The organism is Polynucleobacter sp. MWH-Berg-3C6 (assembly GCF_018881855.1).
In the GTDB taxonomy this organism is placed as follows: domain Bacteria; phylum Pseudomonadota; class Gammaproteobacteria; order Burkholderiales; family Burkholderiaceae; genus Polynucleobacter.
On the sequence record NZ_JACVPN010000002.1, the window covers coordinates 170,523 to 274,768 of the forward strand.

Sequence of the window (104,246 nt, forward strand, 5' to 3'; positions counted from 1 at the left end):
TGCAATCATCACGCCAGCTAAACCTGCAAGAGCGCCACCCAGCATGAAGGTGATGGAGATTACGCGATTGGGATTAACGCCCATCAACCCAGCAATTTGAGTATTCTCGGCTGTGGCTCGCATTGCTCGACCTAATTTAGTTTTTTCAACCAAAAACAATAAGCCACACATTACAGCTAGAGCAACTAGGATGATCACGATCTCTTTGCCAGTAATGGTTGAGCCACTTCCCCATAACTCAATCGGAATTGACGGCAATAACTGTGGGTAGGTCATTGGATTGCGCGACCAAATCATCATGGCAATGGTTTGCAGCAAGATTGACATACCAATTGCTGAAATCAAAGGGGCCAAGCGTGGAGCATTGCGCAAAGGGCGATATGCAATACGCTCTACCCAATAACTTAGGCCCGCGCATACCGCCATCGTCACTGGTAGAACAATTAAGAGTGTCAGCCAACCTGGTAAGTCGCTGGTTAAACCCAGAATCAATCGCAACAAGGAAAGCGAGACCATGGCACCAATCATCAGCACTTCGCCATGGGCAAAATTAATAATCCCCAAGACCCCATAAACCATGGTGTAACCCAAGGCAATCAAGGCATAGATGCTACCGAGCACTAAGCCATTGATGATTTGCTGAAGGAGAATATCCATTGAGAAAATTGCGCTCTACAAAAAAATAGCACCGCATCAGCGGCGCTATTTTTATCAGAGTGAATTACATCTTAATCACGTCAAGAACTGTTTTCTTCTTGTCTTTGAAGTCATACAAAGTAATGACGCCTTCTTTCATATCGCCTTGATTATCAAACGCGATATTGCCAACCAAACCCGTCATTTTTGTATCCGGCATTACAACCAAAATCTTAGCTGGATCAGTTGAATTAGCCCGCTTCATGGCATCAACCAAGACATAGACTGCATCATAGGTAAATGGTGCATAAATCTGAACATCGGACTTAAAACGCTCCTTGTATCGTTTCTGGAAGTCGGCTCCCTGCGCCATTTTTGATAAAGCCATGCCGGCCTCTGAGCAAGTAACATTCACCACAGCATCGCCAGCCAATTCCGCCAGCTTCTCTGTACACATACCGTCACCGCCAACTACTTTAGCCTTAATACCAAGCTCAGCAGCCTGCTTTGTTAATGGACCACCAGTAGCATCCATGCCGCCATACATAATGACATCAGGCTTGCTACCTTTAATCTTAGTAAGAATGGCCTTGAAATCGGTTGCCTTGTTATTACTTGCTTCCCGAGTAACGACTTTGACACCAGCAGCTTTGATTGTTTTTTCAAATTCATCAGCCAAACCTTTGCCATACTGCGTCGAGTCATCAATGATGGCTACTGTTTTCGCCTTCAAAGTACCTACAACATAGTTAGCCAATGCCGGGCCTTGCTGCGCATCTGTTGCCACTAAGCGATAAGTTGTTTTAAAACCTTGCTTGGTGTAATCAGGATTAGTGGCTGATGGAGAGATTTGAGTAATCCCCGCATCACTATAGATTTTTGATGCAGGAATACTGGTTCCAGAATTCGGATGGCCTACTACGCCAGCAACCTTAGCATCTACTAATTTCTGCGCTACTTGAGTAGCAGTCTTCGGATCTTCAGCGTCATCCTCAGGGACTAATGTCAGAACTACTTTCTTGCCATCGATGGTGAGACCAGATTTATTAATCTCTTCAATAGCCAAGCGTGCGCCATTTTCATTATCTTTACCTAAGTGGGCGATTGGGCCAGTCAAAGGAGCCACATGCCCGATTTTGACCTCAGTGCCATCTGCTGCAGCCTTGTCGCCACCCTTGCCACAACCCAACAAGATGACGGTTGCCGCCGCTACTGCAATAGTACTTTTCACAAAAATCACTTTTGACGCTTTTGAATAAATCATGCGCAGCTCCTCTGTTATAGATACTTCAGTCAACTAAATTTTTTGGCAATGAAAATGTAACGTCCTCAACCACGCCATCTAAGGCGCGAACATGTCGCGGACCAAACTCTTGAATACGCGCCACGATGGATTGCGCAAGGCTTTCAGGTGCGGATGCGCCAGCAGTTAATCCAATACGCTTTTTACCTACAAACCACTCTGGTTTCAGTTGCTCGGGGGCGTCGACCATGTAAGAAGGTACGCCTAATTTTTCTGACAATTCTCGCAAGCGATTCGAGTTCGAACTCGCTGCACTTCCCACCACAATAACTACCTCTACCTGCGGAGCCATGAATTTCACTGCATCTTGACGGTTCTGGGTGGCATAACAAATATCTTGTTTACGTGGCTGCACAATATTAGGAAATTTTTTCGTGAGTGCCCCAACAATTTCTTTGGTTTCATCTACAGATAATGTAGTTTGGGTAACGAAAGCAATCTTTTCATCGCCTGAAAAAGATAAAGCCTCGACATCAGCGACATTCTCAACCAGAAAAACGCCCTCTTTCACTTGCCCCATGGTTCCCTCAACTTCAGGGTGCCCCGCGTGACCGATCATCAAAACAGTAAAACCTTCTTTGCACATCTTGACCACTTCAAAATGCACCTTAGTCACCAATGGGCAGGTCGCGTCATACACCTGCAAGCCACGATCTTGAGCATCTTTGCGCACCTCTTGAGAGACTCCATGGGCACTGAACACCACGATTCCACCTTTGGGAACCTCATGCAGTTCTTCCACAAACACAGCGCCCTTCTCGCGCAATTCATTCACCACATAAGCGTTATGAACAATTTCATGGCGCACATAAATTGGTGCCCCAAAACGGGTGAGGGCTTCATTAACGATATTGATAGCGCGATCAACGCCCGCACAAAAACCTCGGGGCTGGGCCATCAAAATTTCAAGTTTGTCTGGATTGGTCATGTTTTAGAGAATCGCCACGATTTCTGCTTCAAAAGTCACGGGCCTACCCGCCAAAGGATGGTTGAAGTCAAACCACGCACCTTCATCATCAATCGATTGCAAAACACCAGCATATTGAGCGCCGCCTGGTGCGTTGAATTCAATTACATCACCTGGATTGAATTCTGCATCGTCATCACGACCTTCCTTCAAAGCATTCAAAGAAACCCATTGCACCAAATCTTCTTTACGCTCGCCAAAACTTTCTTCCGGCGGAAGTAAGGCGCTTTTCTTTTCACCAACTTCAAGCCCTAACAACACTTTTTCAAAACAAGGTGCAAATTGTCCAGAACCCATCAGAACCGTCGCAGGACGATCAACAAAAGTATTGATGTAATCCTCCCCGTTAGGCAAAGTGAGCCGGTAATTGAGGGTCAGGTAGGAATTCGGCAAAACGGTAAGCTTGGTCATAAGGTGATTGTATCTAGGCCGGGGAAAGCTGTGCACTCCCCGATTACTGATTGGCCCAAAAATGAGCAGCCTCGTGAGAAGCTCAGGATTCATGGTGCTGCTGCACTCTCGGATGCAGAACTGCTCGCCATTTTTTTGCGGGTTGGCGTGAGGGGTAAAAGCGCAGTGGCCTTAGCAAAAGATCTACTCCACCATTTTGGAAGCCTACCCCGCCTATTAGGCTGCAGTCGCCAAGAATTGACCCGTATTCATGGCATGGGCCTATCTAAATGGTCCCAAATTCAAGCGGCTTATGAGCTGGTGAAGCGCAGTCTTGAGGAGGGACTGGCACAGGACTCTATCTTTTCCTCACCAAGCAATGTCAGAGAGTTCTTGCAGGCCAAAATTGGTCGTTTGCCGCATGAGGTCTTCCTTTGCCTCTACCTAGACTCACGTCTACATCTAATTGAATGTCAGGAGCTATTTAGAGGGTCTATTACCCATACAGCGGTCTATCCACGAGAAATCCTAAAGGAAGCCCTGTCTAGAAATGCCAGCGCCCTCATCGTGGCCCACAACCATCCTAGCGGCAACCCATTGCCAAGTAAGTCCGATCAAGACCTGACCAAGACCCTCCAAAATGCCCTGCAATTAGTCGATATTGCATTACTTGACCACTGTATTGTTAGTGGCAGTGGTTTTTTCTCTTTTTCTGACTCAGGCCTTATGAATATTAGCAATTAATGGTAGTAATTACTAACTTATTAAAGATTTACGTGATTTATAACCCATTTTGCAGCCTAAAGACCAAAGCCAAAGCCATTTAGAGCTAGCCCAAAATAGGCTAGGACTGATACAATCTTCTTTTTTCGCAATTAATGGAGTTATGTCATGGCAAAAGTTTGCCAAGTCACTGGGAAGAAGCCGATGGTTGGCAACAATGTATCCCATGCAAACAATAAAACGAAGCGTCGCTTTTTGCCGAATTTGCAAAACCGTCGTTTCTGGGTTGAATCTGAAAACCGCTGGATTAGCTTGCGCTTAACCAATGCTGGTTTGCGCGTTATCGACAAGAACGGCATTGATGCTGTGTTGTCTGATCTTCGTGCACGTGGCGAAATTTAAGGAGCGCACAAATGGCTAAAGGCGGCAGAGAAAAAATCAAGTTAGAGTCATCAGCTGGTACTGGTCACTTCTACACTACTTCAAAAAACAAGCGTACTAAGCCTGAGAAAATGGAGATCATGAAGTTCGATCCTACTATTCGCAAGCACGTTGCTTACAAAGAAACAAAGCTGAAGTAATTTACTTCGAGCAAATAAAAAACCCGCTTAGTTGCGGGTTTTTTATTGCCTAAATATTATGGCTCTTTACGCTTGCTCATAACTACTTAAGCATAACGACGCAATCTCAATGAGAACTCGCGCAGACTGGTTAAGCCGCTATCTTCAGCACGCTGGCACCATGCGTGCAACTGTAAGACCAACTGCTCTCTCGTAGCGCTTGAACGACCCCAGATAGCTTGCAGATCGCGACGCATCTCAATCATCTTACGCAGTTGTGCATTGCTAGCCATGAGCTCTTCAAGCTTTGCCCTTTCATCCTCGCTCAAGCGAGATTCATCCTTGGATAACCAAGTGCGAGCATCACTCAAATGAGATGCCAGAACTTGCATGTGCTGCACTTCATTACTAAAGAAATTGCGCAAAGTTTTACTGTAGCGCGCCATGATTTCATAACGATTTGCAATGATGGCTTCTAATGTATTTTGATCAGCAGGACGTAAATCACTCAGCACTGGTTTAGGTGAAGTCTTTTTCACTGTTGCCAAACCAACAGCACTCATCATCTGAATATATAACCAGCCAATATCAAACTCGTACCATTTGTTTGATAACTTAGCACTAGTGGCAAAGGTGTGGTGATTGTTATGCAACTCCTCACCACCAATCAAAATTCCCCAGGGAAGAATGTTGGTAGATGCATCCTCGCAATCAAAATTACGGTAGCCCCAGAAGTGGCCGATACCGTTAATCACACCAGCCGCAGTGATTGGGATCCACAACATTTGCACAGCCCAAACTGTTAGCCCAATGCCGCCAAACAAAAACACATCAATGATGAGCATGATGGCAACGCCCTGCCAAGAAAACTTGGAATAAATATTGCGCTCAAGCCAATCATCTGGAGTGCCATGGCCAAACTTCTCCATCGTCTCCTGGTTTTTGGCTTCATTTTTATAAAGCTCAGCGCCACGAGAAAGTACGGTGCCAATTCCTAAAACCTGCGGGCTATGGGGGTCGTCAATGGTTTCGCATTTGGCGTGATGCTTGCGATGAATCGAGGCCCACTCTTTCGTCACCATACCGGTGGTTAACCAGAGCCAAAACCGGAAAAAATGAGAAACAATCGGATGCAAGTCCAGCGCGCGATGAGCTTGGCAGCGATGCAAAAAGATTGTGACGGCAGCGATTGTGATGTGGGTTGCAGCCAAGGTGAACAGGGTAATCTGCCACCAAGACCAATCCAAATAGCCATTTGCTAGCCAATTGAGGAATAAATCAAAACCTGAGCTTGAAACTGTATTCAAAATTGAATCCTATTTAAGTATTAGCTCTTATTTTAGAGCTTTTTAGGTCTTTTTTTGCTTATCTTTCGTTAACTCTTTAGATTTTGGCTTTTCAGCCTTCTCAGGCTTAGTGCCTTTTTTCTGGAAAACAGCCCCAAAAAAGCCATCCGCCCCATGAATATGTGGCCATAACTGCCACCAGGGATTATCTGGTGAGCATCCTAAAGGCAATTTTTCCTTTGGAAACAATGGCTTAAGAACCTCTACGGCTGGTACAACCTCGAAATCCGGGTGTTTGGCAAGAAAATCTTCTGCAATTCCTTGATTTTCTTGGGGTAAAAGACTGCAAGTGGCATAAACCAAGCGGCCGCCGGGTTTTAGTAGGCGGGCCGCTGAAGCCAAAATATTCATTTGCTTTTGGTTGAGCTCCAAAACCCCTGCTGGAGTTTGGCGCCATTTGAGATCTGGATTACGTCTTAAGGTGCCCATTCCACTGCAAGGGGCATCCACCAAGACCCGATCGATCTTTCCGGCTAAACGCTTAATCTTGGCGTCATTCTCGCTATCAATCCATACTGGATGAACGTTAGAGAGGCCGCTACGGGCTTGCCGTGGCTTCAAATTCGCTAGGCGGCGCTCAGATGTATCAAATGCATAAAGACGTCCTGTAGAACGCATCAGGGCACCAATCGCCAAAGTCTTGCCACCAGCGCCGGCGCAAAAGTCGACAACCATCTCACCACGCTTAGGAGCAAGCAAATAAGCCAAGAGTTGACTACCTTCATCCTGAACTTCAAACATGCCCGCTTTAAATCCAGCAGTATTTTGCAAAGCAGGCTTACCCATAATGCGCACACCATCTGGTGCATATGGAGTTGGAATAGCTTGATAACGACCGCCTAATGCATTCATCTGCACGAGCAATTCTTCGCGATTCGTTTTCATCGTGTTTGCACGTAAATCCAGAAGTGCTGGGTGCATTAATGACTTGGCTAACTCTTCACGAGCTTCTTCACCAGGATATTTTCCAAATGCATCCCATAACCACTCTGGCAAATTATTGCGAACCAAGGGATTTAATGCGGCAGGGTCTACTGTAGCAAAGCGCTGCAACCATTCATATTCACCAGGCTTGAGAACGTGGGCTAAATCGGCAATCGCACTCTCCGCACGATTCGCAGAGCCGAGCCCGCCCTCAGACAGAGCGGACAGCAAACCCAATAGGGCTAAGCGTCTGGCCTGAGAGCCTTCGCCACTGGAAGCAAATTGTGAGAACTCATTTTTACGGCGCAAAATTGCAAATGCACTTTCTGCAATTAATGCGCGATCACGATTTCCGAGTTGTGGCTCAGCGCGAAAATAACGACTTACTACGCGATCCGCTGGCTGCTCAAAACTGAGTAACTCGGGCAACAATCTTTCTAAATGAATTGCATGCTGCGGCAATGCTTTGGCATTTGAGAAATTCTTTTGGCCTTCTGGCGCAATTAAATTACCGCTAGCATTGCGTCGCTCTGGTCGACGAAGCGGATCTTTAGATTTAGCAGCGTAACTTTTATGCGGAGCTAATCTGTTTCCAGATTTACGGGGTGGACGTTCTGCGCTCATAATTTAAAGAATTGCGACTCTGGGGGTTGTAACTTCACTTGATTACCTTCTATTCGCAATCGTCCATCAAGGAACCATTTTACGACCCGTGGGTAAATCTGATGCTCGGCAGTTAAAACACGGGCGGCCAAGGTATCAGGATCATCACCATCTAGAACCGGAACGGAGGCTTGGCAAATAATCGGCCCCTCATCAACCCCTTCGGTGACAAAGTGGACTGTAGCGCCATGTTCCTTGACGCCAGCCTCTAAAGCACGCTCATGGGTATGTAAACCTGGGAATGCAGGCAAGAGAGCTGGATGAATATTGACCAGTCGCCCCTCAAAATGGCGAATAAAGCCTGGGGTGAGAATTCTCATAAAGCCAGCCAGCACCACCAAATCAGCCCCTAAAGCATCAATTTGCTCGATTAAGGCGGCATCAAAGGCTTCTCGAGAGGCGTGCTCTTTGTGCTCTATAACCAAGGCTGGAATACCCTGGGAGCGAGCAAAATCAAGGCCCTTAGCCGCTGAGTGATTGGCTATAACGCCAGCAAATTTGACGGGCCACTGCTCTTTTTGGGCAGTTTTAACGATGGCCTCGAAATTGGATCCGCGGCCTGAGATTAAGGTAACGATAGAAAGCATGCCCACAATATAATTGATGGCTACCCTGAAAGCGATTTTGTGAACGTATTCCGTGGCCCGACCCAGTTTTCTGCAGGACCTGCTTGTGCCCTCAGCATCGGTAATTTCGATGGCGTGCACAGGGGTCATCGCGCCCTACTGAAACAGCTCGTGGATGGCGCCAAGGAACGAGGTTTAGTGAGTTGCGTCATGACCTTCGAGCCACATCCAAAAGAATTCTTCTCTCCAGAACAAGCGCCACCGCGCATTCTGAATTTACGCGACAAACTTGCAGCCCTAGCTGAAATTGGCATTGACCGCGTCATGGTGGAGCATTTCAATGCAGCATTTGCTCGTCTCACTCCAGAAGAATTTGTTTCAGAAATTATTGTGAAACGCCTGAACGCCAAATGGATTTTGATCGGCGATGATTTTTGCTACGGCGCAAAACGTGCAGGTAATTTTTCCAGCCTTAAGGCTGCCGGCGAAAAATATGGTTTTGAAGTTTCTAGTATTCAAACTATTTTGGAGGATGGTGAGCGTATTTCGAGTTCCGCATTACGCGCTGCACTTGCCAACGGCGATATGAACCTAGCCGAAAAATTATTAGGTCGTCCCTATGGAATTTCTGGTCATGTCATGCATGGTCAGAAATTAGGCCGCAAACTTGGCTTCCCCACTTTAAATCTTGCAGTTGCCAATCACTTGCATCACCGTAAGCCAGCAACTACCGGGATTTTTACTGCACAAGTATTAGGCCTCAGCGACAAACCCCTCCCAGCCGTGGCCAGTCTGGGTGTCAGGCCGACGGTAGAGGACGAAGGTCGTGTACTACTAGAGACCCATATTTTTGATTACCAACAAGATGTCTACGGAAAAATTATTACCGTAGAGCTCTTAGAAAAAATTCGTGACGAGGCTAAGTATGATGACCTCGACACTCTTACAAATGCGATTGCAGCAGATGCAAAGCACGCCAGAAATTATTTCCAGAAAAAAGCTTATGTCTGAAAAAGAAAACTCTTATCCCGTAAATCTTCTTGATACCGCATTTCCAATGCGAGGAGATCTAGCGAAGCGCGAACCGCAATGGGTTGCTCAGTGGCAAAAAAATAAACTCTACGAAAAAATTCGTGCGGCACATGCTAACCAACCGAAGTTCATCTTGCATGACGGCCCCCCTTATGCAAACGGTGATATTCACATTGGTCACGCCGTTAATAAGATTCTCAAAGACATGATTGTTAAATCTCGCTGGTTAATGGGTTTTGACTCTGTGTATGTTCCTGGCTGGGATTGCCATGGCATGCCAATTGAGATTCAGATTGAAAAGCAGTTTGGCAAAAACCTACCGACTGCAGAGGTGCAATCCAAAGCGCGCGCCTATGCGCAAGTGCAGGTAGACAAGCAGAAGAAAGACTTTGAGCGCTTAGGCGTTCTCGGGGATTGGAACAACCCTTATCTCACCATGAACTATCGCAATGAGGCTGATGAAATTCGTGCCCTAGGCAAGATCTGGGAAAAGGGTTACGTCTTCCGCGGCCTCAAGCCAGTGAACTGGTGTTTTGATTGTGGCTCAGCCCTAGCGGAAGCTGAAGTGGAGTATCAAGATAAGACAGACCCGACTGTTGATGTTGGTTTTGCCTTTGATGACGCTCAGCGTCCACAGCTTGCTAAAACGTTTGGTCTATCAGAACTTCCCAATAAGCCTGGTCAGATTGTGATCTGGACAACGACCCCTTGGACCATTCCTGCAAACCAAGCAATGAACGTTCATCCAGAACTGACTTATGCATTAGTAGATGTTGGCGATAAGTTATTGATCCTAGCAAAAGATCGGGTTGAAACCTGCCTACAAGATTACGGCCTCGAAGGCAAAGTGATTGCAACTTGTACCGGGGCTCAATTAGCGAATATTTCTTTCTGGCATCCACTTGCACCATTGCATGAAGGCTATAAACGCCTTTCACCAATCTATCCTGCTGAGTACGTCACTCTCGATACTGGCACCGGCATTGTTCACTCTGCACCCGCTTATGGCGAGGAAGACTTTAAGTCATGCAAAGCAAACAAACTCGCTGATAGCGATATTCTCAACCCAGTCATGGGTAATGGCGTATACGCATCATGGTTGCCACTCTTTGCTAATGAGTACATCTGGAAAGCAAACCCCAAGATTGTGGAGGCAATGCGCGAAGCCGGTAGTTTGCTCCGCGATAAAACATATACCCACTCGTACATGCATTGCTGGCGTCATAAGTCACCCATCATCTATCGCGCTACTTCGCAGTGGTTTGCGAGCATGGATAAGAAACCGTCCGATGGTAAGGCGAGCTTGCGTGAGACTGCATTAGCGGGCATTGATAGCACTGAGTTCTTCCCTGCCTGGGGCAAGCAACGTTTGCACAGCATGATCGCCAATCGCCCTGACTGGACTTTGTCACGTCAGCGCCAATGGGGTGTGCCCATGGCTTTCTTTGTTCATAAAGAAAGTGGTGAACCTCACCCACGTACCGTTGAGCTATTAGAAGAAGTAGCCAAGCGCGTAGAAAAAGATGGTATCGAAGCCTGGCAAAAATTAGAGCTCGCTGAACTACTCGGTGATGAAGCTGCTCAATACGAAAAGAATCGTGACACTCTAGATGTGTGGTTTGATTCTGGAACAACGCACTGGCATGTGATCCGCGGCTCGCACCGTAATGAGCTTCTGACAGCTGATGTAGAAACCCCGAACGGACGCCTAGCCGATTTATATCTTGAAGGCTCAGACCAACACCGTGGCTGGTTCCATTCCTCCTTGCTGACTGGTGCAATGCTTGATGGTAAGCCTCCCTATAAAGCACTCCTCACGCATGGCTTTACTGTTGACGGCCAAGGTCGCAAGATGAGCAAGTCTGTTGGTAACGTCATTGCTCCACAGCAAGTTGCTGACAAACTCGGTGCTGAAATCATTCGCCTGTGGGTAGCCTCAACCGACTACTCTGGTGAGATGACGATCTCAGATGAGATTCTCAAACGCGTTACTGAAAGTTACCGCCGTATGCGTAACACACTGCGCTTTTTGTTAGCCAATCTCTCTGATTTTGATCCTAGCAAACATGCGATGCCCGCCGATCAATGGTTAGAAATTGATCGCTATGCCGTCGCATTAGCAAATCAAATCCAGGGTAATGTTGAAGCGCACTACAAGGCATATGAATTTCATCCCGCAGTAGCTCGCATGCTGTCATTCTGCTCAGAAGATTTAGGTGGATTCTATTTAGACATTCTGAAAGATCGCCTCTATACCAGCGCACCTGATTCACCTGATCGTCGTGCGGCACAGAATGCTTTATTCCATATCACCCGTAATCTTCTGAAGTGGCTTGCCCCATTCCTCTCCTTTACCGCAGAAGAAGCATGGCAAGATTTTCCGCATGGTGCAGGCAATAAGGCAGAGTCGATCTTCATGGAAGAGTTTGCCAGCTTCCCTGAAATTGCCAATGCAAATGAGTTACTCGATAAGTGGAACCGTATCCGCGAAATCCGCTCTGAAGTCACCAAAGCAATTGAAGTAGAGCGCGAAGCCGGCAATGTTGGCTCATCACTGCAGGCTGAACTGACCATTAAGGTTGGTGATGTTGACTTCGCAATCCTGCATTCACTAGAGAACGACTTACGCTTTGTGACGATTACTTCGAGTGCCAGCATTGAACTCAGCAATGAGGGTCTAGAGGTCTTAGTACGTGGTAGCCAGTACAAGAAGTGTGGTCGCTGCTGGCATCACACCAAAGATGTCGGTAGCAATGCTGATCATCCCGAACTCTGTGGCCGCTGTATTAGCAATCTTTTTGGTGATGGTGATCACCGCCTATTTGCTTAATCGCTAAATTCATGAGCCTGGCATATCTTCGGTTTCTCGCAATTGCAACGATTGTTTTGCTCTTAGATCAATTGAGTAAATGGTCGGCATTAAGTAATTTACAAATGGGGGTGCCAGAGCCAGTCCTTCCTTTTATGAATTGGCTCCTCCTCTTTAATCCGGGAGCAGCATTTTCTTTTTTGGCAGAAGGCTCTGGTTGGCAACGCTGGTTCTTCACCATTCTTGGTCTGGTTGCGTGTGCTTATATCGTTTGGCTATTGCGCAAAAGTCTCAATGAAAAAATGCTGTGCATGGCTCTCAGCTTGATTCTAGGTGGCGCTCTTGGAAATGTTTTAGATCGCGTGATGTATGGCGCCGTTGTTGACTTTATTGATCTGTATTACTCAAACTGGCATTGGCCCGCCTTTAATATTGCTGATAGCGCTATTTGTATTGGTGCCGGCCTCATTATTTGGGGTGAATTACGCAAGTCATTTGGCAAATCCGCCCAATCCCATTAAGCTGGCGCCATGCAATCACTTTTAAATAAGAAAATCGTTCTCGGAATCTCTGGTGGTATTGCCGCTTACAAGACTCCTGAGCTTGCTCGTCAGTTGATGCAAGAAGGTGCTTCTGTACAAGTAGTAATGACTGAGGCTGCAACGCAATTTGTAACACCTGTCACGATGCAAGCACTCACAGGAAATCCGGTTTACACCAGTCAGTGGGATAGCAGTATTAGCAACAATATGGCTCATATCGAGCTATCACGCGCTGCTGATGCCATTGTGATTGCACCTGCAAGCGCTGACTTAATGGCAAAACTCTCCCTAGGTTTAGCTGATGATCTACTCAGCACTCTTTGTCTTGCAAGAGATTGCCCGCTCTTGCTTGCGCCAGCCATGAATAAACAAATGTGGGAGCATGCCGCCACCCAACGAAGCGTGCAGCGCCTTAATCAAGATAAGGTTACCCTGCTTGGCCCAGCGAGCGGCTTTCAGGCCTGTGGAGAAGTTGGCATGGGCAGAATGCTTGAGCCATCTGAAATTGCAGAGCAAGTAATCGCTTTCTTTCAGAAAAAAACTTTGGCTGGCAAGAAAGTGTTGATTACTGCTGGCCCAACCTTTGAAGCTATTGATCCAGTCCGCGGCATCACCAATCACAGCTCAGGCAAGATGGGATTTGCGATTGCGCGCGCAGCACTCGAAGCGGGTGCACAAGTACAACTTATCGCGGGCCCATGTGACTTGGCAACACCATTAGAGGCGACAGGACAGATTGCCCGCACCAACGTCACCAGCGCCAAGGAAATGCATCTAGCAGCGCTAAAAGAGACTGATTACGACATCTTCTTTGCGGTTGCTGCAGTAGCCGATTGGGGTATTGCAAGACCCTCAAAGGAAAAGATCAAGCGTCAAGGTAAAGATGCCCCGAGCATTGAATTTATTGCTAACCCTGACATTCTTTTGGATGTGGCAAAGACCGTGAAGATTAAAGGCGGAATACCCCATCCATATTGCGTTGGTTTTGCAGCCGAATCTACTGATCTCGAGGCGCATGCAGCCGAAAAACGTCAGCGCAAAGGGATCCCAATGGTTGTAGGCAATATCGGCCATGAAACCTTTGGTAGCGACCTCAATCAATTACTAGTGATTGACGAAACTGGTAGCAAGAAAATTGCTAAAGCTGAAAAGCTTCAGCTTGCACGTCAACTGATTGCGCTAGTTGCCAAGAAAATTTAAATCATTTTTTATTTACATTCACTGCTTTAGGAAATTCCATGCAATCCCTTCAAGTCAAAATTCTCGATGAACGTATGCGCGACCAACTGCCAGCTTATGGCACACCAGGGAGTGCAGGTCTAGATTTGCGTGCGTGCATTGATGCAACTATTGAGATTGCACCAGGCCAAACTGTCTTGGTGCCAACGGGCCTAGCAATTTATGTCGAAGATCCACGTTATGCCGCATTCATTCTGCCGCGTTCAGGCTTAGGCCATAAGCACGGGATCGTTTTAGGCAACTTAGTGGGCTTGATTGATTCTGACTACCAAGGACAACTGATGGTGAGCACTTGGAACCGTGGTTCAACCCCGTTTAAGCTTGAGCCAATGGAGCGTCTAGCCCAATTAGTGGTGATGCCAGTACAGCAAGTTGAACTCAAAGTAGTTGAAGAGTTTACTGAGAGCAGTCGTGGCGCTGGCGGATTTGGTAGCACTGGTAGAGCTTAAGCTGTCAAAGCGCCAATAAAAAAGCCACCCTTGGGTGGCTTTTTTATTTGAGCAGCTCTGCTTACTTACGAATATGCGCTTTACGTGCTGCATCTTGCGACATGCCGGCACCGGCACCTTCTCGAGACTCTTTCTCGGCAGAAATTTCTTTACGACGCTCTTTGCAAGATCCTGCAATTTCTTGCAAAGCTTTACGTGCGCGAGTAGCGGAAGCCTTAATTCCTTTACCTTCAAACTTTTCATGCTCTGCCTTGTAAACCTCAAAAGCATCTAGCAATTTATCGTGATGGGACATGTTTTCCTTTGATTGTTATGTAAATTAAATTTCTTCAGCAGGAACTACATCGGCTTTTGCAGCCTTTCCAGGAAGTACGGGCGCCTCAAAATTCAACTGTACCTTGCCATCAGCATCAATATCGACATCTACATGACCACCCTGCGCTAACTTACCAAAGAGCAACTCATCAGCAAGTGCTTTGCGCACGGTATCTTGAATAATGCGCTGCATTGGACGGGCGCCCATGAGCGGGTCAAATCCATGCTTGGCCAGGTGAGCACGCAATGCAGAACTGAAAGTAGCGTCCACTTTCTTCTCATGCAACTGCTCTTCTAGCTGCATCAAGAACTTATCAACCACGCGCATGATGATGGTTTCATCAAGAGCCTTGAAGGAAACGATGGCATCCAAGCGATTGCGGAACTCTGGTGTGAAGAACTTCTTAATGTCTGCCATCTCATCACCAGACTCACGTGCATTGGTAAAGCCGATAGTGGATTTCTGCATCGCTTCAGCGCCAGCATTGGTGGTCATGATGATGATGACATTTCGGAAATCCGTCTTACGACCATTGTTGTCGGTTAACGTGCCGTGATCCATTACCTGCAAAAGGATATTAAAAATATCCGGATGGGCTTTTTCAATCTCATCTAGCAAAAGCACGCAATGCGGCTTCTTGTTCACGGCCTCAGTCAGCAAACCACCCTGATCAAAGCCAACATAACCTGGAGGCGCTCCAATCAAACGGCTTACTGCATGACGCTCCATGTACTCAGACATATCAAAGCGTAGCAACTCGATGCCCAAGATATAGGCGAGCTGCTTTGCAACCTCGGTTTTACCAACACCTGTTGGACCAGAGAACAAAAATGAACCAATTGGACGATCGATCTTGCCAAGACCGGCACGCGTCATCTTAATGGCGCTAGCCAGGGCTTCGATCGCAGGATCTTGGCCGAAGACCACGCTCTTAATATCTCGATCCAAGGTTTGTAATTTGCTACGGTCATCCACGGTAACGGACTGAGGCGGTATACGCGCAATCTTCGCAACGATCTCTTCGATCTCTGGGCGGCCGATGGTTTTCTTCTGCTTAGACTTGGGCAAGATACGTTGAGCAGCGCCAGCCTCATCAATCACATCGATTGCTTTATCTGGCAAATGGCGATCATTGATATAGCGAGCAGAAAGTTCTGCTGCAGCTACTAAGGCACCAGCAGCATACTTCACGCTGTGGTGCTCTTCAAAGCGAGACTTAAGACCGCGCAAGATTTGTACAGTCTGATCAACGGTTGGCTCAACGACATCCACCTTCTGGAAGCGGCGTGACAAGGCAGCATCTTTTTCAAAAATGCCACGATACTCAGTAAAGGTTGTTGCGCCAATGCACTTGAGCTGCCCATTAGATAAAGCGGGTTTTAAAAGATTGCTAGCGTCCAATGTTCCACCTGATGCAGCACCCGCACCAATCAATGTATGAATCTCATCAATAAATAAAACGCCGTGGGCATGATCCTTGAGAGATTTGAGAACGCTTTTTAAGCGTTGCTCAAAGTCACCGCGATATTTAGTACCAGCAAGCAAGGCACCCATATCCAAAGAATAGACAGTTGCATTAGCCAAGATCTCAGGTACGTCACCCTTGACGATGCGCCAGGCCAAGCCCTCTGCAATGGCGGTTTTACCAACGCCGGCCTCACCAACTAATAGTGGGTTGTTCTTACGGCGACGGCAAAGCACCTGAATCACGCGCTCTACTTCGCTCTCACGCCCAATCAGAGGATCAATCTTGCCTTGACGAGCTAGTGCATTGAGATTTTGTGTGTACTGATCAAGCGGACTCTCTTTGCCAGATGAGGCAGACTCTTCTGTTTCTTGAGCAGCATCAGCAGGTTTTACGTGCTCAGCTTGATCTTTACGAACACCGTGGCTAATAAAGTTCACCACATCCAATCGGGTCACACCTTGCTGTTGCAAGAAATACACTGCATGCGAATCTTTTTCGCCGAAGATAGCCACCAAGACATTTGCACCAGTGACTTCTTTCTTGCCATTCGAGGTTGATTGCACATGCATGATTGCGCGTTGAATCACACGCTGAAATCCAAGCGTAGGCTGGGTATCAACCTCATCATTACCGGGCACAACCGGGGTATTGTCATTAATAAAGTTTTTCAATTGCGCACGTAGCTCAGCGATATTGACTGCGCAGGCTTTTAGAACCTCGACTGCGGTTGCATTGTCTAAGAGCGCGGCCAATAAATGTTCGACCGTAATGAACTCGTGTCGTGATGCCCTCGCGTCAACAAACGCCATATGCAAGCTAACTTCTAATTCTTGGGCAATCATGCTTCCTCCATAGTGCACTGTAGTGGGTGGCCCGCTTCACGCGAGAGTTCGATAACTTGATGCACCTTCGTAGCAGCAACATCGCGAGTAAATACCCCGCAAATACCTTTGCCAACCAAATGAACTTGCAACATGATGCGTGTAGCAGTTTCATGATCTTTATTAAAATACTCCTGAATCACCATCACTACAAATTCCATTGGCGTGTAATCGTCATTCAATAGTAAAACTTTATACATCGAAGGCGCCTTAACCTTCTCGGCCTGCTTTTCGAGAAGAATGGTGTCCTCAATATAGGGATTCGTTGGTACGCCAGTAGTAGGGTTTTTTGATGGACGGCTCATGAGAAACATTCTAAACACAGATATTCAAACTTTAATTTACTAGGGTCTTGTTGCTAAAAACCTGCAAAATTCACCTCTTAAACCCATATTGGGGCATTTTTCGGTAAAAAAAGGGGTAATTACTAGGGGGTAAGTGAATATAACTCCTTGACACCCCTACAAAAAGGGCAAACAATCAGGGGGTAGGCTTCAAAAGAGGTTCTATTTAGGCGTGTTGTGGAGCGAGACTGATTAAAAAGTATTTACCCTCATCACGGTTGTTTTAAGTTTATGTAATGGAGTTCGCATGGCGACCGGAATTGTTAAGTGGTTCAATGATGCAAAAGGTTTTGGCTTTATCAAACCTGATGATGGTGAAGAAGAGTTATTCGCGCATTTCAGCGCAATTACTATGCCTGGGTTCAAAACCCTTAAGGAAAACCAAAAGGTAACGTTTGACATTACCCAAGGCCCTAAAGGCAAGCAAGCTACTAATATCCAAGCAGCTTAATCTGCTTTAGATCATTACTAAAACCCAGGACTTGTTCCTGGGTTTTTTTTCGCCCGCAATTTACTCACTTAAAATGCACCACATGCTTACATCAATCAATCTTTTTCGCCATCTTCTGCCTGCCGCTCTTTTGCTCGGCTCAAGCCTGGCCTTCGCGCAAGTAAATGCTAGCTTGCCAACTATTGAACTAAAGACCGGTATCTACCGTATTCAAGCGGAAGTAGCCGACACCCCAGAAAGAAGACAGGTTGGTTTAATGAACCGTACTGGCATGCCAGTGAATTCCGGAATGCTCTTTGTATTTGAAGAAAAGGCTGGGCATTGTTTTTGGATGTTTAACACCAAGATCCCTCTCGCCATTGCTTTCATTGCAGACGATGGCAAGATTGTGAATATTGAAGAGATGCAAGCCGGGACAACAAATAACCACTGCCCCAAAGCTGCAGTGCGTTACGCACTCGAGATGAACAAACAATGGTTCTCGGAGCGAGTCATTGGCCCCGGGTCTGTGATTAGCGGATTGCCGAAGAAATAGTAAAGACATTTACTATCAGGAAATAAAAAACGCAGACCTGGGTCTGCGTTTTACTTTGCTAAAGCAAGCTATTTATTCGAAGTGGCACACATAGTGCACTGGCTGCTCGGCTCTGATAATGAAGTAGCCGCCCTTCTCTACTTCCCAGCTTTGACCGGCCTTGAACTCTTGCTCTGAAGCGCCATTGATGCTCACAAAAGCGGTGCCATCAACTACTTCCATTACCTCTCTGGTGCTGAGGTCAAAACGCAAGGTACTTGGTAAAACAACGCCAACTGACTTACGTACGCCATTTGGCAGAGTCACGGTGTGCGATACGCACTTACCATCAAAAAACACATTGGCTTTTTTACCTACTGAAACTTGATCAAATTGCATCTTGGTTCTTTCTAATCTGATGATTACGAATTATTTCTTTGCACGTTTACGTTTTGCTATTTCAGCAATTCGCATACGCAAGGCATTGAGTTTGATAAATCCACCGGCGTCAGCTTGGTTATAGGCGCCACCATCATCATCAAAGGTTGCGATGTTTTGATCAAACAAGGTATTTGCAGAATCACGTGAGATGACAGATACAGAGCCCTTGTAGAGCTTTAAGCGGACAACGCCATTTACCATCTGTTGGGTATGGTCAATCAGTGTTTGCAAAGCGATACGCTCTGGAGCCCACCATAAACCGTTATAAATCAAGCTAGCGTAGCGTGGCATCAAGTCATCTTTTAAGTGGGCTACTTCGCGATCAAGAGTAATACTCTCGATACCACGGTGTGCCTTGAGAAGAATGGTGCCGCCTGGAGTTTCATAGCAACCACGGCTCTTCATGCCAACGAAACGGTTTTCTACTAAATCAAGACGACCGATGCCATGCATGCCACCGATGCGATTTAACTCGGCCAATAACTCATGCGGCTTATAAGCTTTGCCATTAATCGCAACTGGATCACCCGCTTTAAATTCAATTTCGATGACTTCCGGAGCATCTGGGGCCTTTTCAGGAGAAACCGTCCAGCGCCACATAGACTCTTCCGCCTCTGCATTTGGATTCTCTAGATGACGACCTTCGTAACTGATATGCAAAAGATTAGCGTCCATCGAATATGGTGAGCCACCCTGCTTATGTTTCATCTCAACCGGAATACCATGCTTTTCTGCATAGGCCATTAACTTCTCGCGTGAAAGTAAATCCCATTCGCGCCATGGTGCAATCACTTTAATTCCTGGCTCAAGAGCGAAGTAACCCAATTCAAAGCGCACCTGGTCATTACCTTTTCCAGTGGCACCATGCGATACAGCATCCGCGCCAGTCAAGCGAGCGATTTCAATTTGACGTTTGGCAATTAATGGGCGGGCGATTGAAGTGCCTAAGAGGTATTCACCTTCGTAGATTGTATTGGCGCGGAACATTGGAAATACAAAGTCGCGGACAAACTCTTCACGTAAGTCATCAATAAAAATGTTTTCTGGCTTGATGCCAAATTGCAAAGCTTTGGCGCGCGCCGGCTCTAGTTCTTCGCCCTGGCCGAGGTCAGCAGTAAAGGTAACGATCTCACAACCATAAGTATCTTGAAGCCACTTCAAGATGACACTGGTGTCGAGTCCGCCAGAATAGGCTAGTACGGCTTTTTTAATATCAGACATGATGTTTTATTCAATCAAAAATTATTTAACAAACAACAACGACAAATTACTCAATATTTTCGTATTAATCCAAGCGACCACAGAGCAAATACTCCATCAAAGCCTTTTGCACATGCAGACGATTTTCTGCCTCTTCCCAAACAATGCTTTGCGGACCATCAATCACGCCTGCAGAGACTTCTTCGCCACGGTGCGCTGGCAAGCAATGCATAAATAATGCATCTGGCTTTGCAAGAGACATCAATTCTTCATCGACCATCCAGTCTTGGAAAGCATTCATACGTGAAGTATTTTCGGCCTCATAGCCCATACTGGTCCACACATCAGTAGTAACCAAGTCTGCGCCCTTGCATGCATCCTTTGGGTCGGCACAAATGGTGAGATGTTTGGTAGCGGCTTTAGTTAAACGAGAAGCGTCTAACTGATAGCCCTCTGGAGCCGAGAAGCGGATCTGAAAGTCTAAACACTCAGCAGCCTGAATCCAGGTGTAAGCCATATTGTTTGCATCGCCAACCCAAGCGACTGTCTTGCCTTGAATTGGGCCGCGAGCTTCCACAAATGTAAAGATGTCAGCCAATACTTGGCAAGGATGATATTCATTAGTGAGGCCATTAATCACCGGCACTCTGGAGTTAGCGGCAAAACGCTCAATGATGTCTTGGCCAAAGGTACGAATCATGATGATGTCGGTCATTCGGGAAATCACCTGCGCAGCGTCCTCTACAGGCTCACCACGACCTAACTGAGTATCACGGGTATTGAGGTATACGGCATGCCCACCCAGCTGATGTATGCCCGCCTCAAAAGAAAGACGAGTACGCGTGGAATGCTTCTCAAAAATCATTGCCAAAGTGCGGTCATGAAGCGGGTGCCAGGTTTCGTAACTCTTGAACTTGGACTTAAGCCATGCCGATCTTTTCAGCAGGTAGTCATATTCTTCACGGGTAAGATCAGCAAACTGCAGGTAGTGCTTGACCTGACCGGGCGCTTGAGGCTTTGCCAGAGATGGCATAGTTGAGCTTTCTACTAAAGTTTTGGCTTGCATTTTTTTCTTAAAACATTCGACTGCACGAAAATAGAACCTAAAGTCATCTTACGGCCAACTCAGGCTGTTAAGCTAGAGGGCTTAGTAATACTGATTCCTACCACCTTCTTGACGCGAACTTGAACTACAAAAAGCTTTTCATTCAAGGCATTACCACTTCTGGCAAACCATTTCGACCCAGTGATTGGGCGGAGCGTCTGTGCGGGGTTATGGCTAGCTTTCGCCCCCCAGGAGATTCTGGAGACCCTCGCTTCACTTATTCGCCCTATGTCAGACCAGTGCTTATTGCAAAAGTGAAATGCGTTGTTATCGATACCAGACTGGGTGATCTTGATCCAAGGGCGCTCGACTTTGTCATGAACTTTGCCAAAGACAACGACCTTCCAATCGAAGAGGCTTGTGAGTTTGAACCCAAAACACAAACCCAGTCCTAAAAACAAAAACCCGCTCTGATGAGGAGCGGGCTTAGGTCGAAATTACTTCGACCAGCCTAAAACTAATACTGTATTACGCTGCCATCGCCTTAATAGCTGCGGACAAACGTGACTTCTGACGAGCTGCAGTATTTTTGTGAGCAATCTTTTTGTCAGCAATCTTGTCGATTGTTGCTTGAGCTGCTGCGAATACCTTAGCTGCAGAAGCTTTATCACCAGTTTCGATCGCTTTACGAACTGCCTTAATGGAAGTGCGGAGCTTTGAACGCAAACTGGAGTTGTGCTCGTTCTGTTTTACTGCCTGGCGTGCGCGCTTACGCGCTTGTGCTGTATTGGCCATCTTTAAACCTTGCCTCTATAAATTGCAAAATGCGATTAGTTAAAAATCCTGCGGTCTTGCCAAATTCATAAGCAAGCTCGCCAAAACCCAAGATTTTACCTTAAAGGGGCAAAAAAGCCCAGTCGACCCATAAATAGGTGAAAATCGGCTCATGAACCTGCTTTCTGCCGCCGCCAAGGTCAGCTCCCTCACCATGTTGTCCCGAATTACGGGATTGCTCCGGGAAACCCTGATTGCCCGTAGTTTCGGGGCTTCAGAGTGGACGGATGCCTTTAATGTGGCATTCAGAATCCCCAATTTACTGCGTCGTTTATTTGCCGAAGGGGCCTTTTCTCAGGCTTTTGTTCCCATTTTGGGAGAAATATCCAAGGATGGGGACCAAAAACAGGCCCAAATCCTCGTTAATGCGGTCGCCACCCTATTATTTTGGGCTTTACTGCTCACGGTATTACTGGGCGTCATTGGCGCCCCCTTGCTCATTCTGGTGATTGCTACCGGATTTAGTGGTGGTCCAGCTTATGAGGCCAGCGTTGTCATGACCCGCATGATGTTTCCCTATATCGGGCTGATTTCCCTGGTTTCACTATCCGCCGGAATTCTGAATACTTTTCAGCGTTTCGCTATTCCCGCATTTACGCCCGTTTTATTAAATCTGGCCTTAATCGGAAGTGCCTTATTTTTAGCCCCTCATTTGGAGCAACCAATCTATGCCTTGAGTATTGGTGTGCTCTTGGGTGGCGTCTTGCAATTAGTAATTCAGGTTCCCGCACTTTCTCGCCTAGGACTTTTGCCACGCATTGGTTTATTACCAGGCGCCATTAAAACTGCCATCGCCAATCCTGAAGCAAAGCGAGTTTTAAAGTTGATGGGGCCAGCAGTCTTTGCTGTGTCTGTCGCGCAAATCTCCCTCATCATTAATACCAATATTGCCTCGCGCCTACAAACCGGAAGTGTTTCCTGGCTCTCCTACGCTGATCGCTTGATGGAGTTTCCAACGGCATTGTTAGGTGTAGCTTTAGGTACCGTTCTACTTCCAAGCCTCAGCAAAGCGAATGCAAAAAATGATTTAGCGCACGCCGGTGAATTGCTGATCTGGGGATTGCAACTCACATTCTTATTGGCTGCCCCCTGCGCCATTGCACTCTTTATTTTTGGGGAGCCTCTTGCAGCAGCGTTATATCACTATGGAAAATTTAATGCACTAGATGTCCTAATGACACAAAGGGCATTGGCTGCGTATGGCGTTGGTTTGATTGGCTTAATTTTGGTCAAAATTTTGGCGCCTGGTTTTTATTCACGCCAAGACATACGCACTCCGGTAAAAATTGGCCTACTAGTACTTGTTGCAACCCAATTGGCAAATATTGTTTTTGTACCTTGGCTAGGACATGCAGGCCTAGCCCTCTCTGTTGGTGCTGGAGCCTGCCTCAATGCCGCCCTCCTATGGGTTGGCCTGCATCAGCGTGGTGCGCTACCTAGCTCTGCTTGGACGAAATACCTTGGGCAGCTTTTTTTAGCATTGCTGCCTTTTTCAGCAGTGCTTTTTTATGCTGCAGGAGCCCATAATTGGATCGCACTCCAGGCCGAGCCCTGGACGCGGATTGGCTTGCTGGCGGCATGGCTAGCTGGTGCTGCCATTGTTTACTTTAGCGCCCTGGGTCTTGTTGGAATTCGCTGGCAAAAATTCTTGCGTCATGCAAAATAGGACTTATGCCAACACAACAACTCGACTATTTCACCTCTTTAGTTGCTGAAGACGACCACCTTCCGCTAACGGAGGCTGCAATCGCTGTAGCACAACATGCATATCCGGATTTAGATGTGCAAGGCGTACTTGATCAACTTGATCAACTTGGCAATAAGTTGAAGTCACGAATCACTCCTGACACATCACCGATTCAGCGCTTGCAAATTCTGAAACACTTTTTTTATACCGAGTTAGGCTTTGGCCCCAATCCGAATGATTTCTACGCGCCTGAAAATTCTTATTTGCACTACGTACTTGAAAATCGCAGGGGCATTCCGATTTCACTAGCAATTCTTATGATTGAATTGGGAAACCAAATTGGCTTAAAGATTCGCGGCGTTTCATTTCCAAACCATTTCATGATGCGCATCTCTTTGCAACAAGGCGAGGTCATCATGGATCCGCTTACTGGTGAATCGCTCTCTAAAAATCAACTACAAGAGATGCTTGATCCCTACTTAGACGCCAAGGGCTATCGTGGTGAATTGAGCCTACCCCTCAATGTCTTCCTGCGGGCCTCTAACCCACGTGAAATCTTATCTCGCTTCCTACGCAACCTCAAAATGATCTATTCAGAACATGAGCGCTGGGAACGCTTACTTGGTATTCAAGAGCGCTTAGTGATTCTGCTGCCAGATTCAATCGAAGAAGTTCGTGATCGTGGGCTCATCTTTGCCCAATTAGAATATTTACGACCAGCCCTAGAGGATATGCATCGCTACCTAAGCGAATCACCAGAAGCAGAGGATGCTGGTGATATTCGTGAACATATTGCGACGCTAGAGAGTCAAGCTAAGTTTCATTGAACCTTAGCTTGATAGCGTTGGCCTACTGCTTTTGTTTACGCTGAAATATTTTGTACAGAGCAGCCAAGACAACTGGAATTAATGCAGCACCAATACCGATCAAAACAATCACATTCAAGTTTTGGCGAATGATCGGAATATTTCCGAAAAAGTATCCGGCAATCACTAAGCCAAAGACCCACAGTACGGCCCCAGTGATGTTGAAAAACTGAAAACGTGAGAAGTTCATCTCAGAGACGCCTGCAATAAATGGCGCAAAGGTACGAATGATTGGCAAGAAACGGGCCAAGATGATGGTCTTGCCACCATGCTTTTCATAAAATGCATGGGTCTTCAATAAAGCACGCTGATCGATCCAACGCGACTGACTACTAAAAATTCTTTTACCAATCCAGCGGCCAATGAAATAGTTGACGGTATTACCTGCTATGGCAGCGATCAGCAAGCCAATGCACAAGGTCCAAAGATTGAAATGCTCGGTAGCGCAATAAGCCCCGGCAATAAATAAGAGCGAGTCACCTGGCAAGAATGGTGCAATTACTAAACCCGTTTCAGCAAACACAATTGCAAACAGTAGCCCATAAGCCCAAGGGCCATATTGCGCAATCACCACATCTAGATGACGGTCAATGTGCAGAAATAAATCGCTGAGTTGTAAAAGGGCATCCATCTAGTGGCACTCCAAATATTGGCTTGATGCGGATATTAACAGGCTCCTATAATCAGGCATGCAAACTGAACCCTACATTCAGCCTATGCATGCCCCAGAGACCATTCCAGTGCTTTGCATTGTGGGTCCCACTGGCGCAGGCAAAACCCATCTCGCCATGCTGCTTGCCGAGCACGCTAAATCTATTGGCTTGAATATTGAACTGATCAGCATGGATTCTGCATTGGTCTATCGCGGTCTAGATATTGGCAGCGCAAAGCCCACAAAAGCAGAACAAGCGGCAGTGATTCATCATCTCATCGATATTTTGGAACCCACAGAGGTTTATTCAGCCGCTCGCTTTGCCAAAGATGCCACTCGCCTTTGTGCAGAAATCCGCAGCAGAGGAAATATTCCGATTGTTGTTGGTGGCACGATGCTGTATTGGCGAGCTTGGGCACATGGGCTCTCTTCACTACCACCTGCTAATCCAGAAATTCGTGCTCGTCTAGATGATGAAGGTAAAGCGATTGGTTGGCCAGCAATGCATGCCAAACTTGAATTAGTGGATCCAGAGACGGCAGCGCGCTTAAAGCCTAACGATTCACAACGGGTACAACGCGCATTAGAAGTGTTTGAGATCACCGGCAAATCAATGTCTAGCTTACTAGCCGACTCGCCCAGTGAAGATGGTAGAGAAGGCTCAAGCATTCCTGCGTGGATTCATTTAGTTTCGCTTGAGCCCAGTGATCGCGCAAGACTGCATGCCAACCTAGAAAAACGTTTTGACGAAATGCTAGCGGCTGGATTTATGGATGAAGTCAAAGCACTGCGTAATAATCTCAACTTACATGCAGACCTTCCTGCAATTCGCTCAGTGGGCTACCGACAGGCATGGGAGTTTCTGAATGGAGAAATTGATCTTGATCAGATGCGCTATAAAGCTCTGGCAGCCACAAGGCAATTAGGTAAAAGACAATTAACTTGGTTGCGTGCAATCGCAGGTAGAAAAACCTTTGACCCCTTCAAGCCAGAAGAGCTTGCAGCAGCATTGGACTACTGTAAAAGCACTTTACAAAAATAAACGCTGCTCGTTTTAGATAACAATAGTTTGTGGCGCATCTTTGGGACGCTCTACAACCTCGCCAACAGTCCAAGCCTTGAGACCTTGCGCTGTCAATGATTTGATTGCAGCATCCGCTTGGCCTGGAGAAACAATCACGACCATGCCAATACCGCAGTTAAATACGCGGACCATCTCCGCATCAGCAACGCCACCCTTCATTTGCAACCAGCGGAAGAGTTCTGGCATTTGCCAGCTATCGCGATGCAATACTGCTTGAGTATTTTCTGGAAGAACGCGTGGGACGTTATCCACTAGACCGCCGCCAGTGATGTGCGCCATTCCCTTCACATCGATCTCAGTAATGAGTTTCAAGAGGGGCTTCACATAAATCTCGGTTGGAGCCATCACTACATCGCCAAGAGAGCGGCCGCCTAAATCATCGCTTGGCTTTGCGCCTGCACGTTCAATAATTTTGCGGACTAATGAATAGCCGTTAGAGTGCGCACCACTCGAGCCGATTGCCAAGACAACATCTCCAGGAACAATCGTATTGCCAGTAATAATTTTCGATTTCTCAACTGCACCAACAGCAAATCCAGCTAAGTCATACTCACCTGGCGGATACATTCCTGGCATCTCTGCAGTTTCACCACCGATGAGTGCGCAACCAGATAACTCACAACCCTTAGCAATACCACCAACTACTGTAGCCGCAGTATCAACAGTCAGCTTGCCGCAAGCAAAGTAGTCCAAGAAGAAAAGAGGCTCTGCACCTTGCACCAAAATGTCATTCACGCTCATCGCAACCAAGTCTTGACCAATCGTGTCGTGGCGATTCCACTCAAAAGCCAAGCGAAGCTTAGTACCTACACCATCAGTACCGGATACCAAAACAGGCTCTTTATAGCGCTTGGGAACCTCAAAAAGGGCTCCAAAGCCGCCAATTCCAGCCAAGACGCCCTCCCGCATGGTCTTCTTAGCTAGCGGCTTAATGCGATCTACCAAGTCATCCCCAGCGTCAATATCAACACCAGCATCGCGGTAAGAAAGGCCTTTTGATGGGGAATTTGTAGATGAAGTCATGTCAGAGTCGGAATATTGGTGAAAAATGTCACTTGGTCAGTAGAATCATTGAATTCTAGAGGATTACTTGTAATGGCTGAAATTTTTACCCCTTTTCTGGCTGCTTTTATTCTGGCCTACATCCTAAGGCCTGCTTTTCTATGGCTAGAAGGACATCGCGTGCCTGCAACAGTCGCGGCAGGGTTAAGTGTCATTCTTGGGTTGGGCGTGGTCATTGCGATTTTGAGCCTCTTTGTTGGGCTACTTAAAACTGAAATCCCCCTTATTAAGGCGCAGCTACCTGACTGGATTGCCAATACCCAAGCTTGGCTTGGCCCTAAATTGGCAGAACTTCACCTGAATGTCGACTGGGGCGCTTTAAAAACATCAGCGTCTCATAAAATTTCAACACACATTAGCGACAATGCTGATGCACTCATGACCAGTACATTTGAAACTGTACTCATGTCCGGTAGCTCTGTCATTGCAGCATTTGTTAATTCTGTTTTGATTATTTTTGTGATGTTCTATTTACTGATTGACTGGAATCACTTCTTCGGTCTGATCAAAAAAATCTTGCCTATACGTGCACAAGAAACTGTTCATCACTTAGCAATGCACACCGACGGTTTGCTCTCGCAATATTTACGTGGCATGGTTATCGTCATTTCGATCATGTCTGTTTTTTATAGTATTGGCTTAAGTCTGATTGGCATCAAAGGTGCAGTTGCTTTGGGTGTATTTACAGCGCTCATGATCGTGATTCCCTACATTGGTATTGCACTGGGTTTTTCACTGGCAGTAATGTCCGCCTTGCTTCAATTTGGCCCTCAGCAAGAACTGATTGCCGTGCTTGTTTTATATGGTCTTGGTCAATTTTTAGAAGGCTTTGTGCTGACTCCCCGCTTAGTGGGCGAACGTATTGGCCTGCACCCAGTTGCAGTGCTATTTGCCTTGCTACTCTTTGGCAAACTCTTCGGCTTTTTTGGCGTACTACTTGCACTACCGATTAGCGCAGTCAGTTTGGTATTGGTTCAATATCTTTGGTCTGTGTATACACAAAGCTCTTGGTATCAAAAATAATTTAGCAGGAATGAATACACCTCCGCTTCCAAGACAATTTGCTTTAGATCTTAGTCATACCCCCAAAGCTAGTCTCGATAATTACCTGCCTAGCAATGACCGGGCACTCATTTCTACTTTGCAGACGCTTTGCCAAGCTTGGCAAAATCATTCCATCGCTCAAAATAGCAATCCACTCAATCATCGCTGGATTTATTGGTGGGGCCCAGAAGGATCTGGACGCACCCATCTTTTAGAGGCGGTGATAAACGCTGCTGAGAATGCAGGGATTGAGTCTTTTTCTCTTAACCCTAGAGAGCCCATCTCCTGGGTTCGCCTTGAAGAAAAAATGAGTGCTCTGGCACAAAGTGATGCCCCCTCAGTGATTACCGTTGATGATGTAGATGCATTGGATGAGCGTTTGGTTGGCGCCCTGTTTCGCATTCTGAATGGCGTTCAAGCCAGCAAGAATATTCATATATTGATGGCCGGCAAGGCTGCGCCTGTTAATTTGGACTTACGCGAGGATCTGCGGACCCGTCTAGGATGGGGTTTGGTCTTTCAAACACAGCTTTTGGATGATGATGAGAAAATACAAGCCTTAGAGCAGGCCGCTAAAGCGCGAGGATTAGTCTTATCACCTGACGTATTGCCTTGGCTGCTAAATCGCTTTTATCGCGATATGCCGAATTTAATGGCCTTGATTGATGCTTTGGATGCGTATTCATTAGAAACGAAACGTGCTGTAACCTTACCTCTCGTACGCGAGCTCTTGCAGCCAAAATAATTTACTTAATATTCCATTTGTGACCCAGTTAGCCCTTTTCGACTTAGATAGCACCCTCCTCCCTTGCGATAGTGATTATGAGTGGGGGCAATTTTTAGCACGCATTGGCGTAGTCGATGGCATTGATTACGCAAAAAAAAATGAGCGCTTTTATCAAGACTACAAAGACGGCAAGCTCGATATTCATGCATTTCTCCGTTTTTCCTTAAAGCCGCTTTCGGAACATTCTCGCGCCCAACTCAAGGAATGGCATGATGCCTTCATGAAGGAAGTGATCAATGGCCATCTCCGTCAAACAGCAATTGATTTGGTAAAACGGCATCAAGATGCTGGAGATATTTGCTGCGTCATCACCGCTACTAATAGCTTTGTTACACGCCCAATTGTGGAAAGCTTTGGCATCGAACACCTGATTGCAACAGAGCCTGCTACCATCGGTGATAGCCCTTTAGCGAACTTCACTGGCGAAGTAAAAGGTATACCGAATTTTCGTGAAGGCAAGATTCAAAATCTACATGAATGGCTGGCAGCTCACAAGCTATCTTTCGACAAGATGCCACGTAGCTATTTCTACTCTGACTCCATCAATGATCTGCCCCTCTTAGAAGAAGTTAGTAATCCTGTTGCCACCAATCCAGATGAACGTCTGCGTAATGAGGCCAATAAACGCAACTGGCCCATTCTTGAGTTGTTTGCATGATTACTAAATTCATCAAGCGCATCTTGCGTCGTGACCCAATGGTCAAGCATACGCAAGCAAACAATACCGGGGCGCCAAAACGTATCCCTAAAAAAGCACATCGGATTGACCCCCATTTGCTCTCAAAGAATGCAGTCAAAGTAACGGACACCCTTCAGCAGGCTGGCTTTGAAGCCTTCATTGTTGGTGGGGCAGTACGCGATCTCGCACTAGGAATTGGCCCGAAAGATTTTGACGTTGCTACCAATGCAACTCCAGACCAAGTTCAAAGACTGTTTCGTAAAGCACGCCTCATTGGTCGACGCTTTCAGATTGTGCACGTCACCTTTTTTGGTAAAGGCCATCCTGAAATCATTGAGGTCTCTACCTTTAGAGCTCTGCTAGATAATGCCGGCGATCATGTTGCCGAAAGTGGGCGCATATTGCGTGATAACGTGTGGGGCTCACAAGGGGAAGATGCTGCAAGGCGAGACTTCACCATCAATGCAATGTATTACGACCCCTCTAGCGAAACTGTGCTCGACTATCACGGTGGCATGGCAGACATGCAAAAGAAAACCTTGCGTATGATTGGTGATCCTGCAAAACGCTATCGTGAAGATCCGGTTCGCATGCTCAGAGCTATCCGCTTTGCTGCTAAAACTGGATTTACCTTGGATGCGGCAACACGCGCGCCGATTGCCAAGCTAAGTAATCTTTTGCAAGATGTTCCATCAGCCAGACTTTTTGATGAAATCCTCAAGTTACTCATGTCTGGATATTCTTGGGCTGCAATTCAAGGCTTAAAAGATGCCGGCCTTCATCACGGCCTACTCCCATTGCTCGACCATATTCTGGATAGTGGTGAGGACTCTAAGGGTGCGAATGATTTCGTGAAATTGGCATTAGCCAATACCGACCAGCGTATTCAATCTGGCAAAAGTGTTTCGGCAGGATTCTTATTTGCCACCCTACTTTGGCCCGACCTTCTTAAGAACTGGAAAGCCAATATTGCCAAGGGAATTTCTAATATCCCCGCACTACATGACGCCATGGACGATACGATTGCTACCCAAAGTAGCGGCATGACGATTCAGCGGCGCTTTGAGAGTGATATGCGCGAGATTTGGTCTATGCAACCCCGCTTTGAAAAGCGGGTTGGGCGCTACCCCTATCGCCTAATCGAATCTCCACGCTTTAGGGCGGGTTATGACTTTATGCTCCTGCGCTGCGCAACTGGCGAGCAAGACCCTACTATTGGGCAATGGTGGACCGACTTCATTGCTGCTGATCCAGCTGGGCAAGAGGCCTTAATGACTAGCGCCAAGACTGAACTGGGTAGTAGCGCCAGCTCTCCCGCCAAAAGGCGCCGCCGTAGAAAGCCTAAATCTACCTCATCCCCCGAACCTGAAGCAGGCTAAGCAAACTTAGAGAAATTTCAGTAAAGTAGTTTCATCTCTAGTTTGGAATCGTATGGCACGAGCATTTATCGGATTTGGCGGCAATATCGGCGACACACGGCAGCTCATCACTGACGCGATTGTTTGCCTAGCACTACGCTCTGAATTACAAATTCTTGCTAAAAGCTGCTTTTATCAAAGCGCGCCTATTGACGCTACTGGTGGTGATTACATCAATGCTGTAATCGAAATTGAAACTGAACTCACGCCCTACAGCCTGCTCCATGTCTGCCAAGCAATTGAGCAAGAGTTTGGTAGAGAGCGTCCCTATTCAAATGCGCCACGCACGCTTGACCTAGATATCCTATCTTTCGAGGGTGTTATCCAAAATGAAACTGAGCTGATATTGCCTCACCCCAGAATTATTGAGCGCTCATTTGTCCTGCTCCCTCTTCTTGAAATAGCTCCTAATTTCTTCTTGCCAGATCTAGGCGAACTGAAGACTTATTTACCCAAAGTAGCTGACCAAAGAATTGAAAAACTACCCTGCAGGAACTGTAATTGCTGGGAAAAAGCCGTTTATAGCCAATCGGCGCATTAATTCATTAAACTCTCGCCATGGGTTACTTACAAGGCGATAAGCCAATCTCCATCACAAAGCTTCTCGCTATGCATGCTGAGCGAGAAAAAATTACTATGCTCACTGCATATGACTCGACCATGTCAGCACTACTTAATCGCTGCGGAGTCGAGGTCATTCTAATCGGTGATTCCTTAGGCAATGTGATTCAGGGTCACTCTAGTACAACGCCAGTGACTGTTGAACAAATGGTCTATCACACCGAATGTGTGGCGCGTGCAAATACACATGCATTTTTGATATCCGATCTTCCATTTGCAAGTTATGGTGATCCAATACAAGCATTAGATTCCGCAGCAGAACTGATGCGCGCTGGCGCTGATATGGTCAAGCTTGAAGGCGGAGACTGGCAAGCGGACATCATCCAATACCTCGTTGAGCGCAGCGTTCCTGTTTGTGCACACCTTGGCCTGCTTCCACAGTCAGTTCATTTGTTGGGTGGCTACAAGGTGCAAGGTAAATCCAAGGATGCTGCAAGCCATATGCTCGAGCAAGCACTCACCTGCCAAGCAGCAGGCGCGCAAATGGTAGTGCTTGAGGCGATCCCCTCTTCGCTGGGAGAAAAAATTACTGAGGAGCTCCATATTCCGACTATCGGAATTGGTGCAGGACCGGATTGCTCTGGTCAGGTATTGGTTCTACAGGATATGTTGGGTATTAGTCCTGGCAAACCGCCCAAGTTTGTTAAAAACTTTATGGATGGTCACCAATCAATCGAAGCAGCTGTTAAAGCTTATGTGCGCGAAGTCAAATCCGGAAAGTTTCCCGGACTTGAGCACGGTTTTGCTGGCTGATTTGTCGCCAGCACTTAACTAAAGAAGCTCTTTACACCATCAAACCAGCCCTTTTGCTGCGGACTGTGTTTATCACCACCAGATTTGAGGCTTTCATCAAACTGCTGCAGTAATTTTTTCTGCTCATCGGTTAATTTCACCGGGGTCTCCACTAAAACGTGCACAAAAAGATCTCCCACTAAAGTGGAACGCAATCCTTTGATACCTTTGTTACGTAAACGGAAAGTCTTACCAGTTTGAGTGCCTTCCGGAATCGGAAACTCAACGCGACCCGATAAGGTTGGAACTTCGATTTCACCGCCAATAGTTGCCGTTGCAAATGAGATTGGCATTTGTACATGTAAATCACTGCCATCACGCTCAAATACTGGGTGTGGCTTAACGCGAACTTCTACATAGAGGTCGCCTGACGGCCCACCGTTAATGCCAGGCTCGCCATTGCCAACTGAGCGGACCCGCATACCATCGTCAATGCCTGCTGGAATTTTGATTTCCAGGGTTTTTTGTTCTTTGTGTTTTCCGGAACCATGACACGTTTTGCAAGGTTTCGGAATGTACTCCCCAGTGCCGCGACACTTAGGGCAAGTCTGCTGCATCGAGAAGAAGCCTTGTTGGACACGTACTTGACCATGACCGTCACAGGTAGAGCATGTTTCTGCTTTTGTACCAGGCTCAGCACCAGTACCGTGGCAAGGCTTGCAGTTACTCCAACTTGGCACACGAATCTGCGTTGTGTAACCTTCAGCCGCTTGCTCAAGGGTGATATCCATGTTGTAACGAAGATCGGCACCCTTATAAACCTGTGGACCAGAATGACGTCCGCCACCTTGACCAAAGATATCGCCAAAGATATCTCCAAAGGCATCTGCAAATCCGCCGCCGCCAAAACCGCCACCGCCAAATCCCCCGCCCATTGAAGGATCAACACCAGCATGACCATACTGATCATAAGCAGCGCGCTTGTTTGGATCCGAGAGTGTTTCGTAAGCTTCTTTAGCTTCTTTAAATTGGGCTTCAGCCGTTTTGCTATCAGGGTTGCGATCGGGGTGATACTTCATTGCCATTTTGCGATAAGCTTTTTTCAGCTCTTCTTCGCTGGCACTTTTGGCTACACCGAGCACTTCATAAAAATCGCGTTTACTTTTAGGCACGGCCTATTCCTTTCAACAACCTGAATGACACAAGTCGGCACGAGGCCGACTTGTTGTTTAAGCACTTCAAAACTACGTTAATAAATGTCCGATTAAAGAATTACTTCTTGTCATCAACCTCTTTAAAATCAGCATCAACCACATCAGCATCTGGAGCAGCTTGTTGTGCGCCACCAGGGGCTGCGCCAGGAGCGGCACCGCCAGCTTTAGCTTGTTCTGCAGCCATCACTTTCTCACCTAGCTTCTGACTTGCTTTACCTAAAGCTTCGGTCTTCGCTTCAATCACAGTCTTGTCACTGCCTTTGATAGCCTCATCCAACTCTTTAAGGGCGGCTTCAATCGCTTCTTTTTCGGAAGCTTCTAAGCTAGTACCATGCTCTTCCAAAGCCTTCTTAGTAGAGTGAGCCAAAGCATCAGCAGTATTACGCGCTGTTACCAGCTCTAATGCCTTCTTATCTTCAGCAGCATTGGCTTCAGCGTCCTTCACCATGCGCTGAATTTCTTCTTCAGTTAAACCAGAGTTTGCCTTGATGGTGATCTTGTTCTCTTTACCAGTAGTTTTATCTTTTGCCGTTACATGCAAAATACCATTGGCATCAATATCAAAAGTCACTTCAATTTGCGGCATACCACGCTGAGCTGGAGCAATACCTTCGAGATTAAATTCACCAAGTAATTTGTTTGCAGCAGCCATCTCGCGCTCACCCTGGAAGCACTTAATAGTTACCGCAGGCTGGTTGTCTTCCGCAGTGGAATAAACCTGTGAATGCTTAGTAGGAATCGTGGTGTTCTTTGGAATCATCTTGGTCATGACGCCACCAAGAGTTTCGATACCCAATGACAACGGGGTAACGTCCAAGAGCAATACGTCCTTACGATCACCAGACAATACAGAACCCTGAATTGCAGCACCGACAGCTACCGCCTCATCTGGGTTGACGTCTTTACGTGGCTCTTTTCCAAAGATTTCTTTTACTTTGTCTTGAACCGCAGGCATACGAGTTTGACCGCCGACCAAAATCACGTCGTCGATATCCGCTACGTTTACGCCAGCATCTTTGATTGCAGTTAAGCAAGGACCAGCTGTACGCTTAATCAACTCTTCAACCAAAGACTCTAACTTGGCGCGGGTCAACTTCAAGTTCAAATGCTTTGGACCGCTAGCATCAGCCGTCACGTAAGGCAGATTGATTTCAGTTTGTTGTGCAGATGACAACTCGATCTTAGCTTTTTCAGCAGCATCTTTCAAACGCTGCAATGCCAAAACATCTTTACTTAAATCAACGCCTTGTTCTTTCTTGAACTCAGCAATGATCCAATCAATAATGCGTTGGTCGAAGTCCTCACCACCCAAGAAGGTATCGCCGTTGGTAGAGAGCACTTCAAATTGCTTTTCGCCATCCACGTTAGCAATCTCAATGATGGATACGTCAAATGTACCGCCACCCAAGTCATATACAGCGATCTTACGATCTACTTTGTCTTGCTTGTCTAGGCCGAAAGCCAATGCAGCTGCTGTTGGCTCGTTAATGATGCGCTTCACATCTAAGCCAGCAATACGACCAGCGTCTTTAGTGGCTTGACGTTGACTGTCATTAAAGTAAGCAGGGACAGTAATCACCGCCTCCGTTACTTCTTCGCCGAGATAGTCTTCAGCAGTCTTTTTCATCTTGCGCAAGATTTCAGCAGAAACTTGCTGTGGCGCCATTTTCTTATCACGCGCTTCAACCCATGCATCACCGTTATCAGCGGCAATAATTGAATACGGCATGAGGCCAATATCTTTTTGCACTTCAGGATCAGTAAATTTACGACCCATCAAGCGCTTGACTGCGTAGATTGTATTTTTAGGGTTTGTTACTGACTGACGCTTCGCTGGCGCGCCAACCAATACTTCGCCATCCTCAACGTAAGCGATGATGGATGGAGTTGTGCGAGCGCCTTCTGCGTTCTCGACAACCTTAGGTGCATTGTTTTCAACAACAGAAACGCATGAGTTAGTCGTTCCTAAGTCGATTCCGATAATCTTTCCCATAATTACTCCAAAAAATGAAATTACTGTGTTGTGCTTCTAATGTGTTTTTGGCAACCCCAAGGACTGCCGCAAATATTCCAATACTCAATAAGTGGGGTCTAAAAAGGGGAATTCAAGGGCTGAAAGAGCAAAAAAGGCAGAAATCTGCCTTTTTTATGCTTTTTTAGGGTTTTGCCCCTTATTTTTAGCTTATTTCGGGGCGCTGACTGTCACCAAAGCCGGTCTGAGTACCCGATCTGCCACGGTATAGCCCCGCTGGAGCACTGAAACCACGGTATTGGCCTCCTGCCCGGATGGGACTGGAGCAATTGCCTGATGATGGTGCGGATCAAACTTATCGCCAACCGCAGGATTAATTTCGGTCATGCGACCTTTTTCAAAGGCAGCCAAAAGCTGCTTGAGTGTAATTTCTAGACCCTCTTTAAAAGCCTTTGCATCACCAGCATCCGTACTTAAGGCCGCATACAAACTATCGGTAACTGGCACTAAATGTTCCGCAAAACTTTCAATCGCAAACTTATGCGCCTTAGCAATATCTTCAACGGCGCGACGGCGAATATTTTCACCTTCTGCTTTAGCACGCAAAAAATGATCTTGTAATTCACCAAGCTTTTGATTGAGTTCCGCAATTTCCTCTTCAGGAGTTTTAACGGCAGCAACTTCCGGGGTTGCTTCAGCCGAACCCTCTGCTGCTGGATTTTCGTGTTCTGGATTTTGATTTTCTTGTGTCATGGATGCTCATTCGCTTTTCTGTATTTTGCCCTACGTAAAGCTGGTACTTTTCAATATTGGGGCAATCGATTCAATTTCAAGTGATGGATTTTTCAGCTAAATCAGCTCTCGTAGCACGCTGAGTCAACTCCTCTTTGGATTCAGTACCTAGATTCCACCCCAACATGTGCTGATAGGCTATATCACTTAAGGCTTCAATCCATTTAGGGTTACTGTTTAAGCAGGGAATATAGCGATAGTCATTGCCGCCATGGTCTAAAAAGATTTCCTTGGCTTCCATAGCAATCTCTTCGAGCGTCTCTAAACAATCCGCCGGAAATCCTGGGCAAAAAATATCAATGCGCTGGCAACCTTCTTTTGCTAACTTCTCAATGGTTGGTGCGGTATACGGCTTTAACCATTCTGCTTTACCGAAACGTGATTGAAAGGTAACGATGTATTGACCTGGCTCTAAACCTAAAGACTCGCCAAGCAGACGACCGGTTTTCAAGCACTCACAATGATAGGGATCACCCTTCATCAAGTTACGCTTAGGTAATCCGTGGAAGGACATTACAAAGCGATCGCCTCGTTCGAAATCCGGATGACCGTCTTTATCCCAGGCGCTGAGAACCTGATCGCGAAGTGCGGAGATATAAGCTGAGTTGTCATGGTAATACTTCACTGAACGCAGCTCTGGCTGACTTCTCCAGGTGCTCAGAACCCGAAAGACTTCATCAAAACTGGAGGCGGTGGTAGTAGCTGAATATTGCGGATACAAAGGAAGTAACAGCAAACGCTCCATACCCTGCTCCCTCAGGCTCTCCAGGGCCTCTTGGGTAGATGGCTTGCCATAGCGCATCGCTAAATCAACCAAAACAGTATGGCCTTCACTAGCAAACTTCTCGCCCAACTCTTTCGCCTGTAGGCGCGAATAGTGCATCAACGGTGATCCGAGTTGTGGCAACCAAATCGATGCATATTTTTTTGCTGACTGACTACTACGAATCGGCAAAATAATGCCATTCAATATGAACCACCAAATAATGCGTGGAATTTCTACGACGCGCGGATCAGAGAGAAACTCTTTTAAATACGCTCTCACAGCTTTTGGCGTTGGTGCAGATGGCGTACCTAAGTTCAGCAGAAGGACTGCTGTCTTAGTGGGTCGTAGATGAGGATTCTGATTCAAAATAATTTGTCTTTAATAAATGTTAAATGCTTGCAATCAATTTTTAGGAGCTCAGGGCGCCTGACAATAACTTGGAAGTGATATCCACAATTGGAATCACTCTGTCATAAGCCATACGAGTTGGCCCAATGACTCCGAGAGTACCAACAATCTGACCATCTACGCTATAAGGCGCACTAATCACCGCCAAATCTTCATAGGGCAATAAATCACTCTCGCCACCAATAAAGATTTGAATACCATCGGCATGACTTGAGACATCGAGCAATTGCATCAGCACGGATTTTTGCTCCAACATATCAAACATCTTACGCAACTTATCCAGGTTGGAGCTTAAATCACCCACATTTAATAAGCGACGCTCCCCTGAGAGCACCATATCGCCTCGGCTCATATCGTAATCAGCAACACCACTTTGAAGCGCCAAAGCCATCAAACCAGATATATCTGCCCTTAAGTTATCCAGATCGGATTTGAGATGCAAGCGTACTTGATCAAAACTTTTTCCAGCAAATTGGGTGTTGATGTAATTACCAGCTTCAATTAATTGGCTTGGCGTGTAATCCTGACTAGTTGGCAAAATCCGGTTTTGTACATCGCCCTCTGGCGTAACCATGATTAATAAGATCTTGCCTTCACCCAAACGCAAAAACTCAATATGTTTAAAAACTTGGGCCCGCTTGGGAGTCATGACAACTCCAGCAAAATGACTTAAGTTAGACAAAATTTGTGCGGCAGAATTTAAAACCCGCTGAGGGGAGTCTGGCAAAAGTCCTTTTTCAAGCTCGCGGGTAGCGATTTCTTCTAAGGGGCGAACCGTCACCATTGTGTCCACAAATAAGCGATAGCCTCTTGGCGTCGGAATTCGGCCTGCCGAGGTATGGGGGCTGGTAACTAGGCCCATATCCTCCAAATCCGCCATTACATTACGAATGGTGGCCGCAGAGAGGTCTAAACCCGAGAATCTGGATAGGGTGCGCGAGCCGATAGGCTGGCCCTCCTCGATATAACGCTCGATGAGGGTTTTGAGTAAAGCGCGGGAACGTTCATCCATGGTGGAAGGGATTTTATGCCTATGGTTTAATCGTTATATGTTAAGCCCATCCCCAAATTCTTCCAAGAAGGCCTTTAGCCGGGTGGCCCTCGTCGGCAAATTGCAGGCAGATGGCATCGAAGAACGCTTAAATGACCTAGCCAAACTGGTTTCGGGCCTAGGTTGTGAGGTTTTTATTGAGGCCGACACTGCCGCCCATCTTGGCTTAAATAGCCACCCCATCAAAACAGCCCAAGACTTTGCAGGGGCAATTGACCTAGTAGTGGTTTTGGGCGGGGACGGAACTATGCTGGGCATTGCCCGTCAATTAGCGGGTAGCAATGTGCCGCTCGTTGGAATCAATATGGGTCGTCTTGGCTACATGACAGATATTCCCATTCAGTCTGTAAAAGATACTCTCCCAAAAATCATTGCTGGTGAATATGAAGCCGACACCAGGACATTGTTAGATGCCGTTGTTCTTCGTGACGGTAAAGTCATTAATCGCGCCTTGGCACTTAATGATGTTGTTGTAAACCGCTCTGGTATTTCTGGGATGGTGGAGTTAGCAGTGCGCGTCAATGGATCTTTTATGTATAACCAACGATCCGATGGTTTGATTGTTTCAACTCCAACCGGCTCAACTGCATATGCCCTCTCTGCTGGCGGACCTATTTTGCATCCGCATGTTGCTGGTATTTTGCTAGTACCAATTGCACCTCACTCACTTTCCAATCGTCCGATTGTCTTGCCACAAGATAGCGTTACAGTGATTGAAGTCATTAATGGACTTGAAGTGATTGTCAATTTTGATATGCAATCACAAACCAATTTACAAAGTGGTGACACCATTGAAGTGCGCCAATCTGATAAAACCATTGACCTTTTACACCCCAGCAATCACAGCGATTACAAAACTTTGCGTGAAAAATTGCATTGGAATGAATACCCATCGACTTTCTGATGTCGAGTTCTTTGCTACGCTAATACATGCTTCAAACTATCTCACTTCGTGACTTCGTCATTGTTGATCAGCTTGAGCTGGACTTTTCGGCTGGGTTCACTGTTCTCACGGGTGAAACCGGCGCTGGTAAATCGATCCTATTGGATGCGCTTAGCCTAGTTCTGGGTGAGCGCGCTGACAGCAGTCAAATACGGGAAGGCAGTAATCGAGCAGAAATCTCCGCCCTCTTTCGAATTGATCCAGAACTGCTTCAATCATTTGGTCAATGGCTAGATGAGCAAGGCTTCCCTATTGAAGATGACGGTCAAAGCCTCTTACTTAAAAGAACTGTAGAGAGCAACGGCAGAAGTCGTGCTTTTATCAATGGCAGCGTTGCTACCTTGGCACAACTGCGTGAAGCTGGCGATCAACTCGTAGACATTCATGGGCAACATGCGCACCAACTATTGCTAAAGGGCGGCGCCCAACGCGAACTGCTTGATCGCCATGCTGGCTTATTACCGCTCGCCACTGAAGTAGCGCAATCCTTTAAAACACTCAATGAGTCTCGTCGTCGCCTTGAACAGGCAGAAAATGCAGGGCAAGATATTGAGCGCGAACGTGAACGCTTAGAGTGGCAACTGGAAGAGCTCACTGAGCTATCACCCCAAGAGGGAGAGTGGCTAAGCATTCAAGGTGAGCACGCACGACTTGCCAATGGGGCGAAAATTATTGGTGGCTGCCAAGAAGCGATTGAAATGTTAAGTGACGCTGATAACTCGATTGAATCCAGCCTCTCTAAGGTATGCGGCACTATTGGTGCATTGGCAGAACATGATCCGGCCCTCAGTAATATTAGCGAAGCTCTTGAGTCCGCCCAAATTCAATTAGACGAAGCTATTCATAGCCTGAATCGATACTTACAAAAAGTAGATCTTGATCCCGCACGACTTGCTCAAGTGGAAGAGCGCATGCAAGCTCTTCATAGTGCCGCCAGAAAATACCGTACTGAGGCAGATGGATTACCAGCGTTGCTTCAAGAGACTGCTGAACGATTAGATGCCCTAACTGCGTCTCAGAATATTGAAGCCTTACGTGAAAAAGTACAGCAGGAAGAGCTTGCTTATCTCAAACTTGCAAAACAACTCTCTCAAAAACGTGCGGGTGCCGCTGCCGAACTAGGAAAATTGGTTACAGATGCAATGCAGAATTTATCAATGGCAGGTGGACGCCTAGAAATTGCCTTAAGCCCACTAAGTGAAGGTGGCTCACACGGCTTAGAGCAAATCGAATTCTTGGTTGCGGGGCACGCTGGCAGTACACCACGCTCTTTGGCTAAAGTTGCTTCCGGTGGTGAGCTCGCCCGTATCAGCCTGGCAATTAGCGTAATCACCAGCAAAGCATCATTTACGCCCACCCTCATATTTGATGAGGTCGATGCAGGTATTGGTGGCGCAGTTGCAGAAACGGTTGGTAAGCTGTTGCACCAATTAGGGCAATCTCATCAAATCTTGTGCGTCACCCATCTGCCTCAAGTTGCAGCACAAGGTAATCACCATCTGAAAGTTAGCAAGTCACAATCTGGTGATAAAACAATCTCACAAGTACAGCCTTTAGGTAGAGTGGAACGTGTCGAAGAAATTGCGCGCATGTTAGGTGGCGCAACCATTACTGACACTACTCGTCGTCATGCTCGCGAGTTACTAGAGCAAAACTAAATCTTAAGAATCTCTCTGGGCATCAGAAGGCGCCTGGAAGATTGCTAGCCAAAGTGATGTCACAGCAGATCTAGCAGCACTTAAGTCAGACTCACTATCAAGCTTGATACGGGTTTTTTCTGCTCCATCTAGGCGCAGACGATGCTGGCGTGCCCTCAAGAGACGATAAGCATTAGCCACTGAGTCAGCAATTTTTTCCTTAATCAAGCCTGCCTCTCCTGCAATGCGAAGCAAAGCAATATTGCCAAGATTACCAATCAGCTGGGGGTGTTGATGTGAGTACGCCAGAACTAAGAACTGCACAATAAATTCGATATCTACCATGCCGCCAGAGTCATGCTTGAGGTCAAACTCACCACTTGCATTAGGATGTCCTGCATGAACCTTACGGCGCATCTCTAGAATTTCAATACGAAGCTGATCAATATTGCGTTGCTGACTCAACACCTCGGAGCGCACAAGATCAAAGTCGAAACCTACGGCTAAATTACCAGCGGAGAAGCGTGCCCTGGTTAAGGCTTGGTGCTCCCAAACCCAAGCAGCGTTATCACCTTCACGCATTTGATACTTCTTAAAAGCCTCAGCATTGGTTACCAGGAATCCAGCCGAGCCATTCGGGCGAAGCCGAGTATCGATTTCAAATAAACTGCCAGTGGATGTAAATGCAGTCAACCAATTAATCATACGTTTCGCTAAAAGTGCATAGATTTCTTGCGCAGCATAATCAGCCTCATCCGATTGGTACAAAAATACCAAATCGAGATCAGAAGCATAGCCAAGCTCCTTGCCTCCCAACTTGCCGTAAGAAATAACTGCAAATGGTGCAAGGAAATCTTGAGATAAGCCAAACTTCTGGGCAACACCGGGCCAGACGCGTTCAAAAGTAGTCTGCAATATTAGATCCGCTAGGGCTGACAAATGATCACTCACCTTTTCAACTGACAGGGGCTCATCAACACCAATACCAAGGTCAGCTAAGAGCGTGATAAATGTCTCGGTATGGTGAGTCACGCGCAAAATATCCATTGCCTGCTCCGAACCATCGCCATCAGCCATCACATCATCAAGGCGCATATTTAGATTGGCCTTTACTTCTCGCCAATACTCTTCAGGCTCCTCAATCAAAGCCTTCTCCGTTCTTGAATTGAGTAAGTGATCTAATAAATGTGGGTGCCGCGTGAGGTACTGAGCACCCCATTGAGATGCCTTGAGTAAATCAAGTACATTAAACAGCGCCCTGGGATATTCAGCCAAGATCGACAGGTAGGCACTACGTCTTGCAATAGCCTCAAGCAAATCAAAAAATCGCAATAAGGTTTGATCGGCATGAGCCTGATTACCGCCAGGATGCTGCAAGTTGTCTGCAGCCTTACGCATTAAATTATCAAAGATGAGTCGACTTTTCTCGGGGATCTGTCTTTGCTTTGGGCCATCACGCCAGCTACTCCAGCGCACAAGCGTTTGTGGAAAATACTCCTCATCTGGCTCCCAGCTGGAATCTAAGGGGGCAAGCTCTAACCGAGCACTGTCATCCAATAAGAATGCTTTTTCAAAGAGGCGAGCAACATTGTTTTGATGACGATCCAACTCAGCCATGAAAGCCTTACTCTCGCCTTCTAGATCCCCATTTGCCATTGAGCTTGCCAAGCGCGAGCGAGCCAACTCATCATCTGGTAGGTAATGGGTTTGTTGATCATCCCAAACTTGAATACGATGCTCCAGACGCCTTAAGAAAACATAGGCCGTTTGCAAGGCCTCAATTTCCTCTGAGGGCAAAATTCCTCTTCGCCCAATCAGACTGAGAACTTCTAAAGTAGGGCGAACTCTAAAGCGAGGGTCAGTTCCCCCTCGCATCAACTGAAACATTTGCGCTAGAAACTCAATTTCTCGAATGCCGCCACGGCCTAACTTAATATCGCGGGAGCGGCCTTGATGTCCAGATGATCGCTTGTCAGCTTCATGTTGAATTTGAGCATGCAGGTCTCGAATAGATGCGATTACGCCGTAATCTAGATGGCGGCGATATACGAATGGACGAATTAGTTGATCCAATTCTTTTGCGCAGTAAATATGTTCTGGCGTTCCAGTCAAAGGTGCAATCAACCGGCCCTTGATCCAGGCATAGCGCTCCCACTCCCTGCCTTGAACCAAAAGATATTCCTCAAGCATCTCTAGGCTGCACACCAATGGCCCAGAGTCCCCATTGGGACGCAAGCGCATATCCACTCGAAAGACAAAACCGTTTTCATCATGCTCAGATAAGAGTCGAATTAAATGCTTGCCCATGCGAGAGAACCATTCATGGTTCGAAAGACTTTTGGGTCCGCCTTCAGTCTCACCCTCGTGCTCATACAAGAAAATCAGATCGATATCAGATGAGAGGTTCAGTTCAAAGCCGCCTAATTTACCCATACCAACGACCATCAGCGGCATCTCGGCATTATTGGGTTTACTCCATGGAAGCCCGAATCGATTTTTTAAATCTTCGCGAATATAGGCAATGGAGTCTGCAACAGCCAACTCAGCAAAATGGCTCAGACCATGGGTAACCTCATCTAAACTCGCCATCCCATTGAGATCCCGAAACGCAATCCAAATCATTAGGCGCTGCCTAGCCAGTCGCAGATTAGCCATAAACTGCGCCTCATCTAGCCCGGCCCCTGGCTGAGAGATGCCAGAAGTTTTTAGCAAATCTTGGATACCCTGCAAATCGACCTTTTTCTGCCCGCAAGACCTGAGCCAGTCAATCCATTCGGGGCGAGCATTCAGCCAGCGCCGCGCGTAGGTGGAATGCTGCTCTAGAAAAGCAATTTGCCGAGAAAATTCATCCATCCCCTCATCTTAATCCGTACCTCAAATCTCATGCCAGAAGCTTGGCGACCGACTCAAGGCTGACGGATAATAGGGGTCATGCTGCAAAAGATCATTCCGCCTAGAGTCAAGAGCTTGCTCGCAAAACGTCCTAAAAGTTTTGATGGCCCTTGGCGTAAGCGCGCCCTCATTCTTTGCAGCCTTGTTTTAGCCTTATTTGTGATTGGCCACTTAGGTATTCGTTTCATTGTTTGGCCTCAAATCGAAAAATCTAAAGCGTCCGTAGAGCGACTCATCAGCGCGCGTATTGGTGTTGATGTCGCCATGGATGATTTAAGAGTTTCTTGGACTGGTATCAGACCCGAGTTTGAGGTCGATGGCCTACGCTTTAATGGTCCTGACAAATCAAAGCCCTTATTACAAATCACAAAAATTCGCGGTGAGCTCAGTTGGAATTCTTTCTATCATCTAGCTCCCTATTTTCATGAGCTCTACTTTGAAGGCGCCCAAATTTATGCTGAGCGCGATAAAAAAGGACTGATTAATATTGCCGGCATTCCCGCTCATGGGAATTCAAATGATTACGGGTTCGAAAATTGGCTCTTCTCCCAAGATGAGATTGAAGTAAACAATGTCGAAATATTTTGGACTGATCAACTAGATAAAAAATCAAGCACCTCAGTTCAAATTCAAAACCTAGGACTCAGCAATGGCATACGTAGACATAAAGCCTCACTGCGAACAACAACTCCGTGGGCTAATGGCCCCATACAAATTGAGGCGAACTTCGTTCACCACTTTGGCGGTCAAGCCGGCAAATGGCGTGACTGGATTGGCAATATTTCTTGGGATGTGGCTGATCTCAATCTCAGCCAAATTATAAAAGAATTTTCTCTTCCGCTTAATACCCTGGAGGGAAAGATTAGTTCTAAGGGAAAATTAAAAATTGATAATGGCCAACCCGATGGTGGGGTAGCCTATGTTGCCGCAGATAATCTTGTCATTCAGCTGGCTAAAGATGAAGATGCCATTGCCTTAGGTAGATTGGAAACTAATCTCACTCAAGAAAATGATGGCGGCTTAATTTCTGTCACGACCAAAACATTTGCTTGGCGAGATATCGATAGCCGAAAAACTGCGCCGTTAGAAAATTTAAGTCCCATGACTTTTGCCTGGAGACCTCCAGGTCCTGATGGTGAAATTAAAGAATTCAGATTTTCTTCCCCCAAAATTTTGGTTGAAGATGTGGCCGTATTCGCGCTGAACTTGCCACTATCTAAAAAAGTGCATCAATGGATTAAGGCTTCTCGAGCAGACGGTGAATTACTGGATCTCGACATCCGCTGGTCTGAAAGCAAATCCCCTCTCTCAGCATTGAATATTCCTGGTGGCTGGTTTAAATCAAATAAGCTCGACTTCTCCATTAGTGCCAAGCTCGTTAATTTGAGCTTTGTTGGCATTAGCAAGTCTATGCCGTCTGTCTCAAACTTATCTGGCTTCATTAGCAGCGATCAAAGCCAAGGAAGCTTTTCTATTAATTCAAGTGATCTCGAGATTGATATCAATGATTTATTAGTTGATCCCAAAATTCAATTAGATCGCGCCAATGGACAAGTGAGCTGGTCAAAGAAAAAGGGGAATTGGGTTGTTAATGCACAAAAGCTTGCTTTAAGTAATTCAGAAATAGATACAACGCTCAATCTCAATTACGTGATTGGCGGCCCCAAGAAGCCAGACTTCATGACTCTGGATATGGATTTTGCAAGGGCCGACCTAGCTACTGCATACCGCTATCTACCCCTTGGCATGGGCAAAGAGGCCAGACAGTACCTGAGTAAAGCTTTTACTGCAGGCACTATACAAAAAGGTAGCCTTCATATAAAAGGTGACCCCAATGGCGTTCCTTTCCCCAACAGTAGTGATGGTGAATTCACTCTCAATCTACCAATCGTAGGGGCTACGTTTCACCCGGTCCCATTGTTGCCAAGCAATGTAGGAGTTTGGTCTGCATTTAGCAAAGTCAATGGTGGACTTGCAATGCAAAACGCCAACTTTACAGTTGATATTTCTCGAGCCAATTTTAAGGATGTACAGCTTAATCAATTTCATGCAGAAATTCCGAATGTCAGCGCAAAGCAGTTAGTCCTCTCCGTGAATGGCAATGCGAAAGGCGATGCTCCACAGATGCTAGAGTATTTATTCGCCTCGCCGTTTGCCAAAAAACAAATCAATCTAGAAAAGAATTTGCGAGTAAGTGGGCCAATTAATCTTGACCTAGGACTAAAAATTCCTCTCTCGACTAACGATGACACTGGCGTTGATATCAAACTGGATCTAACTGGCAACAAAGCGCAGTGGGCCAATTTACCGCCACTGGAGAATCTCAAGGGAAAAATTCGGATTACTGAGGTTAATCCTGAATTTGAAGATGTCACAGCAACCTTCTTGGGTGGCTCTTTAAAAATTAGCAGCTCTACATCAACCCCAGGCAAGCAAAACTTTAATATTGCGGGCGATATTACTGCGAACTTTATTAAAGACTATCTTGCAAATACAGTGAAAACTGAGTCCTCGCCAATTCTCGAGGGAATGAGCGGCTCCGCCAAATACGAAGGCACTCTCAGCTTTAATAAAACTGGTAGCGAAACTAATCTCAAATTTGATTTGCGCAATTGGGCAAGCGCTGCTCCAATACCAGCAAAGAAGGTGATGGGTGCGCCCATGACTGGTCAAGTGAATCTCAAAACCCTTTCCAGCAATCAAATCGGGGCAAATCGCTTTAACTGGACCGGCAAACTAGGGGACTTATACACAATACAAGGGGACATAACTAACAATGACGAGTTGCGCTATGCCCTGGGCATAGGGGCGCCGGCTAATCTATCCCAAGCTGGGTTCCAACTTAATTTGGCTAGCAATGAGCTCGATGTAGATGCTTGGTTAGATTTTTTCGGGAAACAAAAACAAAAAAGTAATACCACTGAAGCAGCTAGCTCTGAAACAAATAATATTTATGTAACCGCGCAGGTGAAAAAGCTCATTTTGTTTGATCGCATCTGGCAAGATCTGAATTTATCTGCAAACAATAAAACGAGTGCTTGGCAGATGCGCTTCAACTCACCCCAGATTGCAGGCCAACTCCAGTATCAAGAACCCAATAAGGCAAATCCTAGCGGCTTAGTTAGCGGCAATTTAAGTCGACTCAAGGTTCCAGATGAATTCACCCCGGTGATAGAAGCAAGCAAGACCACACAGAAAAATAATGTGGTTGTGAAGAACAAGCTATCACCTAGCTCGATTCCAAGTCTCGATGTGACTATCGATGATTTAAATTGGTCAAAAGCCCATCTTGGGCAAACTAAACTCAAAACGAAGACCACTAGCAATCTACTGACGATTGAGTCTATTCAATTTAATAATCCGCAGAGCAACTCAACTACTACTGGCCAATGGATTGGCGCTACAGCAAACCAATCTGAACATAGCAATATCAATATAGATCTAGATGTAAAAGATGCTGGCCGCATTATTGCCAATTGGAGTACACAAAAATCCGTTGAAGGTGGTCAGGGCACACTGACTGCCAATGCAGAGTGGGATGGATCACCGTTTAGCCCCAAATATGAAACCCTTGCCGGTAAGGTCACTCTCAACCTAGAAAAAGGACGTTTACTAGAAGTGAATACTAGCGGCGCTCAAATTCTGGACGTACTGAGCCTGCAAAGTCTATTCAGATTTGCCACCTTAGATCTTCAAGGTAGCCTTGGTAATATTGTTAGCAAGGGAACGCCCTTCAACAGCATCAATGCAAGCTTTGATATTAATAATGGGTTGGCCCAAACCAAGCAATTCACCATGAGCCTAGATCAGGCTAGAGTCGCAATGGCAGGGCAAATCAATATTCCCAAACAAACCCAAGATCTGCGCGTCACTATTTTCCCAACCATTGACGCCACTGCCGGCTCCTTAGCTGCTTTTGCTATCAATCCGATTGTTGGATTGGGTGCACTCGTTGGACAGTACCTCATTACCAATCAGATTAATCGAAATCTACAATCTGATTATTTAATTCAAGGTTCTTGGGATAAGCCGGAAGTTATTCCGCTAGATCAAAAAGGTCAGCCGATTGATGGTAAAACTTTAGATACGATACGTAGCAAAGACTTGCTAAAAGAACAAAGTAAACCTGGCACTACCAATACACCAACCCCAAAATCGCAAACTCAGGCTTTATGAGCAAATTCAACACTGCAGAACTCCAGATTGCTGCAATTCAAATGGTGTCTAGCGCGTCACTCCAAGAAAACCTAGAGACGGCTGGTAGGCTGATCAAAGCAGCGGCGCAGGATGGCTCCCAGCTTGTCGTTCTACCGGAGTACTTTTGCATCATGGGGCTGAAAGACACCGATAAGGTTGGCATCAGAGAAACCTTTGGCAGTGGACCAATTCAAGTAGAGCTTGCAGAGCTTGCTAAGGCCAATGGTATTTATTTAATTGCGGGGACCATTCCCCTTGAGGCAAAAGATCCCAATAAGGTATTAAATACAACACTCGTCTTTGGGCCAGATGGGCAGAGGGTAGCGCGGTATGACAAGATTCATTTATTTGGCTTTCAGACCAATACAGAGCGCTACCAAGAATCTGAAACGATTGAAGCAGGTGAGATACCCGGCATTGTCAAAATTACAGCCAACAATACTGAATGGATTTTTGGTCTAAGTATTTGCTATGACTTGCGCTTTCCAGAGTTGTATCGCGCACTAGGACAAGTAGACTGTCACATCATTCCTGCTGCTTTTACTTATACAACCGGCAAAGACCATTGGGAAATTCTCTTACGAGCTCGCGCTATTGAAAACCAATGCTATGTCTTAGCTTCAGCGCAAGGCGGAACGCACCAAAACCAAAGGCGCACTTGGGGCAACACCATGCTGATCGACCCATGGGGTAGCGTCCTAAGCACCCTTGCTGAAGGAGAGGGCTTTATTTCAGGGGTTTTAAGCAAAGATAAATTAAACGAGGTACGCTCTAAGTTACCCGCGCTTGCGCACCGTAAGCTTTAAAGAAAGATTTGCTGAATCACATGAATGCACCTGAAGCACTATTTCCCGCCAATTGGACCAAAGCCAAAAAGCAGGCAGACCTTCTTAAATTAGCGAAGTCCATTCTGCTTGAACCAACTGGACTTTCAGAGCAAGATCTTCATAAGACGTTTGGCAGCATGTTCGCCCACCGTCTTGATGATGCTGATTTGTACTTCCAACATACCCGTAGTGAAAGCTGGAGTCTCGAGGAAGGGATTGTGAAATCTGGCAGCTTCAATATCGATCAAGGTGTCGGAGTACGTGCTATTTATGGCGACAAAACTGCCTTTGCTTACTCCGACGAAATTAATTTAGAGGCCCTGACTAAGGCTGCTAAAGCCACCCGCGTGATTGGCCCACAAGGCGGCAAACAGGCTGTTGCTAGCAAGCTATTCAACCCAATCTCGAATAAGCTGTATTCCGATATGAATCCCTTGGACTCATTACAGCCTAAAGAAAAAATTGCCCTCTTAGAAAGTATTGAACGTCGTGCAAAAGCCCGCGATCCTCGCATTATTCAAGTGATGGCAAGCCTTGCTGGTGAATTTGATGTTATTCTGGTAGTCCGTGCAGATGGCTTACTTGCTGCAGACGTAAGACCGCTAGTGCGCGTTTCAGTTCATGTGATTGCCGAACAAAATGGTCGTCGTGAATCTGGATCTTCAGGCGGTGGTGCACGTCATGACTATCATTATTTTGATGCCGCCCTCATCAATCAATATGTAGATGAAGCAGTTGATGGCGCCCTAGTCAATCTGGAATCTCGTCCTGCACCTGCAGGTCCAATGACGGTTGTCATGGGCCCAGGTTGGCCAGGCGTTCTTTTACACGAAGCAGTAGGTCATGGTCTTGAGGGTGACTTCAATCGCAAGGGCTCCTCCGCGTTTGCTGGTCGTATCGGGCAACGTGTAGCGGCTAAGGGTGTCACAGTGGTTGACGATGGCACTCTATCTGGCCGCAGAGGATCATTGAATATTGATGATGAAGGCACCCCTACTCAATGCACAACCTTAATTGAAGATGGAATTTTGAAGGGCTATATTCAGGACAGCTTGAATGCGCGACTGATGAAAATGCCTTTGACAGGTAACGGCCGCCGCGAAAGTTTTGCATCCCTACCAATGCCACGTATGACGAATACTTACATGCTGGCCGGCAAGGATGATCCCCAAGAAATTGTGGCCAGTATTAAACGTGGCCTATATGCCGTGAATTTTGGTGGCGGCCAAGTTGACATTACTAGCGGTAAATTTGTGTTCTCGGCGTCTGAAGCGTATTGGGTTGAAAACGGCAAAATTCAATACCCAGTCAAAGGCGCCACCATTATTGGTAACGGTCCAGAGTCCCTGAAACAGGTCTCTATGATTGGTAACGACCTCAAATTAGACAGTGGCATCGGGGTTTGCGGCAAGGAAGGACAAAGCGTTCCGGTCGGCGTTGGACAGCCAACTTTACGTATTGATAGCCTAACTGTCGGTGGCACCGCCTGAAATTCCTGAATTACGGCTTAAAATAGCCGTATGAGCCAACAAAATACGAATCCCGCCAATTGGTACTCTGCCGTTGATAAAACGTCAGATACTGACGATCAACGCATTGACAAGATTTCTGTTCTGCCTCCACCAGAACATTTGATTCGCTTCTTTCCAATTTCAGGAACACCTACTGAAGCGTTGATCAGCAAAACTCGCAAGCAGATCCGCGACATCATTCATGGCAAAGATGATCGTTTACTCGTCATCATTGGACCTTGCTCGATTCACGATCCACGCGCGGCACTCGAATATTGTCAGCGCCTTTTATCTGAACGCGAACGCTTTGCCGGCGAATTAGAAATTGTGATGCGCGTCTATTTCGAAAAACCACGCACCACGGTTGGCTGGAAAGGTCTGATTAACGACCCTTACTTAGATGAAAGCTATCGCATTGAAGAGGGTCTTCGTCTTGCACGTCAAGTCCTTATGGAAATCAATCGACTGGGTATGCCAGCAGGTAGCGAATTCTTGGATGTAATTTCCCCGCAATATATTGCTGACCTCATCTCATGGGGTGCGATTGGCGCGCGTACTACCGAAAGCCAAGTTCATCGCGAACTTGCCTCTGGTTTATCTGCACCGATCGGCTTTAAGAATGGCACTGATGGCAATATCAAAATTGCTACCGATGCCATTCAAGCGGCAGGCCGTCCACACCACTTCTTATCCGTTCACAAGAATGGTCAAGTATCTGTTGTAGAAACCAAGGGTAACAAAGACTGTCACGTTATTTTGCGTGGTGGTAAAGAGCCTAACTACGAAGCCCAACACGTACAAGCTGCTTGCGCTGAGCTAGCAGCTGCGAAGCTTCCAGCCAGTTTGATGATTGACTTATCTCATGCCAACTCAAGCAAGAAACATGAGCGTCAAATTGTTGTTGCGGACGATATTGCTAAGCAAATTGAATCTGGATCACATGAGATTTTTGGTGTGATGGTAGAAAGCCACTTGAACGACGGTGCGCAGAAATTTACACCCGGTAAAGATGACCCGAGCAAGCTGGAATACGGTAAGAGTATTACCGATGCCTGTATTAATTGGGATGATTCGGTAAAAGTGTTAGAGCGTTTAGCTAGCGCAGTAAAGAAACGCCGCAGCAAGAAAAAATAATACGCGCAGTAACGAAGGCAATACTAAAAGAGGCTAATTTATTTAGTCTCTTTTTTTTCGTGCTTCCAAAGCACATCCGTACCGCCAGCTGCGCGATTCAGAATGCGTGAAAGTACAAACAATAAATCAGACAAACGATTGACATATTGGCGAGGAGCATCATACAAAGGCTCTTCCCAACCTAAACGCACAATTGAACGCTCAGCTCTTCTGCACACGGTTCGGCACACATGCGCTTGCGCCGCAGCACGAGTACCACCAGGAAGAATAAATTCGGTCAAAGGGGGTAATTGTTTGTTGTACTTTTCTAACCAAATATCTAACTGAGCCACATGGTCGGGATTGAGAAGCTTGTAATTTGGAATGCAGAGCTCGCCACCCAGATCAAATAAATCATGCTGAACCTGCATGAAAAGCGCCTTTATCTCAGGAGCGATGCTCTCTGGGATCTCCTCAGTCATCAAAACACCGATTTCTGAGTTCAGTTCGTCGACGTCGCCCATAGCGCAAATCCGCAAATGATCCTTCTCAACGCGACTTCCATCGCCCAATCCGGTCATTCCAGCATCACCCGTTCTGGTGGCGATTTTTGATAGTCGATTTCCCATGAGCTTAATTATAGGTAAATGGCTAAAATGATTCCTATGAATATGGTGACCCCGCCCCCCGATATAGCCGCTATCAGCGCACTACAGTCAAAACTGGTTTCGGCCTTGCGCCCGATTCTGCCGGAACATGCCCTACTTTGGGAGCCTGAAGACACCATTCCCTATGAATGTGATGGTTTGGCTGCGTATAAACGCATGCCACTGGCAGTCGCTCTGCCAGAAACAGAGGAGCAAGCGGCCAAAATCCTCAAAATCTGCTTTGAGATGCAAATCCCAGTGGTTCCAAGAGGATCAGGCACAGGCTTATCAGGTGGGGCAATGCCCATCTCCCAAGGCTTAGTGCTCTCCCTTGCAAAGCTGAAGAAAATTCTCAGCATTGACCCATTTACTCGCACCGCGGTAGTTCAACCTGGCGTGCGCAATCTGGCTATTTCAGAAGCCGTTGCTCACCTAGGTCTCTACTATGCGCCTGATCCCTCATCTCAGATTGCCTGCTCTATTGGCGGCAACGTGAATGAAAACTCTGGCGGGGTGCACTGCCTTAAATACGGCCTCACCTTACATAATGTCCTACGCGTACGCGGGATTTTGATGAATGGTGAGATTGTTGAGTTTGGCAGCTTAGCGCCAGATTCTCCTGGTTTAGATTTACTCGCTATTGTTCTGGGTAGCGAAGGCATGCTCGCAGTTGTCACCGAAGTGACAGTGAAATTGGTTGCCAAACCAAAACTGGCACGCGTCATCATGGCCAGTTTTGACGATATTGAAAAGGGTGGCAACGCTGTTGCTGCCATCATTGCTGCTGGCATTATTCCCGCTGGTTTAGAAATGATGGATCAGGCTACCACCAGAGCTGTAGAGGAATTTGTCAATGCAGGCTACGACCTAGAAGCGGCAGCCATTTTGCTCTGCGAATCTGATGGCACTCCAGAAGAAGTTGCCGAAGAAATTGAGCGCATGACTAAAGTGCTTGAACAATCCGGAGCTAGTGGCATTCGGATTTCTAAAGATGAGACTGAACGCTTGAAGTTTTGGAGCGGTCGAAAAAATGCCTTCCCAGCCGCAGGACGAATTGCTGCTGATTACTACTGTATGGATGGAACCATTCCACGCAGACATATTGCAACCTTGCTAAAACGTATTCAAGGTATGGAAAAAAAATATGGCTTAGGCTGCTTAAATGTTTTCCATGCTGGTGATGGCAATATGCATCCATTGATTTTGTTTAATGGTGCAGATGAGGAAGAATGGCATCGCGCCGAAGAATTTGGCACTGATATTCTGGAAGCCTGTGTTGAGCTTGGCGGCACGATTACTGGCGAACATGGAGTTGGTCTTGAAAAGATTAACTCCATGTGTGTTCAGTTTGGCGAGGGCGAACGCGAGTCTTTCTGGGGCGTGAAGAGCGCTTTTGATCCGGAAAAGCTTCTCAATCCTGATAAAGGTATTCCAACACTGAGTCGCTGTGCTGAATATGGTCGCATGCGCATTAGTGGAGGCAAATTACCTCATCCGGAATTGGAGCGCTTTTAATGAAAGCTACTAATTCCATCATTGAGGCATTTCGGGAGCAGGTCCTCAATGCAGCAAGCAATAAAACACAGCTCTCCATTCAAGGTGGCGGCACCAAGTCTTGGTATGGCAACCCTAATAATCACGCAAAGCTCAACACTCGAACTTACTCTGGAATCCTGGAATATCAGCCAGAAGAATTAGTGATTACGGCTTGCGCAGGTACGCCCTTGAAAGAAATTGAAGCTGCACTGCAAGCAAAAAATCAGATGCTAGCGTTTGAACCGCCCCATTTTGGTGAGCACGCCACTTTTGGTGGTGCCATTGCATCCGGCTTAGCGGGTCCAAATCGTATTAGCGTTGGCAACTTGCGAGATTTTATTTTAGGTGCGCGCATTCTGGATGGTAAAGGCCAAGATTTATCTTTTGGCGGACAAGTAATGAAAAACGTCGCAGGCTATGATATTTCACGCTTGATGCCAGGCTCTATGGGCACGCTATCACTTTTACTAGAAGCATCTGTGAAGGTATTGCCTAAACCAGCTGCGACCGCAACACTACGTTGCCATATCTCCCAAGAAAAGGCATTACGTAATTTGAATGAGTGGGCCGGTCAACCATTGCCAATGTCAGCAAGCTGTTGGATTGGGAATGCTGCTGGCGAAGGCCAATTAACGATTCGTTTAGCAGGCGCTGTAGCAGCAATCAAGGCCGCTATTCCATTAATGAGCTCGTTGGTAAATGCAAGTGAAGTAGATCCTCAATCTGCTGAAGCGTTTTGGCATGATTTACGCGAACATAAGTTATCGGCATTTGAAAATCTCGCCGCCAATCAAACTCTGTATCGCCTAGCGCTGCCTGCAGCCTGTGGGCCACTCACCATTCCTGGTGCAAGCAATGAAATTGTTTTGGAATGGCACGGTCAACAACGTTGGATTAAAGCCTCTGGTGATGAAGCTACATTTAAGCTAATCAAACAATTAGTCTCAAGTCATGGTGGGCATGTCACTCGCTTCAAACAAGGCGTAAGCGTCAACCCTGAATTGCAACGCTTTACTTTACTGAGCGAACAAGCGCACTCCAAAGCACTCGAGCTTGTTCAAGAGCGTCTGAGATCTGCATTCGATCCTGCTGGCGTATTTGCAACTAAACGTCTTCCATAAGTATCTCTATGTACACTCAACTTGCCCCCCAATTTGCCAACACTCCAGAAGGTATTGAAGCAGCCCGCATTTTGGGTAAATGTGTTCACTGTGGTTTTTGTACTGCTACTTGCCCAACCTATCAAATATTGGGTGACGAGCTCGATGGCCCACGCGGTCGGATCTACCTCATTAAGCAAATGGCTGAAGGTGCGGCCCCCACCGAAAAAACTCGCAACCACTTAGACCGCTGCCTCACTTGTCGTAATTGTGAAAGCACTTGTCCTAGCGGAGTGCAATACGGCAACTTAGTAGACATTGGCCGTAAATGGGCAGAAGAAAACACGCCGGCACGCCCCCTTGGAGAGCGCTTCACTCGCTGGGCCCTAAAAGAAGGCTTAACAAAACCAGCATTGTTTAACTCAGCAATGACTTTAGGTCGTCTAGTGCGTCCATTAATGCCAAATGGCATCAAGCGCAAAATTCCAGAAGCTAGGAATAAAGCTTTGGATAGCTCAACAGATCCTTATGCTAGACCTAATACTCAGCACGAACGCAAAATGCTGATTCTGGAGGGCTGCGTTCAACCAGGTATGTTGCCCAATATTAATTCAGCAACTGCACGCGTTTTAGACGCATTAAAGATTCAACTCGTTAGTGCTTCAAACGCTACTTGCTGTGGCGCATTACGCTACCACTTGAATGATCAAGCGGGTGGGCTAGAGAATGCTAAGCAAAATATTGATGCTTGGTGGCCCTTGGTTGAAAGCGGTGTAGAAGCGATAGTGATGACAGCCTCTGGTTGTGGCGTCATGGTGAAAGATTATGGTCATCTCTTTGCCGATGACTCTGCATATGCAGCCAAGGCGAAAAAGATTTCTTATCTCACTAAAGATATTTCTGAAATCCTGCCAAATCTGCAAAATGAGTTAATTCAGCTCCTGGGTACAGATCAAAAACCTGGTGTGGTTTATCACCCACCCTGCACATTGCAACACGGCCAACAAATCCGCGGCAAAGTAGAAGGCTTGTTATCTAGTATTGGCATTGGTGTTCGCCTTTGTGCCGATAGCCATCTGTGCTGTGGTTCTGCGGGCACCTATTCAGTAACTCAGCCTGAGCTCTCAGAACAGCTGCGCAAGAATAAGTTAGGCCATTTGAATACGGCCTGCGAAGAATCTGGTGCAGAAGTAATTGTTTCTGGAAATATTGGGTGCATCACGCATCTTCAACAGGAAGATAAACCAGTACTTCATTGGATTGAAATCGTAGATCAATTGATCAGCAAATTCTCTAAGGCCCGATGAATTCAATTGTTGTTAACTTAATGCAGGTACGGCAGCGTATTGAACTTGCTTGTTTAGCAGCAAAGCGTGAGCCTGAAGAGCTTGAACTCTTAGCAGTCAGTAAAACATTTCCAGCCGCTGCAATTGAAGAGGCTATGCATGCAGGTCAATCTGCTTTTGGCGAAAATTATGTCCAAGAAGCGGTTGAAAAAATTACTCAGCTCGCTAAATTACGTCCCTGGTTAGTGTGGCACTTCATTGGCCCACTACAAAGCAACAAGACCAGAGAGGTCGCCGAACATTTTGATTGGGTACACAGTGTTGATCGCCTCAAAATTGCAGAACGTCTATCGGCTCAACGAGGTGAATTTCCCAATCTAGCGGAATTACAACTGTGTGTTCAAGTGAATGTAAGCGATGAAGATAGCAAAAGCGGAATTCCGCTTTCCGAGGCTGCAGCACTCTGCGATGCCATTGTGAAATTGCCCAATATTGTTCTCAGAGGGTTAATGGCCATTCCAGCCCCAAGCACAGACAAGGTAGAACAGCGCAAAGCCTTTGCTCAGGTCCAGGATTGCTTTAAAAAGATTCAAGCGGCTAGATCAACAGATTTTAGGTATCAATTTTTTGACACCCTATCGATGGGGATGTCCGATGATCTTGAGGCTGCCATTGCCGAGGGCAGTACCATTGTTCGGGTTGGAACCGCTATTTTTGGGAAGCGCGATAAGATTAGCAAATGAGCACAAATCAGAACAATCAAAACAACGCCAATGTGCACATCACCTTTATCGGTGGTGGCAATATGGGTCGCGCACTCATCAGTGGCTTACTGGCCAATGGATTTACCTCTCAGCAGATCTCCGTAGTCGAAGCAAATACAGCAACTGCACTCAAACTACATGAGGACTTTGGTGTTCAAGGTATCAATGCTTTGGAGCAGGTTGCTTTTGATTTCTCAAAAAATAATGTCGTAGTCATGGCTATCAAGCCTCAGGATTTTAATGTTGTGGCTAAAGGCTTGGCCGCAAAACTCAAACATGCATCCGCACCTGGCCCACTGATTTTAAGTATTGCTGCTGGTATTCGCTTATCAGACATGAGTCGTTGGCTTGACCACGCGCGCTGTGTTCGTGCCATGCCCAATACCCCTGCATTAATTGGTAAAGGGATTACTGGCTTATTTGCTGATGCCGCTATCAATGAATCGGATCGCAATCTAGCCCAGACTATCTGCAATGCTGTTGGTCAAAGTATTTGGGTGCCTGAAGAAGCACTCATGGATGCTGTTACTGCTGTCTCTGGTAGTGGCCCTGCTTATGTGTTTGCGTTTTTAGAGGCAATGCAATCAGCTGGAGAGAAATTAGGCTTGGATGCAGCGAGCGCCCGTAAATTAGCATATGCAACCCTCGAGGGAGCAGCTCAACTCGCACATAACTCTGATGAACATGCTGGCGTACTGCGTGAACGTGTCACCTCTAAAGGTGGTACTACAGCAGCGGCGCTTGAAGTCATGAAGCAAGAGGGTTGGAACGAGATTCTAGAAAAAGCAATTGCTGCTGCAAATCAACGTGGCAAAGTCATGGGCGATGAACTAGGTAAGAACTAATTACCCAGGCAACTCTTAGTTCAGACTAAGACCAAGCACAATCCCCAGAAATAAAAATCCACCTAGCCAGTTGTTGTGGCGAAAAGCCGCAAAACACTCTTCACGCTTTCGCGTAGAAATAAGTTTCAGGTGATAAATAGCGCAAGCTAAGGCTATGAACCACCCGACTAAAAAGTAATTACTTAAATTGGCTAATTGCGCAACCCAAATTTGACTAATGAATAAGATGGCATAGCTCATTGCGATTGCTAAAACATCATATTGGCCGAAGGTAATTGCCGAAGTACGTAAACCTAAGCGCAGATCATCTTCGCGATCAACCATGGCATAGGCAGTGTCATAGGCTATTGCCCAAAAAATATTCCCTACAAATAAGATCCAGGCTTCTAATGGAATCGAATTTAAGACGGCGGCATATGCCATAGGGATGCCAAAGCCAAATGCAATGCCCAGAATAGCTTGCGGCATTGCAAAGAAGCGCTTGGTGAATGGATAAATGAAAGCCACAGCCAATGCAAAAAAGGAAAGTTTCTTGGTGTAATCATTGAGTGGCTGAATGATTGCGAATGCAATCAATGCCAATAGTGCGGCAATTAACACCGCCTCTTTGCCAGAAATCTTGCCACTTGTCACTGGACGCCCTTGCGTTCTCTGCACATGAAGATCAAAGTCGCGATCCGCATAATCATTCATTGCGCATCCCGCGCTACGCATCAAGAAAGTACCCACTACGAATATCAATAAGATTTTGGGGTCTGGCATTCCGGCACTAGCCAACCATAAGGCCCATAGCGTTGGCCATAAAAGTAATAAGGTGCCAATTGGCTTATCTAGGCGTATGAGATAAGCGTACGAGGTTAGACGATCATTTAAAGACATGAGGTAATTATCACGCCTTTAAAAATTCAGCGCGAGATCCTAGCCAACGCTCTAGATGGCGCTCCACTAGGTCTGTATGGTCTGCCAATAAGCGCTCGGCTGCTTGTTGAGCCAACTCAATCAACCAAGCATCGCGCTGCAAATCGACAAATCGCAACATGGCATCCCCAGATTGCTTGGCCCCGAGTAATTCGCCAGGACCACGCAAGGAAAGATCACGCTCTGCGATAACAAATCCATCAGATACCTCACGTAAAGTTTGCAGACGCTCTTTAGCGGCCATCGACAAGGGCTCCGCATACATCAAGATACAAACCGAATCGGCTGAACCGCGCCCCACACGTCCACGCAATTGATGAATTTGAGCATAGCCAAAGCGCTCAGCATGCTCGATCACCATTAATGCTGCATTGGGAACATCGACGCCCACCTCAATCACTGTAGTGGCAACTAATAACTGGATTTCATTTGCTTTGAATGCAGCCATGACCGCTGCTTTTTCTTCAGCCTTTAAGCGACCGTGCACTAAGCCCACTTTAAAATCTGGCAAAGCCTGCGTCAGCTGCTCAAAACTCTCAACTGCAGTTTGTAATTGCAAAGCCTCAGATTCTTCAATCAAGGGGCAAACCCAATAGGCTTGCAGTCCTTTAGATAGCCAACTTTGTAAGCCACCAATGACCTCATCACGACGAGTCGCCTTGACCACCTTAGTAGTAATTGGCTTACGGCCAGGGGGCAGCTCGTCAATGACAGACACATCGAGATCTGCGTAATAGGTCATTGCCAATGTTCTAGGAATTGGTGTTGCCGACATCATTAATTGATGGCAATAGAACAATTCGGATCCAAGTCTTTGCTGTATTTCTAGGCGCTGTCTGACTCCAAAGCGATGTTGCTCATCAATCACTGCCAAACCTAGCTTGGAAAAACTCACGCTCTCCTGAATCAGTGCGTGAGTACCAATAATGAGTTGAGCTTGCCCACTCTCAATCATTTCTTGAGCTAACCTTTTTTCTTTTGCCTTCAAGCTGCCAGACAACCAAGCAATGCTCACACCTAATGGCTCAAACCATTCTTTCATTTTTAAGTAATGCTGCTCAGCTAAGATTTCAGTAGGCGCCATCACTGCAGCTTGATAGCCATGATCCATTACGCGCGCTGCCGCTAAGGCTGCCACTACTGTCTTGCCGCTACCCACATCTCCTTGCAGGAGTCGATTCATCGGAAATGAGTTCTCTAGATCTTTGCTGATCTCTGACCAAACACGACCCTGCGCACCGGTTAATTGAAAAGGCAAGGCTTTCAGTAAGCCAGCCTCCAGACTTTGCTCTTTTGATGGCTTTGTAAAGCTCGGAGCATGCCGTTCTCTTCGAATCGCATGAGCACGTTTCAAAGAAATTTGTTGCGCGAGTAATTCTTCGAACTGCACGCGGCGCCATGCAGGATCTGTGCGCTCCAACAATGCTTGAGTATCCGCATCGGCAGGGGGCTGATGCAAATAGGTAATAGCAGCTTGCAGGCTTGGCCAATCATTACTTGGAAGCAGTTCTGTCATTAACTTCTTGGGTAAAAACTCGGCCAAACTATCTCGCAAGCTTGGATCGCGTAAAGCCTGCGCAACCGCTTTACGAATGACTGTTTGTGAAACACCAGCACTTGCTGGATAGACTGGGGTCAGACTCATTGGTAATGGTGCATCTGCTGCCACAGCCTTAACAGTGGGGTGGACCATTTCTGGACCCTGAAATCCTTCACGCACTTCACCACGAACTCGAATATGCGCACCTACCGCCATTTGCTTTTGCTGGCTTGGGTAGAAATTGAGGAAACGTAGCTGCAAAGTTGCGGTGTCATCTTCAATGGTCACCAGCATCTGCCTTCTGGGTCTAAATAAGACCTGATTTCGGATCACCACCCCCTGAGTCTGGGCGGAACTAAACCTACCCTGATTTAAGGCTTCTTCAATCGTGAATAGCTCAGTCTCATCTTCATAGCGGGATGGAAGATGCAAAGCAAGGGCCATAGGGCTGTCTAAACCCATTTTTTGGAGTGTGCTTGGCGCTTGTTTGGTAGTCATCGTTAAAATCTAATACCTGATGGTAATGCTATGCAACTCTCTGACTTCAATTACGAACTTCCTGCCGACCTAATTGCCCAACATCCTTTGGCAAATAGAACCGATAGCCGCCTCCTAGAGGTCAAGGCTGAAGGGTCTAATCACGTCCAGCTGAATGATCGACAGTTTAAGGACATTCTTAGCCTTATCAAGCCAGGGGATTTATTGGTATTTAATGACACCAAAGTAATCCCAGCACGATTACATGGCAAAAAAGAGACTGGGGGCAATGTTGAGCTCCTCATTGAGCGCATTAGTGGTGATAGACAAGCCTGGGTCCAAATCAGAGCATCAAAGGTCCCTAAAACTGGATCGATTGTTCAGATCCACAACCAAGCTGGGGAAACTTTTCCGGTAGAGATGCTTGGATGTGATGGGCGATTTTATGAAGTGCACTTCCCAGAAAATATTTTTGAGCTACTCGAGCGCTTTGGTGAATTACCGCTCCCACCTTATATCGAACATCAACCTGATGGTGAAGATGCGCAGCGCTACCAAACTGTAGTAGCAAAAAATCCAGGCGCAGTAGCAGCGCCAACTGCAGGACTTCATTTTGATGAAAGCATTCTGAAGCAATTAAAAAGTTTAGGAATCCAGCAAGCAACAATCACTCTTCATGTGGGAGCAGGCACTTTTACTCCCGTCCGCGAAGAGGATCTATCAAAACATAAGATGCATCATGAGTGGTTTTCGATTCCGGCAGAAACTTTGCAGGCAATTAAGGAAACCAAACAAAAAGGCGGGCGGGTCATTGCTGTAGGCACCACCAGCCTGAGAGCCCTTGAAAGCCAAGCCCTTAGCCAGCAAAGTAGTGGCGAAACCAATCTTTTCATCACCCCCGGATTTGAGTTCAAAACGGTAGATTGCTTACTGACCAACTTTCATCTGCCAAAATCTACCCTATTGATGCTGGTGAGTGCTTTTGCAGGAATGAATCATATCCGTGCTGCCTATCAACATGCCATAGCCCAGAAGTATCGTTTCTTTAGTTACGGAGATGCGATGTTTTTATGCCGACTTGAGAATACAAAACCATGACCAAACCTGTTCACTTCAATATTTTGGCGCGCGACTCGCAAAGTCCTGCTCGCCTTGGTCAACTTGATCTTCCGCACGGCAGTGTGCAGACACCCATTTTTATGCCTGTTGGGACCTATGGCACTGTAAAGGCAATGACTCCGCGCGACTTGAATGAAGCAAAAGCACAAATCATTTTAGGCAACACTTTTCATCTTTGGTTGCGTCCTGGTTTGGATGTCATCAAGAAGCATGGTGGTTTACATCGCTTCATGGCTTGGGATAAACCCATTCTGACTGACTCTGGCGGCTTTCAGGTATTTAGCCTAGGATCACTTCGCAAGATCTCTGAAGAAGGTGTGACTTTTGCATCACCCATTAATGGCGACAAACTCTTTATGTCGCCAGAAGTATCAATGGAAATTCAGGCGGTATTGAACAGTGATATCGCCATGCAGTTTGATGAATGCACCCCTTACGAAATCAAGGGACAACCCACTTCAGAAAAAACAGCGCGGGCATCATTAGAGATGTCACTTCGCTGGGGCGATCGCTCGCTCAAAAGATTTAGAGAGCTCAATACTGGCAATGGTTTATTTGGCATCGTCCAAGGTGGCATGTTCGAGAATCTGCGGGAATTCTCACTAGATGCGGTTAGCCAGCAAGGTTTTGATGGGATTGCGATTGGAGGCCTCTCTGTTGGAGAGCCCAAACCTGAGTTTGAGCGTATTTTGAATTTCACGGCGCCTAAGCTGCCAGAACATATGCCGCACTACTTGATGGGTGTGGGCACCCCTGAAGATCTGATGTTGGGCGTCAGCCTAGGTATTGATATGTTTGATTGTGTGATGCCCACACGCAATGCTCGTAATGGTTGGCTATTCACCCGCTTTGGCGACCTCAAATTGCGTAATTCTGGCTACAAGGACGATGATCGCCCGCTAGACCCTACCTGCGCCTGCTATACCTGTCAAAACTTCACCAGATCCTACTTAAATCACCTCCAGAAGGCGAATGAGATTCTGGGCTCCCAACTCAATACCATCCACAATCTGTCTTACTATCTCCAGCTCATGACTGAGGTCAGAGAGGCCTTAAGTAAAGACCGTTTTAGCGCCTACCGCGAAGAATTCCACCAGAATCGCCAACGTGGCGTTGAACCCGGCCAGGATTAATAGCCCTCCGGGGCCTATACCTTTCCAAATCACCTCCAAAGCCCCACACAGTTTAGAATTGCGGGTTTACGGCTTTACTTAAAAGCCTAAAACTGAAGCAGTTTCCAAATAGTCTTTAACGGAGGTTTTGTATGTGGATTAGTAACGCTTTTGCCCAAGCCCCAGCTGCGGGTCCAGATTCTGGTGGCTTAATGAGCTTCCTGCCATTGGTTTTGATGTTTGCAGTTTTGTACTTCATCATGATTCGCCCACAAATGAAGCGTCAAAAAGAAACTAAAGCCATGCTCGAAGCATTAGCAGTTGGTGATGAAGTTGTGACTATTGGCGGCATCATGGGCAAAGTAACAGCACAGAAAGATGCAGTGGTTACTGTTGAAATTTCTGCTGGCACTGAAGTGCAACTCCAAAAAGCTGCGATCACCACAGTGTTGCCTAAAGGCACACTGAAGTCTGCTTAATACCTTTGTTTAAAAGTATCTCAATATGAATCGCTACCCTCTCTGGAAATATTTAGTTATCGCCGTTGCTTTACTCATCGGTGGACTATATTCATTACCGAATTTCTATGGTGAGGCTCCAGCGGTTCAGATCTCGTCCGCCAAACCAACCATCAAGGTTGATTTGGCGACACAAGCCCGCGTTGAAAAGATTTTGTCTGATGCCAGCATCAGTAATACCGGCATCTTCTTTGAAAACGCAAATAATGTAGGCTCCATCAAAATTCGTTTCAACAATACCGACATTCAACTACGTGCACGCGATCTATTGCAGCAAAAGATTAACGTCGATCAGAATGAGCCGAATTTCACAGTGGCTTTAAATCTTTTATCGAATACGCCAGACTGGTTAAATTCAATAAACGCCCTACCAATGCCTTTAGGTCTTGACTTGCGCGGTGGCGTTTACTTCCTGCTTCAGGTCGATATGAAAGGCGCAGTTCAAAAGAAGGTTACTTCTTTGGCAACTGATATTCGTACCCAATTGCGCGATAAAAATATTCGTCACCAAGGTATTGAGCGTGGCGTAGATAACATCACGATTAATTTTGGTAGCACTGCTGATGCTGACGCAGCTCGCACAGCGCTCCAATCCGCCCAACCCGAACTAACTTGGCAAGTAAAACCAACAGGTCTATCGCCAAAATTACTAGGTGAATTTAAACCAACGGCATTAAAAGAAATCCAAGATAACGCCGTTAAACAAAACATCATCACTCTGAATAAGCGAGTGAATGAGTTAGCAGTTAAAGAGCCAGTGATTCAACAACAAGGTGCTGAACGCATCGTGGTGCAATTGCCTGGTGTTCAAGATACTGCACGTGCTAAAGATATTATTGGTCGTACTGCAACCTTGGAGTCTCGCTTAGCTGATCCACTCGTTTCAACAATTGGCATTGGCGAGACGCCACCTCCAGGCATGGATACCTTCCGCTTTGGAGAAAATCGTTTAGGTGTATTTAAGAAGTCAGTCATCTTCAGCGGTGATCGCATTACTGATGCAAGTGCAGGCTTTGATCAAAACCAACGTCCTGCCGTAAACATCTCTTTGGATGCAGCTGGTGGCCGCGTAATGCAAGAAGTGACGCGTGAGAACATTGGCAAGCCCATGGGTATGATTCTGTTTGAAAAAGGCAAGGGTGAAGTATTGACTATTGCCACCATTCAGAGTGAATTCGGTTCTAAGTTTCAGATTACAGGTCAGCCTACTACTGCCAGCGCTAATGACTTGGCCCTCTTACTGCGCGCAGGTTCTTTGGCTGCTCCAATGGAAATTATTGAAGAGCGCACGATTGGACCAAGCTTAGGTGCAGAGAATATTGAAAAAGGTTTCAAGTCACTCTTGATCGGCTTTGGCGCAATCGCTATTTTCATGATGGCTTACTACTTATTGTTTGGCACATTCTCCGTCATTGCATTGGCTGTGAACTTACTCCTGCTGATTTCTGTGCTGTCGATGCTACAAGCCACACTCACTTTGCCAGGCATCGCCGCGATGGCCCTAGCACTTGGTATGGCGATTGACTCCAACGTATTGATTAACGAACGTATTCGTGAAGAGCTGCGCAATGGTGCTGCGCCACAGACTGCTATTGCAGTTGGCTTCGATAAAGCTTGGGCAACGATTTTGGACTCCAACGTAACAACCTTGATTGCTGGTCTTGCGCTCTTAGCATTTGGCTCTGGTCCAATCAAAGGCTTTGCAGTGGTTCATTGTTTAGGTATTTTGACTTCGATGTTCTCGGCTGTCTTCTTCTCGCGCGGTCTTGTCAACCTCTGGTACGGCAGACACAAGAAGGTTCAAAAACTCGCTATTGGCCAAGTTTGGCGACCACAGGAGAAATAAGCCATGGAATTTTTCCGGATCAAAAAAGACATTCCTTTCATGCGCCATGCATTGGCGCTCAATGCGATTTCTTTAATCACCTTCTTAGCTGCAGTCTTCTTCTTGTGGCATAACGGCCTGCACCTCTCAATTGAGTTTACCGGCGGCACGGTAATGGAAGTGAGCTACCCTCAAGCTGCGCCACTGGACTCCATTCGCACGAAGGTTGAGAAGCTGGGTTATGCCGATACGCAGATTCAGAATTTTGGTAGTTCACGTGACATCATGATTCGCCTGCCTTTGCAAAAAGATACTGAAGGCAAACTCATTTCCTCTGCAGACCAAAGCGCAGCAGTAATGCAAGCGCTTGAGCCTGCCAGCACAGGCGCCAAACTTCAACGCGTCGAGTTTGTAGGTCCTCAGGTAGGTGAAGAGCTGGCTTTAGATGGCTTGAAGGCCTTAATTTTTGTGATCATCGGCATTGTCATCTACCTCTCTTTCCGCTTTGAGTGGAAATTTGCTCTGGCCGGCATCATCGCAAACTTGCACGACATCGTGATCATCTTGGGTTTCTTTGCTTTTTTCCAATGGGAGTTCTCACTCTCTGTCTTGGCAGCAGTCCTAGCAGTTCTGGGTTACTCCGTGAACGAATCTGTGGTGATCTTTGACCGTATTCGCGAAAACTTCCGCAAGTACCGCAAGATGGATACTCGCGAAATTATTGACAACGCAATTACCAGCACAATCAGCCGCACCGTAATTACTCACGGCAGTACTGAGATGATGGTCTTGGCTATGCTGATTTTTGGTGGCCCGACCCTCTTCTACTTTGCGCTAGCACTGACCATTGGTATTTTGTTTGGTATTTACTCTTCCGTATTCGTAGCTGCTGCTTTAGCTATGTGGCTTGGAGTAACATGCGAAGATTTGGCAAAGAGTGACAAAAAGCCAGATGACAATGCACGCAATGACGACCCGAATTTCGGGGCGCGTGTTTAAGTCAATCAGACTTCATTTAAAGAGAAGTTTTGTTGATCAAGGGCAGCTAATATTCGCTTAGTTGCACCTTGATGATCCATTGAGTAAGTCTTTGCAGCTTGGCTCATATTGGCAAGTTGAGCAGCATTCAAAAGTAAGACCTTCAAAGCCTGCATCAAGGCGATTGACTCAGTTGGCAATAGATCGCCCTCAATGCGCCTAGCAGCGCCAGCCTGAATGGCATCCAGCGCAGCTTGCTGGAAATTATAAGTATGCTCACCCAAAAGAACTGGGCACCCTGCTGCACAGGCTTCTATGAGATTTTGACCACCAAATGGTAAGAGGCTGCCACCCATCACCACTAAATCTGCAGCGCTGTAATACATGGGCATTTCACCCATAGAGTCGCCCAAGACTACGTCTAAGCCATTGCAATCTCTTGGGGTTCCAGACCACTCAGTACGACGGCGGAACTTGAATCCAGCTGAATGAATAGCGTCAGCAACTTCCGTAAATCTTTCGGGATGTCGGGGCACCAAGCAGAGCAATGGAGCGGTATCAAAAGTATTACTGAGTAGCAAATCTTTCCAGGCCTTGAGAATGATGGTCTCTTCACCATCGCGAGTACTAGCAGCACAGACCATTAAGCGATGCCCATCATGCAACTCTTTTTTCCAAAGCTTCCCTTGCTCCACTAAGCGCGGGTCAAGAGGCACATCAAACTTGAGATTGCCAACGATAGCAATGTTTTTCACACCAAGACTTCGATAACGCTGTGCATCAAAATTGGTTTGCGCCAAGATTCCTGCGAAAGCTTGAAATAATGCACGCCCAGCTTGACCAAATTGATTAACGCGGCGGGCGCTTCTCTCGGAAAGGCGCGCATTAACCAAAAACAAAGGTAAGCCGATTTCTGAGCAACGAAAAACCACCGTTGGCCATGCCTCGGTCTCCATAAACAGACCAAGCTTAGGCTTAAAGGTATTGAGAAAATGTTCAACAGACCAGCAAAGGTCATACGGCAGATATACCTGACATATCTGCCCAGAAGCAATTTCTTTAGCGAACAATTGATTGCCCGTACGACGACCATTTAAAGTCATATGCGTAAGCAAAATGGTTTCGCCACGAGCAAGATAAGCATCAATTAGTGGCTGAGCGGCACGGGTCTCACCTACGGAGACTGCATGAATCCAAATGGAGTCTTGTTTAATCGGCTTGTTATACCCAAAGCCAAGACGCTCTGGAATGTGATGCATATAAGCAAAGGAATGTCGTGCACGCCAAGCTAGACGAATAAATGCCAGCGGCAATAAGAGATGCCATAGCAATTGATAAACAGCAAACCAGACTCGGGGACGCGCCCCGTATTCTGAAGCGGAGCTCACACTCACTTTTTGAGACGTTCAGTCAATTCGACTGCCTTACCAAGATAAGAAGATGGTGCCATTTCGAGAAGACGTGCTTTTGCATCCTCTGGAATCTTGAGGCCACGAATGAAGGTTTGCAAATCAGCCTGATTAATTCCTTTGCCACGAGTCAATTCTTTTAACTGCTCATAGGGGTTCTCAATGCCATAACGACGCATCACGGTTTGCACTGGCTCAGCCAATACTTCCCAACAAGCATCTAAATCTGCGGCAATCGCTGCATGGTTGACCTCTAGCTTACCAAGACCACGCAAAGCACTGTCATAAGCCAATACGCTATGACCAAATGCAGGGCCCAAATTACGCAAGACAGTTGAGTCAGTGAGATCGCGCTGCCAACGAGAAATTGGTAGCTTTTCTGCAAGGTGACGCAGTAATGCATTGGCAACTCCCAAGTTACCCTCAGAGTTTTCAAAATCAATAGGGTTCACTTTGTGCGGCATGGTTGATGAACCAATCTCACCAGCTTTGGTACGCTGCTTGAAATAACCGACCGAGATATATGCCCAGAAGTCACGATCCATATCCAAAAGAATGGTGTTGGCACGAGCAATCGCATCAAACAACTGTGCCATACCATCGTGCGGTTCAATTTGAATAGTGTAAGGATTAAAGGTGAGACCAAGGCGCTTCTCAACTACATTCTTGGAAAAATTTTCCCAATCAAAATCGGGATAGGCAGATAAATGTGCGTTGTAGTTACCAACCGCACCGTTCATCTTGCCAAGCAATGGCGCTGCTGCGATTGAGTCAATTGCACGCTCTAAACGTTTTGCGATATTGGCAATTTCTTTACCAAGCGTACTAGGTGAAGCAGGTTGGCCATGAGTACGAGACAGCAAAGGCACCTTTGCATGTTCAAGAGCAAGTTCGGTCAATACAGAAAGTACTTTTCTGAGTTGCGGCAGAAGCACCTCATCACGCGCCCCACGCAACATCAAACCATGTGAGGTGTTATTAATATCTTCTGAGGTGCAAGCAAAGTGAATGAACTCGCTCGCTTTTAATAAATCTGGACGGCCTGCCACTTTTTCTTTTAGGAAATACTCTACTGCTTTGACATCATGATTAGTAACCGCTTCAATATCTTTAATGCGCTGAGCATCAGCATCCGAAAAATTCTCTGGCAGCGATAGTAAGAAAGCTTCATCAGATGCATTAATTTTTGGTACATCAGGTAGACCAGCAGCCGCTAAGGCCAATAACCAATGTATTTCCACGAACACACGCTGACGCATGAAAGCAGCTTCAGAAAGCCATGGACGCAAGGCATCCAACTTTCCGGCATAACGGCCGTCTAAGGGGGAAAGGGCATTAAGGGTAGAAAGCGGCTGACTCACGGGTATTGCCTTTACATTGAATATGTCTATAAAACCTGATTTTAATGCGTTCTGAGGTCAAGCAGGCCCCCATTAGGATGGCTATACTGTGCCCATGAAACTAATCGGATCCCTCACCAGCCCCTATGTACGTAAAGTACGCATCGTTTTTTTAGAGAAAAAGGTCGATGTTGACCTTCAATTAGAGAATGTTTGGGCTGCAGACACCAAAATTGCCCTTTCCAACCCCTTGGGGAAGGTTCCCTGCCTCATTCTGGAAGATGGTGAGGCTCTCTATGACTCTCGCGTGATTGCAGAATACGCTGACGCCCTCAGCCCAGTCAGCAAGCTCATACCGGCTGATAGCCGTGACCGCGCGACCGTGAAAACCTGGGAAGCTCTGGCTGACGGAATCACGGATGCCGGCATTTTGGCTCGCCTCGAACGCACTTGGCGCCCAGCTGAAGAGCAAAGCTCAGCTTGGGTTGATCGCCAAATGGGCAAGATTCAAAATTCTCTGCGTCAAATGTCTGAAATCTTGGGTGAGAATGCCTGGTGCCACGGTAATCAAATGACGCTTGCTGATATTGCAACAGGTTGTGCACTTGGTTGGCTAATACTCCGTTTTCCAGATCTGAAATGGCAAGCGCAATATTCAAACTTAGATCGTCTGTACCAAAAGTTATTGCAGCGACCTTCGTTTATTGAAACTGAACCGCCTGCTGCTTAATGCGGATTTAAAAATATTGAATTGGGCTAAGCGGAAATAATTCCGCCGCCCAAACAAATATCACCGTCATATAAAACAGCTGATTGTCCTGGCGTTACTGCCCATTGCGCTTCCGGAAATCCTAATGAAAAAGTAAGGTCGACTGTGCTTGTAGTTAAAGTACATGCAGAGTCTGCTTGACGATAGCGAGTCTTCGCAGAATAGCTCCCGGAGACTGGAGCGCTACCAGCAATCCAACTTGCATCAATAGCCTCTAGGGTCTTAGCCAGTAACCATGGGTGTTCGTGGCCCTGGGCTACATACAGAGTGTTATTAGCCATGTCCTTACGTGCTACATACCAAGCGTCACCATTGCCATCTTGACTACCACCCAAACCAATTCCTTTGCGCTGCCCTAGAGTGAAAAAGGCCAGGCCCATGTGCTCGCCAACAGTCTTGCCATCCGGGGTTTTAATAGGTCCTGGTGTACGGGGTAGATAGCGGTTTAAGAATTCTCTAAAAGGACGCTCGCCAATAAAACAAATTCCGGTGCTATCTTTTTTGCGTGCATTGTGTAAACCAATTTTTTCAGCAATGGTGCGCACTTCAGTTTTTGAAATCTCACCCAGCGGAAATAAAACATTAGCTAATTGCTGTTGCGTTAAGCGGTGCAAAAAATAACTCTGGTCTTTACTAGAATCCAGCGCTTTTAATAATTGCACTTTTCCACCCTCATGGCGGACCCTGGCATAGTGCCCAGTAGCAATTGCATCAGCACCCAAACTCATGGCGTGATCCAAGAAGGCTTTGAACTTAATCTCAGCATTGCAGAGAACATCGGGATTTGGAGTTCGCCCTGCAGCGTATTCACGCAAAAACTCAGCAAATACGCGTTCACGGTACTCAGCAGCAAAATTCACCGCCTCAACGTCAATGCCAATCAAATCGGCTACTGAGACGACATCCAGCCAATCCTGGCGGGCTGAGCAATATTCATCGTTATCGTCATCTTCCCAATTCTTCATAAATAGGCCGATCACTTCATAGCCCTGCTCTTTGAGCATCCAGGCGGCTACGGACGAATCTACCCCTCCAGACATGCCGATAACGACTTTTCTGGGCTTTTTAAGGGGGGGTACCGAACAATTAGGCTGACTCATTAAAAAAATGCGAGAATACTCTATAGACAGATAAACCCCATTGTAGAAGTCTCAACCAGACTTCGCATGATTTTAGGCAAAACCATAGCCGGCAGACCTTGGGGCTCAGTAAATAGGTAAAACCTAGCCTGTTTATCTTTAAAATAGACTTTTAAAATTTTTGCTTTTGGAGACATGCCATGCGCATAGGAGTGCCGCTGGAAACAAGGCCTGGGGAAACTCGAGTAGCCGCCACACCAGAAACCGTAAAAAAATTGATTGGCCAAGGCCATAGCGTCGTCATTCAAAAAGGTGCTGGTGTTCATGCAAGTCAACCAGACTCCGCATACGAAGCTGTAGGTGCCTCTATTGGTAGTGCAGCTGATGCATTTGGAGCAGAGATTGTTCTGAAAGTGCGCGCGCCTGAAGCAGCTGAACTTAAACAAATTAAATCTGGGAGCGTCCTCATCGGCATGCTCGATCCATTTGATAATGACAATATTGCCGCAATGGCAGCGCAAGGCGTAACAGCATTCTCATTAGAGGCTGCTCCTCGCACAACTCGCGCCCAAAGCATGGACGTATTGTCATCACAAGCCAATATTGCTGGCTACAAAGCCGTCATGATCGCTGCTAATGAATATCAGCGCTTCATGCCAATGCTCATGACTGCTGCTGGAACTGTAAAAGCAGCGCGCGTACTGATCTTGGGTGCTGGTGTTGCAGGTTTGCAAGCTATTGCTACTGCTAAACGCTTAGGTGCTGTGATTGAAGCATCTGACGTTCGCCCAGCCGCTAAAGAGCAAATCGAATCTTTGGGTGCCAAGTTTGTTGATGTCCCTTACGAAACTGATGAAGAACGTGAAATCGCTCAAGGTGTTGGCGGCTATGCGCGTCCAATGCCGGAAGCTTGGATGAAACGTCAAGCGGCTTTAGTTGCTGAGCGCGCTCAGCAAGCTGACATTGTGATTACCACTGCTTTGATTCCAGGACGCAAGCCACCAGTCTTATTGCACAGCGATACCGTTAGCAATATGAAACCTGGCTCTATCGTGATTGATATTGCTGCTGGTCGTGGTGATAACGGCTCAGGTAACTGCCCACTGACTCAAGCTGACAAGATTACTGAAGTTAATGGCGTCAAGATTGTTGGTTATACCAACCTTGCAAGCATGGTGGCAGCTGACGCTTCAGCGCTATATGCGCGTAACTTGATCGACTTCATGAAACTCATTGTTGATAAAGAAGCGAAATTGGTCATCCCTACTGATGACGATATCGTTACCGCCTGCTTAATGTGTCGTGATGGTCAAGCCGTCCGCAAAAACTCATAGAACAAATTTAGACTAAGGAAATATCATGGATCTCGCTGCTTTTCAAAGCATCCTCACAGTCCAAAACATCACCGTGTTTGTGTTGGCCATTTTTGTTGGCTACCACGTGGTTTGGAACGTTACCCCAGCATTGCATACCCCGTTGATGGCAGTTACTAATGCCATCTCCGGCATCATCATTGTTGGCGCACTCTTGCAAACCGAAGTCATTGGCGGCGATGAGATCACTCTCACCAGCATTATTGGCGCTGTTGCAGTATTTCTGGCTTCCATCAATATTTTTGGTGGCTTTATGGTCACCCGTCGCATGCTGGAGATGTTCAAGAAGAAAGCTCCTAAAGCAGATGCGGCTGGAACTAAATAAAACGAGAACAAGATCCTCATAGAGATTTAAAGAGACCAAATAATGTCAAACATAACTGCAATTTCCTATCTCATTTCATCGGTGTTGTTCATCCTCGCTTTGCGTGGACTTTCTTCGCCAACTACTTCACGCCAAGGTAACACTTTCGGCATGATTGGTATGCTCTTAGCGGTGATCACCACCTTCATGATCCCTGACTTCAAGCCAGTCTTTTCGCTGATCATTGCTGCAATTGTTGGTGGCGCAATTATCGGTACGATTGCTGCTAAACGTGTACAGATGACCAAGATGCCAGAGCTCGTCGCTTTGATGCACTCATTCGTTGGTTTATCTGCAGTATTAATTGCGATTGCTGCAGTATTTAATCCTGCACAAGCCCATACTGGCGCCCAAAAGATTGAACTCTTTATCGGCGCATTTATTGGTGCAATTACCTTTACTGCTTCTGTGATTGCTTTCGGCAAATTGTCTGGCAAGGTCAGTGGTAAGCCAGTTACTTTCTCTGGTCAGCACTTACTCAACTTGATCTTAGCAATTTCGATGGTTGGCGCAGGTGTTGCTTATTACATGGGCGATAGCCACGCAGCCTTCTTGGCCATGTGTGCAATTGCTTTGGTATTAGGTATTACTTTGATCATCCCAATTGGTGGCGCTGATATGCCAGTTGTGGTGTCTATGCTTAATAGCTACTCTGGTTGGGCTGCTGCAGGCATTGGTTTCACATTGAACAACCCTGTGTTGATTATTGCTGGTGCTTGCGTGGGCTCTTCAGGCGCGATTCTTTCTTACATCATGTGTAAGGCCATGAATCGCTCCATCGTTGCCGTTCTGCTTGGCGGATTCGGTGCTGAAGCTGCTGCTGGCGGAGCCGACGATGGCGCTCCTAAGAACTACAAAACTGGTTCGCCAGAAGATGCTGCCTTCCTTATGGAAAACGCAGACACAGTCATTATTGTTCCTGGTTATGGATTAGCAGTTGCCCGTGCGCAGCATGCCCTAAAAGAGTTAACTGAAAAACTGACTCATCATGGTGTGACTGTGAAATATGCGATTCACCCAGTTGCAGGTCGTATGCCTGGCCACATGAACGTACTCTTGGCTGAAGCTGAAGTTCCTTACGATCAAGTCTTTGAGATGGAAGACATCAATAGTGACTTTGGTCAGGCTGACGTAGTGTTAGTGCTTGGCGCAAACGACGTTGTAAACCCAGCAGCACGCACACCAGGTAGCCCAATCTTTGGTATGCCAATTCTGGAAGCATTCAAAGCTAAAACGATTATCGTAAATAAGCGCTCCATGGCTGCAGGTTATGCTGGTCTGGATAACGAACTCTTCTACATGGATAAAACCATGATGGTCTTCGGTGATGCGAAGAAAGTGGTTGAGGATATGGTCAAGGCTGTTGAATAAGTAGAGCTATATTCAAAACCACAAAAGGCTGCCATTGGCAGCCTTTTTATTTCTCAGTTTTTAGTGCAATAAAAAACGCCTGGTCTTTTGAACCAGGCGTTTTAGTTTCTTCAGCGAGCAGCTGGAGAGATGCGGCTATTACATCATTCCGCCCATACCACCCATTCCGCCCATACCACCCATATCAGGCATTCCGCCACCAGCAGACTCATCTTTTGGAGCTTCACAGATTGCGCAATCGGTAGTCAACAACAAGGCCGCTACAGAAGCTGCATTTACCAATGCAGTTTTAGTTACCTTAGTTGGGTCGATCACACCTTGAGCTACAAGATCGCCATACTCACCAGTTGCAGCGTTGTAACCGTTATTACCCTTGCTAGCCAATACCGCGTTTACAACAACACTTGCTTCGTCACCAGCGTTAGAAACGATGATGCGAAGTGGCTCTTCCATAGCGCGCAATACGATGCTGATACCAGCGTCTTGATCAGCGTTATCACCTTTAAGACCCTTGATACCTTGCATAGCACGTAATAAAGCTACGCCACCGCCAGGAACAATACCTTCTTCAACGGCAGCACGAGTTGCGTGCAATGCATCATCAACGCGGGCTTTCTTCTCTTTCATTTCTACTTCAGTAGCAGCACCAACACGAATCACTGCAACACCGCCTGCCAACTTGGCAACACGCTCTTGCAATTTTTCTTTGTCGTAGTCGCTAGTAGCTTCATCGATCTGAACACGAATGTTCTTCACACGTGCTTCGATTGCTTTAGCATCGCCAGCACCGTCAATGATGATGGTGTTTTCTTTGCCAACTTCAATTCGCTTTGCTTGACCTAGGTGCTCAAGAGTTGTTTTCTCGAGTGTGAGGCCAATCTCTTCAGCAATCACTGTACCGCCAGTCAAAATCGCGATGTCTTCCAACATTGCTTTACGACGGTCACCAAAGCCTGGAGCCTTAACAGCACAAGTCTTGATAATGCCGCGGATGTTGTTCACCACCAAGGTTGCCAAAGCTTCACCTTCAACATCTTCTGCAATGATGAGCAGTGGACGACCAGATTTAGCTACTTGCTCGAGTACTGGGAGCAAATCACGAATGTTGCTAACTTTCTTATCAAACAAGAGAACATAAGGCGATTCCAATACAGCAACTTGTTTTTCAGGCTGGTTAATGAAATATGGAGAGAGGTAGCCACGATCAAACTGCATACCTTCAACTACTTCAAGTTCATCTTCTAAAGACTTGCCATCCTCAACAGTAATCACGCCTTCTTTACCTACTTTTTCCATCGCTTCAGCAATACGCTGACCAATGCTGTGATCGCTGTTAGCTGAAATAGAGCCAACTTGAGCGATTTCTTTAGTGGTTGTGCAAGGCTTGCTGATTTTCTTGAGCTCTTCGAGAGCAGCAGTCACTGCCTTATCAATGCCGCGCTTGAGGTCCATTGGGTTATGGCCTGAAACAACGTATTTCATACCTTCGCGTACGATAGACTGAGCCAATACAGTCGCGGTAGTTGTACCGTCACCAGCGATGTCAGCAGTTTTGGAAGCAACTTCCTTAACCATCTGCGCGCCCATGTTTTGCAGTTTGTCTTTGAGTTCGATTTCTTTTGCAACGGATACACCGTCTTTAGTCACAGTAGGACCGCCGAATGAGCGCTCCATTACAACGTTACGACCCTTTGGTCCCAAAGTAGTTTTAACTGCGTTCGCTAGAATGTTTACGCCTTCCACCATCTTGGTACGGGCGCTATCTCCAAATACAACGTCTTTTGCTGCCATGATTGAATTCCTCTCTTAAATACCGAAATTACTTCTGTACAACAGCCATGATGTCTTCTTCGCGCATTACGAGAAGTTCATCGCCGTCGACCTTAACTGTTTGACCAGCATATTTGCCAAATAACACGCGATCGCCAACTTTGACATCAGGTGCATTCAATTTGCCGCTGTCATCGCGCTTGCCTGGGCCTACTGCCAATACTTCACCTTGATCCGGTTTTTCTGCAGCAGCGTCAGGAATGATGATTCCGGAAGCAGTTTTTGATTCTTGATCTAAACGCTTGATGATTACGCGATCATGTAAGGGACGCAAATTCATCTCTTCTCCTATGTTAGTAAGTGTTAACTAATTAAATATCTATATAAATCAATGCTTTATAATCTCTTCACACGGACGCTAAGGGTAATTTACCTAAAAATTCACCTTTTTAGCACTCGCATGTTGGGAGTGCTGATTATATAGGTCTGATTCCTGAGATTTCAAGGGCGGTAGGATAAATTCCTGAGAAATAGGCCCTTATTTATAATGGGGACAGGTTGGTAGGTCGATTCCTACAGATAAATCAGCCCAAAGCCCTTACCGCTCCAATCCGTCCTGCCTAGACTGGACAGTCACCGATTGGAGAATGCTGATGAGCCCGAAATCCCGGCTGTACACGCTTGTAAAGGCATGGAAGAACAAACCCTTCCAAGAAGTCCGCGACGCCTGTGGCGCACCCTGGCTTGGTATGAGTAGCCAAGCTCTTGAAGAACACCAATCCTGGTCCAAGCGACAAGCGATTAGCCATGAACCCATTTTTAACTGTAAGGGAACAAAACTGACCGGCTCACTATTTAGACCTCTACTAACAGCCTCCGATATGCAATTACTGCGTTTATTCATGGAAGGCTTGGACACGATTTCCTACTGGTATCGCAGTGGCCGTTTTATTCCTGGCATTTTGCCAATGCCAACTCATGCCATCGCCTCCAGCGGATACATCGATGCACTGAGTGATCTGATTCTGAACTCACGACTACCCGTGGGGCTGATTGCATTAGGAATCCCCTCACTTCCTGAACCAGACATTGCTGATGCGTATAAAGAAGGCTTACTTCGCATGCGCCGACTAGGCGTCTTGCTGCACTTCATGAACTTCACGGGGACAGCAGATCAGCTGCACTGGATTAATGAGATGCAAATAGAAGGCATTCATATTGATGTCAGTCAGCTTAGAAATGAAGCGCTATCAAATGATGTGATGACTCAATTGAAGCAATCACCCTTTTCGACTACACAAATTTATGCAAGCAATATCAGTCTAGTCAAAGACTTAGAGAATGCATCTGCAATGCACATCGATCATTGCTACGGCGGTCTAATGTTGTCACCGCTCAGTCGCCATCAAATGCTCCAAATTAATGATAGCCGTATCGCTAAGGCTATTTTTTCGCTGCACCCTCATCCACAACCAAACCAAAATGGAGACCAGTAATGAGAAAACGCGTGATGTTGGTAGATGACCATCCAGCTATGCTGATGGCCTTAAAAAGTATGTTGCAAGACCAGTTGTTATTTGAAATTGCAGGGCAAGCCCAGAATGGCGAGGAATGCCTTCGGTCCATCAAAGAGATGAATCCCAATATGGTGATTCTAGATTTAGATATGCCCAAGACCGATGGTTTTGATGTCATTCGGCGCATTGGCTTGATGTATCCCGATGTGCGAGTTCTGGTTCTTTCCAGTATGGATGAAGCGGTTTATGGCGGCCGAGTTCGATCACTAGGTGGGCATGGCTTTGTCAATAAAACCGCAGGGGCTGATGTGATCTTGGCAGCCTGTGTTGCGATCTCGCAAGGGTATAACTTTTTCACACATGGAAAAAATGGTAATAGCTCATTAAGTGACAACGATAAGTTAGCGCTGATTTCTGATCGCGAGTTACAAGTCATGAAGTATCTTGGAAAAGGGAATACGAATCAGCAGATTTCAGACATGCTTCATATCAGCAATAAAACAGTGGCTACTTATAAGACCAGAGTTTTTGACAAACTTGGTATCAATAATATTGCCGACTTAATTTTATTCTGCCGCATGAACAAGATCATCGAAAGCTAAAAGAAATATGCATCGATTCATCGTCTGTACATCACTGCTGATTTGCCCGCTATTCAATCAGGCAAGCGGGATGACTCACGCCCAAGCTCTGAGTCCAGCAGAACAGCGATGGATCGACCAGCACCCTGTAGTGCACTTCAGCATTCATGAAAAATATGCCCCCTATTTACAAAGTAATGACAAAGGTTCAGGGGTCTTTCACGCGCTCTTGAAAAAACTGGGGGAATTTACTGGGCAAGAATTTTTGCCAAAGTGGAGAAATACTGATCAAGAAGGATTAAATCAATTGGCTGCTGGAGAAGTGGATTTCATGATCGACCCACCAAATCTAAATGATGAATACCTGCGATTTGGCTCGTTATCAGAAGCAATCTTTTGGGGACATGATGCCGTTCTAACAGCAAGCCCAAACAGTATTGAAAAAATTGCTCCAGCCAATATTGCTTACTTTGATCGCGGATACGAAAACCAACCCATACCAAGACATCCGAAGGCTAAGCTTTCTAATAATGCTCAGCATCTGGTTGTAGACCTACTCAAAAATGATGTTGAGGCACTAGTACTACCGATTCGACTGGCTCATCAGCTAGTACAAGACTTCAATACTTCTGAGCTTCGTGTAGATGGACTCTACAAGAGAGAGCCCTTTGAATATCGCTGGCTTATTTCAAATCAAGACCGTGCTTTACATGGCTTGCTCAATAACTTTCTATACAGTCTTGATCCGATTGAGTCTAGCCAACTCTTTGCACTTGGAAATTCCAGTTTTTCAGGAAACAAAAGTCCCTATTGGGGAAAGCTGCCTTGGCTATTCACCCTGACTTTGATGGCGCTAGGTAGCATCCTATTTTGGCGTCTACAAAAGAAACAATCTTTACAGGAGCAAGCGACAGAAGATTTGATTGCCTCTAAGGAGCTAGCCGAAAATGCAAATGCGGCGAAGTCCGCCTTTCTAGCAACGATGAGTCATGAAATCCGTACTCCAATGAATGCAATCTTAGGGGTGCAAGAGTTATTACTGAGTAGTCGGCAATTTCCTGATAGTGAAAAATCATTACTGAAGAGCGCGCACTCTTCTGCCGAATCGCTACTAGGCATTCTGAATCAGGTATTAGATCTTTCCAAAATTGAAGCTGGCAAGCTTACTCTCAATTTAGAGCCCTGCTGCCTCAATACACTCATTGATGATATTCATTCGGGATTTTCAACGGTAGCGAATAAGCAAGGTCTGCTCTTACATACCTCTAAAGATCCACGAATTGCTGCCGTCTTAATGATTGATACTTTGCGGCTTCGTCAAATTCTGCAGAACCTCTTAAGTAATGCGATTAAATTTACTGATCGTGGAGAGGTTTACTTCTCCATCAGCGTACTCGCAGATGATCATGCTGGGCAGTTAATTGAGTTCAGAGTCATCGATACTGGTATTGGTATGGGCTCCGAAGAAATCAAGCTAGCCCTCCAAGCCTTTGAGCAAGTTCCCGGCAAAACAGATCAGCAAAATGGTACTGGTCTAGGTCTTACTATTACCAACCACTTAGTCAACTCAATGAATAGCCAGCTCTATTTCGAGAGTGCCCCAGGCTTTGGTAGCAATATTCATTTCTGTGTGGCATTTCCTCGTACCAGCATTGCCGTCTCTAGAAACTCCATTTCCGATAGAAGCTGGGCCTCTAAAAAACTGGCATCAAGAAATATTCAATATCAAGATGGGCCACTCAAAGCTCTAGTGGTTGAAGATCATCCTGCCAGTAGACAAATCATTTCCTTGCAATTACAGGCTTTAGGTGCTCAAGTTAGTGTTTGCGAAAGTGCAAACAAAGCTATTGAGTTGATATCGCAACAAGATTTTGATCTTCTACTCACAGACCAATCTATTCCCGGAATGCAAGGTTCAGAGTTAGCAAAACACCTTCGCGCTTTAGGCTATGGTGAGATCGTGATCATTGGCATTACTGCGGATATCTATGCTTTAGACGCTCGGCACCAATTTCTTGCCGCTGGCATGAATGGGGTTCTGATTAAGCCCCTGAGCTTGATGACTTTAGAAAACGAATTGGCTCGATACTTCAGCATTCAAGAGGTTTCAGAGAAAAATGAAGAGCCAGAAGTTTCTCAAGAATATTCATTTGAGCTCTTTTCTAACCTCCTACAAAAGAATCCAGGCCATATTGTGCTCATATTGGATGAGATTAAAAAAGTCCACGACGATACCCTTGCCATACTGAAATCCGAAACTGTTAATGAAGAGATTTTGACAAGCTTGATTCATAAAATTAAAGGCGGTGCCCAGCTATTAAGCGCTCAGCGCTTTATCGCAGGCTGCGAAGTCCTTGAAACAGCAGCCCCGATCCCTGACAGGGTGAGTGCATTGATTCAATTACTGGAAGATCAAAATCGCATCATTGAATACTATAGGTCAAAGTACATCAGTAAATAAGGCATCTCTTTGCCTTCTGGCTCCCTAGGTTTATCCTATCGGGAATGCAGCAATCTATCCGTCATCTTTTTACTTTAGCCCTCATAACCCCCTGGATTGGGTTTTGCCTTTTTGCATCTACAGCCAGAGCTGAAGGGGTGCTACTGGCCATACCTCAAGCTGTTGCAACGAGCTTAGAGCGCAATCAAATTCCAAAAGACGCTGTCAGTATTTCAGTAATGGAAATTGAGTCTGCCCGTCCGGGTAAGCATCTCGCTAAAAATATTCTCAATTGGCGATCCACTGAAGCAATGAACCCCGCCTCAACCATGAAGCTCTTAACAACGCTTGCGGGTTTAGATATCTTGGGGCCACAGTATCGCTGGCGTACTAATATCTATACCGATGGCGCAATTCGGCAAGGAACTCTTAAGGGAAACCTTTACCTGCAGGGTACTGGTGATCCAAAGTTAATTCCTGAAGAGTTAGCCAAGCTCATGAAATCGTTACAAGCGCTTGGTATTCAAAAGATTGATGGTAATTTATTCTTTGATCGAAGTGCATATGCTCCAAATGTAATGGAGCACAACACTATCGATGGCGAAGCCTTACGCGCCTACAACGTACCACCTGATCCTTTGCTCTACGCTTTTAGAACCCTCTCGTTTCAGCTGGGTAAATCACGAACGGCAGACTTCATTGATATTGCCTATACGCCATCACTCTCACAACTGAAGATTGACAATCAAATGCAGCTGGTTGATCGCCCCTGTGACAACTGGAAAAGCAATATTCGCTTTAACCTAGACCCTGAGGGCACAACGAAAACAGATCAACCGCTGGTGGCACAATTTTCAGGGGCGTTTCCCAGCGCCTGTAAAGGAGTGAACTACAACGTGGTCGCCCTTGATGCAAATACTTTTCTGACACAAGGCTTTGCTGCTGCTTGGGAGCAATCTGGCGGTACATGGACACGGACCCCCGTCGGCAAAAATGGCAATGTACCTCTTGCCGCAAGACTCCTTCTCCAATTTGAAGGAATCAATCTGAGTGATGATGTTCTAGATATTAATAAGTATTCCAATAATGTCATGGCACGCCAACTACTTTTAACTCTAGCTCTAGAAAAAATGGGGAGGCCAGCAACAACCGCCAATGGTGAGTTGGTTATACAGAGCTGGCTAAAACAAAATGGCTTAGATTTTCCGGGTCTTGTGATTGAAAATGGTTCAGGCTTATCACGCAACGAAGCGATTACAGCAGAACAAATGAATCAGCTCTTATTGACTGCTCGAAACCTATCGGTAGGGGATGTTTTCTATAACAGCCTACCAATTGCTGGAACTGATGGCACGATGAGAAATCGTCTCATGACACAACTCCGTAAATTTTTACACCTAAAGAAAAAGCCTGAGGCCAGAATTAAAACCGGATCACTAGCAGATGTGCGATCCATCTCTGGCTATGTCATGAGTAAATCGGGGAAGTTATATGCAGTGACTTCTTTTATCAACCACCCCAATGCTTGGAGAGGCCTAGAGGCTCACGATCAATTACTATCGTGGCTACTTGAAGATGGTCCAGAGCCAAAGCTTGCGCGCTGAAGTCGATCTCTAACGCCATCCCATTCTTCACCGCTTGGGGGCTCAGGAAAGAGAATCAAATCCCAGCCCTGCTGATCCAAATCACGTAATGAGCGATACAAGCGACTAGCAAATTCTCCGCTATCGCTCGGAATTTCAACCTCTTCAAAATGAACAGATGGATGACCATCTTCACCCAAAGAAGATTCAGAATCCCAAACCGCTACAGCAACCCGAGACTTTGTATCCGGAAATTCGCTCAGTGCATCTAATACTCGGCCAGGAGCATACAAGCGCAAGGGAGTGGTAGGTGCGTAATGTGCGCGCAAGCTGCCAGAGACTCTTGGGGTTGGTTCTACATTCTCTGCTGCAGCAAGATTTAGCTCGCCCGGCTGCAAGACTTTAATACCAGTCTTGGAAAAAATTTCTTTTGGGGTAATGACACCGGGACGAAGCAAAACCGCTTGATCACCAGAAGACATATCAATGATGGTTGATTCAATGCCTACTTCGCAATCACCGCCATCCAAAATCATCAGATCAAGCGTGTCTTCAAATTCATTACGGACATCAGCTGCGCTAGTGGGAGATACTTTTCCAAAACGATTGGCAGAAGGTGCAACTACGCCACCCTTAAATTTACGCAATAACTCTTGTGCGATCGGATGCGCAGGCGCGCGAATAGCCACCGTATCCTGCCCTCCAGTCAAATCATTCAGAACGCTTTTATCTTTTTTGAAGACCAATGTTAGAGGCCCAGGCCAGAAGGCATTGATTAACTTGAGGGCATCTTCAGATATATGTCTTGCCCACGGCGCCAAAACTGACACCCAATCGACTTGGGCCTGATCAAATTTATCCGGCGCTGCTAAATGCACAATCAATGGATGGTTAGCGGGGCGTCCTTTAGTAGTAAAAACTTTTTTGATTGCTTCTGGATTCTTCGCATCCGCACCAAGGCCATAAACTGTCTCGGTGGGAAAGGCAACTAAACCACCATCGCGTAATGTCTGAACTGCCTCATTGATCACTGCTGAAGATTGCAGCAGCTTACTATCGGTCGACATTTCTAGGGCTCGATGCCTAATTCAGTAGCTACAGCAGCACAATTTTGGCGAGCTTCATTTAATGCCTCGCCTAAACAATTGATATGGCCCATCTTTCTTCCAATGCGGGGGGCGGATTTGCCGTAGAGATGCAACTTTGCATCGGGATGAGCCAGGACTTTGTTCCAAGCAGGTTCTTTAGCTTTGTCTTCACTACCTTCAAACCAGAGATCGCCTAGTAAATTGAGCATAGAAACTGGCGCTAATTGCCGTGTATCACCTAAAGGTAGACGAGCCATCGCTCTGACTTGCTGCTCAAATTGACCAGTCACACAAGCATCCATGGTGTAGTGACCAGAGTTATGGGGACGAGGTGCAATTTCATTAGCAACGATATCGCCGTTCTTGAGTACAAAAAACTCAACGCAAAGAACGCCAACATATTCAATCTTCCGAATCAGCGCCTTTGCTGCATCAACAATTTTTTTCTCTTGAGCAGGCTTGAGTGATGGAGCGGGCACGGTAGAGGTATGCAAAATACCATCGCGGTGGATATTTTGTGACACGGGATAGGCGACAACCGCATCATCATGGCCCCGAACTACCAAAGCAGAAACCTCGAAATCAAGTTCCATACGCTTTTCTAGAACACAGGATACGCGTCCCAATTCATTCCAGGCAGCGGTCAATTCTTCTGAGCTATAAACAGTGATCTGACCCTTACCGTCATAACCCATGCGGGCAGTCTTTAAAATTCCAGGGAAGAGGTCTGCTGGAACATGAGCAATATCAGCATCATGCTCGATCACAAAATAAGGTGCAGGGCCAATATTGGTTTCAGACTTCCAAGTGGCCAAGAATTTTTTCTCAGCAATACGATTTTGCGCTAGTGAGACACAACTACTACGCGGCGCCACAAATACACCTAAGGCTTCAAGCTCATCTAAAGCTTGTGCAGGAACATTCTCAAACTCAGTACTGACAGATGAACATAAAGCTGCCATTTCTTTTAAGGCAGCAGAATCGACATAATCAGCTTGAATAAATTTTTCTGCAATAGAGCCGGCAGGACTATCAGAACCAGGATCTAAAACACAGACTTTATACCCCATAGCTTGGGCCGCTTGGGTAAACATACGACCCAGTTGACCACCGCCTAATATTCCTAAATATGAACCCGGCAAAATGGGTTCCATACGATCTGCCATGTAATTAATATCCCGGCAAATTCATAGAGCGTGCAGTATCAGACTGCTTGGCACGAAACTCGCCAAGGCGCTTAGCAAGATCTGCATCATGCAAGGCAAGGCCTGCTATCACATGGAGGGCGGCATTGGCTGCACCAGCTTCACCAATTGCAAAAGTAGCTACCGGAATACCTTTTGGCATTTGCACGATTGAATATAGCGAGTCTTCACCGCGTAAATATTTACTGGCTACGGGAACACCGTATACCGGAACAATTGTTTTTGAGGCAAGCATGCCTGGCAAGTGGGCTGCACCACCTGCGCCAGCAATAATGGCTTGCAGGCCATTCGATTGGGCGTTTTCTGCATACTGGAACATGTCATCAGGCATACGATGCGCGGAAAGCACTTTTGCCTCGTGAGCGATGCCAAACTGCTCGAGCATTTGAGCGGCATGCTGCATGGTGTCCCAATCTGAATTGGAGCCCATCACGATTCCGACTATTGGCTTCTTGCTCATCTACCTCTCCACATGCCCTAAATATTGTCTAAGGGCTCTATTATCCCTGAGTTAGACGATTCAGGGCTTCGCGGTACTTTTCAGCCGTCTTTTCAATCACCTCAGCAGGCAATTGGGGCGCAGGAGCGGTCTTGGGCCACAAGTTGCCATTGACTTGGGCAGTTTCTAACCAATCGCGCACAAACTGCTTGTCATAAGAAGGTGGGTTTGAGCCCACGTAATAGGTTTCAGCTGGCCAGAAGCGGGAGGAATCTGCAGTGAGAATCTCATCCATCAAAACCAATTGACCGGCATCATCTAAGCCAAACTCAAACTTAGTATCAGCAATGATAATTCCACGAGTGGCAGCATATTCAGAAGCTTCTTTATAAAGACGAATACTGACTTCACGAATTTGATTGGCTAATTTCTCACCAATCAACTCCACCACCTTCTCAAAAGAAATATTCTCATCATGCTCACCAACATCTGCTTTAGCAGCCGGAGTAAAAATAGGCTCCGGTAATTTTTGGGCATTCTCAAGACCGGCTGGCAATGCAATTCCACAAACCTTGCCTGTTTCTTTGTAATCCTTCCAGCCGCTCCCAGCCAAATAGCCGCGTACAACTGCCTCTACCAAAATAGGCTTTAAGCGCTTGGCAACAACTGCTCGACCTTTCACTTGTGAAACCTCATCAGGGCTAACGACTGTAGCCGGATCAATTCCAGTCAAGTGATTTGGAATCACTTTTGCCAACTTATCAAACCAAAAATTTGCCATTTGATTCAGTACAACACCCTTCTCTGGAATGGGTTCACCCATCACCACATCAAATGCAGATAAGCGATCAGTAGTGATCATCAAGAGTTTGTCATCGCCCAAAGCGTAGACATCACGTACCTTACCCTTAGATAGCAAAGGCAAGGACTGAATAGAGGTGGCGTACAAAGCTGGCATGTTGATTCACTTCACGATCTGAGTTAGTTTGCCGCTCTTATAGAGTTCAGCCATTTTTTCCAAAGGAATCGGTTTGATTTTGGATGCTTGGCCAGCAGATCCAAACGCCTGAAAGCGCGCAATACATACCTTCTTCGCTGCTTCACGGGCTGGCTTCAAATAATCACGCGGGTCAAACTTACTTGGGTTCTCAATGAGATAGCGACGAATTGCACCCGTCATTGCCAAGCGAATATCAGTATCAATATTGATCTTACGAACACCATTCTTAATGCCTTCTTGAATCTCTTCTACTGGCACGCCATAAGTCTCTTTCATATCGCCGCCGAATTGACGAATTTCAGCGAGTAATTCCTGAGGAACACTGGAAGAACCGTGCATTACTAAATGCGTATTTGGAATGCGTGCATGGATTTCTCTAATACGGTCAATTGCCAAAATATCACCGGTTGGCTTTTTGGTGAACTTATATGCACCATGACTAGTGCCAATCGCAATTGCCAAAGCATCGCATTGAGTAGCCTTTACAAAGTCAGCAGCTTGCTCAACGTCCGTTAACAACTGCTCACGTGTCATCTTGCCATCAGCGCCATGACCATCTTCCTTGTCGCCCTGCATTGTCTCCAGAGAGCCTAATACGCCAAGCTCAGCTTCTACAGTAACCCCAATGGAATGAGAAAACTTCACGACCTCTTTAGAAACATCGATGTTGTACTCATAACTGGCAACCGTTTTACCGTCAGCTTCGAGCGAACCATCCATCATTACACTGGTAAAGCCGCTCTTGATAGCAGCCATACAAACAGCCGGGCTTTGGCCGTGATCTTGATGCATCACCACTGGAATATGGGGATAGGCCTCGACTGCTGCAGAAATCAAATGACGCAAGAATGCTTCACCAGCATATTTGCGCGCCCCTGCCGATGCCTGCATGATGACTGGAGAGTCAGCCTCATTGGCTGCTTCCATAATCGCAGTCACCTGCTCTAAGTTATTGACATTAAATGCTGGTAAGCCATAACCGTTTTCGGCTGCATGATCCAAGAGTTGTCGTAAAGATACTAAAGCCATGGTGTTCTCTTAATAGATATAGATAAATAGTTAATTGATGTACAAATTACTTCACATGAATAATTTTGAGATTATTTGTGCCGCCGGGTTCGCCCATTGGCTCGCCTGATGTCAAAACTACAGTGTCACCCTTTTTGACTGCCCCAGACTTTTTCAAGCAAGCCTCTACTTCTTGTAAAGCGGTATCACGGTCTTTGGTGTAATCCAAGCCAATCGGTGTGACATTACGGTAGGTACTCAATGCTCGTTGAGTTGCAATCTTTGAAGTCAAAGCAAAGATAGGCACATGAATGTTATGACGGCTCATCCAAATTGGTGTTGAACCAGAGTCTGTTAGCGCAGCAATCGCATTGGCGTTTAAATGATGGGCAGTAAATAGAGCACCCAATGCAATCGTTTGATCAATGCGAGTAAAGGTTTGATCTAAAAAGTCTGTATCCAACTTTACGCGATCTGATTTTTCAGCCTCAACACAAATTTCTGCCATTGCTTTAATCGTTTGCACTGGATAAGAGCCTGCTGCAGATTCTGCTGAAAGCATTACTGCGTCAGTACCATCCAAGACCGCATTGGCTACGTCACTTACTTCTGCACGCGTAGGTACTGGAGCATTAATCATGGACTCCATCATTTGCGTTGCAGTAATCGTAAATTTATCTGCTTCACGCGCCCAAGAAATCATGCGCTTTTGTAATGCTGGTACTGCAGCGTTACCAACCTCAATGGCGAGGTCACCACGAGCAACCATAATGCCATCGCTCTCAGCAATGATGCTTTTAAGTGCTTTAGGCTCAATTGCTTCAGCACGCTCAACTTTGGCAATCGTTCTTACTTTACCAACGCCATGTTTAGCGCTGGCTGCATCAGCTAATTTACGGGCATACGCCATATCAGCGCCATCTTTTGGAAAACTAATCGCCAAGAAATCAACGCCCATGGCAATAGCAGCATCCAAATCAGCAATGTCTTTTTCTGTGAGGGCTGGTGCTGTTAAACCACCACCAGCGCGATTGATACCCTTGTTATTTGAGAGCGGGCCGCCTTGCTCTACGAGCGTAAAAATTTCACCACCCTTAACACTCTCAACCCGCAGCACAACCAAGCCATCATTTAATAAGAGGCGATCGCCAGGCTTCACATCGCTGGGCAGCTCTTTGTAATCGAGTCCTACACGGCCTTGATCGCCAAGCTCACAAGCAACGTCGAGAATAAATTTCTCGCCTTCTTTTAGCAGAATTTTGCTATCTGCAAATTTACCTACGCGAATTTTAGGTCCTTGCAGGTCGGCCATGATGCCAACTTCTTTACCAACTTCAGCAGATATGCTTCTGACTAAATCATGGCGAGCTTTGTGATCTGCGACTGTGCCATGCGAGAAATTCATGCGCACAACATCAACACCTGCACGAATCATCTCGCGCAATACCTCAGGCTTCTCAGATGCGGGTCCTAGTGTTGCAATAATTTTTGTAGCTCGTAACATATTTAGCCTTTCGCTCTTTCGGCAAGTACTGCAAAGGCTGGCAAAGTTTTACCTTCAAGGAACTCCAAGAAAGCACCGCCGCCAGTTGAGATGTAATCCACTTGATTTTCAATACCGTATTTGGCAATTGCTGCCAATGTATCGCCTCCACCAGCAATTGAAAACGCTGGTGAGTGCGCAATTGCTGCAGCTAGCATTTTTGTACCGCCGCCAAATTGATCAATTTCAAATACGCCCAATGGGCCATTCCACACAATCGTGCCAGCATGCGCCAGCATTGTGGAAAGACGCGCAGCAGTCTTAGGGCCGATATCCAGAATCATGTCATCTTCTGCCACCTGATCTGAAGACACTCGATTTGCACGCGCCAAGGGAGAGAGTTCATTAGCCACTACAACATCTTCAGGAATAGGAACGTGTGCGCCACGTTTTTCCATCAGATCCATAATTTCCCTAGCCTCATTCACCAAATCTGGTTCAGCAAGCGATTTGCCAATTGGCAAACCTTTAGCCAGCATGAAAGTATTAGCAATACCGCCGCCAACAATTAACTCATCGACTTTCTCAGAGAGTGCTTTGAGGATGGTGAGCTTAGAAGAAACTTTAGAACCAGCAACAATGGCTACTAACGGGCGCTTTGGACTTGCTAGCGCACGACTTAATGCATCTAGTTCAGCAGCCATCAAAGGACCAGCACAAGCTACAGGTGCAAACTTCGCAACACCATGAGTCGTTGCTTCGGCACGATGCGCCGTACCAAATGCATCGTTCACATATACATCACAAAGAGCAGAAATCTTTTTTGCCAACTCATCACTATTCTTTTTCTCGCCTACATTGAGACGGCAGTTCTCCAGAAGAACCATTTCGCCTGGATTGACTTCAAATCCGCCATCTACCCAGTTACTAATGAGCGGAACTTTGCGATGAAGCAAAGTAGCAATGCGATCAGCTACTGGGGCCAAACTGTCTTCAGATTTAAATTGGCCTTCAGTTGGACGACCTAAATGTGAAGTCACCATCACAGCAGCGCCAGCATCTAGACACATCTGCACCGCAGGCATCGATGCCCGAATGCGAGTGTCTTCCGTAATATTGCCCGCTTCATCTTGGGGCACATTGAGGTCGGCGCGAATCAGAACCCGCTTTCCCTTTAATTGGCCTGACTGAGCTAATTCACTGAGACGTTTAACTTTAAATAAGGATTCCGGCATGAGATTGGGCAAATTGGGTGATTTATGGGGAATACTCCATTCTAAATCGTCTAGCCCAACTACCCCGAAGGATCTAAGCCACGTAAGGCCCTGCCTGCTCTACAATAGGCGCTTGGACGCATTTTGGGTCTGGGGCCATAAACCCTCCCTCGGCGACCCGATTAACCAGATACAAAAAGGTAGAGAAAATGTCGATGTCTGACCGCGATGGCTTTATTTGGTCCGATGGGAAGCTTATTCCCTGGCGTGAGGCCAATATTCATGTCCTAACCCATAGTCTGCACTACGGTATGGGCGTTTTTGAAGGCATCCGCGCCTACAAAACCCCGCAAGGCACAGCCATTTTCCGCCTCCCAGAGCACGTAAAGCGTCTCTTTAATGGCACCAAGATTTTCCAAATGAATATGCCTTTCAGCCAAGAGGTAATTTCCAAGGCAATTATTGAGGTGGTCAATAGTAACAAGCTCGAAGCTTGCTATATCCGCCCAATCATTTTTATTGGCTCCCAAAAACTGGGTATCTCTCCTAAGGGCAACAGTATTCATACTGCAATTGCTGCCTGGGAATGGGGTGCTTATTTGGGCGAAGATGGTCTGAACAAGGGTATTCGAGTAAAGACTTCTTCATTTACCCGCCACTTTGTGAACTCATCACTCGTGCGTGCCAAAGCTTCTGGCTACTACATCAACTCCATTTTGGCTAATCAGGAAGTCACTGCCAACGGATATGACGAAGCTTTGTTGCTAGACACCGAGGGTTATGTTTCCGAGGGCTCCGGCGAGAACCTCTTCATGATTCGCAATGGCATTGTGTATACCCCTGACTTAGCATCCTGCTTAGACGGCATCACTCGTGACTCTGTGATTCAAATTGCTAAAGATCTGGGCTATGAAGTTCGTGAAAAACGATTGACGCGTGATGAAGTTTATTCCGCCGATGAAGCGTTCTTTACTGGTACTGCCGCTGAAGTGACTCCGATTCGCGAATTAGATGACCGCACCATTGGTGATGGCAAGCGTGGTCCGATTACCGAACAAATTCAGAAGACCTATTTTGATGCGGTATATGGTAGAAATGATCAATACAAATCTTGGCTCACCTACGTTAAGTAATCAGGAATAGAAACATGACTCAAGCTCAAGTTGTTATGGTGAACGGCAAAGACTTGCCATTGCATTGCCCCACCAATCAAACTCCAGCCTGGAACTCACATCCACGGGTTTTCTTAGACATCACCAAAACTGGGGAAGCTAAGTGCCCATACTGTGGTGCTGATTACAAATTGATTCCTGGCACTGAGCCACACGGACATTAAGCCTTATCAGCGCCTCTCTTGAGGCGCTGAGTCGGGATACAACACATGCACAGTATTCTGATCATTGCCCCTAACTGGATTGGGGATGCAGTAACCACTCAGCCCTTGCTGGCCAATCTCAAAATACTTTATCCAGATTCCAAAATTGATGTGCTTGCCAGTAATTGGGTAGCGCCTATCTATCGTGCATGCTCAGAAGTGCATGAAGTGATTGAAGCAAAATTTGAGCATCGCAAACTGCAATGGAACTTACGCAAACAACTAGCCAAAAAGATTGAGGCCAAACAGTATCAAGCGTGTTTTGTATTGCCCAACAGTTTCAAATCTGCACTGATTCCTTGGCTGGCCAACATCCCTTTTCGAATTGGCTATCGTGGGGAGCTGCGTTTTGGCCTCATTAATCTAGCGCTAGATAACCCAAGCAAAATCAAACGCCCACCGATGGTGGAGCACTACTCAGCACTGAGCGAGCTTCTCAAAGATGGCGAGTCACTTCCACTGACTCAGCTGGTTCCTAAACTCAATGTTTCAAACGCAGCAAAACAATTTGTAGAAAATAAATTGAAAGGTGCCAACATTTGTGGCGACTCAATTTATGTAATGTGCCCAGGCGCAGAATACGGACCCACAAAACGTTGGCCTACTGAGCACTTCGCGACACTCGCACAAAAGCTCATCGTAGAAAATCCAAACGTTCAGATAGTACTTTTGGGCAGTAAAAGCGATCATGTTCTTGGCCAAGAAATTACTTCCCAGGCTAAGCAAAACAACAATATTCATAACTGGTGTGGCAATACCTCCTTAGATGAAGCAATTGCTTTGATTGGCATGAGCAAGGCTGTAGTCAGCAACGATTCAGGCTTGATGCATATTGCAGCCGCGCTCAAGACTCCCCAGGTTGCTATCTTTGGATCCAGTGACCCCGCCCATACACCCCCTTTGTCTGATAGAGCTAAGGTTATTTGGCTCAATATGCCTTGCAGCCCATGCCATAAACGAGAGTGCCCATTAGGCCACTTACGGTGCCTAAAAGACATACTGCCGGAACAAGTATTAGCTACACTCAATACATTGAAATCATGACTCGGAAAAGTAAGTGATGACTAAACTTGCAAGACTCTTTCACAATGCTGATGAAGTTGTAGACGCCTGGCGAGATGCGTTGCGCCATCGCGATGTCAAAGGTGCATTAGATATCTGGCTTGATGACGACTCTATTACTTGCGTGCTGCCAGAAGGTCATCGCCTAAGTGGTCATGCAGAAATACGTCAAGGCTTAGAGAGGCTTTTATCCAAGCAGCCATTATTTTTAGAGCCGATTGCCTGTATTAGTCACTCCATTCCAGGGGCTGCCATTTATGACACCACTGAAGCAGTTCATCTTAGAGCTGATCAAGTAGAAGCTGAATTTTTCTTAAATATCACTCTCGTGCTCTTACAAGATAGTCAGGGCTGGCGCATCGCACACCTGCACGCCAGTCGCTCCACTGAAGATACTTTTGACGCACCCTCAACACCCCACGGTCTTCATTAAACATCGACATGGATGAGCAAGTATTGCGGTCGCTCATCAAGTGGCCTAATGTACCGGATTGCTTTGGTTGGCTTGCCTTAGATCGACGAGGACAGTGGCGTATGCGTGATGAATTCGCGCAGCAAAATCAATTACCTGGCCAGGTGATCACCCATACAGCCTTAAATGAATTTATCTCCAGAAACTATGCATGCGATAGCCTAGGAAGATACTTTTTTCAGAATGGTCCCCAACGTGTATTCGTCACGCTCGACGCTATGCCCTGGGTGGTTCGCATCACACCAAGCGAGAACGGCCTGGAGATGCTGACACAATGCAAAAACCCAATACAGGCAAGCGGTGCCTTGAGTGATGAGGGTGGCAATATTTATATTCTTGGCAAAGTAAAACAACTGACTGACAGAGATAAAAATGCAGCGCAGTTTTCTACAGAGGATTGTCAAACCGTAGCCCTCTTACATGATCACGACTTAGATCATTTTTCTGAACTGGCCAAACTACGTGAAGAAGCTTGTAGTTTTGGTGGATCTTGGACCTGGCAAGGAAAACAATTGCCATTAGACCCAATCCATTCAGAAGAGCTTGCCACTCGCTTTCAATTCATTGCAAAGCCAACCGATCGATCGTAGTCCTAGCCCGGAATTTTGCCCTGCTCCTTGAGCTCATCTTGATACTGTCGTTGCATTTCTCGTAAGCGCGCATCAATACTAGAGCCTTGATAGTAGTCTGAGCCGCCCGCTGAACGAGCAATCTTCAATTGCTCAATGGCTGATGGCCAAGCGCCTTCAAGCGCATATTTTTCTCCAAGTGCGAAATGACGCATCGGCACATTCTTAGCCTGATCGTAAGCTTTTGATAACAAACTCCACCAGACAATCTCATTTGGCTGAACACGAGTCCTGGCTTTAAGCCAGGTAATCGCATCATTGGTTCGTCCAAGAGCTAAATAGGCATTGATCATGGCCGCCCCAGCAGCATAGGACTGAGGGTAAGCACGCAAAGTATCTTGTGCTATTTGCAAAGCTTCTGTGCCCTTACCTTTAGCCAAAGCTAATTCAGATGCGGTGATATCCAAAGATAAACTTTGCCTCTGAATTGGTGAACCTGGAGCACTGGCAGCCTGGGCTAAATTGCGCGCTTGCTGCAAATATCCCTCCGCTTGATCTATCTTGCCTTGGCGCTGCGCAATGAGAGCCAAACCATAAAAGCCTTCCATTTGTTTACCAGCTTGAGATTGCTTACTAAAGCTCTCAAAAGTATTTTTAAGATCGTACATGCCGCTAGAGGTACCCGACTGCTCCATCCGCGCCCGAGCTTTAATAAAATAAAACTCTACTGCCGTTGGAACATTACGCGCAGCTACTCTCCTTGCTCGATCTTGCATATCAGCAATTCGATCGGTCGTTAAGGGATGGGTCCGCACATACGCTGGAACGCCTTTGTCCATTACGCCAGTTGCTCTTTGCAAGCGCTGGAAGAAACCTGGGGCACCATTTACATCGTACCCACTGGCTTCCAAAATCTGAAAGCCAACGCGATCGGCTTCACGTTCAGCGTCCCTTGAATAAGAAAGCTGATTATCGATCGCCATCGCCTGACCGCCCTGCATCAGGCCTGCAGCAGCCGAAGGGTTGCGGGACATAGCCAAGGCACCTAGCACCATACCCGCAATAGCAATCATCGTATTAGTGGATTGCTTATCCATTTGGCGTGCAAGGTGACGCTGCAAAACGTGTCCTGTTTCGTGACCCATGACGGATGCCACTTCTGAATCGGTTTCTGCACTCACTAGTAAGCCCGTATGAAATCCAATAAAGCCGCCAGGCAAAGCAAACGCATTGATGCTGCTGTCTTTTACTGCGAACACTTCAAAGTTATAGGCGCCACTACCCTGCTCATTCGCGCCACCAAGCTGTAATTTTTTTGCGGCCTGCAATAACCGGCGCTCCATGGCATTTAAGAAATCATAGATCGGTAAGTCATTAGAAAAATCAGGGTCAGGACGAATCTGGCGCATGATCATTTCGCCGTATCTTCGCTCGTCAATTCGACTAAGGGAGTCTCCTCCAGGATCACCCATATCGGGCAAGATAATATTGGGCTGAGTTTGTAGAGTATTTCGGGTGGGCAGCTTAGAAGATTTAGCATCTGGCGACTGCATTGCTCGGCCAATATTTTGAACAGCTGCAGAATTACCGTCTACAGAAACATCGCCTGTAGGGGTGGCGGCATAAGCAGGCATAACACCTGAGCATGACAAAGCTAGCGCTAGATGGGCGGCTAAAAGGCGCTGCCAAAATGCGGTTTTTCTAAGGAACTTTATATCCTGCATATCTATATGGTAAAACTTATCCCATGAACAAACTAACTCATTTTGATGAAAGCGGCCAAGCCCATATGGTAAATGTGGGTGATAAAGCCTCTACCCATAGAATCGCCATCGCTACAGGCAAGATCAGCATGCTTCCGGAGACCCTCAAGATGGTCGAAGCAGGCAGCCATAAAAAGGGGGATGTCCTGGGCATCGCCAGAATCGCAGGTATTCAGGCATCAAAAAAGACGTCAGACCTCATTCCACTCTGTCATCCTCTAGCGCTAACTCACGTTAGTCTCGAGTTTCAAGCCAATCCAAATGACAACAGCATCACTTGCCAAGTCAAAGCAGAAACCACGGGCCCTACTGGCGTAGAAATGGAAGCCCTTACCGCCGTCCAAGTTGCCCTACTCACAATCTATGATATGTGTAAAGCAGTCGACCGTGGCATGGTGATGGGTGATGTGAAACTACTGGAGAAGAGTGGCGGTAAATCTGGGGAGTGGAAGGCTTAATCTTTAATGAGAAATATAGCGTCGAAATCTCAATAACATTAGATATACATTAGGAGTTAATTTACAAAATGGATAAGCAAATTAAGTCTTTTGAAGAATTAGAAAATGATGAAGATAAACTCAATCAATTGATGATGGACCATCAAAGGGATATTGATTCACGCAGAGATGTTGATTTAGACCAAGTCAGAAAGATGCTGAAATTTTACAAAGTAAAACTAGAAGAAATATCAGATACTTTGTATACCGAGGGGCAAGAACAAAATCAATCTAGTGGCTCTGACTATTGGTCTAAGCGCAAATAATAGACTGGCAAAAAGAAAGCCCGCAAAAGCAGCTTGAATTTGCTCAGAATTTTTAATAACTTACTATTTGCCAGCCGCTAGGACAAGCTTGCGTCTGCGGGTAATACAGTCCATTTTCTGGACAATAAGCTGCTGTCTGGGCTTGAGGTGGATAGTAATACTGCGGCACATAGTAAACAGGCGCGGGCCTATAGTACGCGTGGGCAACTGCTGCCCCGGCTACAACGCCAACTGCAATAGGTGCCCAATTGGATCGACCATGCCAATTACCACCGTGGCCACCCCTCCATCCATGAGCGCTTGCAGATGAAGCTAACCCAAGAAGGGTTGCTGAAGTAAATAGCAATACCAGCATCTTTTTCATTTGATACCCCCATTAATGAATAGAGGTTTTATGCCTCTTATTACTATAACGCTTATCAAAATGGGTGAGTTGACCAGAAATACTATTTATCTGAATTTTGATAAAAAAGCTGAAAACTGCGGAGGTAAGAAGCCTATTTTCTGGGCTTACAAGTCTGAGAGCACAGCTTCAAGATGCTCTTACATTCAGATTTAAATGAAAAGAAAGGTGAGCGGTCAACGCAGAGTGAATAGTTATTGACACAATTACTCGCACAACCCGATTCAAGACCCGATAAGTCAATGTCTGAGAGATTAATTTCGTCCCCAGACGATGCTGCGCAAGAAGCCAGAAACAGAACTGTAAAAACAGGAAAAAGAAGTTTTTTCATATGACCTCTTTTATAGATTATGTCCAATACAAATGCAATAGTTAAGAACCCGCTCCCCACAATAAAACACTCAGAAGTGATGTATGGGGCTACAGAATTAAGCTAGACTACATCAATGAATCGCCTATTACTTTGGGGTATTTTTGCCGCAAGCTCTTTTTTCATCAATGCATGCTCTAGCCTTCCGCCAGTTTCCGAGCGTATTGATTCGGCCAATCAGCTAGCCAAATCAGCTGGGTTTGAAAAAACCACCCTCTCAACCAACCAATTTGATTTAATTAGTTATCAAAAAATATCTAAAAGACCAACTGAAACCTTGGTTATTTATATCGAAGGAGATGGGTCTGCATGGAAAACCGGCTTCACACCATCTGATAATCCCACCCCCAATAACCCCCTAGCACTCTTGTTAGCAATCCAAGATACTAGGCCGACTGTTATCTACCTAGCAAGACCTTGTCAATTTATTGCTTTACCAAGTAAAGGATGCTCAGAATCTATTTGGACAAATGCTAGATTTAATAAAGACGTGATTGATTCTAATAACCAAGCTATTGAAATTCTCAAGAAGCAATATCAAGCAAGAGAGCTCATTTTGATTGGCTACTCCGGTGGTGGCGCTGTAGCCAGTCTAGTAGCAGCGCAAAGAAAAGATGTTAAGGCACTGATTACTGTTGCGGGCAACCTGGATACCGACGCCTGGGTTCAGCTATTTAGTCTTGATCCCCTTACTGGCTCGCTAAACCCAGCAGCCAAAGCAAAAGAACTTAGCCCGATTAAACAGACCCACTTTATTGGAGGGGTCGACCAAGTGATTCCCCTGTCAATAACTCAAAGTTACTTAAATAACCTACAAGCCCCAAATCAACCTCAATTGATCGAAATCAAAGAATATGGCCATGTTTGTTGCTGGCAGAAAACCTGGCCGGCTTTACTAAACCACATTCAGCCATAACTCAAAACCTACAGTAAAGAAGAAAAGTGACTATTTTCAGTGGTCGCCATGTGAACTATGCTTAAATATTCACTAGTTTGATAAATTCAGTAGGTTACGAAATATGAGAGCTTTATCGATTGTTGGTGTGTTGATTGGTTTAGCCATTATTGGCCTAGTATTCACTGGTGGACTAGACTATATTTTTTACTCGGCAGCGCAAAAGGAGACCCGCAGCATCCACGCTGCTAATACCTCAAATGCTGCATCTACTATTATTGTTCAGCCTACGACTCAGTCTCGTCCTGAAGTGCAAGCCACACCGCCAAATACAAACACCGAGTTATCGCCGACATTTGTTGGTAAACGGCTTGCCTTAGTTATTGGTAATTCAAAATATAAATCTAATCCCCTGCCAAACCCTAAAAATGATGCTGATGATATGTCGAAGGCCTTAAGTGAGAATGGCTTTACGGTTATTAATTTAAGAGATGCATCTCTGCCGGAGATGCGTGCTGCGGTAAGACAATTTGGTGACAAATTAGTTCAGAATGATGTTGGCCTTGTGTACTACTCAGGCCACGGAATGGAAGTTAAAGGAAGGAACTATTTCATACCAGTGAATGCAGATATTCAAAATGAAGATGAGGTTCCTGATCAAAGCCTGGATGTGTCGCTCATTCTCGAAAAAATGGCCACTGCCAAAAAGAAAGTTAATATTTTGATGGTTGATGCATGTCGCGATAATCCTTATGCAAGGAGCTTTCGCTCTTCAAGCAAGGGTCTTACGAGTATGGATGCCCCTAGTGGCACACTTATTTCTTTTGCCACCGCTCCCGGAAAGGTTGCCTATGATGGCAAGGGCAGAAATAGCCCTTATGTAAAATATTTCCTAGAGGCGGTTAAGACTCCCAACAAAACTATTGAGCAGGTTTTTAAAGAAGTCAGGAAGAATGTCCAAGAAGAAACTAAAAACTCTCAAACACCTTGGGAAAATACCAGCTTAAGTGGTGACTTCTACTTCAAAGTGCAAAACAATTGAAGATATTACAGTGGTATCTTTATGAATTTGGCCACCCTAAGGTGGCCAAATAGTATTGTTAGTTCATTTCTTGCTAAATCTTACTTATTAATTCTGCACTCCGATGGCAGGAGCTGGGGCAGGAGATTTGTTTCCGTGGATCTGCAGGACCAGCCACCCGCCCAATTTGCACCCTCTGGTTTTGAAAGATCAATTGGCTTTGGTGCATTTGCATCTGGCTCATTTGTTGGAATGAGGTGCAGTGTGTTTTTGCCTTCTGGCGCAACGCTCACTTGATAATCGATAGCGATTGCTCCTGATGGTGTGATTTCGATTAACTTCACACTGCGTGTTGGCCCGAAGGTAAATGATCCACTGGTGGCTTCGTCCATTGGAATCGTGCCTCGACTTGCAAATGCTTCTGTCACGGCAAGCTTTGCACTCGAAGATAAGTTCATCCCTTCTACAACACGACTGCGTGCGATGTAATCTTGATATTGAGGAACTGCAACAGCCACTAAAATACCGATGATGGCAACCACTACCATCACTTCAATTAATGTAAATCCAGACTCCTGATGTTTACTTTGCATATCTTCTAGCTCCTGAGGTGAAATGCCTCATCATCCAGTCTATACCTGTTCTACTCAAGTCATCAGGGCATTAAAAAAGCCGGCTTTAGAGGCCGGCTTTTCTGATTCATTTGAAATCGGATTAATGCGCTTCTTTTCCAGCATTCCGTTTTTTCATAAACGTACCTACCAAAATAACAATGGCAACACCAATTACCTCAAAGGCAAGTTTAGCGTCTCCTAAGGCCTCTTGAATACTGTCCTTAATCGCAGGATCATCTACCAACATACCGCCAGCAAGTAAGCCTAAAAGGCCTGCGCCAAGTGTAATGATGATTGGAAAACGCTCCATCACTTTCAAGAGCATTGCACTACCAAAAATGATCAAAGGAATAGACATTCCCAAGCCAATGATCAAGAGTAGCAAACGAGTCTCTTCAGGGCCTTTTTGTGCTGCAGCAGCTACAGCCAAGACGTTGTCCAAGCTCATCACCAAGTCAGCAATCAAGATCGTACGAATAGCCGCCCAAATACTGGACTTTGCTTCCATATGCTCTTCGCCACCGCTATCTGCCAACAACTGGATACCGATATAGAGAAGCAATAAACCGCCAACAATTTTTAAATATGGCAGTGTTAATAAGGCAACGGCAGTAATGGTAAGCACTACGCGCAAAATAATTGCAGCAGCACTTCCCCAGAAAATAGCTTTCTTTTGCTGGGCAGGTGGCAAGTTACGCGATGCTAATGCAATCACCACTGCGTTATCGCCTGATAACAAGATATTAGCGACGATGATTGATAGAAGTGCCGCCCAAAAGGTGGCATCAGAAAATGCTGAAAAATCCATTTTGTCTCCCTACGTTTTTTATGTTTTAACTACTTTTTTAAACTACGAATCACTACAAAAAAGATGCTGCCAAACACTATCAAGATGGCAGCATCATTTGGTTTGTCGCTATTACAACATGGCTTTCAACAAAGCTGCCATTTCTGATGGGTTCTTTGTTACTTTGAAGCCACACTCTTCCATAACAGCAAGCTTGGCATCAGCAGTATCCGCTCCACCAGAAATCAATGCGCCAGCGTGGCCCATACGTTTTCCAGGAGGCGCTGTAACACCAGCAATAAAGCCAACTACTGGCTTTTTCATATTGTCCTTACACCAGCGAGCAGCTTCAGCCTCATCTGGACCACCGATTTCGCCAATCATGATGACCGCATCTGTTTCTGGATCTTCGTTGAACATTCTCATGATATCGATGTGCTTCAAACCATTAATTGGGTCACCACCAATACCAACCGCAGTAGATTGACCTAAGCCAATCGCTGTCAACTGACCAACTGCTTCATAAGTCAAAGTACCGGAACGGCTCACAACACCAATGCGACCCTTCTTGTGAATATGGCCAGGCATGATGCCAATCTTGATTTCGTCAGGAGTAATAATTCCTGGGCAGTTAGGTCCAAGCAATAATGTTTTCTTGCCGCCAGCAGCTTCCTTAGCATGCATCTTATTGCGCACTTCAAGCATATCGCGCACAGGAATTCCTTCAGTGATACAGATCACAAAATCGAGATCGGCTTCAACTGCTTCCCAGATCGCTGCAGCAGCGCCTGGAGGCGGAACATAAATTACCGAAGTAGTCGCGCCAGTTTGGGCGGCAGCTTCTTTAACGGTCGCATAAATTGGAATATTAAAAATGGACTCGCCCGCTTTTTTAGGATTCACACCAGCAACAAAACAATTTTTGCCGTTTGCGTATTCTTGACACTTTTCAGTATGGAACTGACCGGTCTTACCAGTAATACCTTGTGTAATGACTTTGGTGTTTTTATTGATCAAAATAGACATATTGAAATTCCTGGATTATTTGTTTTTGGCAACAGCAGCAACTACCTTGGTAGCAGCTTCAGCCATTGAATCGGCGCTGATGATTGGCAAACCAGAGTCAGCAAGAATCTTCTTACCCAAATCTTCGTTCGTGCCCTTCATGCGCACAACCAAAGGTACTGTGAGGTTTACCGCTTTACATGCTGTCACCACACCATCGGCAATCACGTCACAACGCATAATGCCGCCGAAGATGTTGACCAAAATTGCTTCAACGCTCTTGTTCTTGAGCATGATCTTGAATGCTTCAGTGACTTTTTCTGCTGTAGCGCCGCCGCCAACGTCCAAGAAGTTTGCTGGCTCGCCGCCGAACAACTTAATAGTATCCATGGTTGCCATAGCCAAACCAGCGCCATTCACTAAACAACCAATGTTGCCATCCAAGGAAATGTAAGCAAGGTCAAACTTAGATGCTTCGATCTCAGCAGCATCTTCTTCGTCGATATCACGGTACGCAACGATCTCTGGGTGACGGAACAATGCGTTTGGATCAAAGTTGAATTTCGCATCCAAAGCCTTGATCTTGCCGTTACCTTCAAGAATCAATGGATTGATCTCTACCAATGAAGCATCGGTATCCCAATACGTTTTGTACAAGTTCTTAAATACATCGCGAGCCATTGGAATAGAGGCCTCTGGAACGCCAATACCTTTTGCAATGATGTTGCAATCAGCATCTGTCAAACCAATTAATGGATCAACAAATACTTTAATAATTTTTTCTGGATGAGATTCAGCAACCTCTTCAATATCCATACCACCTTCGCTAGAAGCCATGATCACATTCTTTTGTGTGCCACGGTCTGTAACGATACTGAAGTAGTACTCTTTTTTGATATCTGCGCCGTCTTCAATTAAGAGACGATTGACTTTTTGACCCTCTGGTCCTGTTTGATGAGTCTTGAGCTGCATGCCCAAAATTTCAGAGGCGTATTTCTTCACTTCGTCCATGCTTCTTGCCAACTTCACGCCGCCGCCTTTACCGCGTCCACCTGCATGAATTTGTGCCTTAACAACCCATACTGGACCGCCAAGCTTTTCAGCAGCTTTTACTGCCTCATCAACGCTAAATGCAGGAATGCCGTTTGGAACAGGCACATTAAATTGGCGCAGAAGTTCTTTGCCTTGGTACTCGTGAATTTTCATGTTTACTCCGAAACGGTATCTTTTTTAGCAAGCGATGAGGATTAGTTAAACCGATGTTGCCTTGATCCCATGCTTACTCTGGAAATAGCTAAATTGGCTAAATTTGAATAAATGCGAACGGCTTGACCGACTCCATAAGTCTATCATGCTGCAACGCGGCAATTGCCTATTTCCGATCCGTAATTGCCCTAATCAGGCTTCTGGCCGCCGATCACCTTTGCCACGACTTCAGAGCTAAAGCCCTTAGATGCCAAGAAGCGGTATTGCCTAGCTCGCTCCTTTTGATCTGGGGCGGCTACCCCATATTTCCGAGTCCACAGCTCATAAGCACGCTGATATTCGGTTTCCTTAAGCCCTGCTAGAAGCTTGGCGGATTGTTTCGAATCCACCCCAGCCCTCTCAAGTTCACCTTGAATTTTTCGCATTCCGTAACGCTCACTGCGTCTGCGAACCAATGCCTCAGCAAAACGCTCATCCGAAAGCCAGCCCCTAGCCTCAAAATCATCCAACACAGCCTCAATCTTGGAATGGGTAGATTCTGAGCTTTGCTCAAGCTGCTCAGCACCTAACTTTGCCCATCTTGCTTCTGATTCTGCCAGTTTTGTGGCTAGACCCTTGCGACTATATTCTCGAAGCGATAAAAGACGCAAAGCCCGAGCTTTGAGACTCGGGCTTTGTTTGGTTCTTTCTTTGCTTTTGCTATCTAGCTCTGACATCGAACTATTCGACTTCCTCTTCTTCGCTCAGTACATCGGTAACTACTGCTGAGCCAGATTTAACGCCTAACTTCTCACGAATCTTGGCTTCGATGTCTTTAGCAATCTCTGGATTCTCTTTTAAGAAATCACGGACATTGTCTTTACCTTGACCAATGCGATCACCGTTGTAGCTATACCAAGAACCTGATTTTTCAACGAGGTCAGCCTCAACACCCATATCAATAATTTCGCCTTCTCTTGAAATGCCAGCACCGTACATGATGTCAAAAATTGCCTCACGGAATGGCGGGGAAACCTTGTTCTTTACTACCTTCACGCGGGTTTCGTTACCAACGACTTCGTCACCCTTTTTAATGCTGCCGATACGGCGAATATCCAAGCGCATAGAAGCATAGAACTTCAATGCATTACCACCAGTGGTGGTCTCAGGAGAACCGAACATCACACCAATCTTCATTCGAATTTGGTTAATGAAAATCACAGTGGTATTCGTACGCTTAATGGCACCAGTCAACTTACGCAAAGCTTGACTCATGAGACGAGCTTGCAAGCCTGGCAATGAGTCGCCCATATCGCCTTCGATCTCAGCCTTAGGAACCAAAGCTGCTACAGAGTCAATCACGATTAAATCGATCGAACCAGAGCGCACTAGTGCATCAGCAATTTCTAAAGCCTGCTCACCTGTATCTGGCTGAGAGATTAATAAATTATTTACATCAACACCAAGGCGTGATGCGTACTGCACATCCAATGCATGCTCAGCATCAATGAATGCACAAGTACCACCAAGCTTTTGCATTTCTGCAATCGCATGCAAAGTTAATGTTGTTTTGCCTGATGATTCTGGTCCGTAAATCTCAATCACGCGACCACGTGCAAGTCCACCAACTCCAAGAGCAATATCGAGACCGAGTGAGCCGCTTGATACCACCTGAATATCTTGACTGATTTCAGCATCGCCCAATCTCATGATTGAACCCTTGCCAAATTGTTTCTCAATTTGCGCCAAGGCTGCTGTTAGTGCTTTTTGTTTGTCTCCGCTCATTCCCTCAAATTCTGAGGAGGCTGATTTTCTTTTGTCATCCAAGGCCATGTTTGATTCCTTTTCGCTTTGTATTGGGCTTTTTCCCGAAGTTTTATCTACTGTTTCACAACTTAGAAGTTACTGTATATAAAAACAGTACTATTTGCAAGCAACTTTTTAAAGGAATTTACGGATTTTTTACTAGGCTAGCCTTGACTATAGGTCTAAGCCAATAGAAAAAGAGGGGCATTGCCACCGCCCAGACCACACTAATGAGCCCTAAACCAAGGATATGGGACCCAGAACCCCAGTTTGCCGCACCCATTCGAATTCCAGCCTCATAAGATAGAGGGCCGCTAATTGCTCCTAAAACTATGCCTAGTACGGGCTTGCCATTTAGCCAAGATAGGGAGCTATTGAGAGTGCTGGCCACTAAAAGCCAGAGAACCCACATCCATGCTGGTGATAGATAAGGAGAGGGCCACGTGCCCTTAAAGTCGAGAAACCCTAAATACATCAAAAGGCTATCGGTCAGGATCCCAAAAGAGAGGACCTTTAGGAGCAATCCAAGCTCTAGCTTTGGTGTCTGGGAGCGCCAGATATAAATAGCAATATAGGCTAGGCTTCCGATTACCGCCCAGAGCTCATGTTGATAAGCAGCGCCCAAAATACAAGCAAACCAGCCCACCTGAAAAAAGACAAAGTTCCAAAATTTAGCCATAAGACGATTCTAGTCAGCCTAAGAAAAAAGGCCACTGCCGGTGGGCAATGGCCTTGTACGACTCGACACATAGTTAACACTTTATACCGGACACATACTTTACAGTTTTTGGCATAGGAGGGACCACTCTATGCCGTGGAATGAAAGTACGAAGATGGATGAAAAGCTCAAATTTGTGTCG

General features: G+C 46.2%; 99 protein-coding genes (1 of these 99 only partly in view). 53 read left to right on the plus strand and 46 right to left on the minus strand.

The window, feature by feature from the left end:
- From ICN13_RS05855 to ICN13_RS05870, 4 genes are all read right to left on the minus strand, one after another.
- Positions 1–657: the 5' portion of a branched-chain amino acid ABC transporter permease gene (locus ICN13_RS05855; RefSeq protein WP_216139466.1), read on the minus strand. 279 nt of this gene lie to the left of the window's left edge; 657 of the gene's 936 nt are visible here — the first part of the coding sequence; the start codon lies at positions 655–657; its stop codon lies beyond the left edge, outside the window.
- 64 nt (positions 658–721) lie between these two features.
- Positions 722–1,900 (minus strand): branched-chain amino acid ABC transporter substrate-binding protein, encoded by a 1,179-nt coding sequence (locus ICN13_RS05860; protein WP_216139467.1) that lies wholly within the window; start codon positions 1,898–1,900, stop codon positions 722–724.
- 25 nt (positions 1,901–1,925) lie between these two features.
- Positions 1,926–2,867, minus strand: a complete 942-nt coding sequence (gene ispH, locus ICN13_RS05865; protein ID WP_216139468.1) for a 4-hydroxy-3-methylbut-2-enyl diphosphate reductase — start codon at positions 2,865–2,867, stop codon at positions 1,926–1,928.
- Between the two features lie 3 nt (positions 2,868–2,870).
- Positions 2,871–3,317, minus strand: coding sequence for a peptidylprolyl isomerase (locus ICN13_RS05870; RefSeq protein WP_216139469.1), 447 nt, complete (start codon positions 3,315–3,317; stop codon positions 2,871–2,873).
- Between the two features lie 30 nt (positions 3,318–3,347).
- Between ICN13_RS05870 and radC the strand changes: the two genes are divergently transcribed.
- From radC to rpmG, 3 genes are all read left to right on the plus strand, one after another.
- Entirely contained in the window at positions 3,348–4,040 is a 693-nt protein-coding gene (radC, locus tag ICN13_RS05875; RefSeq protein WP_370622963.1) for a DNA repair protein RadC, read from the plus strand.
- A 147-nt stretch (positions 4,041–4,187) separates the two neighbouring features.
- Positions 4,188–4,421, plus strand: a complete 234-nt coding sequence (rpmB, locus tag ICN13_RS05880) for a 50S ribosomal protein L28 (protein ID WP_011903570.1) — start codon at positions 4,188–4,190, stop codon at positions 4,419–4,421.
- 11 nt (positions 4,422–4,432) lie between these two features.
- Complete coding sequence (gene rpmG, locus ICN13_RS05885) at positions 4,433–4,600, plus strand: 50S ribosomal protein L33 (RefSeq protein ID WP_015421876.1); 168 nt, start codon at positions 4,433–4,435, stop codon at positions 4,598–4,600.
- A gap of 86 nt (positions 4,601–4,686) precedes the next feature.
- Here rpmG and ICN13_RS05890 read toward each other — a convergent pair whose 3' ends face one another.
- The 3 genes from ICN13_RS05890 to purN are packed head-to-tail and all read right to left on the minus strand — an operon-like array spanning position 4,687 to position 8,099.
- Entirely contained in the window at positions 4,687–5,886 is a 1,200-nt protein-coding gene (locus ICN13_RS05890; RefSeq protein ID WP_216139471.1) for an acyl-CoA desaturase, read from the minus strand.
- A gap of 42 nt (positions 5,887–5,928) precedes the next feature.
- Positions 5,929–7,473, minus strand: coding sequence for an RsmB/NOP family class I SAM-dependent RNA methyltransferase (locus tag ICN13_RS05895; protein WP_216139472.1), 1,545 nt, complete (start codon positions 7,471–7,473; stop codon positions 5,929–5,931).
- Complete coding sequence (purN, locus tag ICN13_RS05900) at positions 7,470–8,099, minus strand: phosphoribosylglycinamide formyltransferase (protein WP_216139473.1); 630 nt, start codon at positions 8,097–8,099, stop codon at positions 7,470–7,472. The genes ICN13_RS05895 and purN overlap by 4 nt, the downstream gene beginning before the upstream one ends.
- Positions 8,100–8,138: 39 nt before the next feature.
- Between purN and ICN13_RS05905 the strand changes: the two genes are divergently transcribed.
- From ICN13_RS05905 to dut, 5 genes are read left to right on the plus strand one after another with little or no spacing between them, the layout of a single operon-like run.
- The gene (locus tag ICN13_RS05905; RefSeq protein ID WP_216139474.1) at positions 8,139–9,089 is read left to right on the plus strand and encodes a bifunctional riboflavin kinase/FAD synthetase; all 951 of its coding nucleotides are present in this window, start codon (positions 8,139–8,141) and stop codon (positions 9,087–9,089) included.
- Positions 9,064–11,940 carry an isoleucine--tRNA ligase gene (gene ileS, locus ICN13_RS05910; RefSeq protein ID WP_370622965.1) on the plus strand — a complete coding sequence of 959 codons (2,877 nt, stop codon included), beginning with the start codon at positions 9,064–9,066 and terminating at the stop codon, positions 11,938–11,940. Before ICN13_RS05905 ends, ileS begins: the two co-directional genes overlap by 26 nt.
- An 11-nt stretch (positions 11,941–11,951) precedes the next feature.
- Positions 11,952–12,440, plus strand: a complete 489-nt coding sequence (gene lspA / locus ICN13_RS05915; protein ID WP_216139476.1) for a signal peptidase II — start codon at positions 11,952–11,954, stop codon at positions 12,438–12,440.
- 9 nt (positions 12,441–12,449) lie between these two features.
- Entirely contained in the window at positions 12,450–13,661 is a 1,212-nt protein-coding gene (coaBC, locus tag ICN13_RS05920; RefSeq protein ID WP_216139477.1) for a bifunctional phosphopantothenoylcysteine decarboxylase/phosphopantothenate--cysteine ligase CoaBC, read from the plus strand.
- Between the two features lie 38 nt (positions 13,662–13,699).
- Positions 13,700–14,149 carry a dUTP diphosphatase gene (dut, locus tag ICN13_RS05925; protein ID WP_216139478.1) on the plus strand — a complete coding sequence of 150 codons (450 nt, stop codon included), beginning with the start codon at positions 13,700–13,702 and terminating at the stop codon, positions 14,147–14,149.
- A gap of 61 nt (positions 14,150–14,210) precedes the next feature.
- On the opposite strand, the gene ICN13_RS05930 is transcribed toward dut, so the two are convergent.
- The 3 genes from ICN13_RS05930 to clpS are packed head-to-tail and all read right to left on the minus strand — an operon-like array spanning position 14,211 to position 17,128.
- Positions 14,211–14,444 (minus strand): hypothetical protein, encoded by a 234-nt coding sequence (locus ICN13_RS05930; RefSeq protein ID WP_087909442.1) that lies wholly within the window; start codon positions 14,442–14,444, stop codon positions 14,211–14,213.
- 24 nt (positions 14,445–14,468) lie between these two features.
- The gene (gene clpA, locus ICN13_RS05935) at positions 14,469–16,775 is read right to left on the minus strand and encodes an ATP-dependent Clp protease ATP-binding subunit ClpA (protein ID WP_216139479.1); all 2,307 of its coding nucleotides are present in this window, start codon (positions 16,773–16,775) and stop codon (positions 14,469–14,471) included.
- A complete protein-coding gene (gene clpS, locus ICN13_RS05940) occupies positions 16,772–17,128 on the minus strand; it encodes an ATP-dependent Clp protease adapter ClpS (protein WP_216864027.1) in 357 nt (118 codons plus the stop codon). Before clpS ends, clpA begins: the two co-directional genes overlap by 4 nt.
- 277 nt (positions 17,129–17,405) lie before the next feature.
- Here clpS and ICN13_RS05945 point away from each other — a divergent pair, with 277 nt between their 5' ends.
- On the plus strand, positions 17,406–17,609 hold the full coding sequence (locus ICN13_RS05945; protein ID WP_011903586.1) for a cold-shock protein: 204 nt from the start codon (positions 17,406–17,408) through the stop codon (positions 17,607–17,609).
- Positions 17,610–17,691: 82 nt separating this feature from the next.
- Positions 17,692–18,144, plus strand: coding sequence for a DUF192 domain-containing protein (locus ICN13_RS05950; RefSeq protein WP_216139480.1), 453 nt, complete (start codon positions 17,692–17,694; stop codon positions 18,142–18,144).
- A 72-nt stretch (positions 18,145–18,216) separates the two neighbouring features.
- Here the strand turns inward: ICN13_RS05950 and ICN13_RS05955 are convergent, their stop codons facing one another.
- The 3 genes from ICN13_RS05955 to argF form a co-directional block, all read right to left on the minus strand.
- A complete protein-coding gene (locus ICN13_RS05955) occupies positions 18,217–18,522 on the minus strand; it encodes a pyrimidine/purine nucleoside phosphorylase (RefSeq protein ID WP_216139481.1) in 306 nt (101 codons plus the stop codon).
- A 30-nt stretch (positions 18,523–18,552) separates the two neighbouring features.
- Entirely contained in the window at positions 18,553–19,785 is a 1,233-nt protein-coding gene (locus tag ICN13_RS05960) for an argininosuccinate synthase (protein WP_216139482.1), read from the minus strand.
- A 64-nt stretch (positions 19,786–19,849) separates the two neighbouring features.
- The gene (argF, locus tag ICN13_RS05965) at positions 19,850–20,797 is read right to left on the minus strand and encodes an ornithine carbamoyltransferase (RefSeq protein WP_216139565.1); all 948 of its coding nucleotides are present in this window, start codon (positions 20,795–20,797) and stop codon (positions 19,850–19,852) included.
- Between the two features lie 152 nt (positions 20,798–20,949).
- Between argF and ICN13_RS05970 the strand changes: the two genes are divergently transcribed.
- Complete coding sequence (locus ICN13_RS05970) at positions 20,950–21,264, plus strand: DUF3579 domain-containing protein (RefSeq protein WP_216139483.1); 315 nt, start codon at positions 20,950–20,952, stop codon at positions 21,262–21,264.
- Positions 21,265–21,337: 73 nt separating this feature from the next.
- Here ICN13_RS05970 and rpsT read toward each other — a convergent pair whose 3' ends face one another.
- A complete protein-coding gene (gene rpsT / locus ICN13_RS05975) occupies positions 21,338–21,604 on the minus strand; it encodes a 30S ribosomal protein S20 (protein ID WP_216139484.1) in 267 nt (88 codons plus the stop codon).
- Between the two features lie 151 nt (positions 21,605–21,755).
- On the opposite strand from rpsT, the gene murJ reads away from it, so the two are divergent.
- Positions 21,756–23,309: a murein biosynthesis integral membrane protein MurJ gene (gene murJ / locus ICN13_RS05980; protein WP_216139485.1), complete on the plus strand. Its 1,554-nt coding sequence runs from the start codon at positions 21,756–21,758 to the stop codon at positions 23,307–23,309.
- Between the two features lie 5 nt (positions 23,310–23,314).
- Positions 23,315–24,157: a SirB1 family protein gene (locus ICN13_RS05985; RefSeq protein ID WP_216139486.1), complete on the plus strand. Its 843-nt coding sequence runs from the start codon at positions 23,315–23,317 to the stop codon at positions 24,155–24,157.
- A gap of 22 nt (positions 24,158–24,179) precedes the next feature.
- Here the strand turns inward: ICN13_RS05985 and ICN13_RS05990 are convergent, their stop codons facing one another.
- Positions 24,180–24,827, minus strand: a complete 648-nt coding sequence (locus ICN13_RS05990; RefSeq protein ID WP_216139487.1) for a DedA family protein — start codon at positions 24,825–24,827, stop codon at positions 24,180–24,182.
- A gap of 58 nt (positions 24,828–24,885) precedes the next feature.
- Here ICN13_RS05990 and miaA point away from each other — a divergent pair, with 58 nt between their 5' ends.
- Positions 24,886–25,890: a tRNA (adenosine(37)-N6)-dimethylallyltransferase MiaA gene (miaA, locus tag ICN13_RS05995; protein ID WP_216139488.1), complete on the plus strand. Its 1,005-nt coding sequence runs from the start codon at positions 24,886–24,888 to the stop codon at positions 25,888–25,890.
- Positions 25,891–25,902: 12 nt separating this feature from the next.
- Here the strand turns inward: miaA and purM are convergent, their stop codons facing one another.
- Positions 25,903–26,955, minus strand: coding sequence for a phosphoribosylformylglycinamidine cyclo-ligase (gene purM, locus ICN13_RS06000; protein ID WP_216139489.1), 1,053 nt, complete (start codon positions 26,953–26,955; stop codon positions 25,903–25,905).
- A 72-nt stretch (positions 26,956–27,027) separates the two neighbouring features.
- Between purM and ICN13_RS06005 the strand changes: the two genes are divergently transcribed.
- From ICN13_RS06005 to panB, 6 genes are read left to right on the plus strand one after another with little or no spacing between them, the layout of a single operon-like run.
- The gene (locus ICN13_RS06005) at positions 27,028–28,017 is read left to right on the plus strand and encodes an AI-2E family transporter (RefSeq protein WP_216139490.1); all 990 of its coding nucleotides are present in this window, start codon (positions 27,028–27,030) and stop codon (positions 28,015–28,017) included.
- Between the two features lie 10 nt (positions 28,018–28,027).
- Entirely contained in the window at positions 28,028–28,783 is a 756-nt protein-coding gene (gene hda, locus ICN13_RS06010; RefSeq protein WP_216139491.1) for a DnaA regulatory inactivator Hda, read from the plus strand.
- A gap of 19 nt (positions 28,784–28,802) precedes the next feature.
- A complete protein-coding gene (locus ICN13_RS06015; RefSeq protein ID WP_216139492.1) occupies positions 28,803–29,483 on the plus strand; it encodes an HAD-IB family hydrolase in 681 nt (226 codons plus the stop codon).
- Positions 29,480–30,883 carry a polynucleotide adenylyltransferase PcnB gene (gene pcnB / locus ICN13_RS06020; protein WP_216139493.1) on the plus strand — a complete coding sequence of 468 codons (1,404 nt, stop codon included), beginning with the start codon at positions 29,480–29,482 and terminating at the stop codon, positions 30,881–30,883. The genes ICN13_RS06015 and pcnB overlap by 4 nt, the downstream gene beginning before the upstream one ends.
- Positions 30,884–30,935: 52 nt before the next feature.
- Positions 30,936–31,463, plus strand: a complete 528-nt coding sequence (gene folK, locus ICN13_RS06025) for a 2-amino-4-hydroxy-6-hydroxymethyldihydropteridine diphosphokinase (protein ID WP_216139494.1) — start codon at positions 30,936–30,938, stop codon at positions 31,461–31,463.
- A gap of 17 nt (positions 31,464–31,480) precedes the next feature.
- A complete protein-coding gene (gene panB, locus ICN13_RS06030; protein ID WP_216139495.1) occupies positions 31,481–32,296 on the plus strand; it encodes a 3-methyl-2-oxobutanoate hydroxymethyltransferase in 816 nt (271 codons plus the stop codon).
- Positions 32,297–32,310: 14 nt separating this feature from the next.
- On the opposite strand, the gene dnaJ is transcribed toward panB, so the two are convergent.
- The 5 genes from dnaJ to hrcA form a co-directional block, all read right to left on the minus strand.
- Positions 32,311–33,447, minus strand: coding sequence for a molecular chaperone DnaJ (dnaJ, locus tag ICN13_RS06035; protein WP_216139496.1), 1,137 nt, complete (start codon positions 33,445–33,447; stop codon positions 32,311–32,313).
- A gap of 100 nt (positions 33,448–33,547) precedes the next feature.
- Positions 33,548–35,482, minus strand: coding sequence for a molecular chaperone DnaK (gene dnaK, locus ICN13_RS06040; protein WP_216139497.1), 1,935 nt, complete (start codon positions 35,480–35,482; stop codon positions 33,548–33,550).
- A gap of 189 nt (positions 35,483–35,671) precedes the next feature.
- On the minus strand, positions 35,672–36,214 hold the full coding sequence (gene grpE, locus ICN13_RS06045; protein ID WP_216139498.1) for a nucleotide exchange factor GrpE: 543 nt from the start codon (positions 36,212–36,214) through the stop codon (positions 35,672–35,674).
- Between the two features lie 76 nt (positions 36,215–36,290).
- Entirely contained in the window at positions 36,291–37,385 is a 1,095-nt protein-coding gene (gene hemH / locus ICN13_RS06050) for a ferrochelatase (RefSeq protein ID WP_216139499.1), read from the minus strand.
- A gap of 43 nt (positions 37,386–37,428) precedes the next feature.
- Entirely contained in the window at positions 37,429–38,439 is a 1,011-nt protein-coding gene (gene hrcA / locus ICN13_RS06055; protein ID WP_216139500.1) for a heat-inducible transcriptional repressor HrcA, read from the minus strand.
- A 37-nt stretch (positions 38,440–38,476) separates the two neighbouring features.
- On the opposite strand from hrcA, the gene ICN13_RS06060 reads away from it, so the two are divergent.
- Positions 38,477–39,382 (plus strand): NAD kinase, encoded by a 906-nt coding sequence (locus tag ICN13_RS06060; protein WP_216139501.1) that lies wholly within the window; start codon positions 38,477–38,479, stop codon positions 39,380–39,382.
- A 26-nt stretch (positions 39,383–39,408) separates the two neighbouring features.
- Positions 39,409–41,079, plus strand: coding sequence for a DNA repair protein RecN (gene recN, locus ICN13_RS06065; RefSeq protein ID WP_216139502.1), 1,671 nt, complete (start codon positions 39,409–39,411; stop codon positions 41,077–41,079).
- Positions 41,080–41,082: 3 nt separating this feature from the next.
- Here recN and glnE read toward each other — a convergent pair whose 3' ends face one another.
- Positions 41,083–43,911 carry a bifunctional [glutamate--ammonia ligase]-adenylyl-L-tyrosine phosphorylase/[glutamate--ammonia-ligase] adenylyltransferase gene (gene glnE, locus ICN13_RS06070; RefSeq protein WP_216139503.1) on the minus strand — a complete coding sequence of 943 codons (2,829 nt, stop codon included), beginning with the start codon at positions 43,909–43,911 and terminating at the stop codon, positions 41,083–41,085.
- A gap of 78 nt (positions 43,912–43,989) precedes the next feature.
- Here glnE and ICN13_RS06075 point away from each other — a divergent pair, with 78 nt between their 5' ends.
- From ICN13_RS06075 to ICN13_RS06090, 4 genes are read left to right on the plus strand one after another with little or no spacing between them, the layout of a single operon-like run.
- On the plus strand, positions 43,990–48,126 hold the full coding sequence (locus tag ICN13_RS06075) for a YhdP family protein (protein WP_216139504.1): 4,137 nt from the start codon (positions 43,990–43,992) through the stop codon (positions 48,124–48,126).
- A complete protein-coding gene (locus tag ICN13_RS06080) occupies positions 48,123–48,953 on the plus strand; it encodes a carbon-nitrogen hydrolase family protein (RefSeq protein ID WP_216139505.1) in 831 nt (276 codons plus the stop codon). Before ICN13_RS06075 ends, ICN13_RS06080 begins: the two co-directional genes overlap by 4 nt.
- A gap of 20 nt (positions 48,954–48,973) precedes the next feature.
- The gene (gene tldD, locus ICN13_RS06085; protein ID WP_255534062.1) at positions 48,974–50,464 is read left to right on the plus strand and encodes a metalloprotease TldD; all 1,491 of its coding nucleotides are present in this window, start codon (positions 48,974–48,976) and stop codon (positions 50,462–50,464) included.
- A 30-nt stretch (positions 50,465–50,494) separates the two neighbouring features.
- On the plus strand, positions 50,495–51,619 hold the full coding sequence (locus tag ICN13_RS06090) for a 3-deoxy-7-phosphoheptulonate synthase (RefSeq protein WP_216139506.1): 1,125 nt from the start codon (positions 50,495–50,497) through the stop codon (positions 51,617–51,619).
- Between the two features lie 38 nt (positions 51,620–51,657).
- Here ICN13_RS06090 and ICN13_RS06095 read toward each other — a convergent pair whose 3' ends face one another.
- Positions 51,658–52,227, minus strand: a complete 570-nt coding sequence (locus ICN13_RS06095; RefSeq protein ID WP_216139507.1) for a cob(I)yrinic acid a,c-diamide adenosyltransferase — start codon at positions 52,225–52,227, stop codon at positions 51,658–51,660.
- Positions 52,228–52,254: 27 nt separating this feature from the next.
- Between ICN13_RS06095 and ICN13_RS06100 the strand changes: the two genes are divergently transcribed.
- Genes ICN13_RS06100 through proC form a run of 5 tightly spaced genes read left to right on the plus strand, consistent with a single transcriptional unit; the run spans position 52,255 to position 57,776 of the window.
- A complete protein-coding gene (locus ICN13_RS06100; RefSeq protein WP_370622966.1) occupies positions 52,255–53,760 on the plus strand; it encodes an FAD-linked oxidase C-terminal domain-containing protein in 1,506 nt (501 codons plus the stop codon).
- Positions 53,760–54,902 carry a glycolate oxidase subunit GlcE gene (gene glcE / locus ICN13_RS06105; protein ID WP_216139508.1) on the plus strand — a complete coding sequence of 381 codons (1,143 nt, stop codon included), beginning with the start codon at positions 53,760–53,762 and terminating at the stop codon, positions 54,900–54,902. Before ICN13_RS06100 ends, glcE begins: the two co-directional genes overlap by 1 nt.
- 8 nt (positions 54,903–54,910) lie before the next feature.
- The gene (glcF, locus tag ICN13_RS06110; RefSeq protein WP_216139509.1) at positions 54,911–56,188 is read left to right on the plus strand and encodes a glycolate oxidase subunit GlcF; all 1,278 of its coding nucleotides are present in this window, start codon (positions 54,911–54,913) and stop codon (positions 56,186–56,188) included.
- On the plus strand, positions 56,185–56,910 hold the full coding sequence (locus tag ICN13_RS06115; RefSeq protein ID WP_216139510.1) for a YggS family pyridoxal phosphate-dependent enzyme: 726 nt from the start codon (positions 56,185–56,187) through the stop codon (positions 56,908–56,910). Before glcF ends, ICN13_RS06115 begins: the two co-directional genes overlap by 4 nt.
- The gene (gene proC / locus ICN13_RS06120) at positions 56,907–57,776 is read left to right on the plus strand and encodes a pyrroline-5-carboxylate reductase (protein ID WP_216139511.1); all 870 of its coding nucleotides are present in this window, start codon (positions 56,907–56,909) and stop codon (positions 57,774–57,776) included. Before ICN13_RS06115 ends, proC begins: the two co-directional genes overlap by 4 nt.
- Before the next feature lie 15 nt (positions 57,777–57,791).
- On the opposite strand, the gene ubiA is transcribed toward proC, so the two are convergent.
- Positions 57,792–58,655, minus strand: coding sequence for a 4-hydroxybenzoate octaprenyltransferase (gene ubiA / locus ICN13_RS06125; protein ID WP_216139512.1), 864 nt, complete (start codon positions 58,653–58,655; stop codon positions 57,792–57,794).
- Between the two features lie 10 nt (positions 58,656–58,665).
- Positions 58,666–60,732, minus strand: a complete 2,067-nt coding sequence (gene recG, locus ICN13_RS06130; protein WP_216139513.1) for an ATP-dependent DNA helicase RecG — start codon at positions 60,730–60,732, stop codon at positions 58,666–58,668.
- Between the two features lie 30 nt (positions 60,733–60,762).
- Here recG and queA point away from each other — a divergent pair, with 30 nt between their 5' ends.
- From queA to secF, 5 genes are all read left to right on the plus strand, one after another.
- Positions 60,763–61,809: a tRNA preQ1(34) S-adenosylmethionine ribosyltransferase-isomerase QueA gene (gene queA, locus ICN13_RS06135; RefSeq protein ID WP_216139514.1), complete on the plus strand. Its 1,047-nt coding sequence runs from the start codon at positions 60,763–60,765 to the stop codon at positions 61,807–61,809.
- Entirely contained in the window at positions 61,806–62,963 is a 1,158-nt protein-coding gene (gene tgt, locus ICN13_RS06140) for a tRNA guanosine(34) transglycosylase Tgt (RefSeq protein WP_216139515.1), read from the plus strand. The genes queA and tgt overlap by 4 nt, the downstream gene beginning before the upstream one ends.
- A gap of 131 nt (positions 62,964–63,094) precedes the next feature.
- The gene (yajC, locus tag ICN13_RS06145; RefSeq protein ID WP_216139516.1) at positions 63,095–63,421 is read left to right on the plus strand and encodes a preprotein translocase subunit YajC; all 327 of its coding nucleotides are present in this window, start codon (positions 63,095–63,097) and stop codon (positions 63,419–63,421) included.
- Between the two features lie 25 nt (positions 63,422–63,446).
- Positions 63,447–65,306: a protein translocase subunit SecD gene (gene secD, locus ICN13_RS06150; RefSeq protein WP_216139517.1), complete on the plus strand. Its 1,860-nt coding sequence runs from the start codon at positions 63,447–63,449 to the stop codon at positions 65,304–65,306.
- A 3-nt stretch (positions 65,307–65,309) separates the two neighbouring features.
- Positions 65,310–66,284, plus strand: coding sequence for a protein translocase subunit SecF (gene secF, locus ICN13_RS06155; RefSeq protein WP_216139518.1), 975 nt, complete (start codon positions 65,310–65,312; stop codon positions 66,282–66,284).
- 5 nt (positions 66,285–66,289) lie between these two features.
- On the opposite strand, the gene ICN13_RS06160 is transcribed toward secF, so the two are convergent.
- Together ICN13_RS06160 and purB are read right to left on the minus strand one after the other, a co-directional pair.
- Entirely contained in the window at positions 66,290–67,651 is a 1,362-nt protein-coding gene (locus tag ICN13_RS06160; protein WP_370622964.1) for a 3-deoxy-D-manno-octulosonic acid transferase, read from the minus strand.
- A gap of 2 nt (positions 67,652–67,653) precedes the next feature.
- On the minus strand, positions 67,654–69,033 hold the full coding sequence (gene purB, locus ICN13_RS06165) for an adenylosuccinate lyase (protein WP_216139520.1): 1,380 nt from the start codon (positions 69,031–69,033) through the stop codon (positions 67,654–67,656).
- A 94-nt stretch (positions 69,034–69,127) separates the two neighbouring features.
- Between purB and ICN13_RS06170 the strand changes: the two genes are divergently transcribed.
- A complete protein-coding gene (locus ICN13_RS06170; RefSeq protein ID WP_216139521.1) occupies positions 69,128–69,742 on the plus strand; it encodes a glutathione S-transferase N-terminal domain-containing protein in 615 nt (204 codons plus the stop codon).
- Between the two features lie 26 nt (positions 69,743–69,768).
- On the opposite strand, the gene mnmA is transcribed toward ICN13_RS06170, so the two are convergent.
- A complete protein-coding gene (mnmA, locus tag ICN13_RS06175; protein ID WP_216139522.1) occupies positions 69,769–70,881 on the minus strand; it encodes a tRNA 2-thiouridine(34) synthase MnmA in 1,113 nt (370 codons plus the stop codon).
- 179 nt (positions 70,882–71,060) lie between these two features.
- Between mnmA and ICN13_RS06180 the strand changes: the two genes are divergently transcribed.
- Genes ICN13_RS06180 through ICN13_RS06190 form a run of 3 tightly spaced genes read left to right on the plus strand, consistent with a single transcriptional unit; the run spans position 71,061 to position 73,968 of the window.
- Complete coding sequence (locus tag ICN13_RS06180; RefSeq protein WP_216139523.1) at positions 71,061–72,194, plus strand: Re/Si-specific NAD(P)(+) transhydrogenase subunit alpha; 1,134 nt, start codon at positions 71,061–71,063, stop codon at positions 72,192–72,194.
- Positions 72,195–72,219: 25 nt separating this feature from the next.
- Complete coding sequence (locus ICN13_RS06185; RefSeq protein ID WP_011903634.1) at positions 72,220–72,558, plus strand: proton-translocating transhydrogenase family protein; 339 nt, start codon at positions 72,220–72,222, stop codon at positions 72,556–72,558.
- Between the two features lie 42 nt (positions 72,559–72,600).
- Positions 72,601–73,968, plus strand: a complete 1,368-nt coding sequence (locus tag ICN13_RS06190) for an NAD(P)(+) transhydrogenase (Re/Si-specific) subunit beta (RefSeq protein ID WP_216139524.1) — start codon at positions 72,601–72,603, stop codon at positions 73,966–73,968.
- Between the two features lie 138 nt (positions 73,969–74,106).
- On the opposite strand, the gene groL is transcribed toward ICN13_RS06190, so the two are convergent.
- Both groL and ICN13_RS06200 read right to left on the minus strand, forming a co-directional pair.
- Positions 74,107–75,759, minus strand: coding sequence for a chaperonin GroEL (gene groL / locus ICN13_RS06195; RefSeq protein ID WP_216139525.1), 1,653 nt, complete (start codon positions 75,757–75,759; stop codon positions 74,107–74,109).
- A 28-nt stretch (positions 75,760–75,787) separates the two neighbouring features.
- A complete protein-coding gene (locus ICN13_RS06200) occupies positions 75,788–76,078 on the minus strand; it encodes a co-chaperone GroES (RefSeq protein ID WP_087909492.1) in 291 nt (96 codons plus the stop codon).
- A 313-nt stretch (positions 76,079–76,391) separates the two neighbouring features.
- Here ICN13_RS06200 and ICN13_RS06205 point away from each other — a divergent pair, with 313 nt between their 5' ends.
- The 4 genes from ICN13_RS06205 (at position 76,392) to dacB (ending at position 81,880) form a co-directional block, all read left to right on the plus strand.
- Positions 76,392–77,234 (plus strand): diguanylate phosphodiesterase, encoded by an 843-nt coding sequence (locus ICN13_RS06205; protein WP_216139526.1) that lies wholly within the window; start codon positions 76,392–76,394, stop codon positions 77,232–77,234.
- Entirely contained in the window at positions 77,234–77,857 is a 624-nt protein-coding gene (locus tag ICN13_RS06210; protein ID WP_087909494.1) for a response regulator transcription factor, read from the plus strand. The genes ICN13_RS06205 and ICN13_RS06210 overlap by 1 nt, the downstream gene beginning before the upstream one ends.
- Positions 77,858–77,927: 70 nt before the next feature.
- Entirely contained in the window at positions 77,928–80,297 is a 2,370-nt protein-coding gene (locus ICN13_RS06215) for an ATP-binding protein (protein WP_255534063.1), read from the plus strand.
- Between the two features lie 44 nt (positions 80,298–80,341).
- Positions 80,342–81,880: a D-alanyl-D-alanine carboxypeptidase/D-alanyl-D-alanine-endopeptidase gene (gene dacB, locus ICN13_RS06220; RefSeq protein ID WP_216139528.1), complete on the plus strand. Its 1,539-nt coding sequence runs from the start codon at positions 80,342–80,344 to the stop codon at positions 81,878–81,880.
- On the opposite strand, the gene ICN13_RS06225 is transcribed toward dacB, so the two are convergent.
- The 7 genes from ICN13_RS06225 to ICN13_RS06255 are packed head-to-tail and all read right to left on the minus strand — an operon-like array spanning position 81,826 to position 89,317.
- A complete protein-coding gene (locus ICN13_RS06225) occupies positions 81,826–82,926 on the minus strand; it encodes an L-threonylcarbamoyladenylate synthase (protein WP_216139529.1) in 1,101 nt (366 codons plus the stop codon). The genes dacB and ICN13_RS06225 overlap by 55 nt on opposite strands.
- Positions 82,927–82,928: 2 nt before the next feature.
- Complete coding sequence (locus ICN13_RS06230) at positions 82,929–84,113, minus strand: 5-(carboxyamino)imidazole ribonucleotide synthase (RefSeq protein ID WP_216139530.1); 1,185 nt, start codon at positions 84,111–84,113, stop codon at positions 82,929–82,931.
- 4 nt (positions 84,114–84,117) lie between these two features.
- Positions 84,118–84,612, minus strand: a complete 495-nt coding sequence (purE, locus tag ICN13_RS06235) for a 5-(carboxyamino)imidazole ribonucleotide mutase (RefSeq protein ID WP_216139531.1) — start codon at positions 84,610–84,612, stop codon at positions 84,118–84,120.
- A 40-nt stretch (positions 84,613–84,652) separates the two neighbouring features.
- Positions 84,653–85,549, minus strand: a complete 897-nt coding sequence (locus tag ICN13_RS06240) for a phosphoribosylaminoimidazolesuccinocarboxamide synthase (protein WP_216139532.1) — start codon at positions 85,547–85,549, stop codon at positions 84,653–84,655.
- Between the two features lie 6 nt (positions 85,550–85,555).
- The gene (fba, locus tag ICN13_RS06245; protein ID WP_216139533.1) at positions 85,556–86,620 is read right to left on the minus strand and encodes a class II fructose-bisphosphate aldolase; all 1,065 of its coding nucleotides are present in this window, start codon (positions 86,618–86,620) and stop codon (positions 85,556–85,558) included.
- Positions 86,621–86,666: 46 nt separating this feature from the next.
- Entirely contained in the window at positions 86,667–88,103 is a 1,437-nt protein-coding gene (gene pyk / locus ICN13_RS06250; protein ID WP_216139534.1) for a pyruvate kinase, read from the minus strand.
- 2 nt (positions 88,104–88,105) lie between these two features.
- A complete protein-coding gene (locus tag ICN13_RS06255) occupies positions 88,106–89,317 on the minus strand; it encodes a phosphoglycerate kinase (protein WP_216139568.1) in 1,212 nt (403 codons plus the stop codon).
- Positions 89,318–89,505: 188 nt separating this feature from the next.
- On the opposite strand from ICN13_RS06255, the gene ICN13_RS06260 reads away from it, so the two are divergent.
- The 5 genes from ICN13_RS06260 to ICN13_RS06280 are packed head-to-tail and all read left to right on the plus strand — an operon-like array spanning position 89,506 to position 92,795.
- The gene (locus tag ICN13_RS06260; protein ID WP_216139535.1) at positions 89,506–90,429 is read left to right on the plus strand and encodes a branched-chain amino acid transaminase; all 924 of its coding nucleotides are present in this window, start codon (positions 89,506–89,508) and stop codon (positions 90,427–90,429) included.
- A gap of 14 nt (positions 90,430–90,443) precedes the next feature.
- Positions 90,444–90,632 carry a zinc-finger domain-containing protein gene (locus ICN13_RS06265; RefSeq protein WP_087909504.1) on the plus strand — a complete coding sequence of 63 codons (189 nt, stop codon included), beginning with the start codon at positions 90,444–90,446 and terminating at the stop codon, positions 90,630–90,632.
- Positions 90,633–90,677: 45 nt separating this feature from the next.
- A complete protein-coding gene (waaF, locus tag ICN13_RS06270; protein WP_216139536.1) occupies positions 90,678–91,715 on the plus strand; it encodes a lipopolysaccharide heptosyltransferase II in 1,038 nt (345 codons plus the stop codon).
- A gap of 16 nt (positions 91,716–91,731) precedes the next feature.
- The gene (locus ICN13_RS06275) at positions 91,732–92,166 is read left to right on the plus strand and encodes a nuclear transport factor 2 family protein (RefSeq protein ID WP_216139537.1); all 435 of its coding nucleotides are present in this window, start codon (positions 91,732–91,734) and stop codon (positions 92,164–92,166) included.
- An 8-nt stretch (positions 92,167–92,174) separates the two neighbouring features.
- The gene (locus ICN13_RS06280; protein WP_216139538.1) at positions 92,175–92,795 is read left to right on the plus strand and encodes a DUF2946 family protein; all 621 of its coding nucleotides are present in this window, start codon (positions 92,175–92,177) and stop codon (positions 92,793–92,795) included.
- Positions 92,796–92,797: 2 nt separating this feature from the next.
- On the opposite strand, the gene ICN13_RS06285 is transcribed toward ICN13_RS06280, so the two are convergent.
- Positions 92,798–94,498, minus strand: a complete 1,701-nt coding sequence (locus ICN13_RS06285) for a M48 family metalloprotease (RefSeq protein WP_216139539.1) — start codon at positions 94,496–94,498, stop codon at positions 92,798–92,800.
- Between the two features lie 23 nt (positions 94,499–94,521).
- Between ICN13_RS06285 and moaC the strand changes: the two genes are divergently transcribed.
- Both moaC and ICN13_RS06295 read left to right on the plus strand, forming a co-directional pair.
- Complete coding sequence (gene moaC / locus ICN13_RS06290) at positions 94,522–94,995, plus strand: cyclic pyranopterin monophosphate synthase MoaC (protein WP_216139540.1); 474 nt, start codon at positions 94,522–94,524, stop codon at positions 94,993–94,995.
- Positions 94,996–95,063: 68 nt separating this feature from the next.
- On the plus strand, positions 95,064–95,300 hold the full coding sequence (locus ICN13_RS06295) for a hypothetical protein (protein ID WP_216139541.1): 237 nt from the start codon (positions 95,064–95,066) through the stop codon (positions 95,298–95,300).
- A gap of 52 nt (positions 95,301–95,352) precedes the next feature.
- On the opposite strand, the gene ICN13_RS06300 is transcribed toward ICN13_RS06295, so the two are convergent.
- Entirely contained in the window at positions 95,353–95,664 is a 312-nt protein-coding gene (locus ICN13_RS06300) for a hypothetical protein (RefSeq protein ID WP_216139542.1), read from the minus strand.
- Positions 95,665–96,149: 485 nt separating this feature from the next.
- On the opposite strand from ICN13_RS06300, the gene ICN13_RS06305 reads away from it, so the two are divergent.
- Positions 96,150–96,989: an alpha/beta hydrolase gene (locus ICN13_RS06305; RefSeq protein WP_216139543.1), complete on the plus strand. Its 840-nt coding sequence runs from the start codon at positions 96,150–96,152 to the stop codon at positions 96,987–96,989.
- Between the two features lie 103 nt (positions 96,990–97,092).
- Positions 97,093–98,010: a caspase family protein gene (locus ICN13_RS06310; RefSeq protein WP_216139544.1), complete on the plus strand. Its 918-nt coding sequence runs from the start codon at positions 97,093–97,095 to the stop codon at positions 98,008–98,010.
- 80 nt (positions 98,011–98,090) lie between these two features.
- On the opposite strand, the gene ICN13_RS06315 is transcribed toward ICN13_RS06310, so the two are convergent.
- The 7 genes from ICN13_RS06315 to ICN13_RS06345 form a co-directional block, all read right to left on the minus strand.
- Entirely contained in the window at positions 98,091–98,582 is a 492-nt protein-coding gene (locus ICN13_RS06315) for a pilin (RefSeq protein WP_216139545.1), read from the minus strand.
- Positions 98,583–98,703: 121 nt separating this feature from the next.
- Positions 98,704–99,411 (minus strand): TerC family protein, encoded by a 708-nt coding sequence (locus ICN13_RS06320; protein WP_216139546.1) that lies wholly within the window; start codon positions 99,409–99,411, stop codon positions 98,704–98,706.
- Positions 99,412–99,522: 111 nt separating this feature from the next.
- Positions 99,523–100,416 carry a succinate--CoA ligase subunit alpha gene (sucD, locus tag ICN13_RS06325; protein ID WP_216139547.1) on the minus strand — a complete coding sequence of 298 codons (894 nt, stop codon included), beginning with the start codon at positions 100,414–100,416 and terminating at the stop codon, positions 99,523–99,525.
- 15 nt (positions 100,417–100,431) lie between these two features.
- Positions 100,432–101,601, minus strand: a complete 1,170-nt coding sequence (gene sucC, locus ICN13_RS06330) for an ADP-forming succinate--CoA ligase subunit beta (protein WP_216139548.1) — start codon at positions 101,599–101,601, stop codon at positions 100,432–100,434.
- Between the two features lie 188 nt (positions 101,602–101,789).
- Entirely contained in the window at positions 101,790–102,317 is a 528-nt protein-coding gene (gene recX / locus ICN13_RS06335; RefSeq protein ID WP_216139549.1) for a recombination regulator RecX, read from the minus strand.
- A 4-nt stretch (positions 102,318–102,321) separates the two neighbouring features.
- Entirely contained in the window at positions 102,322–103,413 is a 1,092-nt protein-coding gene (gene recA / locus ICN13_RS06340) for a recombinase RecA (RefSeq protein WP_216139550.1), read from the minus strand.
- A gap of 118 nt (positions 103,414–103,531) precedes the next feature.
- Positions 103,532–104,065, minus strand: a complete 534-nt coding sequence (locus ICN13_RS06345) for a DUF2878 domain-containing protein (protein WP_216139551.1) — start codon at positions 104,063–104,065, stop codon at positions 103,532–103,534.
- Between the last annotated feature and the right edge of the window lie 181 nt (positions 104,066–104,246).

Coding starts and splice junctions, on each gene's coding strand:
- ICN13_RS05985 (WP_216139486.1), top strand. CDS start 23,315: ATGCCAACACAACAACTCGACTATTTCACCTCTTTAGTTGCTGAAGAC.
- ICN13_RS05945 (WP_011903586.1), top strand. CDS start 17,406: ATGGCGACCGGAATTGTTAAGTGGTTCAATGATGCAAAAGGTTTTGGC.
- ICN13_RS06170 (WP_216139521.1), top strand. CDS start 69,128: ATGAAACTAATCGGATCCCTCACCAGCCCCTATGTACGTAAAGTACGC.
- ICN13_RS05990 (WP_216139487.1), bottom strand. CDS start 24,827: ATGGATGCCCTTTTACAACTCAGCGATTTATTTCTGCACATTGACCGT.
- purE (WP_216139531.1), bottom strand. CDS start 84,612: ATGAGCAAGAAGCCAATAGTCGGAATCGTGATGGGCTCCAATTCAGAT.
- pyk (WP_216139534.1), bottom strand. CDS start 88,103: ATGTTACGAGCTACAAAAATTATTGCAACACTAGGACCCGCATCTGAG.
- ICN13_RS06240 (WP_216139532.1), bottom strand. CDS start 85,549: ATGCCAGCTTTGTACGCCACCTCTATTCAGTCCTTGCCTTTGCTATCT.
- yajC (WP_216139516.1), top strand. CDS start 63,095: ATGTGGATTAGTAACGCTTTTGCCCAAGCCCCAGCTGCGGGTCCAGAT.
- ICN13_RS06095 (WP_216139507.1), bottom strand. CDS start 52,227: ATGGGAAATCGACTATCAAAAATCGCCACCAGAACGGGTGATGCTGGA.
- mnmA (WP_216139522.1), bottom strand. CDS start 70,881: ATGAGTCAGCCTAATTGTTCGGTACCCCCCCTTAAAAAGCCCAGAAAA.
- secF (WP_216139518.1), top strand. CDS start 65,310: ATGGAATTTTTCCGGATCAAAAAAGACATTCCTTTCATGCGCCATGCA.
- ICN13_RS06230 (WP_216139530.1), bottom strand. CDS start 84,113: ATGGCAGATCGTATGGAACCCATTTTGCCGGGTTCATATTTAGGAATA.
- ICN13_RS06260 (WP_216139535.1), top strand. CDS start 89,506: ATGTCGATGTCTGACCGCGATGGCTTTATTTGGTCCGATGGGAAGCTT.
- clpA (WP_216139479.1), bottom strand. CDS start 16,775: ATGATTGCCCAAGAATTAGAAGTTAGCTTGCATATGGCGTTTGTTGAC.
- ICN13_RS06205 (WP_216139526.1), top strand. CDS start 76,392: ATGAGCCCGAAATCCCGGCTGTACACGCTTGTAAAGGCATGGAAGAAC.
- clpS (WP_216864027.1), bottom strand. CDS start 17,128: ATGTTTCTCATGAGCCGTCCATCAAAAAACCCTACTACTGGCGTACCA.
- ICN13_RS06090 (WP_216139506.1), top strand. CDS start 50,495: ATGAGCCAACAAAATACGAATCCCGCCAATTGGTACTCTGCCGTTGAT.
- ICN13_RS06215 (WP_255534063.1), top strand. CDS start 77,928: ATGACTCACGCCCAAGCTCTGAGTCCAGCAGAACAGCGATGGATCGAC.
- ICN13_RS05870 (WP_216139469.1), bottom strand. CDS start 3,317: ATGACCAAGCTTACCGTTTTGCCGAATTCCTACCTGACCCTCAATTAC.
- ICN13_RS06310 (WP_216139544.1), top strand. CDS start 97,093: ATGAGAGCTTTATCGATTGTTGGTGTGTTGATTGGTTTAGCCATTATT.
- ICN13_RS06345 (WP_216139551.1), bottom strand. CDS start 104,065: ATGGCTAAATTTTGGAACTTTGTCTTTTTTCAGGTGGGCTGGTTTGCT.
- fba (WP_216139533.1), bottom strand. CDS start 86,620: ATGGCTTTAGTATCTTTACGACAACTCTTGGATCATGCAGCCGAAAAC.
- glcF (WP_216139509.1), top strand. CDS start 54,911: ATGTACACTCAACTTGCCCCCCAATTTGCCAACACTCCAGAAGGTATT.
- recN (WP_216139502.1), top strand. CDS start 39,409: ATGCTTCAAACTATCTCACTTCGTGACTTCGTCATTGTTGATCAGCTT.
- ICN13_RS05860 (WP_216139467.1), bottom strand. CDS start 1,900: ATGATTTATTCAAAAGCGTCAAAAGTGATTTTTGTGAAAAGTACTATT.
- argF (WP_216139565.1), bottom strand. CDS start 20,797: ATGCCATCTCTGGCAAAGCCTCAAGCGCCCGGTCAGGTCAAGCACTAC.
- sucC (WP_216139548.1), bottom strand. CDS start 101,601: ATGAAAATTCACGAGTACCAAGGCAAAGAACTTCTGCGCCAATTTAAT.
- ICN13_RS06080 (WP_216139505.1), top strand. CDS start 48,123: ATGAGCAAATTCAACACTGCAGAACTCCAGATTGCTGCAATTCAAATG.
- panB (WP_216139495.1), top strand. CDS start 31,481: ATGGGTTACTTACAAGGCGATAAGCCAATCTCCATCACAAAGCTTCTC.
- glnE (WP_216139503.1), bottom strand. CDS start 43,911: ATGGATGAATTTTCTCGGCAAATTGCTTTTCTAGAGCAGCATTCCACC.
- ICN13_RS06060 (WP_216139501.1), top strand. CDS start 38,477: ATGTTAAGCCCATCCCCAAATTCTTCCAAGAAGGCCTTTAGCCGGGTG.
- ICN13_RS06275 (WP_216139537.1), top strand. CDS start 91,732: ATGACTAAACTTGCAAGACTCTTTCACAATGCTGATGAAGTTGTAGAC.
- ICN13_RS05895 (WP_216139472.1), bottom strand. CDS start 7,473: ATGAGCGCAGAACGTCCACCCCGTAAATCTGGAAACAGATTAGCTCCG.
- rpmG (WP_015421876.1), top strand. CDS start 4,433: ATGGCTAAAGGCGGCAGAGAAAAAATCAAGTTAGAGTCATCAGCTGGT.
- ICN13_RS06100 (WP_370622966.1), top strand. CDS start 52,255: ATGATTCCTATGAATATGGTGACCCCGCCCCCCGATATAGCCGCTATC.
- ICN13_RS06190 (WP_216139524.1), top strand. CDS start 72,601: ATGTCAAACATAACTGCAATTTCCTATCTCATTTCATCGGTGTTGTTC.
- glcE (WP_216139508.1), top strand. CDS start 53,760: ATGAAAGCTACTAATTCCATCATTGAGGCATTTCGGGAGCAGGTCCTC.
- tldD (WP_255534062.1), top strand. CDS start 48,974: ATGAATGCACCTGAAGCACTATTTCCCGCCAATTGGACCAAAGCCAAA.
- recX (WP_216139549.1), bottom strand. CDS start 102,317: ATGTCAGAGCTAGATAGCAAAAGCAAAGAAAGAACCAAACAAAGCCCG.
- recG (WP_216139513.1), bottom strand. CDS start 60,732: ATGACTACCAAACAAGCGCCAAGCACACTCCAAAAAATGGGTTTAGAC.
- recA (WP_216139550.1), bottom strand. CDS start 103,413: ATGGCCTTGGATGACAAAAGAAAATCAGCCTCCTCAGAATTTGAGGGA.
- ICN13_RS06285 (WP_216139539.1), bottom strand. CDS start 94,498: ATGCAGGATATAAAGTTCCTTAGAAAAACCGCATTTTGGCAGCGCCTT.
- queA (WP_216139514.1), top strand. CDS start 60,763: ATGCAACTCTCTGACTTCAATTACGAACTTCCTGCCGACCTAATTGCC.
- ICN13_RS06180 (WP_216139523.1), top strand. CDS start 71,061: ATGCGCATAGGAGTGCCGCTGGAAACAAGGCCTGGGGAAACTCGAGTA.
- miaA (WP_216139488.1), top strand. CDS start 24,886: ATGCAAACTGAACCCTACATTCAGCCTATGCATGCCCCAGAGACCATT.
- purN (WP_216139473.1), bottom strand. CDS start 8,099: ATGCTTTCTATCGTTACCTTAATCTCAGGCCGCGGATCCAATTTCGAG.
- purM (WP_216139489.1), bottom strand. CDS start 26,955: ATGACTTCATCTACAAATTCCCCATCAAAAGGCCTTTCTTACCGCGAT.
- groL (WP_216139525.1), bottom strand. CDS start 75,759: ATGGCAGCAAAAGACGTTGTATTTGGAGATAGCGCCCGTACCAAGATG.
- ICN13_RS05930 (WP_087909442.1), bottom strand. CDS start 14,444: ATGTCCCATCACGATAAATTGCTAGATGCTTTTGAGGTTTACAAGGCA.
- murJ (WP_216139485.1), top strand. CDS start 21,756: ATGAACCTGCTTTCTGCCGCCGCCAAGGTCAGCTCCCTCACCATGTTG.
- coaBC (WP_216139477.1), top strand. CDS start 12,450: ATGCAATCACTTTTAAATAAGAAAATCGTTCTCGGAATCTCTGGTGGT.
- hda (WP_216139491.1), top strand. CDS start 28,028: ATGAATACACCTCCGCTTCCAAGACAATTTGCTTTAGATCTTAGTCAT.
- moaC (WP_216139540.1), top strand. CDS start 94,522: ATGAACAAACTAACTCATTTTGATGAAAGCGGCCAAGCCCATATGGTA.
- folK (WP_216139494.1), top strand. CDS start 30,936: ATGGCACGAGCATTTATCGGATTTGGCGGCAATATCGGCGACACACGG.
- ICN13_RS06315 (WP_216139545.1), bottom strand. CDS start 98,582: ATGCAAAGTAAACATCAGGAGTCTGGATTTACATTAATTGAAGTGATG.
- rpsT (WP_216139484.1), bottom strand. CDS start 21,604: ATGGCCAATACAGCACAAGCGCGTAAGCGCGCACGCCAGGCAGTAAAA.
- ICN13_RS06320 (WP_216139546.1), bottom strand. CDS start 99,411: ATGGATTTTTCAGCATTTTCTGATGCCACCTTTTGGGCGGCACTTCTA.
- ICN13_RS06225 (WP_216139529.1), bottom strand. CDS start 82,926: ATGTCGACCGATAGTAAGCTGCTGCAATCTTCAGCAGTGATCAATGAG.
- ICN13_RS06210 (WP_087909494.1), top strand. CDS start 77,234: ATGAGAAAACGCGTGATGTTGGTAGATGACCATCCAGCTATGCTGATG.
- grpE (WP_216139498.1), bottom strand. CDS start 36,214: ATGACACAAGAAAATCAAAATCCAGAACACGAAAATCCAGCAGCAGAG.
- secD (WP_216139517.1), top strand. CDS start 63,447: ATGAATCGCTACCCTCTCTGGAAATATTTAGTTATCGCCGTTGCTTTA.
- ubiA (WP_216139512.1), bottom strand. CDS start 58,655: ATGTCTTTAAATGATCGTCTAACCTCGTACGCTTATCTCATACGCCTA.
- waaF (WP_216139536.1), top strand. CDS start 90,678: ATGCACAGTATTCTGATCATTGCCCCTAACTGGATTGGGGATGCAGTA.
- ICN13_RS06185 (WP_011903634.1), top strand. CDS start 72,220: ATGGATCTCGCTGCTTTTCAAAGCATCCTCACAGTCCAAAACATCACC.
- dacB (WP_216139528.1), top strand. CDS start 80,342: ATGCAGCAATCTATCCGTCATCTTTTTACTTTAGCCCTCATAACCCCC.
- ICN13_RS06200 (WP_087909492.1), bottom strand. CDS start 76,078: ATGAATTTGCGTCCCTTACATGATCGCGTAATCATCAAGCGTTTAGAT.
- lspA (WP_216139476.1), top strand. CDS start 11,952: ATGAGCCTGGCATATCTTCGGTTTCTCGCAATTGCAACGATTGTTTTG.
- dut (WP_216139478.1), top strand. CDS start 13,700: ATGCAATCCCTTCAAGTCAAAATTCTCGATGAACGTATGCGCGACCAA.
- tgt (WP_216139515.1), top strand. CDS start 61,806: ATGACCAAACCTGTTCACTTCAATATTTTGGCGCGCGACTCGCAAAGT.
- sucD (WP_216139547.1), bottom strand. CDS start 100,416: ATGTCTATTTTGATCAATAAAAACACCAAAGTCATTACACAAGGTATT.
- dnaK (WP_216139497.1), bottom strand. CDS start 35,482: ATGGGAAAGATTATCGGAATCGACTTAGGAACGACTAACTCATGCGTT.
- ICN13_RS06295 (WP_216139541.1), top strand. CDS start 95,064: ATGGATAAGCAAATTAAGTCTTTTGAAGAATTAGAAAATGATGAAGAT.
- ispH (WP_216139468.1), bottom strand. CDS start 2,867: ATGACCAATCCAGACAAACTTGAAATTTTGATGGCCCAGCCCCGAGGT.
- ICN13_RS06005 (WP_216139490.1), top strand. CDS start 27,028: ATGGCTGAAATTTTTACCCCTTTTCTGGCTGCTTTTATTCTGGCCTAC.
- ICN13_RS06115 (WP_216139510.1), top strand. CDS start 56,185: ATGAATTCAATTGTTGTTAACTTAATGCAGGTACGGCAGCGTATTGAA.
- ICN13_RS06255 (WP_216139568.1), bottom strand. CDS start 89,317: ATGCCGGAATCCTTATTTAAAGTTAAACGTCTCAGTGAATTAGCTCAG.
- pcnB (WP_216139493.1), top strand. CDS start 29,480: ATGATTACTAAATTCATCAAGCGCATCTTGCGTCGTGACCCAATGGTC.
- ICN13_RS05950 (WP_216139480.1), top strand. CDS start 17,692: ATGCTTACATCAATCAATCTTTTTCGCCATCTTCTGCCTGCCGCTCTT.
- hrcA (WP_216139500.1), bottom strand. CDS start 38,439: ATGGATGAACGTTCCCGCGCTTTACTCAAAACCCTCATCGAGCGTTAT.
- ICN13_RS06265 (WP_087909504.1), top strand. CDS start 90,444: ATGACTCAAGCTCAAGTTGTTATGGTGAACGGCAAAGACTTGCCATTG.
- ICN13_RS06280 (WP_216139538.1), top strand. CDS start 92,175: ATGGATGAGCAAGTATTGCGGTCGCTCATCAAGTGGCCTAATGTACCG.
- ICN13_RS05960 (WP_216139482.1), bottom strand. CDS start 19,785: ATGTCTGATATTAAAAAAGCCGTACTAGCCTATTCTGGCGGACTCGAC.
- ICN13_RS06305 (WP_216139543.1), top strand. CDS start 96,150: ATGAATCGCCTATTACTTTGGGGTATTTTTGCCGCAAGCTCTTTTTTC.
- ICN13_RS06300 (WP_216139542.1), bottom strand. CDS start 95,664: ATGAAAAAGATGCTGGTATTGCTATTTACTTCAGCAACCCTTCTTGGG.
- ICN13_RS06075 (WP_216139504.1), top strand. CDS start 43,990: ATGCTGCAAAAGATCATTCCGCCTAGAGTCAAGAGCTTGCTCGCAAAA.
- proC (WP_216139511.1), top strand. CDS start 56,907: ATGAGCACAAATCAGAACAATCAAAACAACGCCAATGTGCACATCACC.
- rpmB (WP_011903570.1), top strand. CDS start 4,188: ATGGCAAAAGTTTGCCAAGTCACTGGGAAGAAGCCGATGGTTGGCAAC.
- ICN13_RS05955 (WP_216139481.1), bottom strand. CDS start 18,522: ATGCAATTTGATCAAGTTTCAGTAGGTAAAAAAGCCAATGTGTTTTTT.